The 115,343-nt window shown below is 49.0% G+C and carries 104 protein-coding genes, 9 tRNA genes, 11 pseudogenes and 25 other annotated features (2 of these 149 running past the window's edge); of the genes and pseudogenes, 34 read left to right on the plus strand and 90 right to left on the minus strand.

Annotated elements, in window-relative coordinates:
• Both SF2019 and SF2020 read left to right on the plus strand, forming a co-directional pair.
• On the plus strand, positions 1-100 hold the final stretch of the coding sequence (locus tag SF2019) for a sulfite oxidase subunit YedZ (RefSeq protein ID NP_707856.1). Its footprint begins 536 nt before the window's first position; only the last 100 of its 636 coding nucleotides appear in the window; its start codon lies off the left edge, out of view; it ends in the stop codon at positions 98-100.
• A 257-nt stretch (positions 101-357) separates the two neighbouring features.
• Positions 358-1,008 (plus strand): zinc/cadmium-binding protein, encoded by a 651-nt coding sequence (locus tag SF2020; protein NP_707857.1) that lies wholly within the window; start codon positions 358-360, stop codon positions 1,006-1,008.
• Between the two features lie 1,077 nt (positions 1,009-2,085).
• On the opposite strand, the gene SF2020a is transcribed toward SF2020, so the two are convergent.
• On the minus strand, positions 2,086-2,355 hold the full coding sequence (locus SF2020a) for a tail fiber assembly protein (protein YP_008439260.1): 270 nt from the start codon (positions 2,353-2,355) through the stop codon (positions 2,086-2,088).
• A 56-nt stretch (positions 2,356-2,411) separates the two neighbouring features.
• Between SF2020a and SF2021 the strand changes: the two genes are divergently transcribed.
• The gene (locus tag SF2021) at positions 2,412-3,080 is read left to right on the plus strand and encodes a hypothetical protein (protein NP_707858.1); all 669 of its coding nucleotides are present in this window, start codon (positions 2,412-2,414) and stop codon (positions 3,078-3,080) included.
• Between the two features lie 36 nt (positions 3,081-3,116).
• Positions 3,117-25,995, plus strand: a sequence feature (ipaH island IV).
• Positions 3,396-6,377: a sequence feature (Similar to Shigella flexneri IpaH9.8 gb: AAC23714.1 (545 aa). BLAST with identity of 77% in 994 aa. This CDS has been disrupted by insertion. The sequence has been checked and is believed to be correct.), on the plus strand. It overlaps the preceding feature by 2,982 nt.
• Positions 3,396-6,377 (plus strand): annotated as a pseudogene (gene ipaH_5 / locus SF2022). Its footprint overlaps the feature before it by 2,982 nt.
• Positions 4,009-5,337 (plus strand) — a mobile genetic element. (Overlaps the previous pseudogene by 1,329 nt.)
• Entirely contained in the window at positions 4,116-5,324 is a 1,209-nt protein-coding gene (locus tag SF2023; RefSeq protein ID NP_707859.1) for an insertion element iso-IS10R transposase, read from the plus strand. It overlaps the preceding feature by 1,209 nt. The pseudogene ipaH_5 and the gene SF2023 overlap by 1,209 nt, the downstream one beginning before the upstream one ends.
• Both SF2024 and SF2025 read right to left on the minus strand, forming a co-directional pair.
• Positions 6,557-7,171 (minus strand): hypothetical protein, encoded by a 615-nt coding sequence (locus SF2024; RefSeq protein NP_707860.2) that lies wholly within the window; start codon positions 7,169-7,171, stop codon positions 6,557-6,559.
• Positions 7,034-7,936, minus strand: a mobile genetic element (partial). Its footprint overlaps the gene before it by 138 nt.
• The gene (locus tag SF2025) at positions 7,077-7,895 is read right to left on the minus strand and encodes an insertion sequence element IS600 protein (RefSeq protein ID NP_707861.2); all 819 of its coding nucleotides are present in this window, start codon (positions 7,893-7,895) and stop codon (positions 7,077-7,079) included. It overlaps the preceding feature by 819 nt. Before SF2025 ends, SF2024 begins: the two co-directional genes overlap by 95 nt.
• Positions 7,937-8,704, plus strand: a mobile genetic element.
• On the opposite strand from SF2025, the gene insB (SF2026) reads away from it, so the two are divergent.
• The gene (insB, locus tag SF2026) at positions 8,186-8,689 is read left to right on the plus strand and encodes an insertion element IS1 protein InsB (protein NP_707862.1); all 504 of its coding nucleotides are present in this window, start codon (positions 8,186-8,188) and stop codon (positions 8,687-8,689) included. It overlaps the preceding feature by 504 nt.
• Here the strand turns inward: insB (SF2026) and SF2027 are convergent.
• The 18 genes from SF2027 to SF2042 all read right to left on the minus strand — a co-directional run bounded on the left by SF2027 (position 8,782) and on the right by SF2042 (position 20,677).
• Positions 8,782-9,264, minus strand: coding sequence for a hypothetical protein (locus tag SF2027; RefSeq protein NP_707863.1), 483 nt, complete (start codon positions 9,262-9,264; stop codon positions 8,782-8,784).
• Entirely contained in the window at positions 9,332-11,281 is a 1,950-nt protein-coding gene (locus SF2028; RefSeq protein ID NP_707864.1) for a tail protein, read from the minus strand.
• Complete coding sequence (locus SF2029) at positions 11,366-11,701, minus strand: bacteriophage protein (protein NP_707865.1); 336 nt, start codon at positions 11,699-11,701, stop codon at positions 11,366-11,368.
• A complete protein-coding gene (locus tag SF2030) occupies positions 11,701-12,057 on the minus strand; it encodes a bacteriophage protein (protein NP_707866.1) in 357 nt (118 codons plus the stop codon). Before SF2030 ends, SF2029 begins: the two co-directional genes overlap by 1 nt.
• A complete protein-coding gene (locus SF2031) occupies positions 12,057-13,553 on the minus strand; it encodes a sheath protein (protein ID NP_707867.1) in 1,497 nt (498 codons plus the stop codon). The genes SF2030 and SF2031 overlap by 1 nt, the downstream gene beginning before the upstream one ends.
• Positions 14,062-15,325: a mobile genetic element, on the minus strand.
• On the minus strand, positions 14,105-14,923 hold the full coding sequence (locus SF2033; RefSeq protein ID NP_707869.1) for an insertion sequence element IS600 protein: 819 nt from the start codon (positions 14,921-14,923) through the stop codon (positions 14,105-14,107). (Overlaps the previous feature by 819 nt.)
• The gene (locus SF2034) at positions 14,959-15,261 is read right to left on the minus strand and encodes an insertion sequence element IS600 transposase (RefSeq protein ID NP_707870.1); all 303 of its coding nucleotides are present in this window, start codon (positions 15,259-15,261) and stop codon (positions 14,959-14,961) included.
• Positions 15,327-17,260 (plus strand) — a mobile genetic element (partial).
• Complete coding sequence (locus SF2036; protein ID NP_707872.1) at positions 16,160-16,507, minus strand: insertion sequence element ISSfl4 ORF2; 348 nt, start codon at positions 16,505-16,507, stop codon at positions 16,160-16,162. (Overlaps the previous feature by 348 nt.)
• Positions 16,504-17,178 (minus strand): insertion sequence element ISSfl4 transposase, encoded by a 675-nt coding sequence (locus SF2037; RefSeq protein ID NP_707873.1) that lies wholly within the window; start codon positions 17,176-17,178, stop codon positions 16,504-16,506. Before SF2037 ends, SF2036 begins: the two co-directional genes overlap by 4 nt.
• A complete protein-coding gene (locus tag SF2038; RefSeq protein NP_707874.1) occupies positions 17,277-17,492 on the minus strand; it encodes a lysis protein S in 216 nt (71 codons plus the stop codon).
• Positions 17,785-17,859, minus strand: a tRNA-Gly gene (locus SF4477).
• Positions 17,863-17,938 (minus strand) — tRNA-Thr (locus SF4478).
• Positions 17,941-18,017: transfer RNA gene (locus SF4479), tRNA-Lys, on the minus strand.
• Positions 18,019-18,094, minus strand: a tRNA-Met gene (locus SF4480).
• Positions 18,293-18,976, minus strand: coding sequence for a Q antiterminator of prophage (locus SF2039; protein ID NP_707875.2), 684 nt, complete (start codon positions 18,974-18,976; stop codon positions 18,293-18,295).
• Positions 18,973-19,338, minus strand: coding sequence for a crossover junction endodeoxyribonuclease (locus SF2040; RefSeq protein NP_707876.1), 366 nt, complete (start codon positions 19,336-19,338; stop codon positions 18,973-18,975). Before SF2040 ends, SF2039 begins: the two co-directional genes overlap by 4 nt.
• Positions 19,339-20,325, minus strand: coding sequence for a bacteriophage protein (locus SF2041; RefSeq protein NP_707877.2), 987 nt, complete (start codon positions 20,323-20,325; stop codon positions 19,339-19,341).
• Positions 20,399-20,677, minus strand: a complete 279-nt coding sequence (locus SF2042; protein ID NP_707878.1) for a hypothetical protein — start codon at positions 20,675-20,677, stop codon at positions 20,399-20,401.
• Here SF2042 and SF2042a point away from each other — a divergent pair.
• Positions 20,480-20,803: a hypothetical protein gene (locus tag SF2042a; protein YP_008439261.1), complete on the plus strand. Its 324-nt coding sequence runs from the start codon at positions 20,480-20,482 to the stop codon at positions 20,801-20,803. The two genes, SF2042 and SF2042a, sit on opposite strands and share 198 nt — an antisense overlap.
• Here the strand turns inward: SF2042a and SF2042b are convergent.
• The 4 genes from SF2042b to SF4481 all read right to left on the minus strand — a co-directional run bounded on the left by SF2042b (position 20,845) and on the right by SF4481 (position 23,402).
• Positions 20,845-21,057: a regulatory protein gene (locus SF2042b; RefSeq protein ID YP_008439262.1), complete on the minus strand. Its 213-nt coding sequence runs from the start codon at positions 21,055-21,057 to the stop codon at positions 20,845-20,847.
• Positions 21,260-21,478 (minus strand): membrane protein, encoded by a 219-nt coding sequence (locus tag SF2042c; protein YP_008439263.1) that lies wholly within the window; start codon positions 21,476-21,478, stop codon positions 21,260-21,262.
• Positions 21,652-21,987, minus strand: a complete 336-nt coding sequence (locus tag SF2043; RefSeq protein ID NP_707879.2) for a bacteriophage protein — start codon at positions 21,985-21,987, stop codon at positions 21,652-21,654.
• Positions 23,313-23,402: transfer RNA gene (locus tag SF4481), tRNA-Ser, on the minus strand.
• Here SF4481 and SF2045 point away from each other — a divergent pair.
• The 3 genes and pseudogenes from SF2045 to SF2046 all read left to right on the plus strand — a co-directional run bounded on the left by SF2045 (position 23,457) and on the right by SF2046 (position 25,892).
• A complete protein-coding gene (locus tag SF2045) occupies positions 23,457-24,293 on the plus strand; it encodes a DgsA anti-repressor MtfA (protein NP_707881.1) in 837 nt (278 codons plus the stop codon).
• Positions 24,394-24,469: transfer RNA gene (locus SF4482), tRNA-Asn, on the plus strand.
• A pseudogene (locus SF2046) lies at positions 24,850-25,892 on the plus strand.
• Positions 25,992-27,240 (minus strand) — a mobile genetic element.
• Here SF2046 and SF2048 read toward each other — a convergent pair.
• Both SF2048 and SF2049 read right to left on the minus strand, forming a co-directional pair.
• Entirely contained in the window at positions 26,000-26,839 is an 840-nt protein-coding gene (locus SF2048) for an insertion sequence element IS911 integrase core domain-containing protein (protein NP_707884.1), read from the minus strand. Its footprint overlaps the feature before it by 840 nt.
• Positions 26,866-27,204 carry an insertion sequence element IS911 transposase InsN gene (locus SF2049; RefSeq protein NP_707885.1) on the minus strand — a complete coding sequence of 113 codons (339 nt, stop codon included), beginning with the start codon at positions 27,202-27,204 and terminating at the stop codon, positions 26,866-26,868. It lies within the feature at positions 25,992-27,240.
• Positions 27,241-29,168, plus strand: a sequence feature ('Similar to Escherichia coli K12 transport protein, shikimate gi: 1788292 (439 aa). BLAST with identity of 97% in 643 aa. This CDS has been disrupted by insertion. The sequence has been checked and is believed to be correct.').
• Positions 27,731-28,494: a mobile genetic element (partial), on the plus strand. It overlaps the preceding feature by 764 nt.
• On the opposite strand from SF2049, the gene SF2051 reads away from it, so the two are divergent.
• The 4 genes from SF2051 to SF2054 all read left to right on the plus strand — a co-directional run bounded on the left by SF2051 (position 27,795) and on the right by SF2054 (position 31,789).
• Positions 27,795-28,097: an insertion sequence element IS600 transposase gene (locus tag SF2051; protein ID NP_707886.1), complete on the plus strand. Its 303-nt coding sequence runs from the start codon at positions 27,795-27,797 to the stop codon at positions 28,095-28,097. It overlaps the preceding feature by 303 nt.
• Positions 28,133-28,924 (plus strand): insertion sequence element IS600 protein, encoded by a 792-nt coding sequence (locus SF2052; RefSeq protein ID NP_707887.1) that lies wholly within the window; start codon positions 28,133-28,135, stop codon positions 28,922-28,924.
• Positions 28,493-28,967, plus strand: a mobile genetic element (partial). It overlaps the preceding gene by 432 nt.
• A 107-nt stretch (positions 29,169-29,275) precedes the next feature.
• A complete protein-coding gene (amn, locus tag SF2053; RefSeq protein ID NP_707888.2) occupies positions 29,276-30,730 on the plus strand; it encodes an AMP nucleosidase in 1,455 nt (484 codons plus the stop codon).
• 342 nt (positions 30,731-31,072) lie between these two features.
• Positions 31,073-31,789, plus strand: coding sequence for a hypothetical protein (locus SF2054; RefSeq protein NP_707889.1), 717 nt, complete (start codon positions 31,073-31,075; stop codon positions 31,787-31,789).
• A gap of 455 nt (positions 31,790-32,244) precedes the next feature.
• On the opposite strand, the gene SF4483 is transcribed toward SF2054, so the two are convergent.
• Positions 32,245-32,320, minus strand: a tRNA-Asn gene (locus tag SF4483).
• A gap of 100 nt (positions 32,321-32,420) precedes the next feature.
• Positions 32,421-34,047, minus strand: a sequence feature (Similar to Escherichia coli K12 conserved hypothetical protein gi: 2367126 (548 aa). BLAST with identity of 98% in 542 aa. This CDS contains an in-frame stop codon. The sequence has been checked and is believed to be correct.).
• A pseudogene (gene yeeO / locus SF2055) lies at positions 32,421-34,047 on the minus strand. (Overlaps the previous feature by 1,627 nt.)
• A 5-nt stretch (positions 34,048-34,052) precedes the next feature.
• Here yeeO and SF4484 point away from each other — a divergent pair.
• A tRNA-Asn gene (locus SF4484) sits at positions 34,053-34,128 on the plus strand.
• Between the two features lie 37 nt (positions 34,129-34,165).
• Here the strand turns inward: SF4484 and cbl are convergent.
• Both cbl and nac read right to left on the minus strand, forming a co-directional pair.
• Complete coding sequence (gene cbl, locus SF2056; RefSeq protein ID NP_707890.1) at positions 34,166-35,116, minus strand: transcriptional regulator Cbl; 951 nt, start codon at positions 35,114-35,116, stop codon at positions 34,166-34,168.
• A gap of 101 nt (positions 35,117-35,217) precedes the next feature.
• Entirely contained in the window at positions 35,218-36,135 is a 918-nt protein-coding gene (nac, locus tag SF2057) for a nitrogen assimilation transcriptional regulator (RefSeq protein ID NP_707891.2), read from the minus strand.
• Between the two features lie 327 nt (positions 36,136-36,462).
• On the opposite strand from nac, the gene SF4485 reads away from it, so the two are divergent.
• Positions 36,463-36,539 (plus strand) — tRNA-OTHER (locus tag SF4485).
• A 55-nt stretch (positions 36,540-36,594) separates the two neighbouring features.
• Here the strand turns inward: SF4485 and erfK are convergent.
• From erfK to SF2063, 6 genes are all read right to left on the minus strand, one after another.
• Positions 36,595-37,530 (minus strand): L,D-transpeptidase, encoded by a 936-nt coding sequence (gene erfK, locus SF2058; RefSeq protein NP_707892.1) that lies wholly within the window; start codon positions 37,528-37,530, stop codon positions 36,595-36,597.
• Between the two features lie 61 nt (positions 37,531-37,591).
• A complete protein-coding gene (gene cobT / locus SF2059) occupies positions 37,592-38,671 on the minus strand; it encodes a nicotinate-nucleotide--dimethylbenzimidazole phosphoribosyltransferase (RefSeq protein NP_707893.1) in 1,080 nt (359 codons plus the stop codon).
• A gap of 11 nt (positions 38,672-38,682) precedes the next feature.
• Positions 38,683-39,426: an adenosylcobinamide-GDP ribazoletransferase gene (cobS, locus tag SF2060; protein NP_707894.2), complete on the minus strand. Its 744-nt coding sequence runs from the start codon at positions 39,424-39,426 to the stop codon at positions 38,683-38,685.
• Positions 39,423-39,932, minus strand: a complete 510-nt coding sequence (gene cobU / locus SF2061) for an adenosylcobinamide kinase/adenosylcobinamide phosphate guanyltransferase (protein NP_707895.1) — start codon at positions 39,930-39,932, stop codon at positions 39,423-39,425. Before cobU ends, cobS begins: the two co-directional genes overlap by 4 nt.
• Positions 39,901-41,164, minus strand: a mobile genetic element. It overlaps the preceding gene by 32 nt.
• Positions 39,944-40,762, minus strand: a complete 819-nt coding sequence (locus tag SF2062) for an insertion sequence element IS600 protein (RefSeq protein ID NP_707896.1) — start codon at positions 40,760-40,762, stop codon at positions 39,944-39,946. Its footprint overlaps the feature before it by 819 nt.
• Entirely contained in the window at positions 40,798-41,100 is a 303-nt protein-coding gene (locus tag SF2063; protein ID NP_707897.1) for an insertion sequence element IS600 transposase, read from the minus strand. Its footprint lies within the feature at positions 39,901-41,164.
• Before the next feature lie 124 nt (positions 41,165-41,288).
• Positions 41,289-42,594 (plus strand) — a mobile genetic element.
• Between SF2063 and SF2064 the strand changes: the two genes are divergently transcribed.
• The 3 genes from SF2064 (at position 41,343) to SF2066 (ending at position 43,256) form a co-directional block, all read left to right on the plus strand.
• Entirely contained in the window at positions 41,343-41,669 is a 327-nt protein-coding gene (locus SF2064) for an insertion sequence element IS629 protein (RefSeq protein NP_707898.1), read from the plus strand. (Overlaps the previous feature by 327 nt.)
• Positions 41,884-42,552: an insertion sequence element IS629 integrase core domain-containing protein gene (locus SF2065; RefSeq protein NP_707899.1), complete on the plus strand. Its 669-nt coding sequence runs from the start codon at positions 41,884-41,886 to the stop codon at positions 42,550-42,552. It lies within the feature at positions 41,289-42,594.
• A gap of 179 nt (positions 42,595-42,773) precedes the next feature.
• The gene (locus SF2066; RefSeq protein ID NP_707900.1) at positions 42,774-43,256 is read left to right on the plus strand and encodes a hypothetical protein; all 483 of its coding nucleotides are present in this window, start codon (positions 42,774-42,776) and stop codon (positions 43,254-43,256) included.
• 158 nt (positions 43,257-43,414) lie between these two features.
• On the opposite strand, the gene yeeX is transcribed toward SF2066, so the two are convergent.
• Both yeeX and yeeA read right to left on the minus strand, forming a co-directional pair.
• Complete coding sequence (yeeX, locus tag SF2067; RefSeq protein ID NP_707901.1) at positions 43,415-43,810, minus strand: hypothetical protein; 396 nt, start codon at positions 43,808-43,810, stop codon at positions 43,415-43,417.
• A gap of 105 nt (positions 43,811-43,915) precedes the next feature.
• Positions 43,916-44,037 (minus strand) — a sequence feature (Similar to Escherichia coli K12 conserved hypothetical protein gi: 1788318 (353 aa). BLAST with identity of 97% in 40 aa. This CDS has been truncated. The sequence has been checked and is believed to be correct.).
• Positions 43,916-44,037, minus strand: a pseudogene (gene yeeA / locus SF2068). Its footprint overlaps the feature before it by 122 nt.
• Positions 44,025-44,689 (plus strand) — a mobile genetic element (partial). It overlaps the preceding pseudogene by 13 nt.
• Between yeeA and SF2069 the strand changes: the two are divergent.
• Positions 44,027-44,647 (plus strand): insertion sequence element IS629 integrase core domain-containing protein, encoded by a 621-nt coding sequence (locus tag SF2069; protein ID NP_707902.1) that lies wholly within the window; start codon positions 44,027-44,029, stop codon positions 44,645-44,647. It overlaps the preceding feature by 621 nt. The pseudogene yeeA and the gene SF2069 sit on opposite strands and share 11 nt — an antisense overlap.
• A 502-nt stretch (positions 44,690-45,191) precedes the next feature.
• A complete protein-coding gene (sbcB, locus tag SF2070; RefSeq protein ID NP_707903.1) occupies positions 45,192-46,616 on the plus strand; it encodes an exonuclease I in 1,425 nt (474 codons plus the stop codon).
• A gap of 42 nt (positions 46,617-46,658) precedes the next feature.
• Here sbcB and yeeD read toward each other — a convergent pair whose 3' ends face one another.
• The 9 genes from yeeD to yefM form a co-directional block, all read right to left on the minus strand.
• Positions 46,659-46,886 carry a hypothetical protein gene (gene yeeD, locus SF2071; RefSeq protein ID NP_707904.1) on the minus strand — a complete coding sequence of 76 codons (228 nt, stop codon included), beginning with the start codon at positions 46,884-46,886 and terminating at the stop codon, positions 46,659-46,661.
• 13 nt (positions 46,887-46,899) lie between these two features.
• Positions 46,900-47,958 carry a transport system permease gene (yeeE, locus tag SF2072; protein ID NP_707905.1) on the minus strand — a complete coding sequence of 353 codons (1,059 nt, stop codon included), beginning with the start codon at positions 47,956-47,958 and terminating at the stop codon, positions 46,900-46,902.
• Between the two features lie 178 nt (positions 47,959-48,136).
• On the minus strand, positions 48,137-49,495 hold the full coding sequence (gene yeeF / locus SF2073; RefSeq protein ID NP_707906.1) for an amino acid/amine transport protein: 1,359 nt from the start codon (positions 49,493-49,495) through the stop codon (positions 48,137-48,139).
• A gap of 212 nt (positions 49,496-49,707) precedes the next feature.
• Entirely contained in the window at positions 49,708-50,691 is a 984-nt protein-coding gene (gene yeeY, locus SF2074) for a LysR family transcriptional regulator (RefSeq protein NP_707907.2), read from the minus strand.
• 45 nt (positions 50,692-50,736) lie between these two features.
• Positions 50,737-51,561, minus strand: a complete 825-nt coding sequence (locus SF2075; RefSeq protein NP_707908.1) for a sugar metabolism protein — start codon at positions 51,559-51,561, stop codon at positions 50,737-50,739.
• Positions 51,562-51,643: 82 nt separating this feature from the next.
• Complete coding sequence (gene yoeB, locus SF2076) at positions 51,644-51,898, minus strand: hypothetical protein (protein ID NP_707909.1); 255 nt, start codon at positions 51,896-51,898, stop codon at positions 51,644-51,646.
• 6 nt (positions 51,899-51,904) lie between these two features.
• Positions 51,905-52,672: a mobile genetic element, on the minus strand.
• Positions 51,920-52,315, minus strand: a complete 396-nt coding sequence (gene insB, locus SF2077; RefSeq protein NP_707910.1) for an insertion element IS1 protein InsB — start codon at positions 52,313-52,315, stop codon at positions 51,920-51,922. (Overlaps the previous feature by 396 nt.)
• Positions 52,342-52,617 (minus strand): insertion element IS1 protein InsA, encoded by a 276-nt coding sequence (gene insA, locus SF2078; protein NP_707911.1) that lies wholly within the window; start codon positions 52,615-52,617, stop codon positions 52,342-52,344. Its footprint lies within the feature at positions 51,905-52,672.
• Positions 52,651-52,923 carry an antitoxin YefM gene (gene yefM / locus SF2079; RefSeq protein NP_707912.1) on the minus strand — a complete coding sequence of 91 codons (273 nt, stop codon included), beginning with the start codon at positions 52,921-52,923 and terminating at the stop codon, positions 52,651-52,653.
• A gap of 469 nt (positions 52,924-53,392) precedes the next feature.
• Between yefM and hisG the strand changes: the two genes are divergently transcribed.
• From hisG to hisI, 8 genes are read left to right on the plus strand one after another with little or no spacing between them, the layout of a single operon-like run.
• A complete protein-coding gene (hisG, locus tag SF2081) occupies positions 53,393-54,292 on the plus strand; it encodes an ATP phosphoribosyltransferase (protein ID NP_707914.2) in 900 nt (299 codons plus the stop codon).
• 5 nt (positions 54,293-54,297) lie between these two features.
• Positions 54,298-55,602: a bifunctional histidinal dehydrogenase/ histidinol dehydrogenase gene (gene hisD / locus SF2082; protein ID NP_707915.2), complete on the plus strand. Its 1,305-nt coding sequence runs from the start codon at positions 54,298-54,300 to the stop codon at positions 55,600-55,602.
• Positions 55,599-56,669, plus strand: coding sequence for a histidinol-phosphate aminotransferase (hisC, locus tag SF2083; protein ID NP_707916.1), 1,071 nt, complete (start codon positions 55,599-55,601; stop codon positions 56,667-56,669). The genes hisD and hisC overlap by 4 nt, the downstream gene beginning before the upstream one ends.
• Complete coding sequence (hisB, locus tag SF2084; RefSeq protein ID NP_707917.2) at positions 56,669-57,736, plus strand: imidazole glycerol-phosphate dehydratase/histidinol phosphatase; 1,068 nt, start codon at positions 56,669-56,671, stop codon at positions 57,734-57,736. The genes hisC and hisB overlap by 1 nt, the downstream gene beginning before the upstream one ends.
• Positions 57,736-58,326, plus strand: coding sequence for an imidazole glycerol phosphate synthase subunit HisH (gene hisH, locus SF2085; RefSeq protein ID NP_707918.1), 591 nt, complete (start codon positions 57,736-57,738; stop codon positions 58,324-58,326). The genes hisB and hisH overlap by 1 nt, the downstream gene beginning before the upstream one ends.
• On the plus strand, positions 58,326-59,063 hold the full coding sequence (gene hisA / locus SF2086) for a 1-(5-phosphoribosyl)-5-[(5-phosphoribosylamino)methylideneamino] imidazole-4-carboxamide isomerase (RefSeq protein ID NP_707919.2): 738 nt from the start codon (positions 58,326-58,328) through the stop codon (positions 59,061-59,063). The genes hisH and hisA overlap by 1 nt, the downstream gene beginning before the upstream one ends.
• Positions 59,045-59,821 (plus strand): imidazole glycerol phosphate synthase subunit HisF, encoded by a 777-nt coding sequence (hisF, locus tag SF2087; RefSeq protein NP_707920.1) that lies wholly within the window; start codon positions 59,045-59,047, stop codon positions 59,819-59,821. Before hisA ends, hisF begins: the two co-directional genes overlap by 19 nt.
• Positions 59,815-60,426: a bifunctional phosphoribosyl-AMP cyclohydrolase/phosphoribosyl-ATP pyrophosphatase gene (gene hisI / locus SF2088; protein NP_707921.1), complete on the plus strand. Its 612-nt coding sequence runs from the start codon at positions 59,815-59,817 to the stop codon at positions 60,424-60,426. The genes hisF and hisI overlap by 7 nt, the downstream gene beginning before the upstream one ends.
• A gap of 185 nt (positions 60,427-60,611) precedes the next feature.
• On the opposite strand, the gene wzzB is transcribed toward hisI, so the two are convergent.
• The 28 genes and pseudogenes from wzzB to wcaF form a co-directional block, all read right to left on the minus strand.
• A complete protein-coding gene (wzzB, locus tag SF2089; RefSeq protein ID NP_707922.1) occupies positions 60,612-61,625 on the minus strand; it encodes a chain length determinant protein WzzB in 1,014 nt (337 codons plus the stop codon).
• Between the two features lie 109 nt (positions 61,626-61,734).
• Positions 61,735-62,855, minus strand: a sequence feature (Similar to Escherichia coli K12 UDP-glucose 6-dehydrogenase gi: 1788340 (389 aa). BLAST with identity of 96% in 373 aa. This CDS contains an in-frame stop codon. The sequence has been checked and is believed to be correct.).
• A pseudogene (ugd, locus tag SF2090) lies at positions 61,735-62,855 on the minus strand. It overlaps the preceding feature by 1,121 nt.
• Positions 62,856-63,104: 249 nt before the next feature.
• Positions 63,105-64,511 carry a 6-phosphogluconate dehydrogenase gene (gene gnd, locus SF2091; RefSeq protein NP_707923.1) on the minus strand — a complete coding sequence of 469 codons (1,407 nt, stop codon included), beginning with the start codon at positions 64,509-64,511 and terminating at the stop codon, positions 63,105-63,107.
• 464 nt (positions 64,512-64,975) lie between these two features.
• On the minus strand, positions 64,976-65,527 hold the full coding sequence (locus tag SF2092) for a hypothetical protein (protein NP_707924.1): 552 nt from the start codon (positions 65,525-65,527) through the stop codon (positions 64,976-64,978).
• Positions 64,976-66,227 (minus strand) — a sequence feature (potential frameshift: common BLAST hit: gi|313200833|ref|YP_004039491.1| dolichyl-phosphate-mannose-protein mannosyltransferase). It overlaps the preceding gene by 552 nt.
• On the minus strand, positions 65,628-66,227 hold the full coding sequence (locus tag SF2093) for a hypothetical protein (protein NP_707925.1): 600 nt from the start codon (positions 66,225-66,227) through the stop codon (positions 65,628-65,630). Its footprint overlaps the feature before it by 600 nt.
• 216 nt (positions 66,228-66,443) lie before the next feature.
• A pseudogene (locus SF2094) lies at positions 66,444-67,382 on the minus strand.
• A gap of 62 nt (positions 67,383-67,444) precedes the next feature.
• Positions 67,445-67,819: a glycosyl translocase gene (gene rfbI, locus SF2096; protein ID NP_707928.1), complete on the minus strand. Its 375-nt coding sequence runs from the start codon at positions 67,817-67,819 to the stop codon at positions 67,445-67,447.
• 3 nt (positions 67,820-67,822) lie between these two features.
• The gene (gene rfc, locus SF2097; RefSeq protein NP_707929.1) at positions 67,823-68,971 is read right to left on the minus strand and encodes an O-antigen polymerase; all 1,149 of its coding nucleotides are present in this window, start codon (positions 68,969-68,971) and stop codon (positions 67,823-67,825) included.
• A gap of 19 nt (positions 68,972-68,990) precedes the next feature.
• On the minus strand, positions 68,991-69,860 hold the full coding sequence (gene rfbG / locus SF2098; RefSeq protein NP_707930.1) for a dTDP-rhamnosyl transferase: 870 nt from the start codon (positions 69,858-69,860) through the stop codon (positions 68,991-68,993).
• A gap of 28 nt (positions 69,861-69,888) precedes the next feature.
• Positions 69,889-70,779: a dTDP-rhamnosyl transferase gene (gene rfbF / locus SF2099; RefSeq protein ID NP_707931.1), complete on the minus strand. Its 891-nt coding sequence runs from the start codon at positions 70,777-70,779 to the stop codon at positions 69,889-69,891.
• A 29-nt stretch (positions 70,780-70,808) separates the two neighbouring features.
• Positions 70,809-72,065, minus strand: coding sequence for a polysaccharide biosynthesis protein (rfbE, locus tag SF2100; RefSeq protein NP_707932.1), 1,257 nt, complete (start codon positions 72,063-72,065; stop codon positions 70,809-70,811).
• A 15-nt stretch (positions 72,066-72,080) separates the two neighbouring features.
• Positions 72,081-72,626, minus strand: a complete 546-nt coding sequence (gene rfbC, locus SF2101) for a dTDP-6-deoxy-L-mannose-dehydrogenase (RefSeq protein ID NP_707933.1) — start codon at positions 72,624-72,626, stop codon at positions 72,081-72,083.
• Positions 72,627-72,630: 4 nt separating this feature from the next.
• Positions 72,631-73,509 carry a glucose-1-phosphate thymidylyltransferase gene (gene rfbA, locus SF2102; protein NP_707934.1) on the minus strand — a complete coding sequence of 293 codons (879 nt, stop codon included), beginning with the start codon at positions 73,507-73,509 and terminating at the stop codon, positions 72,631-72,633.
• 58 nt (positions 73,510-73,567) lie between these two features.
• Entirely contained in the window at positions 73,568-74,467 is a 900-nt protein-coding gene (gene rfbD, locus SF2103; protein ID NP_707935.1) for a dTDP-4-dehydrorhamnose reductase, read from the minus strand.
• Positions 74,467-75,552: a dTDP-glucose 4,6 dehydratase gene (gene rfbB / locus SF2104; RefSeq protein NP_707936.1), complete on the minus strand. Its 1,086-nt coding sequence runs from the start codon at positions 75,550-75,552 to the stop codon at positions 74,467-74,469. Before rfbB ends, rfbD begins: the two co-directional genes overlap by 1 nt.
• A 372-nt stretch (positions 75,553-75,924) precedes the next feature.
• Positions 75,925-76,818: a GalU regulator GalF gene (galF, locus tag SF2105; protein NP_707937.2), complete on the minus strand. Its 894-nt coding sequence runs from the start codon at positions 76,816-76,818 to the stop codon at positions 75,925-75,927.
• A 174-nt stretch (positions 76,819-76,992) separates the two neighbouring features.
• Complete coding sequence (gene wcaM / locus SF2106; protein ID NP_707938.1) at positions 76,993-78,387, minus strand: colanic acid biosynthesis protein; 1,395 nt, start codon at positions 78,385-78,387, stop codon at positions 76,993-76,995.
• Positions 78,388-78,397: 10 nt separating this feature from the next.
• Positions 78,398-79,618: a colanic acid biosynthesis glycosyltransferase WcaL gene (gene wcaL / locus SF2107; RefSeq protein NP_707939.2), complete on the minus strand. Its 1,221-nt coding sequence runs from the start codon at positions 79,616-79,618 to the stop codon at positions 78,398-78,400.
• On the minus strand, positions 79,615-80,895 hold the full coding sequence (wcaK, locus tag SF2108) for a colanic acid biosynthesis protein (RefSeq protein NP_707940.1): 1,281 nt from the start codon (positions 80,893-80,895) through the stop codon (positions 79,615-79,617). Before wcaK ends, wcaL begins: the two co-directional genes overlap by 4 nt.
• A 179-nt stretch (positions 80,896-81,074) precedes the next feature.
• Positions 81,075-82,553 (minus strand): colanic acid exporter, encoded by a 1,479-nt coding sequence (gene wzxC / locus SF2109; protein NP_707941.1) that lies wholly within the window; start codon positions 82,551-82,553, stop codon positions 81,075-81,077.
• Position 82,554: 1 nt separating this feature from the next.
• Positions 82,555-83,949, minus strand: a complete 1,395-nt coding sequence (wcaJ, locus tag SF2110) for a UDP-glucose lipid carrier transferase (protein NP_707942.1) — start codon at positions 83,947-83,949, stop codon at positions 82,555-82,557.
• 54 nt (positions 83,950-84,003) lie between these two features.
• Positions 84,004-85,374 (minus strand): phosphomannomutase, encoded by a 1,371-nt coding sequence (gene cpsG / locus SF2111; RefSeq protein ID NP_707943.2) that lies wholly within the window; start codon positions 85,372-85,374, stop codon positions 84,004-84,006.
• A gap of 192 nt (positions 85,375-85,566) precedes the next feature.
• Positions 85,567-87,003: a mannose-1-phosphate guanylyltransferase gene (gene cpsB, locus SF2112; protein ID NP_707944.1), complete on the minus strand. Its 1,437-nt coding sequence runs from the start codon at positions 87,001-87,003 to the stop codon at positions 85,567-85,569.
• A gap of 2 nt (positions 87,004-87,005) precedes the next feature.
• On the minus strand, positions 87,006-88,229 hold the full coding sequence (gene wcaI / locus SF2113) for a glycosyl transferase (RefSeq protein ID NP_707945.1): 1,224 nt from the start codon (positions 88,227-88,229) through the stop codon (positions 87,006-87,008).
• On the minus strand, positions 88,226-88,705 hold the full coding sequence (gene wcaH, locus SF2114; RefSeq protein NP_707946.2) for a GDP-mannose mannosyl hydrolase: 480 nt from the start codon (positions 88,703-88,705) through the stop codon (positions 88,226-88,228). The genes wcaI and wcaH overlap by 4 nt, the downstream gene beginning before the upstream one ends.
• The gene (gene wcaG, locus SF2115; protein NP_707947.1) at positions 88,705-89,673 is read right to left on the minus strand and encodes a nucleotide di-P-sugar epimerase or dehydratase; all 969 of its coding nucleotides are present in this window, start codon (positions 89,671-89,673) and stop codon (positions 88,705-88,707) included. The genes wcaH and wcaG overlap by 1 nt, the downstream gene beginning before the upstream one ends.
• 2 nt (positions 89,674-89,675) lie before the next feature.
• Complete coding sequence (gmd, locus tag SF2116) at positions 89,676-90,797, minus strand: GDP-D-mannose dehydratase (protein ID NP_707948.1); 1,122 nt, start codon at positions 90,795-90,797, stop codon at positions 89,676-89,678.
• Positions 90,798-90,822: 25 nt separating this feature from the next.
• On the minus strand, positions 90,823-91,371 hold the full coding sequence (wcaF, locus tag SF2117; RefSeq protein NP_707949.1) for an acyl transferase: 549 nt from the start codon (positions 91,369-91,371) through the stop codon (positions 90,823-90,825).
• 140 nt (positions 91,372-91,511) lie between these two features.
• Positions 91,512-92,279, plus strand: a mobile genetic element.
• Between wcaF and insA (SF2118) the strand changes: the two genes are divergently transcribed.
• Both insA (SF2118) and insB (SF2119) read left to right on the plus strand, forming a co-directional pair.
• Positions 91,567-91,842 carry an insertion element IS1 protein InsA gene (insA, locus tag SF2118; protein NP_707950.1) on the plus strand — a complete coding sequence of 92 codons (276 nt, stop codon included), beginning with the start codon at positions 91,567-91,569 and terminating at the stop codon, positions 91,840-91,842. It overlaps the preceding feature by 276 nt.
• A complete protein-coding gene (gene insB / locus SF2119) occupies positions 91,869-92,264 on the plus strand; it encodes an insertion element IS1 protein InsB (RefSeq protein NP_707951.1) in 396 nt (131 codons plus the stop codon). Its footprint lies within the feature at positions 91,512-92,279.
• Positions 92,199-93,173 (minus strand) — a sequence feature (Similar to Escherichia coli K12 colanic acid polymerase ref: NP_416560.1 (405 aa). BLAST with identity of 96% in 324 aa. This CDS has been truncated. The sequence has been checked and is believed to be correct.). (Overlaps the previous gene by 66 nt.)
• Here insB (SF2119) and wcaD read toward each other — a convergent pair.
• The 7 genes and pseudogenes from wcaD to wza form a co-directional block, all read right to left on the minus strand.
• Positions 92,199-93,173, minus strand: a pseudogene (gene wcaD, locus SF2120). It overlaps the preceding feature by 975 nt. The gene insB (SF2119) and the pseudogene wcaD sit on opposite strands and share 66 nt — an antisense overlap.
• Entirely contained in the window at positions 93,076-94,293 is a 1,218-nt protein-coding gene (gene wcaC / locus SF2121; protein ID NP_707952.1) for a glycosyl transferase, read from the minus strand. Before wcaC ends, wcaD begins: the two are co-directional and overlap by 98 nt.
• Positions 94,290-94,778 (minus strand): acyl transferase, encoded by a 489-nt coding sequence (wcaB, locus tag SF2122; RefSeq protein ID NP_707953.2) that lies wholly within the window; start codon positions 94,776-94,778, stop codon positions 94,290-94,292. The genes wcaC and wcaB overlap by 4 nt, the downstream gene beginning before the upstream one ends.
• A gap of 2 nt (positions 94,779-94,780) precedes the next feature.
• Positions 94,781-95,620 (minus strand) — a sequence feature (Similar to Escherichia coli K12 regulator gi: 1788372 (280 aa). BLAST with identity of 96% in 279 aa. This CDS contains an in-frame stop codon. The sequence has been checked and is believed to be correct.).
• A pseudogene (gene wcaA / locus SF2123) lies at positions 94,781-95,620 on the minus strand. It overlaps the preceding feature by 840 nt.
• Positions 95,621-95,712: 92 nt before the next feature.
• Positions 95,713-97,911: a hypothetical protein gene (locus SF2124; protein ID NP_707954.3), complete on the minus strand. Its 2,199-nt coding sequence runs from the start codon at positions 97,909-97,911 to the stop codon at positions 95,713-95,715.
• On the minus strand, positions 97,878-98,321 hold the full coding sequence (gene wzb, locus SF2125) for a tyrosine phosphatase (protein ID NP_707955.1): 444 nt from the start codon (positions 98,319-98,321) through the stop codon (positions 97,878-97,880). The genes SF2124 and wzb overlap by 34 nt, the downstream gene beginning before the upstream one ends.
• 5 nt (positions 98,322-98,326) lie before the next feature.
• Positions 98,327-99,466 carry a polysaccharide export protein Wza gene (gene wza / locus SF2126; RefSeq protein NP_707956.1) on the minus strand — a complete coding sequence of 380 codons (1,140 nt, stop codon included), beginning with the start codon at positions 99,464-99,466 and terminating at the stop codon, positions 98,327-98,329.
• Between the two features lie 658 nt (positions 99,467-100,124).
• On the opposite strand from wza, the gene yegH reads away from it, so the two are divergent.
• The gene (yegH, locus tag SF2127) at positions 100,125-101,708 is read left to right on the plus strand and encodes a transporter (RefSeq protein ID NP_707957.2); all 1,584 of its coding nucleotides are present in this window, start codon (positions 100,125-100,127) and stop codon (positions 101,706-101,708) included.
• A gap of 451 nt (positions 101,709-102,159) precedes the next feature.
• Here yegH and asmA read toward each other — a convergent pair whose 3' ends face one another.
• The 3 genes from asmA to udk form a co-directional block, all read right to left on the minus strand.
• The gene (gene asmA / locus SF2128) at positions 102,160-104,013 is read right to left on the minus strand and encodes an assembly protein (protein NP_707958.1); all 1,854 of its coding nucleotides are present in this window, start codon (positions 104,011-104,013) and stop codon (positions 102,160-102,162) included.
• Positions 104,014-104,034: 21 nt separating this feature from the next.
• A complete protein-coding gene (dcd, locus tag SF2129) occupies positions 104,035-104,616 on the minus strand; it encodes a deoxycytidine triphosphate deaminase (RefSeq protein NP_707959.1) in 582 nt (193 codons plus the stop codon).
• Positions 104,617-104,707: 91 nt separating this feature from the next.
• A complete protein-coding gene (gene udk / locus SF2130; RefSeq protein NP_707960.1) occupies positions 104,708-105,349 on the minus strand; it encodes a uridine/cytidine kinase in 642 nt (213 codons plus the stop codon).
• A gap of 320 nt (positions 105,350-105,669) precedes the next feature.
• Positions 105,670-110,426: a sequence feature (Similar to Escherichia coli K12 sensor-type protein gi: 1788381 (1106 aa). BLAST with identity of 97% in 1586 aa. This CDS has been disrupted by insertion. The sequence has been checked and is believed to be correct.), on the plus strand.
• On the opposite strand from udk, the pseudogene yegE reads away from it, so the two are divergent.
• Positions 105,670-110,426, plus strand: a pseudogene (gene yegE / locus SF2131). It overlaps the preceding feature by 4,757 nt.
• Positions 106,080-107,453: a mobile genetic element, on the plus strand. It overlaps the preceding pseudogene by 1,374 nt.
• On the minus strand, positions 106,111-107,307 hold the full coding sequence (locus SF2132) for an insertion sequence element ISSfl2 transposase (protein NP_707961.1): 1,197 nt from the start codon (positions 107,305-107,307) through the stop codon (positions 106,111-106,113). It overlaps the preceding feature by 1,197 nt. The pseudogene yegE and the gene SF2132 sit on opposite strands and share 1,197 nt — an antisense overlap.
• Positions 110,427-110,535: 109 nt before the next feature.
• Positions 110,536-111,384 (minus strand): 3-methyladenine DNA glycosylase, encoded by an 849-nt coding sequence (gene alkA, locus SF2133; RefSeq protein ID NP_707962.1) that lies wholly within the window; start codon positions 111,382-111,384, stop codon positions 110,536-110,538.
• Positions 111,385-111,454: 70 nt separating this feature from the next.
• Positions 111,455-112,870: a sequence feature (Similar to Escherichia coli K12 heat shock protein gi: 1788384 (472 aa). BLAST with identity of 98% in 472 aa. This CDS contains an in-frame stop codon. The sequence has been checked and is believed to be correct.), on the plus strand.
• Between alkA and yegD the strand changes: the two are divergent.
• Positions 111,455-112,870, plus strand: a pseudogene (yegD, locus tag SF2134). It overlaps the preceding feature by 1,416 nt.
• An 11-nt stretch (positions 112,871-112,881) precedes the next feature.
• Here yegD and SF2135 read toward each other — a convergent pair.
• Positions 112,882-114,822 (minus strand): annotated as a pseudogene (locus tag SF2135).
• On the minus strand, positions 114,819-115,343 hold the 3' portion of the coding sequence (locus tag SF2136; protein NP_707964.1) for a hypothetical protein. Its footprint extends 237 nt past the window's final position; 525 of the gene's 762 nt are visible here — the last part of the coding sequence; the start codon falls outside the window, past its right edge — the gene reads right to left on this strand; the stop codon is at positions 114,819-114,821. Before SF2136 ends, SF2135 begins: the two are co-directional and overlap by 4 nt.

Here is a 115,343-nt window from a genome sequence, read left to right on the forward strand (position 1 = left end):
CGCCGGGCTGGCTGTACTGCTTTTAGCCTTACGGTATAAGAAGTTGCTTTCCCTTTTCAACCGGTTACGCAAGCAGGCCCACAACAAATTATCTCTATAACTTCATATTGCCGACAAACTTCGCGTTATCCCGGCCGGATGCGGCGCGAGCGCCCTATCCGGCCCACACAGATCGCATCAAGTTATGTTTCGTTTGTCATCAACCTTTCATCACCAGAATAATTTATTTTATTTCAATAAGATAGTTCAATACACCTGAGAATACCATGCTCTCATTTCCTAATGAGTTGTTGCATTTTTTCATATGTTACAATATAACATTACACATAATGTACATTAACTCTGGAGGAAATTGTTTTGGCGATTCGTCTTCATAAACTGGCTGTTGCTTTAGGTGTCTTTATTGTTAGCGCTCCTGCCTTTTCGCATGGTCATCATTCTCATGGCAAACCCTTAACAGAGGTCGAACAAAAAGCTGCTAATGGTGTTTTTGATGATACCAATGTACAAAACCGAACGCTCAGTGACTGGGATGGAGTCTGGCAATCCGTTTACCCTTTACTGCAAAGTGGCAAACTTGATCCCGTCTTTCAGAAGAAAGCGGATGCAGATAAAACCAAAACATTTGCTGAAATTAAAGATTATTATCGCAAAGGTTATCCGACAGATATCGAAATGATTGGCATTGAGGACGGCATTGTCGAATTCCATAGAAATAATGAAACAACATCCTGTAAATATGATTACGATGGATACAAAATACTCACCTATAAATCAGGCAAGAAAGGCGTTCGTTACTTATTCGAATGTAAAGATCCTGAAAGCAAAGCCCCTAAATATATACAATTTAGCGATCATATAATTGCACCACGAAAATCATCTCATTTTCACATTTTTATGGGTAATGATTCCCAGCAATCTTTATTGAATGAAATGGAAAACTGGCCAACGTATTATCCCTATCAGTTGAGTAGCGAAGAAGTGGTCGAGGAGATGATGTCTCATTGATTTTTTTGCGCTGACTTCAGTTATTTAACAGAACAGTGCCTGGTAGTAACAACAATAATTTACCAAGACAAATAAGTAAGACAAACTCAGACACGCTCATACTTGAGTCGTGTCTTTTTTATTATGTCTGTAGAAAAAAACTGAGAAAAAGGCTAACAATAAATACACAACTCAGCCATACAGACTGGCAGCGCAAATGTTTCCAGGAGCAAGTCATCTGTCATGGTAAAGCTAACCAGAAATATAGGTTAATTTTGGTGCTTAAACCTTTTTTACTTGTTAGTATGATACAAAGGCTTTCAAAAAAGCTGGGAAATTCAACAACTCTTGGAAATTATGGACTTTGTCCCGCGGCTTTAATCTGACGGCCGCGTTCCTTTTTTGGCTCAATTATTGACCCCTTCTCTACGCAACTTCAGTTCCCGCCAGCAACTTTGCGGCAGTTTCATAGGATCAATGTCTAAAAGAATAATGGTGACCGATAAGAAAACGACTGAATAACTGTAGATTTTCGCTCGAAACCTTCCTGTCAGCTCCATAGCGAATCAAGCGCTGAATGTCACAGTATCGAACAGAAAACAGTGACGATCTAACCCTTCAAGAATATTCTACGATTGTTCTGTTTAGGAAAAGCAAGGCGGGAAGTCGGGAGATAAGTCATTGATAAAATGGCGGAGAGAGGGGGATTTGAACCCCCGGTAGAGTTGCCCCTACTCCGGTTTTCGAGACCGATGATACAGAGTCGAAAAATCAAAGAGTTAAAAATTTTTCTTGGAAAAAATGTCTTAAAATCGTACACGAAAAATCAATGAATTACATAACATTAAAGAAGAATATTCCAAGCCTTCTTGAGTCCACCACCTGTTTTCAGGTGTCATTCAGACGTGATTTGCCCCAGATTGGGAAAGCACGCTTTTTTCTCAGCTTATTCCGTTTTGCCTGTGTGTTGAATAATTCCACTGCAGTTATATAAAATCGGTAACGGCTGGAAATCATTCAATACTCGCACTATCGAAAGTTTACCAGCCAACCGCAGCACGTCCTGCATACGTCGTGTCTGCGGTTTTTCTTTTTCGCTTACATTGTGTCTGGTTCTTCCGGCCACTCAATATCAGGTGCAGTTGATGTATCAACACGGTTCAGCAACACCCGATACTTCTTCCAGGCTTCCAGCAACGAGTTTTCTTCCTCCGTTGCGATCTCCAGATCTACAGCATCCTGAAGTGGCGCAATATGCTCACTGAATCCCTGGATGTAGAACTGTGTGGTGACGGTCTTCCAGCCATTCGGCTCCTGCTGTATCGAAGCATACCAGGCTATTTCAATATCGCTATGCTGCGGCAGCATTTAACCCCTTGTAATTCATCGCCATAATTGATTTAATTCACAAATAAAACTATAATATGGTGAAATTAATGAAAAAAAACACAGATGATGGGGCTAAAATTTACACACCACTTACCCTAAAGCTTTATGACTGGTGGGTTTTGGGAGTATCAAATCGGCTTGCATGGGGATGTCCTACAAAGGAACACCTTCTTCCACACTTTCTGGAACATTTAGGTAACAACCATCTGGATATTGGTGTTGGAACTGGGTTTTACCTTACTCACGTACCTGAGAGTAGTCTGATATCTTTAATGGATTTGAACGAAGCTAGCCTGAACGCGGCATCTACAAGGGCTGGGGAATCAAAAATTAAACATAAAATTAGCCATGATGTTTTTGAACCTTATCCTGCGGCGTTACATGGTCAATTTGATTCCATTTCCATGTTTTACCTTCTTCACTGCCTGCCTGGAAATATATCTACAAAAAGCTGTGTAATACGCAATGCGGCGCAGGCCTTAACTGATGATGGAACTCTATACGGAGCCACAATTCTTGGCGATGGAGTTGTGCACAATAGCTTCGGTCAAAAACTGATGCGCATTTACAATCAGAAAGGCATCTTTTCAAACACAAAAGATTCCGAAGAAGGCTTAACACATATACTCTCAGAGCATTTCGAGAATGTTAAAACCAAGGTTCAAGGTACTGTAGTAATGTTTTCCGCTTCAGGGAAAAAATAGCATCCAACCGCAGCACGTTCTTGCTTAAGACGTGCTACGGTTTCCTTTACGATTTGGGGTTGCGACTTTACCTCTATTGATAATGCATTCCGGCAGAACGTTCAAATATGAACGTACGATATTTAACTAACCGAAAAACAAAATATAGCACAGGCGAGACATTTACCATCTAAGAAAATAGTATCGTTTTTTTACAGTTAAATCAACATCACTTCCTTAAAATGAAAACAATAAATTTCAATCCTGAAACATTTTATTTCAGCTTATTATTCCCCAGTATCACATTTTATCAGGATATCCTTCTGCGAGGTTATTATGCTTCCTGTAAATAATCCCCCCCTATCCACTGGAAACGTCTCTTTTTACAGAACTACATCAATCGACAATGTTCACAATAATTATCTCTCCGAATGGGTTGAATGGACTAAAAACAGCATTTCCGGAGAAAACAGGGAAACTGCTTTTACCCGGCTCCAATTATGTCTGGAGAACAGTGAAACATCGTTGGACTTATCTTGTTTAGGTCTCAGATCTCTACCACGATTGCCTGACAATCTTGATGAAATTAATGTAAGCAATAACCAACTATCAATGCTCCCCGAGCTACCAAGGGCATTGAAAGAGCTGAATGCAAGCAGTAATCAATTATCTGCACTTCCTGAATTACCAGTGTCGCTGGAATATATAAATGTGAGTGATAACCATTTGTTCGCACTTCCTGAATTACCTGCGTCACTAGAATATATTAATGTAAGTGACAATCACCTGTCTGTACTTCCGAGGTTACCAATGTCATTGGAATTACTTGATGCAGCCAGAAATGCTTTGGAAGTAATACCAGATTTTCCAGAAAGAGATGATCATATTATAAGAATATTCTGGCTTAATCAGAACCGGATCACGGCAATTCCGGAAAGCATACTTGGCCCTGATGAATCCCCTAATGATTTTTATCAAAATCATTAAGTTAAGGTAGATACACATCTTGTCATATGATCAAATGGTTTCGCCAAAAATCAATAATCAGACAACAAAATGTGCGAACTCGATATTTTACACGACTCTCTTTACCAATTCTGCCCCGAATTACACTTAAAACGACTCAACAGCTTAACGTTGGCTTGCCACGCCTTACTTGACTGTAAAACTCTCACTCTTACCGAACTTGGCCGTAACCTGCCAACCAAAGCGAGAACAAAACATAACATCAAACGAATCGACCGATTGTTAGGTAATCGTCACCTCCACAAAGAGCGACTCGCTGTATACCGTTGGCATGCTAGCTTTATCTGTTCGGGCAATACGATGCCCATTGTACTTGTTGACTGGTCTGATATCCGTGAGCAAAAACGGCTTATGGTATTGCGAGCTTCAGTCGCACTACACGGTCGTTCTGTTACTCTTTATGAGAAAGCGTTCCCGCTTTCAGAGCAATGTTCAAAGAAAGCTCATGACCAATTTCTAGCCGACCTTGCGAGCATTCTACCGAGTAACACCACACCGCTCATTGTCAGTGATGCTGGCTTTAAAGTGCCATGGTATAAATCCGTTGAGAAGCTGGGTTGGTACTGGTTAAGTCGAGTAAGAGGAAAAGTCCAATATGCAGACCTAGGAGCGGAAAACTGGAAACCTATCAGCAACTTACATGATATGTCATCTAGTCACTCAAAGACTTTAGGCTATAAGAGGCTGACTAAAAGCAATCCAATCTCATGCCAAATTCTATTGTATAAATCTCGCTCTAAAGGCCGAAAAAATCAGCGCTCGACACGGACTCATTGTCACCACCCGTCACCTAAAATCTACTCAGCGTCGGCAAAGGAGCCATGGATTCTAGCAACTAACTTACCTGTTGAAATTCGAACACCCAAACAACTTGTTAATATCTATTCGAAGCGAATGCAGATTGAAGAAACCTTCCGAGACTTGAAAAGTCCTGCCTACGGACTAGGCCTACGCCATAGCCGAACGAGCAGCTCAGAGCGTTTTGATATCATGCTGCTAATCGCCCTGATGCTTCAACTAACATGTTGGCTTGCGGGCGTTCATGCTCAGAAACAAGGTTGGGACAAGCACTTCCAGGCTAACACAGTCAGAAATCGAAACGTACTCTCAACAGTTCGCTTAGGCATGGAAGTTTTGCGGCATTCTGGCTACACAATAACAAGGGAAGACTCACTCGTGGCTGCAACCCTGCTTACTCAAAATCTATTCACACATGGTTACGTTTTGGGGAAATTATGAGGGGATCTCTCAGTACTTGGCCTCAGTTCTGATAGCGTTGTCAATCTTAGAGAAAATCAACTATCTCCCAGAATAATGCAAACTTTGTTACAACAAACCGCCCAACCGGACTACCACGGCCCACGGATTTACTTCTCCATGAGTGACGGACAACAGAATACACTCCATCGCCCCCTGGCTGATGCCGTGACAGCATGGTTCCCGGAAAACAAACAATCTGATGTATCACAGATATGGCATGCTTTTGAACATGAAGAGCACGCCAACACCTTTTCCGCGTTCCTTGACCGCCTTTCCGATACCGTCTCTGCACGCAATACCTCCGGATTCCGTGAACAGGTCGCTGCATGGCTGGAAAAACTCAGTGCCTCTGCGGAGCTTCGACAGCAGTCTTTCGCTGTTGCTGCTGATGCCACTGAGAGCTGTGAGGACCGTGTCGCGCTCACATGGAACAATCTCCGGAAAACCCTCCTGGTCCATCAGGCATCAGAAGGCCTTTTCGATAATGATACCGGCGCTCTGCTCTCCCTGGGCAGGGAAATGTTCCGCCTCGAAATTCTGGAGGACATTGCCCGGGATAAAGTCAGAACTCTCCATTTTGTGGATGAGATAGAAGTCTACCTGGCCTTCCAGACCATGCTCGCAGAGAAACTTCAGCTCTCCACTGCCGTGAAGGAAATGCGTTTCTATGGCGTGTCGGGAGTGACAGCAAATGACCTCCGCACTGCCGAAGCCATGGTCAGAAGCCGTGAAGAGAATGAATTTACGGACTGGTTCTCCCTCTGGGGACCATGGCATGCTGTACTGAAGCGTACGGAAGCTGACCGCTGGGCGCAGGCAGAAGAGCAGAAATATGAGATGCTGGAGAATGAGTACCCTCAGAGGGTGGCTGACCGGCTGAAAGCATCAGGTCTGAGCGGTGATGCGGATGCGGAGAGGGAAGCCGGTGCACAGGTGATGCGTGAGACTGAACAGCAGATTTACCGTCAGCTGACTGACGAGGTACTGGCCCTGCGATTGCCTGAAAACGGCTCACAACTGCACCATTCATAATCACATCGCATAAACCACAGACCGGACTGACTCCGGAAAAACGGAGGCCCGCCCCCGGGCCTCCCCTGATTCATCCGTTTCCCTGTTCAGCCTGACAGCACGCCCCGGCTGCCGGATGACAGACTCCGCTTCGGTAAGCAAAGCGGTCTTCTGTGATTCCGCCAGTTGCGGCTTATTCATTACTCAACGTCAAACGCCCGAATTGAAGCCAAATCATCCAGACCGCTCAGCTCCTCTTTCATTTCACGCTGACGGCGATAAATCTCATCGTTGCGATCGACCTGCGCCTGCACCATTGCTGCCGCCAGTTCTTCCAGTTCCGGCATCGACAGTTTCACCTGCTGATTATCGGCATCGCTCCACGCCATATGTGTTTGTGCTGTGACAGATTTTGCCAGCATGACTACCGGGGACAGGCGGCCCAGTGAGTCGGGGCCAGCATTCCAGATACGACCGTTCCATTCAAACGTGAACGGCTTCGCCTCCTGTTCTGTGCGCCATGCTTCAATTTCCTGACGTCTGGCCTCTCTGGCCGCTTCCAGCATTTCTGGTGTCACAGTGAATGGGGCTATCTCACCCCATTTGCCACTTTGCAGTTCCTGCCAGATTTGCTGACCCGTCGGTGCGACATCATCAGCGGTGGCTGTGTAGGGGACTGAGGTGTACTGGCAATAGCGGACACTACCATTTGTTCTTTTTTTAAGCAGCCATCTGATGATATTTTTCCCTGAAGGCTGCCGGGGAGATATTCCCCAGACGAGAGTGACGACGCTGACGATTGTAGAAAATCTCAATGTATTCCCGTATTACTGAGATGGCTTCATCCCGGTTATTAAAACGATAGTGGCCCAGGCTCTCATTTTTCAGCGTTCCCCAGAAGCTTTCCATCGGAGCGTTGTCGTAACAGTTACCTTTACGCGACATTGATGTTTTCAGACCAGACTGCTCCTGTATGACCCGGTAATCGTATGCGCAGTACTGTGAACCTCGATCAGAGTGGTGGATTAGCCCGGCAGGTGGGAGCTGGCTCCTGAGCGCCATAAACAGGGCTTTACCTGTCAGCTCTTTTGTCATGCGCTCTCCCATGGCGTAGCCGACAATTTCGCACGTATAAACATCTTTGATGCCAGCGAGGTACAACCATCCCTCCTGTGTGGCAACATACGTCAGGTCCGCCACCCAGACCTGATTTGGTGCTGTAGGAGCGAACGTCTGGTTCAGCAGATTTGGCGCAACTGGCAGATTGTGGTTCGGGTTCGTAGTCGCTCTGAACTTGCGTTTCTGCTTACAGCGTAGCCTCAGCTCCTTACGAAGACGTGCCAGTCGGTCACGACCAACGATGATGCCATTCTCTGCCAGCTCCGTCTGGAGCCGCCGGGTTCCATATGTTTCGCGAGTGCGGATATGTGCCACCTTAATCTCCAGTTTTAGCCGCTTATCACTTTGTTTTCTGTCTGAGGGTTCATGCTGTACCCAGTTGTAATAACCGCTCCTGGATACACCAAATACCTGACACATCGCTTCAATGGGAAATTGTTGTCGCCATTGTTCGATTAACGGGTAATGCTGCCAACTTACTGATTTAGTGTATGATGGTGATTTTAAGGTGCTTGCGTGGCTTCCATTTCCATCAGATGTCCTTCCTGCTCCGCTACTGAAGGCGTGGTGCGTAACGGCAAAAGCACTGCCGGACATCAGCGCTATCTCTGCTCTCATTGCCGTAAAACATGGCAACTACAGTTCACTTACACCGCCTCTCAGCCCGGTACGCACCAGAAAATCATTGATATGGCCATGAATGGCGTCGGATGTCGCGCCAGTGCACGCATTATGGGCGTTGGCCTCAACACGGTTTTACGTCACTTAAAAAACTCAGGCCGCAGTCGGTAACCTCGCGCATACAACCGGGCAGTGATGTGATTGTCTGCGCTGAAATGGACGAACATTGGGGCTACGTCGGTGCTAAATCACGTCAGCGCTGGCTGTTTTACGCGTATGACAGGATACGGAGGACGGTTGTGGCGCACGTCTTCGGTGAACGCACTCTGGCCACACTGGAGCGTCTTCTGAGCCTGCTGTCGGCCTTTGAGGTCGTGGTATGGATGACGGATGGCTGGCCGCTGTATGAATCACGCCTGAAGGGAAAGCTGCACGTTATCAGCAAGCGTTACACTCAGCGCATTGAGCGACATAATCTGAATCTGAGACAACATCTGGCAAGGCTGGGACGGAAGTCACTGTCGTTCTCAAAATCGGTGGAGCTGCATGACAAGGTCATCGGGCATTATCTGAACATAAAACACTATCAGTAAGTTGGAGTCATTACCAAGAAAGAGAAGGTAAAGAAGGTAAGTCCATACTGTCTCCACTATAAAAAAACCGCCAATTTCTGGCGGCTTATATATTAATCATCATTAATATCTTTCATATTCAATTTGCAATTTTCGTAGGTCACTCCCGACTCGCCATTAACATTAACTCCAGCTCTGATATTCCCGTTTTCTTTTACATCTACAAAAAACTGGCCTCTTGGCATCTTGAACGCAAATGTAAAACCAACAGTATCTGAATCAAAATCATCATCTTTATATATTGGGATCAAAAATGTCATCGTCGCTGGTGATGCATTGTTTGCAAAATCAAATACACCTATACTTTTGCCGAATTCATAAGAAGCTTTTCTCAATATAATCGCACCGCTGGCAGAAGGGGATGGGCACGATATCCTCAGTTGTCTGAATCCATCTGTATCCAAGTCAACGTCATTATCTGCAGATGTTTTAACGTTACTAATAAATCGTGAAACAATCTCCTCATTTGTTAGTATTTTCGCCTGAGCACAGCAAGAGGTTAATATTGCAACCGTCATTAAAAATGGCTTTATCACAAAACAAACTCCATTGTTAGCATGTTACGCGATAATTTTGCCTCATCTTTCACCACAAAAAAAGAACTCACCTTTTAAATGGAGAATACCCAACATCATGGGTGATTTTCATAAAGGGATCGCCTGTTTTCGGCAAATCGATAACGCGCATTCCAGGCGGCGCGTTGTCAAACGTCACCTTAAGTTCGCTGCGGGTTGCCGGTGAAGATGCAAGGCTTAACAGCTGATTCCTTTCCAGTGATACATTCGGGGTGTAGCGTTTATCGGGAGATAAATACCCATCACCACGTGGCATCTGCCATCCGGTCATGTCATAGACAAAATCATGGAACTGTTTGCCCCACTCGTCGAACTTATCATTCAGACCAAATCCACTGTTCAGTGCATCAGCCACAAAATTTTTAACAAGCCAGGGATGTTCTTTTTCAAACTCCTGCGCCATCATGCCCAGTTCAAGCAATCCACCAATCAGACTGATCTTTCCGAGGCCCTTTAATTTCAGCCCTGTTTTTCCTGCCGCCGTTGTCCATTGATTCTGGGCGACTGTTGCCGCACGAATACTTGCCACCGCCTTCACACCAATATACAGGGCAGAAACCGTTGCTATTGTTTTTACTGCCTGTTCCCATCCCCCCATTGCTCTGACAACCTGATCAACCTCCTGCCAGACTTTTTTCACAACCGGACCGACCGTTTCCCAGTTATCAATTATGAGATATGCACCACCGACGAGAAGCGCAATTAATCCCTTTGCCGGCGTCATATTCATCACGCTACCCATGATTTTTGTTATGCGTGTCAATGTGCCAATCGCCACGCCCATCGTCAGTAATGCCGCACCAGTTTTCGCGATGGTTTTTACGACCTCAGGATTTTCTCTGACAAACGTGCGCACTTCTTCCAGAAAAGGCTTCATCTCTTTTATGCCTTCATTGAGTGAAGGCAGGAAGGTTTCCCCCAGCGTGGAAGAAATCGCATTGATCTGGTTCTGCAGCAGCAACAACTGATTTTCTGTCGTCGCGGCACGGGCGGCATATTCTTTCTGCATTGAGCCGCCATACTGCTGCGCATCCGCCACACGATTAAAGTTGGTTCGCAACAAATCCAGATTCGTGAGCAGCGGCGCAATGGCCCCCAGGGATTCCTTCCCGAACAGCGCTTTCAGCACAGCAGCCTGTTTTTCTTTCGGCACTTTTGCCAGAGAATCCAGTACGTGCAGCATGGCCCCGCGGGCGTCTTTCTGCATATCCGCCGCCAGTTTTTTCGGGCTAATGCGCAACGAGCGGAGCACTTTTTTCTGCGATTTGGTGGCAGAATCCCTCGCTGTCAGCGACAACATAAAATTCTTTATCCCCGTCGCAGCAATTTCTGACTCCACCCCCATTCCGGCAATGGTTGCCCCCATTGCGGCAATCTCTCCGGAGGCCACACCCGCAACACTGCCTAAAGGGCCAATACGGGTCACAACATCAGAAATCTTTTTCGCACTTGCAGGACCGGTATTGCCAAGATAGTTAATCTTATCCGCAAGCCCTGCCACCTCTCCCTGTGTCAGTTTAAAGGCAGTGCGCCACTGCGCCATCATCTGACCGGATTCTTCTGCCGTGGTGTCAAAGGCCACGCCCATCTTCACGGCATCGTCAGTAAACTGCATCAGCTCGTCACGGGCGATACCAGCCTGACCACCCGCCGCCACAATTTCGGCGATACCTTCCGCCGACATGGGCAGTTCTGTTGACAGGTCGCGCACCTGCTCCGTCATTGCCTTAAACGCTTCCGGCGTATCCAGACCATCCACCACTTTCCGGACATCCGCCATTTTTGATTCAAGGGCAATGGCAGATTTGACCGGGAGCGCCAGCGCCCCCAGTACTGCGGTTCCGGCACCCGCTGCGCCCAGTGACAGGCTGGCAAACTCCTTTTTAAAACCTTTCAGCTGGCGCTGCATTCCCTTCAGCGGTGCCGATACCTTATCCACGGCAGTGATGATCGCCTTCAGCTGAAAACTGTCAGCCATGCTTCATCTCCTCGTTAATGCGGACGGCCTCGGCTTCCAGTTCTGTAAACTGCGAAACAGCCACCCGTCGCAGCTCCAGTGGATTCAGTTTCCAGAACCAGGCAACATTGTAGAGTCGTTTCCGGAGGTGCTTCCCGTCTCCGACTGGGTAAAAAAACGCAGGATCTGCATGCTGGTCTTAAAAATATCCAGTTTTGCCATCTGCGCCGCCGATGAACACGGGATCCCCGCCAGCAACGGGATATATTTCAGTGCCACCTGGCTGTCCAGTTTAATACTGCCTTCACCGGAAATAATGAAAGGAAAACCCAGCGCCTCGATTTCGTCATACGTGGGCTCGCGCAACTCCAGCACATGCAGCATTTCGTTATGCGCTGTCACCGGTTTTTTTAAAACTATTTCTGTAACGTTCATTGCCATTACTGATACCCTCCCTCTTCGCCGTGGAATTCAAGATCTGCCGTGCCTTCTTCGGCATTATGATTAGCCTCTCCGTGCAGCCATGCCGCCGAAAGCACATACACCATGCCGTTTGCCAGCTCAGCGGTAATCGTCATCTGGTCTGAGGTGGTAATTTTGTCGACCGGAAAGTTTTTGGGCACTTTAAACGTGCCCTTAACGTAAGGTGACCGCCAGGTCTCCTTGTAATCCACATCCCCTGCCATGCCGACGATGTCATCCCGGACATTGGTGTTCATCGGCACTTCAATGCCACCTGTCAGCGATAACTGCTGACCATCCACTTTAAAAAAACAGGTTCCGGCGATCTTTGCCATTATGCTGACTCCTCTGAATACTGAAGACGGAACTGGTTAACCACCGCAAAGACACGTAACTGATTAACATAATCCGGCGGGAACAGCGTATTCAGTCGGTTCGGGTTATCTGCATCACGCTCAACTATCAGATACTGTTTAAACAGATCGTAATTTTCCACAATACCGGCACGCTCCATCTGACGATATGTCGCCAGAAGTTCCCCTTTGATAACGGCAGGAGTGACAATCGCCTGCCCCGGACCAAAACGGGTACCATCATTTGCCAGCTTGTGACGTCCGTACTTGCTTGTGATGACCGATTTCAGTTTGCGAAGAACATATGCACTGGTATGCAGAGTTTCACTGTCCAGATAGCTGTTGTCTGCCACGCCATACGCATTCTTTTTGTAGGTGGTTACGGAACGCTGGATCTGCAACGTGCCGCCTTCCACATAAGCCGTCGCCACGCCGTGAGATAAAAGGGTCTGCTGCTCTGTCATGATGAATCGCTTACCTTTCGGTGCCGGAAGCATCCCCACCAGCTCCCCCGTCTGTGTCGGACGGGCAGGATCATTCCGGATAAATACCGCTTCACGGGCAAGGCGACTGGCAACCAGTTCATCGACAGGCGACTGGGTTTCTTTTTCGTAACCGGCAAGCGTGATATGTTGCTGATTATGCATATCTCCGGCACCAACCAGCTCTGACAGCGTTCCCAGTTTTGCGGTATAGACATGCCCGTATAACTGGCGCGCATAACTCCAGCGACCGCTGCTGTCATTCATTTCGGTCATCATCATATTGATGGAGGCGGCATCGTTGAACGGCAGACCGATAAAGTCGAATGCCTCATCGCCCATAGCAGCAACAGCGGCGGTAAGATCAGGCGCTCCGCTACCGGCAGCACCGACTTCCGTCACCACCCGAAGCCCTGCTGGCAAAATCTCACCACCACCAGAACCATAATAATTCAGACAGACCGGTAACTCATTACCATACAGCCCCTTATGACGGGCAGTCAGCGTCACCACGCCTGCATCAGATGACGCCGTAAACGGCAGGGTGATAACCCCGTTTACCGCTTCCTTAATCGCGGTGGCAACCGCAGTGGCATCATCGCCATTCACCACAGGCACCTGTACACGGGAGCGCCCGACATACAGACTCAGGGTGCCGCTTTCCTCTGCTTCTCCGGCAACCGTCACCCTGACCGTCGCCGCCGCCCCTCTGGCTTCCGGTACTGCAATAACATACAGTTCACCGAAAGGATCTGTCTGACGGTAGACTTCCACCATACGCGCCAGCTGGCTCCCCGCCCCACAAATCTGGCGGGCATAATCTGCCGATGGCATCAGCACCAGGCTGTTAACCTCAATGGCTGCATCGTTGCTGGCATGCCCGATCAGTAATGCAGGCGCGCTGGTCACCGCTGTATTTGCCGCAGAATTGTTCATCTCGGCGTAGAACAACGGCACCAGCGTATTCGACGGAACAGTATTAAAACTTATCGTCATGATTTTTTAGCCTTATCCTGTTTAACACGTACCACATCACCCGCCGCTATACGGCGGAACCAGTAGCTGCTTTCTTCCACATTTCGCCCTTCGGAAGGCAAAAGGTCTCCACGGGCAGGGTCAGGAACCGACCGCCCTTTCAGGGGTTTCACAAACATGAGGGACTCTTAATTCTGAGGGAAACGCATTTCCAGATGGTGCTCAATGTCACCATCCGGGCCAGTACCAGGATCGATGTAATCCACATCAATACTCAGCAGGGATAAATCCGGCAGGGCATTCACGTCCTCTGCCTGTCGCGTGTCTTCTTCCGTGATTTCATACTTCGCCGTAAAATCAAACTGGTAATACAGTTCGTAACGGTTCAGATCCAGCAGGGTGCCACCGACATAAACAATCTCGCCCCCTTGCGGGTCCGGCATCCATCCAAGCAGGGCTTTCCAGAGTTCTCTCCGGACATCATGAACGGCGTCATAGGCTGCCCACTGCCCTTTTTCATCACGCTCATTGAGGTGTACTGGCAATAGCGGACACTACCATTTATTCTTTTTTTAAGCAGCCATCTGATGATATTTTTCCCTGAAGGCTGCCGGGGAGATATTCCCCAGACGAGAGTGACGACGCTGACGATTGTAGAAAATCTCAATGTATTCCCGTATTACTGAGATGGCTTCATCCCGGTTATTAAAACGATAGTGGCTCAGGCTCTCATTTTTCAGCGTTCCCCAGAAGCTTTCCATCGGAGCGTTGTCGTAACAGTTACCTTTACGCGACATTGATGTTTTCAGACCAGACTGCTCCTGTATGACCCGGTAATCGTATGCGCAGTACTGTGAACCTCGATCAGAGTGGTGGATTAGCCCGGCAGGTGGGCGCTGGCTCCTGAGCGCCATAAACAGGGCTTTACCTGTCAGCTCTTTTGTCATGCGCTCTCCCATGGCGTAGCCGACAATTTCGCACGTATAAACATCTTTGATGCCAGCGAGGTACAACCATCCCTCCTGTGTGGCAACATACGTCAGGTCCGCCACCCAGACCTGATTTGGTGCTGTAGGAGCGAACGTCTGGTTCAGCAGATTTGGCGCAACTGGCAGATTGTGGTTCGGGTTCGTAGGCGCTCTGAACTTGCGTTTCTGCTTACAGCGTAGCCTCAGCTCCTTACGAAGACATGCCAGTCGGTCACGACCAACGATGATGCCATTCTCTGCCAGCTCCGTCTGGAGCCGCCGGGTTCCATATGTTTCGCGAGTGCGGATATGTGCCACCTTAATCTCCAGTTTTAGCCGCTCATCACTTTGTTTTCTGTCTGAGGGTTCATGCTGTACCCAGTTGTAATAACCGCTCCTGGATACACCAAATACCTGACACATCGCTTCAATGGGAAATTGTTGTCGCCATTGTTCGATTAACGCGTATTTTTCAGCGACTCCTGTGCAAAATACGCTGTTGCTTTTTTTAATATATCTCGCTCAAGGCGAGCTTCATTTAACGCCTTACGCAGTTGCAGAATTTCAGATTCCAGTTCAGCCAGCGTGCGGGAACCAGGAGTACCGAGCCCTTTTCTGGCGGCGGTAACCCATTGTCCTAAAGTGCCTTCAGGAAGGGATAATCGGGAAGCGCCTTCACTGATCGAAAGTTGATTTTCAAGAACCGTTCTGACAGCTTCGGCTTTGAACTCTTTAGAGTAACGTTGGGTTTTTCTGCTCATTATTAGCTCCTTCTGATGCCATTCTATTTCAGGAAGGAGTGTCCGTTAAACTCAGGCTACCTCAAGAGTGTCATCTGCGTGCACCTTTCCTGCCTCCAGAACATAGTCATTCAGCGCTATATACAGAGGACGGAGTTTGTCTGCCATTTCTGATACCCAGCGCACCATGGTATTACGGCTCAGCTCCACGCCCTGTCGCGCGTATATTTCTGACTGGCGATATAAAGGGATATGTTCCATATATTTGCTGACCAGGATCCGTGCAAGTAACCCTGCACTGGCATAACCGCGTTCGATCGGTTTAGGAGGAAGTGGTGCCTGAACGATGACATCACACCGGCTACAGGCCAGTTTGGGACGTATGGTTTCGATAACTTTAAAGGCGGTATTAATGATATCCAGTTGCTCTGAGATTGTTTCCCCCATTTCTTTCAGAACACCTCCACAGGCCGGGCAACTGGTTTCAGCAGGCAGAAGGCGATGTGTCTCCCGGGGAAGTTCTGCCGGCAGCGGTTTTCGTGAAGATTTTCGTCCCGGGGATTCAGGCTTACTGGCGATCGGGTTTTCTGACGGGGGACTGGTGTCAGGTGAATCTGTGACTGACGATGCATCTTCCAGAAGATTTCTGGCTGTGTTCAGCCGGTTTTCCAGTTCCGACAGTCGTTTTTCTGCCTGTCGGATCTGATTTTCAAGCTTATGACGCTTTTTCTCTGAACTCTGGCCGAACAACATACGACGCAACCTGTCGAGTTGCGCTTTCAGCCGTTCAATTTCCTGCTCATAGCCCGCGACCTGACAGGCATACTGTCGAAGCCGACTCTGTTGCTTACGCAACATGGCTTTAAGCAGCTCAATATCATCGGGGAGTTCATTGTTCATTCCCTTGTTTTATCACGGGTTATATCCGGATGCCAGGCCGTTCTGTCCGTTTGGGATGTTGCCACGCGATCCCCTCCAGTAGCATGGATAACTGAGCTGGCGTCAGGTGCACTTTCCCTTCCCGGGTCACCGGCCAGACGAAGCGGCCCCGTTCCAGGAGTTTGGCGAACAGGCATAACCCGTCACGATCGGCCCACAGTATTTTCACCATTTTGCCACTGCGGCCCCGGAAGACGAAGATATGCCCGGAGAACGGGTCATCTTTCAGCGTGTTCTGCACCTTCGAAGCCAGGCCATTGAAGCCACAACGCATATCTGTGATGCCAGCGATGATCCAGATTTTGGTACCGGTCGGCAGCGTTATCATCGGATACCCCCTTTCATTTCGCGGATTAGCGCCCGTAACAGTTCCGGAGTGAGAGGGTCAAACAGTTTTACCACACCTGATTTAAGATGCAGCTCGCACCGTGGGACGTTTCCGGGAGCCCCCTCAGGGCGCTCATCATGCTTGTTACGCCAGAAGGGATTTGTAACTGGTCTGGTCGGCTCCGGCGTATCAGTCAGTGCCACCGGGACAGGCATGCATTCCTGTATGTCATCATCGCTCAGTAAGCCGTCCTCGTACTGGCTTTTCCATTTAAACAGCAGGTTATTATTGATATCGTGTTCTCTGGCGATCCGGGCAACAACAGCCCCAGGCTGTAACGCCTGCTTAGCCAGACGGACCTTAAATTCACGGCTATAGCTGGTTCGCCGTTCTTTTCGCCATGAGCCTTCTCTGATTTGAGGCTCTGTTAATTCCTTCTTTCTGTTGGCATAAAGGATGGCGTCAAGTTGAGCGAATGAAACTGAATCGGGCAATGGCCATGCGATACCGGATGCAAGAAATCGCTGAAAAAGCGTATGTATTGTGGAATGACTGAGACCCAGACGCTGAGCGATGGCCCGGATGGTCAGTTTATCTTCAAATCTTAAACGCAGGGCATCAGGCAAATAAGAACGGAAGCAGGGAATATCTTTTGTTGTCTGGGAATTCATCGTTCGTGTCCATCAATATAGATGGGCGCGATTGTTGCCAGACAGGACAATTTTCACAAGACGTCGCTGATGGGGCGCTTACCGTAATGATGGCGACATTATTCACCTCTCGCAGCCTTACGCTTGTCTTCTCTGATTTTGAAGTACAGATTTGTCAGATAAGTCAGGAAGCCCAGAACCAGACTCCCCAGTACACCAATCGCAGCCCACTGTGACGGACTGACCTGATCAAGCCACTGTAAAAACCAGTAGCCAGCACTGCCTGCGGAGGTGCCGTAGGCAATGCCCGTTGAAATTTTGTCCATGGATTTCATAGCCTCACCTCCGCAAATAACGGATGGCGTAGTTTTACACTGAGAAATGAAAGGGATTTGAAAAGAAAAAACCGCAAAAGCGGGCGAAACGATATATACAATAAGGAAAGCACTCTATCCAACAAACCACTCACAGTTAATCGGAATAAAAGCAGAGTGCTTATGAATGATCGCCTGCCCGAAGGTTAGTATTTCTGCACAGCAATTTTGCAAAAAAAAGCGATCATTCATAACTTAAACGTCTTTCAGTCACTCCGGGATTTCCCATCATCGCAGACTGAAAGACTCTGACTGGAGCGGGCAGCGGGAATCGAACCCGCATCATCAGCTTGGAAGGCTGAGGTAATAGCCATTATACGATGCCCGCATATGGTGCCGACTACCGGAATCGAACTGGTGACCTACTGATTACAAGTCAGTTGCTCTACCTACTGAGCCAAGTCGGCACTGGACCGCCACCGGGGACTCGAACCTCGCACACTCAACTTAAAGGGTTGACGCTCTTTCCTGATGAGCTAGTGGCGGTTGGTGGCCCTTGCTGGATTTGAACCAGCGACCTGGCGATTATGAGTCGCTCGCTCTCACCACTGAGCTAAAGGGCCGGGCGCAGGATAATAACGCTACGAAATCAATGTTGCAAGCATTCAGAAATCACCCTTATCTCCTCCACCAGCGCATTCACCATGTCTATCCGAGATAAGTGGCACAAAAAACCCGCTTGTGGGAGGGTTTTGTTTGCTTTTGCCATCACGTACAAAATCGGCAAAGTATCAGATTTGCATGAATATATGCCTTTCAATCTACTTTTGCAACACTTTGCTTTGAAAATGCCGTCTTTTTTTTGAACGTGTTCTCATTACAAACAATAAAGCCTCACTATCCAGTCGGTGAAAAATGTGTTTCATTGCAACCCAGTGACGAGTAAATGTTTTGGACCAGTTTTTAGTTGTCACTCCCGCCAGTAATGCCAGCTCCTGGTATTCATAACCTTCCCCACCAAAAAGTTCTGCTTTTACTGCCTGCGCCGCCAGCCAGATTAATTTTTTCAGGCGTTCCTGCGTTTTCCCTGCAATTTTTCTGGTACCGGATTGAGCATTAAATTCATTCCACGCCCACTGTGTTATCGCGATCTGATATTCCCAACAAATACTCCCGCTGTAACACCACAACAACCAGGCTTTATAGTGCTCTTCAAGAGACAGAACAGCCCGCCGCCACGATGATGTCGAAAACTCAACCGGACTGACCAGAGGAATTGACGTCCCCTTCGCCAGCGATTGCTTTCCCGGGATTGGTGGATTATCCCGCGTTATCATTTTTCCAGTCACTTCATCGCGGTACCGGATTTTTTTACGCCTGTAACGCCCTGTATCGAACATGGCATTCTCTTGCCAGGCTTCAAGCTGACCTTTTGTTGCCCCACTCAAATCAGCGGTGGCGATAATGAGCTGCTCACGCACAAACTGTAAATACTGGTTATTCATGCGCACCCCAGTTCTGTGATTTTTATCCCCAGCCGCCCACCAGGAACGAGCTGACCGCGCACAATATTGATTTCATCAAACTGCTCGTCGTCTATAAGTAGTCCAGCATGCGTCAGCGCATCCAGCGGTGCCTTCAGGATATTGTCCAGGTCACGACGGCGCTTATCCGGTGGCTCTGCAATAATCTTTATCGCCAGCCTTCCGGACAGGTTTAATTTCAGTCGCTGCTGGCGAACAATTAGCGCCACATCACGGCGATAACGCTCACCGGCTTTTGATACAAAATATGTGCTGCCACGACGTCGCCAGTAGGTGTTCACCGTTGGCGGGTAAGGCAAAACAAATTCTATGCGTTCGGTCATTTATGCTTTCCACTTCAGAACACCCGAATTTCTCGCGTGCATTAAAAAACGAATCAGCAACAACAACTGACTACCGTGTTTTTCTTCAAAATCTTTTACCCCGGCGTGTAGTTCGTTATGGCATTTACGACACAGCGGAATAACAAACAAATCGTCAGCCTTTGTTCCCATCCCTCCCAGTCCATGACCAATGATGTGGTGCGGATCATCTGCCTGATTGCCACACGTCATGCATTTCTGCGTTTTTACCCAGCGCGTGTATACAGGCATCTCTTCCCGTTGTGGTTTCTGGCGCTGGAGATACTGAGCCGGAGATTCCGGATCAACGGCAATGCTGACCACCGTCTCTTCCTGTGGTGGATTCTGTTGCTGGTGGGCGTGAGGCAGCGGCGCAAGATTTTTTGTGCGCTGCTTCAGTATGCTGGTGGCGGTCTGCTCTCCCGGCACGATGTCGCTTTCACGGTACATTGAGCGGATTTTTTCCGCACGCAACCCCAGCGAACGACGTAATACCGCTTCCGGTAGCGCGTCCGCCACCTGATTGCGGACCGCCCACCAGGATAATTCAGCCAGAGATAATTCACGCTCCTGCGTACCGCTTATTGCGTGACCGATGACGTCAATCATCCATGCTGACAGGTTTTGATGAGCAAGTTGCTCGAGTGATTCGGATGTCTGGTCACGCAGCTGGTTGTCGCAGTGCCAGCACAATACCATTGCGCCGGTACCATAACGGTGAATGACGGTTTCGCTGTGATGATAATCGCCGTGTGGCCACTGGCAGGATTTAATATGGCGCAACAGCCAGTCAGACAATGCGCCAGCACCACCAGCAGCACGAATCACCCGTGCGTTACTGAAAAACGGCAGCAATGTTTTGTCTTCCACTAGCGGCTGGCGAACGGCAGGAACGACCCCGGACGGCAGATTACGCATGCTTTTCGGTTCCGGCTCCACCAGTACCCGGGTATTGTGGAATACCGGCATGGATTCACGACCGGGCTTAAGGACCACCAGCCCGAGTTCCGGAACCAGAACAGGTCGAAGTAATACCCGCACATTACCTCCAGATCCGTTGCTGGAATGTGCAGGACGGACGCGGTGGCCGTTCGGAATAAGGGAGCCTGACGAAGATTATCCAGTGACGATAATCGAGACTGAGGGCTTTCTTAATCTCGTATCCGTGTCTGCGGTAGCGCTGAATCAGCCATTCAGCCTGTTCTTCGGTGCAGGGGTCGTGCTGATACCCGTCAGATTTGAATGCATGAGAACGCCGCCCGTGCCTGCTGGCAGGGGCGGCAGAGTTATCCGAATTGTAAAATTTGGTATCGTGCGCCATCTGTTTTCTCTGCTGGCGCAGCAGGTGCCAGTTGTTCAGGCTGACGGATGGATTGTAAACCAGAACGACCAGAAAAAACAAAACCCGCCGAAGCGGGTTAAGTGCGGGTGCGTTGAGGATGCCTGACACATCAGCGGTGGCGAGGGATTTCTCCCCCGCCGGGTCTCTTACTCCTCAGGTTCGTAAGCTGTGAAGACAGCGACCTCCGTCTGGCCGGTTCGGATTCGTACCTCGCAGAGGTCTTTCCTCGTTACCAGTGCCGTCACTATGACGGTTAAACAGATGACGATAAGGGCGATTAACATCGCCTTTTGCTGCTTCATAGCCTGCTTCTCCTTGCCTTTCGGCACGTAAGAGGCTAACCTACATGTGTTCAGCATGGATTGAGCCTCAGATTAATGTTAAGCGTCTTGCAGGACGCGTAATGTTAACTGGGGCTTTTCTCTATCTGCCTTTTGGTGTTCATGCCTGAGACAGATAGCCTCAAGCACCCGCAGTCATTCTACTTAACTAAGATTTCCCTGCAAACCGTTTTTGTCCGGCACAGTAAATATCCAACTAAACCAATAGCGTTCGCTGTATTTACCGCCAGTATTCAATGCACATGACCGCCATGAACACCCCTAAAAAAAGGGCATTTATATGTCCAAACATTAATATCAAAACATCAATTTTTTCCATATACCTTGCTGTGAAGATGATGGGCATACATGATGCGAACAACCAGAACGCAACAAACAAAAACTGCAATGCGTTTTTCATTATTCCCCCTACAATCAATGTGCAATAACATTTAAACACACCTCAATTTGGCCGGACATATAAATATCTAAACCAGAAAAAATCACTTACATAGCGTTACAAACTCTTTAGTCTAAATACTCATCGTAAAACATTCCCCATACTTATCAGTCCGTTCCGCGCCAGGTAGCTTATTGCCTTATCTGGCAACCTATAATCAGGTTTCCGCTTTTTCAGTTGGCTGGTCGTTTAACCGACATAGTTAACCCATTAATCTGGTTGCCGGATGCTGGTGGATTTTCGCGTTTTAATTGTTCATAAAAGTGCACAGCTTTAACCAGTTCTTCTGATGTAACCGGGACTGGTGGGGCAGTGAATAAGGCCTGAATTTCATAGTTCGGCCTGTCGTTACAATCCTCTTTTTTCGGTACATATTTCCAGTCACCAACCCACAACTCCCCCTGAGAGTCCATAACACCTTTTTTCACGTAGCGATATCGCCACGCTATCGGCTCTGCTTCCAGCGATGCCCGTGCAATTTTGAATAACTCGCCCTCTACTCGCGCCATCCCTGAATTGGGGTGGCATTTCGTAATCGCTATTTTTAATTTGGCTTCTTCGATTAATTGTTCTTTTGTTAATTCAGTCATTTTCATTACCGCCCTGGTAATGCTGCCACCAGCGAAAATGGTTAATGGAAAACGGGCTTCCGTTCTATACCAATCGTAGTGGCAAACCGATTGTCAGCCGGGATCTATTTACCTGCAATAAAACTTTACCACCACGCGAGGTAGAGCCGAATTTTGGTGCGATCTGATGGGAAGACGAAGGAAAAATCCTGAACACGAAAAATTACCTCCAAATGTATACCCAAATAAATATAGTTATGTATGGAAACCAACATCCAGAGAATCTGTAACACTAACCGCCATCAAGGATGGTTTAGCTGCTTTATGGAAAAAGTATGAGGAAACTGTAAATAATCGCGATCGTGCAATGACATTCGGTCGCTTGTGGGAAAAATTCCTCGCCAGCGCCTATTACAGTGACCTCAGTCCAAGAACACAAAAAGATTATCTGCAACATCAAAAAAAGTTGCTTGCCGTATTCGGTAAGGTGCCGGCAGATTCCATAAAACCAGAACACATCCGTCGATACATGGACAAGAGAGGGGAACAGAGTAAAACGCAAGCCAACCATGAAAAAAGCAGTATGTCCCGCGTTTACAGTTGGGGGTATGAGCGAGGGTACGTGAAGGCTAACCCATGTGCAGGTGTAAGTAAATTCAAGGCCAAAAACCGCGAACGATATGTAACCGACAAAGAATACCAGGCAGTATTAAGCGTTGCACCTCTTCCTGTTTTTATCGCAATGGAAATTGCCTATCTGTGTGCAGCGAGGGTTTCCGATGTGTTATCGCTGAAATGGGAGCAGATTGGAAACGACGGGATCTTTATCCAGCAAGGGAAAACAGGAAAAAAACAGATAAAAGCATGGAGTCCACGATTACAGGCGGCGATCGAAAAAGCAAAACAGTTACCAACATCCGCCTATGTAATCAGCAATCAATACGGCAACCGATATATGTACAAAGGCTTTAACGAAATGTGGGTAGAAGCAAGAAATCGCGCAGGCAAAATTTCAGGTATTTTAACCGACTTCACCTTTCATGATCTGAAGGCGAAAGGAATTTCAGACTATGAAGGAAGCAGTCGGGATAAGCAACTTTTCTCTGGTCACAAAACCGAGGGGCAAGTGCTAATCTATGACAGGAAGGTTAAAGTTTCACCGACACTTGATGTCCCGTTACCTGAAAATATTCCAAGAAAATATTCCAAGTAATTCCAAGTGTGATTTTTGTCACTGACTTAATGATGTATAAGTGATTGAATTTTGGCGGAGAGAGGGGGATTTGAACCCCCGGTGGAGTTGCCCCCACTCCGGTTTTCGAGACCGGTCCGTTCAGCCGCTCCGGCATCTCTCCGTTCAGATGGTTGCCATGATGCCAGGAAATTTGGCATTTTAACAGTCCCTGTCCGTGCAATTTTGTTCAAGTGACGAGTTTGCGAGCAAAACGATGATTAAGTGGCCCTGGAAAGTACAAGAATCAGCACATCAAACTGCCCTTCCCTGGCAGGAAGCACTATCGATCCCCCTTTTAACGTGTCTGACAGAACAGGAACAAAGCAAATTGGTCGCTCTTGCCGAACGTTTTTTACAGCAAAAACGGCTTGTTCCTTTACAGGGCTTTGAGCTGAATTCATTAAGAAGCTGCCGGATAGCACTTCTATTTTGCCTGCCCGTTCTGGAGTTAGGACTGGAATGGCTGGATGGTTTTCATGAAGTCTTAATTTATCCTGCGCCATTTGTGGTCGATGATGAATGGGAAGACGATATCGGTCTGGTGCATAACCAACGTATTGTTCAGTCAGGTCAGAGCTGGCAGCAAGGGCCTATCGTTTTGAACTGGTTGGATATACAAGATTCTTTTGATGCTTCTGGTTTTAACCTGATTATTCATGAAGTCGCTCATAAGCTGGACACCCGTAACGGCGATCGCGCCAGCGGAGTTCCCTTTATTTCGTTGCGTGAGGTTGCTGGCTGGGAACACGATCTTCATGCTGCAATGAACAACATTCAGGAAGAAATCGAATTAGTTGGTGAGAATGCGGCGAGCATTGATGCTTATGCTGCCAGTGATCCTGCTGAATGTTTTGCCGTACTTTCTGAATATTTCTTTAGCGCCCCAGAACTTTTTGCTCCTCGTTTCCCTTCATTGTGGCAACGTTTCTGTCAATTTTATCAACAAGATCCTTTGCAGAGACTGCATCACGCTAATGATACAGACTCGTTTTCAGCGACGAATGTTCATTAATTAACAACTTTGAAGATTAATTAACCAATTGAAATGGCTTATGAAATTTAGTGTTGACAGACAAGGTACCGCTAAGTAATATGCGCCCCGTTCTCACGATTCCTCTGTAGTTCAGTCGGTAGAACGGGGGACTGTTAATCCGTATGTCACTGGTTCGAGTCCAGTCAGAGGAGCCAATTTTCTGTTTTCATGCATCCTTGCGAATCTTTATCTGATGTTGATTCAACAGGTTAGTGTGAAAACTCTTCTCGGTGCATTTTGATTTTACCCTACGCATCGGGAAAAATTGGTGGTCAAATCTGGGATCAGGTTAGTTCGATAATGGAGTGACCCCCATATATCCCTTACCGACGCAAAAATCCGCACCCTCAAGCCTTCTGATAAACCCTTTAAAGTCTCCGATTCTCACGGTCTGTATCTGCTGGTCAAGCCGGGTGGCTCCCGCCACTGGTATCTCAAATACCGTATTAGCGGTAAAGAATCCCGCATTGCGCTGGGTGCCTATCCAGCCATCTCCCTGTCTGATGCGCGACAGCAACGTGAAGGTATCCGTAAAATGCTGGCGCTGAATATCAACCCGGTACAGCAGCGGGCTGCTGAACGTGGCTCACGAACACCGGAGAAAGTTTTTAAAAACATGGCGCTGGCGTGACATAAAAGTAACAGGAAATGGTCGCAGAACACCGCCGACCGTCTGCTTGCCAGCCTGAACAATCACATCTTTCCGGTCATCGGGAACCTACCTGTATCAGAACTTAAACCCCGTCATTTCATTGACCTGCTGAAAGGGATCGAGGAAAAAGGTCTGCTGGAGGTTGCGTCCCGCACACGGCAGCACCTGAGTAACATAATGCGCCATGCGGTCCATCAGGAGTTAATCGATACGAACCCTGCAGCAAACCTTGGCGGCGTGACCACACCTCCTGTCAGACGGCACTATCCTGCCCTGCCGCTGGAGCGGCTGCCTGAACTGCTTGAACGTATTGGGGCATATCATCAGGGCCGTGAACTGACCCGGCATGCCGTTCTGCTGATGCTGCATGGTTCATTCGCTCCAGTGAACTGCGTTTCGCCCGCTGGTCAGAGATTGATTTCACAAACCGAGTCTGGACGATACCCGCGACGCGAGAACCCATTATTGGCGTGCGTTATTCCGGCCGCGGGGCAAAAATGCGAATGCCGCATATCGTCCCCCTCTCAGAACAGTCCATCGCCATTCTGAAACAGATTAAGGATATCACCGGTAATAATGAACTGATCTTCCCCGGCGACCATAACCCGTATAAGCCAATGTGTGAAAACACGGTCAATAAGGCACTGCGGGTGATGGGTTACGACACGAAAAAGGATATCTGCGGTCACGGCTTCCGGGCAATGGCATGCAGTGCGCTGATGGAATCGGGTTTATGGGCAAAGGACGCAGTAGAACGCCAGATGAGTCATCAGGAGCGCAATACCGTGCGCATGGCTTATATTCATAAGGCAGAGCACCTGGAAGCCCGCAAAGCGATGATGCAGTGGTGGTCGGATTATCTGGAAGCATGCCGAGAATCTTATGCACCGCCTTATACAATTGGTAAAAATAAGTTTATCCCATAGTATACTAACGAATCCCACACTCTGGCAAATTACCACCACCTCTACAGGAGGTGGTTCTATATAGACTTTTATCAACTTCATGACGAAAAACACCTATTCTGAAGTGGTCAACAAAAACTGGCCACCGAGTTAGAGTTTTTCCAGTATCGATTTTCCGATTCGTTTGGGGGTAACCCACCGTTATATTCGTGCGGTCTTAGTGCACTGTAATATCCAACGATATAGTCCGTTATGGCGTGAGCTGCCTCGCTGAAGCTTACGTAACCCACCACCGGCATCCATTCGTTCTTCAGACTCCTGAAGAAGCGTTCCATTGGGCTGTTATCCCAGCAGTTTCCGCGCCGGCTCATACTCTGTCTGATCTGGTATCGCCACAATAACTGCCGGAACTGCCTGCTCGTATAATGACTGCCCTGATCGCTGTGGAACATCACCCCGCCGGGCTTACCACGGGTTTCCCATGCCATTTCCAGCGCTTTCATGGTGAGCCTGCTGTCCGGCGAGAACGACATGGCCCAGCCCACTGGTTTTCTTGCGAACAGGTCGAGAACAACGGCGAGGTACGCCCAGCGCTTACCCGTCCAGATATAGGTCACATCACCGCACCACACCTGATTTGGCTCGGTCACGGCGAACTGCCTTTCAAGGTAGTTAGGGATAGCAACATGTTCATGACCACCACGTTTATACCGGTGAGTCGGCTGCTGACAGCTGACCAGCCCCAGCTCTTTCATGAGCCTGCCAGCAAGCCAGCGTCCCATCTGGTAGCCTCTCCGGGTTGCCATTGTGGCGATGCTTCTTGCTCCGGCCGAACCGTGGCTGATGCCATGTAGCTCAAGTACCTGACTGCGTAATACAGCCCGTCTGCCGTCTGGTTTTTCAGGACGGTTTTTCCAGTATCTGTAGCTGCTGCGATGAACCCCGAACACATGGCAGAGTGTGACCACAGGATAATGCGCTCTGAGTTTCCCGATTATCGAGAACTGTTCAGGGAGTCTGACATCAAGAGCGCGGTAGCCTTTTTTAATATTTCATTCTCCATTTCAATGCGTTGTAGCTTTTTCCTGAGCTCACGGATTTCAATTTGTTCCGGGGTAATGGGGGAGGCTTTTGGTGTTTTGCCCTGACGCTCATCACGCAGTTGTTTGACCCATCTTGTCATTGTGGAAAGGCCAACATCCATAGCTTTGGCGGCATCTGCCACCGTGTATTTCTGGTCAACAACCAGTTGAGCGGATTCGCGTTTAAACTCTGCGCTAAAATTTCTTTTTTTCATTGGAGCACCTGTGTTGTTCTGAGGTGAGCATATCACCTCTGTTCAGGTGGCCAAATTCAGTGTGCCACTTCAGGTACTGGGAGCATTGTGGGTGCGCAATGGCATGGAGGAGTCCGCGGAATTTGAACAACAGCAACATAATCAAGCGGCCGCGAAAAAACGCATCCCGGTTATCGAAGCTCTGTTACGACATCCCGGTGCTTTCCTGAAGATTATTGCACTACGACTGTGCGAGTTGCTGACGATGTACATTGTTACTGCCTTTGCACTTAATTATTCAACCCAGAATATGGGGTTACCGCGCGAACTTTTCCTTAATATTGGTTTGCTGGTAGGTGGATTAAGCTGCCTGACAATTCCCTGTTTTGCCTGGCTTGCCGATCGTTTTGGTCGGCGCAGGGTTTATATCACAGGCGCGTTGATCGGAACGTTGAGCGCATTTCCTTTCTTTATGGCGCTTGAAGCACAATCTATTTTCTGGATAGTTTTCTTCTCCATAATGCTGGCAAACATTGCGCATGACATGGTGGTGTGTGTGCAACAACCGATGTTTACCGAAATGTGAGGTAGCCTGAGTTTAACGGACACTCCTTCCTGAAATAGAATGGCATCAGAAGGAGCTAATAATGAGCAGAAAAACCCGACGTTACTCTAAAGAGTTCAAAGCCGAAGCTGTCAGAACGGTTCTTGAAAATCAACTTTCGATCAGTGAAGACGCTTCCCGATTATTCCTTCCTGAAGGCACTTTAGGACAATGGGTTACCGCCGCCAGAAAAGGGCTCGGTACTCCTGGTTCCCGCACGCTGGCTGAACTGGAATCTGAAATTCTGCAACTGCGTAAGGCGTTAAATGAAGCTCGCCTTGAGCGAGATATATTAAAAAAAGCAACAGCGTATTTTGCACAGGAGTCGCTGAAAAATACGCGTTAATCGAACAATGGCGACAACAATTTCCCATTGAAGCGATGTGTCAGGTATTTGGTGTATCCAGGAGCGGTTATTACAACTGGGTACAGCATGAACCCTCAGACAGAAAACAAAGTGATGAGCGGCTAAAACTGGAGATTAAGGTGGCACATATCCGCACTCGCGAAACATATGGAACCCGGCGGCTCCAGACGGAGCTGGCAGAGAATGGCATCATCGTTGGTCGTGACCGACTGGCATGTCTTCGTAAGGAGCTGAGGCTACGCTGTAAGCAGAAACGCAAGTTCAGAGCGACTACGAACCCGAACCACAATCTGCCAGTTGCGCCAAATCTGCTGAACCAGACGTTCGCTCCTACAGCACCAAATCAGGTCTGGGTGGCGGACCTGACGTATGTTGCTGGCATCAAAGATGTTTATACGTGCGAAATTGTCGGCTACGCCATGGGAGAGCGCATGACAAAAGAGCTGACAGGTAAAGCCCTGTTTATGGCGCTCAGGAGCCAGCGCCCACCTGCCGGGCTAATCCACCACTCTGATCGAGGTTCACAGTACTGCGCATACGATTACCGGGTCATACAGGAGCAGTCTGGTCTGAAAACATCAATGTCGCGTAAAGGTAACTGTTACGACAACGCTCCGATGGAAAGCTTCTGGGGAACGCTGAAAAATGAGAGCCTGAGCCACTATCGTTTTAATAACCGGGATGAAGCCATCTCAGTAATACGGGAATACATTGAGATTTTCTACAATCGTCAGCGTCGTCACTCTCGTCTGGGGAATATCTCCCCGGCAGCCTTCAGGGAAAAATATCATCAGATGGCTGCTTAAAAAAAGAATAAATGGTAGTGTCCGCTATTGCCAGTACACCTCAATGTTTGGTGCCAGTTATCGCTACAGTGGTGCTGGAGTCGGTTATCAGGTTGCCAGTGTGGTTGGCGGTGGATTTACACCTTTTATTGCCGCTGCACTCATCACTTACTTTGCCGGGAACTGGCATAGCATCGCCATTTATTTGCTGGCTGGATGCCTGATTTCTGCAATGACCGCTTTATTGATGAAAGACAATCAACGCTCGTGATAGCCTGGCGAAGATCATCCGATCTTCGCCTTATACTTTTGTTTCACATTCCTGTGACATACTATCGGATGTGCGGTAATTGTATGGAACAGGAGACACACATGAATAATAAGGGCTCCGGTCTGACCCCAGCTCAGGCACTGGATAAACTCGACGCGCTGTATGAGCAATCTGTAGTTGCTTTACGCAACGCCATTGGCAAATATATTACAATTGGCGAATTACCTGATGAAAACGCCCGTAAACAAGGTCTTTTTGTCTATCCATCACTGACCGTAACCTGGGACGGTAGCACAACAAATCCCCCCAAAACGCGCGCATTTGGTCGTTTTACTCACGCAGGCAGCTACACCACCACGATTACTCGCCCTACTCTCTTTCGTTCGTATCTGAATGAGCAACTAACGTTGCTTTATCAGGATTATGGTGCGCATATCTCTGTGCAACCCTCGCAACATGAAATCCCTTATCCTTATGTCATCGATGGCTCTGAATTGACACTTGATCGCTCAATGAGCGCTGATTTAACTCGCTACTTCCCGACAACAGAACTGGCGCAAATCGGCGATGAAACTGCAGACGGCATTTATCATCCAACGGAATTCTCCCCGCTATCGCATTTTGATGCGCGCCGCGTCGATTTTTCCCTCGCACGGTTGCGCCATTATACCGGTACGCCAGTAGAACATTTTCAACCGTTCGTCTTGTTTACCAACTACACACGTTATGTGGATGAATTCGTTCGTTGGGGATGCAGCCAGATCCTCGATCCTGATAGTCCCTACATTGCCCTTTCTTGTGCTGGCGGGAACTGGATCACTGCCGAAACCGAAGCGCCAGAAGAAGCCATTTCCGACCTTGCATGGAAAAAACACCAGATGCCAGCATGGCATTTAATTACCGCTGATGGTCAGGGTATTACTCTGGTGAATATTGGCGTGGGACCGTCCAATGCTAAAACCATCTGCGATCATCTGGCAGTGCTACGCCCGGATATCTGGTTGATGATTGGTCACTGTGGCGGATTACGTGAAAGCCAGGCCATTGGAGATTATGTCCTTGCACACGCTTATTTACGCGATGACCACGTTCTTGATGCGGTTCTGCCGCCCGATATACCTATTCCGAGCATTGCTGAAGTGCAACGTGCGCTTTATGACGCTACCAAGTTAGTCAGCGGCAGGCCTGGTGAGGAAGTCAAACAGCGGCTGCGTACAGGTACTGTGGTAACCACAGATGACAGGAACTGGGAGTTACGTTACTCAGCTTCTGCACTTCGTTTTAACTTAAGCCGGGCCGTAGCAATTGATATGGAAAGTGCAACCATTGCCGCGCAAGGATATCGTTTCCGCGTGCCATACGGGACACTACTGTGTGTTTCAGATAAACCGTTACATGGTGAGATTAAGCTTCCCGGCCAGGCTAACCGTTTTTATGAAGGCGCTATTTCCGAACACCTGCAAATTGGCATTCGGGCGATCGATTTGCTGCGCGCAGAAGGCGACCGACTGCATTCACGTAAATTACGAACCTTTAATGAGCCGCCGTTCCGATAATAAGTTATGAACCTTCTTATCAGAAATAGATGTGAAGGATTAAGTAAGACATCTGGCAAATAGCCTGCAATAAACGCGGGCTGCTTGCTTCCTTGGGCAGATGCGAGTTTTATTATCGTCTTAATGATTTCCACATATTAAAAGCAAGTATGCTTTCAAAACACAATTATAAAAAATCCCGCCAACAACATTAGTTTTTATAAAATTAAATATAAGATTATGGCTTTAGAATATTTTTATTTCTAATAGACGAGATTTTTCCTGTTATGATATAATATGCCGAATTAACACATGTTAACGATTTACCAGTAATGTAAATAAATTTTCGAGGAGATCATTCCAGTGGGACGTAAATGGGCCAATATTGTTGCTAAAAAAACGGCTAAAGACGGTGCAACGTCTAAAATTTATGCAAAATTCGGTGTAGAAATCTATGCTGCTGCCAAACAAGGTGAACCCGATCCAGAATTAAACACATCTTTAAAATTCGTTATTGAACGTGCAAAGCAGGCACAAGTTCCAAAGCACGTTATTGATAAAGCAATTGATAAAGCCAAAGGCGGCGGAGATGAAACGTTCGTACAGGGACGTTATGAAGGCTTTGGTCCTAATGGCTCAATGATTATTGCTGAGACATTGACTTCAAATGTTAACCGTACGATTGCTAACGTTCGCACAATTTTCAATAAAAAAGGCGGCAATATCGGAGCGGCAGGTTCTGTCAGCTATATGTTTGACAATACGGGTGTGATTGTATTTAAAGGAACAGACCCTGACCATATTTTTGAAATTTTGCTTGAAGCTGAAGTTGATGTTCGTGATGTAACTGAAGAAGAAGGTAATATTGTTATTTATACTGAACCTGCTGACCTTCATAAAGGAATCGCGGCGCTAAAAGCAGCTGGAATCACTGAGTTCTCAACAACAGAATTAGAAATGATTGCTCAATCTGAAGTTGAGCTTTCCCCAGAAGATTTAGAAATCTTTGAAGGGCTTGTTGATGCCCTTGAAGATGACGACGATGTACAAAAAGTTTATCATAACGTCGCAAATCTCTAATTATATTTTAAAGAAATCTGTCTTTATGGCAGATTTCTTTAATCTCATATAATTCTTATAAAAAATATAATATTTAACTCGTCATATTGCTTATAAAAAATCCCCGTCCCCAGAGAAATAATATTTATTAAAATGGCAGGTCTTCTTTTTCTGATTACCGAAGACAAAGTGGCAATTACGTATAGTTTCCCGATAAAGACGCGACAGCTACGTCCCGCATAAGGCATTTTTCTCTTTATCTTTGTACGGTACTTCATGGAACAGAATTTTTGACCTTGTGAATCGTGATATCTGTTGGGGAGGGGCAATTTGCTCACTGAAGCGTGAGACTCGATTAAGCGCACGAAACACAGAAATCAAAAAACCCGGCCACTTTTTTACAAAGTGGCCGGGTAAAAATAATTTTTATTTTTTAACTGTCCTGAGTCTCATAGAGATGTCTCAAAACTAAAATTTGGCTCCTCTGACTGGACTCGAACCAGTGACATACGGATTAACAGTCCGCCGTTCTACCGACTGAACTACAGAGGAATCGTGAGAACGAGGCGAATATTAGCGATGCCCACCCACAATGTCAAAGCCTGTTTTTTAAATTTGAAATCGTTTGCTGAAATAATCTGCATTTTGTCGTTTATTCCGACACAACTGGCTTTTTTTCACACTTTTGCGGCTCGGATCGAGGGTATTTCCACAGCCAACGTCCAGTAACCATTCGCCAGTAAAACAGCACGGCCCGCACAGCCCAGTCGGCAAACATTCCCATCCAGACACCAACCACACCCCAGCCAAGCATGATTCCCTGCACATAACCGACTACAACCCGGCAACCCCACATGCTCAACATAGAAACCCACATGGCGTAACGGGCATCACGAGCACCCTTAAATCCAGCGGGTAGCACCCATGAGGCGGACCAAATAGGCATAAATAAAGCATTTAGCTAAATCAGAATCACAACGACGTGTTTAACCTGTGGATCCTGGGTGTAAAACGATGCCATAACCCCGGCAAAGGGAGCCGTTAGCCAGGCGATGGCCGTTAATCCAAGAGTGGACAGCCAGAACACATGCCGCAACTGAATCTCTGCTTGCGCTATCTGCCCTACCCCCAACCTTCGGCCTGTAATGATCGTAGAAGCAGAACCGAGCGCACTTCCGGGTAAGTTGATAAGAGCCGCAATTGAGAACGCGATAAAATTTCCGGCAATAACGCTGGTCCCCATCCCGGCAACGAACATTTGGGTTAATAACCGACCACTGGTAAATAACACTGATTCGACACTCGCTGGAATACCAATCCCCATGACTTCCCAGATAATGCTAAAATTCAGCGGTTTAAAATAGCTCTTTAACGAAATCCTTAGCGCAGGATTAAAACCAATCGCCAGCACCCACAAAATTGCAACTGCGCCAATATAACGAGAAATGGTTAAACCCAACCCAGCCCCGACCAGGAGAAAAGGCCGTAAATCAATATGCCGCTAATAATAATATTAAGAATATTCAGGCTACCGTTAATCAGTAGCGGTATTTTCGTATTCCCTGCACCACGAAGTGCCCCGCTACCAATAAGAGTGATGGCAGCGGCTGGATAACTGAGTACGGTCAGCTCCAGATAAGTCAACGCCAGTGCTTTAACTTCTGTCGTGGCATCACCCGCGACGAAATCAATAATTTGTTCGCCAAAATGATGAATTAGCGTTGCCAACAGTACGGCAAACAACGTCATGATCACCAATGACTGCCGCGTCGCCACCCTCGCTCGTCGTCGATCCCGCTTACCGAGACTAAATGCTACAACGACAGTAGTACCAAGATCGATAGCTGCAAAAAAAGCCATAATGACCATATTGAAGCTGTCCGCCAACCCCACGCCGGCCATCGCATCTTTTCCCAGCCAACTGACCAGAAAAGTGCTCAGGACCCCCATCAACAGGACACAGGCGTTCTCCATGAAGATAGGAACAGCAAGCGGGGTTATCTCGCGCTAGAACAACACTTTGTAGCTCTTGCGTTTAGAGTGCCAGCGAGTGCCGTGAACAACCTGGCGTAAAGCAGAGGAGATATTCAAAGCCGACCTTAATTGCAGAAAGTGAAACCACATTTCAAATGATGAGGGAGAATCAGCAAAGCTGCAAAGATTTTCGCCAACAAATTGTCTGCAAATGCAACAAACTGTTGATAGAAACGGCAAACAGTTGGGAAATTTAAAAATCGGGTTTGACAAAATATTTTTCGCCGTTAAGATGTGCCTCAACAGCGATTCCTCTGTAGTTCAGTCGGTAGAACGGCGGACTGTTAATCCGTATGTCACTGGTTCGAGTCCAGTCAGAGGAGCCAAATTTCTGAAAAGCCCGCTTTTATAGCGGGCTTTTTGCTATATCTGATAATCAATTTCCTCTTCACTGTTTTCCATCACCTGGCGCTTGATATCCTCAACTGACAGTCCTGCATTACAAAGTTCCAGAAAGCGCCAAACATAGTTACGCTGAAGTTGTCCTCGCTTCAGTCCCAACCAGACAGTATTAGCATCGAAAAGATGCCGCGTATCCAGGCGGATTAAATTCTCTTCCTCTTGTTCGCCGCTGGATTGTTCGGCAACTAATCCGATCCCAAGCCCAAGAGCAACATAGGTTTTAATGACATCAGAATCCTGTGCACTTAATACAATATCTGCCGGCAAACCTTTGCGGGTAAATGCGTCATCAGTGCGTGAGCGCCCCGTAATTCCCTGTCGGTAAGTAATTAACGGCCACTTCGCTATTGATTCCAGCGTCAATGGTGTAATTTGCGTTAAGGGATGATCGAGTGGAACAAGCAAACTATGGTGCCAACAAAACCATGGGAAGGCGACGAGCTGCGGGTCATTACTCAAACGCTCGCTGGCGATACCAATATCAGCTTCGCCATTTTGCAACAACGTCGCAATTTCCTGTGGCGAACCCTGGATTAGCTCGAGCCGAACCTCCGGGAAAAGTTCGCGAAAAGCTTTAATGACCTCTGGCAAGCTATAACGTGCCTGAGTATGCGTCGTTGCAATAGTGAGAACACCAGACGTATCGTTGGTAAACAGGTCTGCAAGCCGACGAACATTACTGGCTTCATTCAGAATACGTTCTGCAATGACCAGTAATGCTTTGCCCGGTTCAGTCATCCCCAGCAGTCGCTTACCTCGTCGAACAAATATTTCGATGCCAAATTCATCCTCCAGTTCCCGAATATGACGGCTAACGCCTGACTGTGAGGTAAAAAGCATATTCGCAACCTCTGTCAGGTTGTAATCCTGACGTGCAGCCTCGCGGATTATCTTTAGTTGTTGGAAATTCACGGTAAACTCCGGGCAGTTCAGATATCCCGTTATTGTTAAAGTCTAATGCCCGGCATAACAAATAATAAAAACCCGCATCTTATTCCATCCCGATATAACGCTTAGCTCACCAATTGCCACTGCCTTTTTTCCATCACTGGAGAACTAATCACTGACATTAACAACTCTTTCACTGCCTGTGCCTGTGGTGACAAGTTTGCTCTGGCGGGTAAATTTAAGGACAAAGAGAGACTCATTGAAGGAGTGGTAATGCGTGACATCCACCCATTTACTGCGCCACATAACGAACGCGCAGCCGATTCAGGTAATACTGCAACGCCCATGCCGCTGGCAATCGCTGCGGTAAGCGTGGCAATAGACTCAATTTCACCAATGACTTTTGCCGTGAGCCGCCGTAGGGAAAAAGCCTCATCAACACGAAGTCTAACAGCGCTGTAATCACTGGGGAGAAAAAGGTTCATTTGCGCAATAGCATTAACATCAACGTTTTGCCCCGGGCAATCTTGAGTTCCTACCAGGAAAAGATCTTCTTTCAGCAAAGCCTGACTGGATACCCCAGCCACAGGGGAATGCTCATAAATCACCGCCATATCGAGTTGGTGATTTATCAGTTTTTCGTTAAGCACTGCACCACTATTTTCATGAAGATAGATAACGACCTCCGGGAATTCAGCGCGAACCGCCTGTAATAAGGGCATGGTGATGGATGACGCAGCGGTTCCTGGCGCAAAGCCAATCGAGACTTGCCCCGATAATGACTGACCAACGTTATGCACCGCCAGTTGGGCCTGCTCACACTGACGTAAAATGGCCCGTGCATGGGTATAGAGAATTTTTCCGGCGTCTGTTGGCGTAACGCCCCGTTTTGTGCGAATCAAAAGCTGTTGATTTAACTCACCTTCCAGTATGGCAACCTGTTGGCTGAGCGCTGGTTGTGCGATATGCAATACTTCAGCAGCCTGGGTCAGGCTACCAATATCTACAATTTTTACGAAGTATTTCAGGCGTCTGAAGTTCATGTTGCCTCCGGTTTTTAAGAATCGGCCCAAGTGCCGCCATTACTTACAACCAGTATGCAAGATGCCTGCCAGTTCTATTTTGGCGTTGATGCGCAAGCTAACCAACTGTCAAATAAGAGATTATGATAGATTCGTCATTGGCCCTTTTTATCAGCAGTCGCATTCACCTGCCCTATAAAAGGAGGGTATGCACCACGATGGTTCATTACCCAATAAGATTGAAAGCTCACCACTTTGTTGAAATTGGCAGCAAACAAACAAAAAAAATGCATTTCACCCTTTGACATCACCATGCACTGCCATTAATATGCGCCCCGTTCACACGATTCCTCTGTAGTTCAGTCGGTAGAACGGCGGACTTGTTAATCCGTATGTCACTGGTTCGAGTCCAGTCAGAGGAGCCAAATTCAAAAAAGCCTGCTTTCGAGCAGGCTTTTTACTTTCTAATTACCAACGCTCTTAAAACATCTGTCTTGAACCAGAACTAATTTGCACAGGCATTCCCGATCGATGTTGCAACGCAGCATTTGCGCGATTTACATCAACTTCTTGCCCGTTGATAAACGCCCGCAAAGATGGGGTTACCGGCAATGGCACTTTTCGGTCAGACTCATATTCTGCACGATTGCGCGACAGCGGCTCATGAACTTCCAGCCACTTTGAACCATCCGGTTCCGTTGTGTATTTCACTGGCTGATCAATAATTTGTACACGAGTGCCTACAGGAACATTATCAAACAGATATTTGATATCGTCATTACGCAGACGAATACAGCCCTGACTTACACGGAGCCCAATACCAAAATTGGCATTGGTACCGTGGATGGCATACAACCTGCCAATATAAATCGCGTACAGCCCCATGGGGTTATCGGGCCCCGCAGGAACAAATGCGGGCAAACTCTCCCCTCGTTTCGCATATTCGCGCCGGATGTTCGGCGTTGGCGTCCAGGTTGGTGCTTCTTGTTTACGTTCAACGGTAGTCACCCAGTTACGCGGGGTTTCTCGCCCAGCCTGGCCGATACCAATAGGAAAGACTTCCACTGTATTACTGTCTGGCGGATAGTAATAAAGACGCATTTCAGCGACGTTAACCACAATCCCTTTACGAACAGTGGCGGGCAAAATCAGTTGCTGCGGAATGGTGAGTTGTGAGCCAGGCTTCGGCAAAAAAACATCAGCGCCCGGATTCGCTTCCAGCATATTACTTAACCCTTGCCCGTATTGTGCGGCAAAAGTCTCCAGCGGCTGAGTATTGTGATCAGGAACAGTTACAGTAAGCGACTGCCCCACTAAACGGCTACCCTCTGGAGGTAATGGATAAGTTACCGCCAGGCTATTTTGGCTGGCAAAAAGCAGAGCAAATGAGCAAAGAATATTTACACGACGCATCATGTCCCTTTCCTAAGTCGCGAATACTATCCGATAAGTATAGCTTTTATCAGACTTTTCGTTTTTAGCTGTTCAAATCAGAAGTCGTATTCCCCGGTAGAACAATATTACTGGCAGCAAGTTCGCCCATGTTGTTGTATATCGCACAAGCAGCTTCGATGATGGACATCGCCAGAGCTGCACCACTCCCCTCACCTAAACGCATATCCATATTGAGATAAGGCTCCAGCCCCAAATGCGAGAGCGCTATACGCGCGCCTTTTTCTGCCGACAAGTGAGAAGGAATGAGATACGGTTTGATTGCAGGAGACATCTGGCAGGCTGCGAGCGCAGCAGCATAAGAAAGAAATCCATCCAGCAACACGGGTAAACCGCAGGAAGCAGCACCTAACATCACTCCAGCTATTCCGACCAAATCAAATCCACCCACTTTTGCCAGGACATCAACACCATCCTGAGGATTTGGTTGATTCAACGTAATCGCCCGACGCACAACATCAATTTTATTAGCCAGTTTATCTGTCGGCAGGTTTGCGCCAATCCCAACCACTTCTTCAGGATCCCGGCCAGTGATTGTGCTGACTATTGCCGCTGCCGGTGTCGTGTTTGCCATCCCCAGTTCACCTACACCAAACAGCGTGACACCGTTTTTCGCCAGCTCCCGCGTATAACATATGACGTCCAAAAGCAACTTTTCAGCCTGACGGCGACTCATTGCCGGAGCTGAAGCAATATTGCCGCTACCTCGTGCGACACGCATGTTGATAAGCCCGGGGATAGGCTCAGCAGTATCAATACCAACATCAATTACGTGGACGTTAGCGCCCGCTTGTGCTGCCAGCACACACACGCCGGTTGTTCCACGGGTCATATTTTCAGCCTGTATGGCTGTCACTTCTTTTGGAGAAATAGCGACCCCTTCCTCCCAGACGCCGTGATCGGCACACATAACCAGTACCGCTTTTTTGCCCACATGCGGTATGCCATTCACCCCCGGCATTCCTGCCAGTTGTATGGCAAGCGCCTCCAGCTTTCCTAGGCTACCAACAGGTTTGAATAACCCGTCAACATGCCGTTGTGCACGCGACATAGCGGCAGAATTGATGGCTGGGATCGTATTCAGTAAATCGGCAATTATTTGCATGTCACGTTTCTTTATAGCAGTGCCAGCAGGAAGACCAGTTCACCAAGCTCTATGGCTGCTCCCAGCGTATCGCCCGTTTGCCCGCCCAGCGTACGTTTGAGAAGCTGACCGAGGATGAAAATCGCCACCATCGTCACCACCATAGCAGCCACACCATGCATACCCAGCAATAATACGGCAGCAAAAATAGCGGCTAAGCCGAGTGTGACGCAGGTTTGTCGCCCATCAATTTTGCCAATGAACACATTGCCAAGCCCTTCTTCCCGCGCATAACGATGACGATACATCAATAATGCGGCAGTCCCGCGGCTGACCGCACATGCTGCCGCCAGCGATGCAAGGATCGGTTCGCCACGCAGAGCCAACTCGCTTAACACCAGAATCTTTGCCAGTACCACAAAAATCAATGCCAGACCGCCGTGGGTGCCTAAACGGCTATCACGCATGATTTCCAACATGCGATCGCGACTACGTGCAGAAAATACGCCATCACAGGTATCAGCGAGGCCGTCCAGATGGAATTCCCCGGTCATCAGCGCCAGCACAAGTACGCTAAACAGTGCCGCCAGTGGTGCGCCACACCATGCCTGCAGCACCATGAAGACCAGCCCGCTAATCGCGCCAAGCAATAATCCAATCAAAGGAAAAGTAATAATACCGCGAGAATAATGTTCGAAATCCAGTCCCTGGGACCAGCGACGCGGTACAGGCAGACGCGTAATAAATGAGAGCATCGCCCAAAATAATTTGCTCATTTGATTTTTACTCCAATACCCGAAACCACCAGCCATACTTCATTTGCCGCAGCGGCCAACTGCTGATTTACCCGCCCGGCAATATCACGAAAATGTCGTGCCAGACGACTCTCCGGCACAATCCCCATTCCCACTTCGTTAGTCACTAATACAACCTTTGCGGGGCAACGTTGGCAGGCAGCAATCAACGACTGAATCTCAGCATTAATCGCCTGTTCCATCGCCTGATAATCCCATTCATCAGGGTCTTTATCGCCGCCATAATCAAACAACAGATTAGTCACCATTGTGGTAACGCATTCCAGCAACACAGCCTCATTCGGGTTAATGTCTGCATGAATTAATTCATCAAGATGTTGCCAGCGCTCCACTGTGCGCCAGTGCTCCGGGCGGCTTTGCCGATGATGTTCTATCCGTGCAGCCATCTCATCATCAAGGATTTGCGAGGTAGCGATATACAGAACCTGTGAAGAGTGAGGTGTACTGGCAATAGCGGACACTACCATTTATTCTTTTTTTAAGCAGCCATCTGATGATATTTTTCCCTGAAGGCTGCCGGGGAGATATTCCCCAGACGAGAGTGACGACGCTGACGATTGTAGAAAATCTCAATGTATTCCCGTATTACTGAGATGGCTTCATCCCGGTTATTAAAACGATAGTGGCTCAGGCTCTCATTTTTCAGCGTTCCCCAGAAGCTTTCCATCGGAGCGTTGTCGTAACAGTTACCTTTACGCGACATTGATGTTTTCAGACCAGACTGCTCCTGTATGACCCGGTAATCGTATGCGCAGTACTGTGAACCTCGATCAGAGTGGTGGATTAGCCCGGCAGGTGGGCGCTGGCTCCTGAGCGCCATAAACAGGGCTTTACCTGTCAGCTCTTTTGTCATGCGCTCTCCCATGGCGTAGCCGACAATTTCACACGTATAAACATCTTTGATGCCGGCGAGATACAGCCATCCTTCCCGGGTGGCAACATACGTCAGGTCCGCCACCCAGACCTGATTTGGTGCTGTAGGAGCGAACGTCTGGTTCAGCAGATTTGGCGCAACTGGCAGATTGTGGTTCGGGTTCGTAGTTGCTCTGAACTTGCGTTTCTGCTTACAGCGTAGCCTCAGCTCCTTACGAAGACGTGCCAGTCGGTCACGACCAACGATGATGCCATTCTCTGCCAGCTCCGTCTGGAGCCGCCGGGTTCCATATGTTTCGCGAGTGCGGATATGTGCCACCTTAATCTCCAGTTTTAGCCGCTCATCACTTTGTTTTCTGTCTGAGGGTTCATGCTGTACCCAGTTGTAATAACCGCTCCTGGATACACCAAATACCTGACACATCGCTTCAATGGGAAATTGTTGTCGCCATTGTTCGATTAACGCGTATTTTTCAGCGACTCCTGTGCAAAATACGCTGTTGCTTTTTTTAATATATCGCGCTCAAGGCGAGCTTCATTTAACGCCTTACGCAGTTGCAGAATTTCAGATTCCAGTTCAGCCACCGTGCGGGAACCAGGAGTACCGAGCCCTTTTCTGGCGGCGGTAACCCATTGTCCTAAAGTGCCTTCAGGAAGGGATAATCGGGAAGCGCCTTCACTGATCGAAAGTTGATTTTCAAGAACCGTTCTGACAGCTTCGGCTTTGAACTCTTTAGAGTAACGTTGGGTTTTTCTGCTCATTATTAGCTCCTTCTGATGCCATTCTATTTCAGGAAGGAGTGTCCGTTAAACTCAGGCTACCTCAGTCAGAGCCGCATGGGTGAGCTGTTGCTACACCCCGGTATTTCCACCACGGAGGCCAGCATGAACAACAATAACACATTGTACGTCGGGTTAGATGTTCACAAAGAATCGATTACTGTCGCTTATGAACCGCCCCGGGAATCCTGGAGACTAAACTTCCTGAGAAAGAGGTAAACAGGATGACTAAAAATACTCGTTTTTCCCCCGAAGTCCGTCAACGGGCAGTCCGTATGGTTCTGGAAAGTCAGGGCGAATATGACTCACAATGGGCGACAATTTGTTCCATTGCTCCAAAGATTGGCTGTACGCCGGAGACTCTGCGTGTCTGGGGTCGCCAGCATGAGCGGGATACCGGGGGCGGTGATGGAGGGCTCACCACCGCTGAACGTCAGCGTCTGAAAGAGCCGGAGCGTGAAAATCGTGAACTGCGCCGCAGTAACGATATCCTTCGCCAGGCTTCCGCTTATTTTGCGAAGGCGGAGTTCGACCGCCTCTGGAAAAAATGATGCCACTGCTGGATAAGCTGCGTGAGCAGTACGGGGGCGGACCGCTATGCAGCGAACTGCATATTGCCCCGTCAACGTATTACCACTGTCAGCAACAGCGACATCATCCGGATAAACGCAGTGCCCGTGCGCAGCGCGATGACTGGCTGAAGAAAGAGATACAGCGCGTATACGATGAAAATCACAAGGTATACGGTGTAAAGTCTGGCGTCAGTTGTTACGGGAAGGTATCAGAGTGGCCAGATGCACTGTGGCACGTCTCATGGCGGTTATGGGACTTGCCGGTGTTCTCCGGGGTAAAAAGGTCCGTACGACCATCAGCCGGAAAGCCGTTGCCGCAGGCGACCGCGTAAACCGTCAGTTCGTGGCAGAACGACCTGACCAGCTGTGGGTGGCTGATTTTACTTACGTCAGCACATGGCGGGGCTTCGTCTATGTGGCGTTCATCATTGATGTGTTTGCCGGATGCATCGTGGGGTGGCGGGTCTCATCGTCCATGGAAACGACATTCGTGCTGGATGCACTGGAGCAGGCGTTATGGGCCCGTCGACCGTCCGGCACGGTCCATCACAGTGATAAAGGTTCTCAGTATGTATCGCTGGCCTACACACAGCGGCTTAAGGAAGCCGGATTACTGGCATCAACAGGAAGTACAGGCGACTCGTATGACAACGCGATGGCGGAGAGCATCAATGGTCTTTACAAAGCGGAGGTAATACACCGTAAGAGCTGGAAAAACCGTGCAGAAGTGGAACTGGCCACACTAACGTGGGTGGACTGGTATAACAATCGACGATTGCTGGAAAGGCTGGGCCACATCCCTCCGGCAGAAGCAGAAAAAGCTTATTATGCTTCCATCGGAAACGATGATCTGGCAGCCTGAGTTCACAGATAAAACACTCTCCAGGAAACCCGGGGCGGTTCACAAATAGCAATGTCTGTCGCACAACAACCACAATGTCACAAATAAAAAATGAGAATAACCAGTTCCCTGAAGGCGACGTAGCCCGGTACAAGAGTAACCCACGTTAGCGCTTGGCGACGGCGGAACAAAGCTGATTCGCGACGTAAGAAAGTGGCAGGCTCATATGACGGACCTCTGTAATGCGGTATCCAACCCGCGAATATCAGCATGATTCACCGTCGGATTTACTGCTACGTCGCCCTCAGGGAATTAAACCTAAAAAGAAAATCGTCAAAATTAGAGATTCCGGTTTGACACGGAAAGTCATATCAGCGTCAACGGAGCACCGTATTGACGCTTATTTATTGGTGAGAACTACGTTCCATGGCAGGAGTTCGTCAACACGGTTGGAGGGCCATTCAGGCAGTATGCTCAGAATATGGCGCAGATACGCTTCCGGATCGATACCGTTCAGACGGCAGGTGCCTGCTTTTCCGGCAACAAGCAGGAATCTCAGCGCTGAAGCAGGAATTAGAGGTAAAAACGCCCTACCGGGCCATGAATCACCCGGTCATTGGAGTAGTAACCAAAGCAGATTTAGCCAGCATGGAACAAATATCTTTGGTGAAAAGTTGGTTACGGGAAGCTGGAGCGCACAACGTGTTAGTAACCAGTGCAGTTAATAACAATGGAGTTACAGAACTTTTTGCCTTGCTGCATACAGAAGAAGGCTGTTGTTAATTTCGATTGGTTCTCAGATGAGAATGATGACGGTGATACACAGATAAGAATCAATGAGCAATGAGGGTTGCCGGGCAACCCTCATTGAATAAAACGGGAATTACTTCGCTTCGCCGTTTTTCATTTCGCCCATAGCTTTCAGCTTTTTGGAGATATCGCGGCGTTCTTTGGAGAGCTCGGCATTTTTGATGATGTAATCGTCAACGCGATCTTCATAGTCACCTTTCATGCTGGCGATGATGCCCTGGATTGCTTCAACGCTCATCCCTGGCTTGATGTAATCGCTCAGGTTGTCCAGCAACAGGACGCGCTTCTGGTTGTCACGGATCTTTTTCTCAACGTCCTGAATTTCACGTTGCAGTTTGTTCTTACGACGGAACAGACGAACAAATTCCAGTACGTCCTGGAATGAAGGCTTGGTAGTTTCCATTTTTATACCCCTGATAATGTGAGAGTCGGATTCGTTTAAGCAACCGCTATTCGTTAGGGCCAACATTACTCATAGCTGCCGCAGATGACAATGCTTTTATCCCTTTTCACTATCATACCCTTTATCCTTGCTGAATCGAAGCAGCAGCAAGATGATTCTGAAGTTCAGGAATTATTTGCGCAAGGCCCGGCAAATCAGATTCGATAGCAACTCAAGCTGATGTGCCGTTTCCATGTTCAGCCACACATAACCATAGATTGGTGTTTCCACGACTTTCAGGTCATGGTGGTTATCGGACTTGCCGGTGTTCTCCGGGGTAAAAAGGTCCGTACGACCATCAGCCGGAAAGCCGTTGCCGCAGGCGACCGCGTAAACCGTCAGTTCGTGGCAGAACGACCTGACCAGCTGTGGGTGGCTGATTTTACTTACGTCAGCACATGGCGGGGCTTCGTCTATGTGGCGTTCATCATTGATGTGTTTGCCGGATACATCGTGGGGTGGCGGGTCTCATCGTCCATGGAAACGACATTCGTGCTGGATGCACTGGAGCAGGCGTTATGGGCCCGTCGACCGTCCGGCACGGTCCATCACAGTGATAAAGGTTCTCAGTATGTATCGCTGGCCTACACACAGCGGCTTAAGGAAGCCGGATTACTGGCATCAACAGGAAGTACAGGCGACTCGTATGACAACGCGATGGCGGAGAGCATCAATGGTCTTTACAAAGCGGAGGTAATACACCGTAAGAGCTGGAAAAACCGTGCAGAAGTGGAACTGGCCACACTAACGTGGGTGGACTGGTATAACAATCGACGATTGCTGGAAAGGCTGGGCCACATCCCTCCGGCAGAAGCAGAAAAAGCTTATTATGCTTCCATCGGAAACGATGATCTGGCAGCCTGAGTTCACAGATAAAACACTCTCCAGGAAACCCGGGGCGGTTCAGTTGTCGAACCAGTAGTCGAGACACTGGGCGACCGTCATGGAGTTCTCCACCTTCTCTTCAAAATAAGTGCGTGGATCCGTTCCTGAGAAATAGAGCTTTCGCAAGTCAGCAGTGATCTGTCTGGCATCCTTCAAAGACAGGGATGGGTATCGACCAAGCCCAAGTCGATTAGGCTTGCCATGCCAGCGATAGCGGTACTGGAACTGGATGACCCCCTTCGGTGAAATTCGTACGCTGAGGCCATCAGCATCAGCCACTTCTTGTGGGCCAGAATATGGTTTACCATAAATAGTACGCAGTTTTGTGTCGCTTATAGCCATAAATAATATTTGGTACGCTCAGAAATAATGGTTTGGTACACATCTGGTACACAATATCACATGGACAACAGCGCACAGTAAACAACTATATTTGACGTTCGTAGACATACTCAGGTGAAAAAAAGGTTGTTTTTCGAGTTATAACAGACAGTTAATTAACTACAGTGGACAATGCTAGACAATGACAGACACAGATAAACAACCTACCTTCCTCTTTCACGATTACGAAACCTTTGGCACGCACCCCGCGTTAGATCGCCCTGCACAGTTCGCAGCCATTCGCACCGATGACGAATTCAATGTCATCGGCGAACCCGAAGTCTTTTACTGCAAGCCCGCGGATGACTATTTACCCCGGCCTGGAGCAGTATTAATTACCGGTATTACCCCGCAGGAGGCACGGGCGAAAGGAGAAAACGAAGCCGCGTTTGCCGCCCGTATTCACTCGCTTTTTACCGTACCGAAGACCTGTATTCTGGGCTACAACAATGTGCGTTTCGACGACGAAGTCACACGCAACGTTTTTTATCGTAATTTCTACGATCCTTACGCCTGGAGCTGGCAGCATGATAACTCGCGCTGGGATTTACTGGATGTTATGCGTGCCTGTTATGCCCTGCGCCCGGAAGGAATAAACTGGCCTGAAAATGATGACGGTCTACCGAGCTTTCGCCTTGAGCATTTAACCAAAGCGAATGGTATTGAACATAGCAACGCCCACGATGCGATGGCTGATGTGTACGCCACTATTGCGATGGCGAAACTGGTAAAAACGCGTCAGCCACGCCTGTTTGATTATCTCTTTACCCATCGTAATAAACACAAACTGATGGCGTTGATTGATGTTCCGCAGATGAAACCCCTGGCTCACGTTTCCGGAATGTTTGGGGCATGGCGTGGCAATACCAGCTGGGTGGCACCGCTGGCGTGGCATCCTGAAAATCGCAATGCCGTAATTATGGCGGATTTGGCAGGAGACATTTCGCCATTACTGGAGCTGGATATCGACACATTGCGCGAGCGTTTATATACCGCAAAAGCCGATCTTGGCGATAACGCCGCCGTTCCGGTTAAGCTGGTGCATATCAATAAATGTCCGGTACTGGCCCAGGCGAATACGCTACGCCCGGAAGATGCCGACCGACTGGGAATTAATCGTCAGCATTGCCTCGATAACCTAAAAATTCTGCGTGAAAATCCGCAAGTGCGTGAAAAAGTGGTAGCGATATTCGCGGAAGCCGAACCGTTTACACCTTCAGATAATGTGGATGCACAGCTTTATAATGGCTTTTTCAGTGACGCCGATCGTGCAGCAATGAAAATTGTGCTGGAAACCGAGCCGCGTAATTTACCGGCACTGGATATCACTTTTGTTGATAAACGAATTGAAAAGTTGTTGTTCAATTATCGGGCACGCAACTTCCCGGGGACGCTGGATTATGCCGAGCAGCAACGCTGGCTGGAGCACCGCCACCAGGTCTTCACGCCAGAGTTTTTGCAGGGTTATGCTGATGAATTGCAGATGCTGGTACAACAATATGCCGATGACAAAGAGAAAGTGGCGCTGTTAAAAGCACTTTGGCAGTACGCGGAAGAGATCGTCTAATTTGAAGCCGCCGCCGCTGGTACGGCGGAGGACAATGTTGAGTCAGGCTTTTTGAACGGTGATGCTCCACGCTGCATCGCCAATCTGCTGATAATCGGTGATGGCATGTCCTTCTTCTGCCGCCCACTGTGGGATTGCTTCAGTTGCCTGGGTGCAATCAAACTCAATTACCAACTCATCGCCGCTGGCCATTTCTGCCAGTGCTGCTTTTGCTTCTATGAGTGGAAACGGACAGACCTGCGTCACCACATCCAGCTTTTTAATCGCCATCTTTACACCTTACTTAATTTGCCGCAGCAGTTGCCAGTCGCGCCTTACGCTGCGGTCGAACATACACAAGCCAGGACGCAGTCCAGACTCCGAGAATCATAAATACAAGGCCAATCCAGCCCTGCCAGGTCATCATTGCAGTCATAACCAGTCCATTACCGATAGAGCAACCACCTGCAATACTGGCACCGAAGCCCATCAGTACACCACCTAACCCGCTACGTAATGTTGTTTGTGCATCAGCTGCGCGAACGCGGAACTCACGGCTCGCTTTGGCTGCAATAAATGCCTCCACGAAGATCCCTAACACCAGGAAAACGCCCCAGTTAATGTATTTCACGTCACCCGCGACCAGAAATTGAAGAATATTGGCCGTTGGGGAAGTGACTCCTAACCCAAACATGCGTCCGGTTGCTTCACTCAGGGGCCAGGCTAAAAGCGCAATCAAACCGATGAGTACAGCAGTGACAAAGGGATGCCAGCGTTTTTCAAACAGAATATGAGCGATCCCGGTTCGGCGCGGCGGTAAGGTCGCGACTTTGAGTTTTGGCTTCTTCAACTCTTTCATCACCACCCAGAGCGTTATCACCAGCAAAACGGTAACCAACGGCCACACAGACAAATTAAAAGTCTCAGCAATAGAGTTATGTTCAGTAGTGTAGTGCTGCAAGGTTTGATTTAAACCACTGGCGTGTGGAGAACGCATCACCGCACTCATCACCATATAAGTGAAAAGCGCGATCCAACTGCCGATCAATCCCTCACCCGCGCGATACCAGGTCCCGGTGGCACATCCACCCGCCAGAACAATTCCCAGCCCGAAAAGATACCCACCTATAACAGTACCAAGCCACGGGAACGCCCCGGCTTCGTAAGTCAGTAGGCCCGCCTGAATTAACGCAAAAACCCCCACGCTTTGTGCCGAAATTGCAATCAGCAAGGCGTAAAACATGCGATTATTTTTCGCGATATACATATCGCGAAAACCACCAGTCAGGCAAAAACGCCCACGCTGCATGACAAATCCCAGCAGAGCACCACAAATTAGCCCGCTTAATATCATTGAAAACATAAATTAATTAACCAGATGAATGTTAATGGGGAAATTTTTCATGACTGGTGGAATGCAGACCAATAACCAAATTCTCTAAATTAGAACAAATGGTTATTAATGAGGATTTCGATAAAAAAGAATAAAAAAACCGGAGCCAAATGTTCATTCGACTCCGGTTTATTATTAGAAAAGATGATTATGCTACGTCTTCGTACTGCGGAACCGGATTACGGAAGCTCTTGGTGACGCAAGCCAGGTAAATCAGACCGATAGCAGCCCAGATCAGACCCAGAACCATTGAGCTTTCTTCCAGGTTAACCCACAGCGCACCAACGGTCAGCGCACCACACATCGGCAGGAACAGATACTGGAAGTGATCTTTCAGCGTCTTGTTACGCTTCTCACGGATCCAGAACTGCGAGATGACCGACAGGTTAACAAAGGTGAACGCCACCAGCGCACCAAAGTTAATCAGCGCCGTTGCCATTACCAGGTCGAAGTTGATTGCCAGCAGGGCAATCGCGCCAACCAGGATGATGTTCATCGCCGGAGTACGCCATTTCGGGTGTACATAACCGAAGAAGCTTTTCGGGAACACGCCGTCACGACCCATTACGTACATCAGACGCGCTACGCCTGCGTGCGCCGCCATACCGGACGCCAGTACGGTAATGGTGGAGAAGATCAGCGCGCCAACCTGGAACGCTTTACCCGCAACGTACAGCATGATTTCAGGCTGTGACGCATCCGGATCTTTAAAGCGAGAGATATCCGGGAAGTACAGCTGCAGGAAGTAAGTTGCAAAGATGAAGATCATGCCGCCAATCAGCGCGGTCAGGAAAATCGCACGCGGGATCACGCGCTCTGCATCTTTGGTTTCTTCCGACAGATTGCTGATGCCGTCAAAGCCGGTAAAGGAGAAGCACAGGATTGTCGCCCCGGTAATCATCGGGATAACATGCGCATCGCCAGACCAGAACGGACGCGTGCTCGCCAGCGTACCAGCGCCTTCACCTTCAAATACGCCATAAACAACCATGCCCAGAATCACCGCGATCAGCACTACCTGCAACACGACGATTACAGTGTTGACGTTCGCTACGGATTTCAGACTACGCAGGTTAAAGGCGGTCATAAAGGCCACCAGCGCCACCACAAACATCCACGATGGAATGGAAGGCACCAGAGCTTCAAAATAGATTTTCGCCAGCAGAATGTTGATCATCGGCGCGAACAGATAGTCGAGCAGAGAAGACCAACCCACCATAAAGCCGACAGTCGGGCTAATGGATTTCTGGGCGTAAGTGTATGCAGAGCCAGCAGAAGGATAGCGGCGAACCAGCTTCCCGTAGCTCAGAGCCGTAAACAGGATCGCAATCAATGCGAACGCATAGGCTGTCGGCACATGACCATCCGTGAGGCCTGAAACGATACCAAATGTATCAAACAGCGTCATCGGCTGCATATAGGCTAGACCCATCATTACAACCGGAACTAACGTAAGCGTTTTACGCAATTCCACGCGAGAGGTGTTTGGAGTAACGTTATGCGACATGGTTATTCTCCTTTACGGTGATAACCGTCGCGTAAGCAAAAAATTGCCCCATTTTTTTGGATTCCTCAGCGACAACAACTGTCGATTTTTAGTAAATATCTATCCGGTACGAAGCCCGGCCTCTTGGTATGAATGATTGGTTTGAAGCAAAAAATAACCGACGCTAATTAAACGTCGGTTTTTAATCATTTTTTGACAGCGGCGCATTGTGCCTAAATGGGGGGGAAATGACAAGAGAATGAGAGGCTTGTCATAATAATTTTTCTTTGAATGGCTGATTTTCCGTCATCAGATTTTGCATAAACACCGGCGATCGCACTATTTGCTAAAATTTCATCTCGCCACCAGCCGCTGGCAAGCCCTGCGGTCTGTTCATTCCAGCCAATCCAGACAGGTTCAAAGAGAGTTTGGGCGACCACTTTCTTCTCGATTAACGCGCCACTATCGAGAAAACGTTGCGCCAGATACCGTGGTAAATAGCCGCAGCCAAGGCCGCTAATTTGCAGCTCCAGTTTGGTTTTAAAATCGAAAACGGTAATGGCTTCTTGTTCGTCGAGAAGTTGTGAGGCCGTAGAAGCGCCTGCCTGCGCAGTATCCCCCACCACAATCGCCCGATATCGTTTAATGATACGACGGTTTAACGGTTCTTCTTCCTGGGCTAACGGATGATGAGGCGCGACCGCAAAGACTTGTTCAAGATCGCCCAACCGCGAGAAACCAAACTCACTGGAAGATGGTGGCTCATGCATCGCGCCAACGATAATATCCGCTCGCCCCTGAGTCAGGGCATCCCAGGAACCACCGAGTACGCCATTGATAAACTTCAGGCGCGTCACGCTATGATGTTGATAAAAAGCTTCAATGAGAGGCGCAAGCAGAGAAAAAGGAAACGTGTCGTCCACGCCAATCACCAGCTCGTTTTCCCAGCCTTCATGCAGTTTGATCGCCTGCTTTTCCAGTTCTCGCACGGTATGCAGAACTTCCCGCCCTTTCTCTAATAACATTTTTCCGGTGCGGGTGAATTTAGCGCGGTGTCCGCTACGATCAAGCAATTGAATATTTAGGTCGCTTTCCAGCTTGTGAACGGTGTAACTCAGAGCGGACGGCGTCTTGTAGAGTTTGGCTGACGCCGCCGCAAAACTGCCCTCTTTTTCTATGGCATCGAGGATCATCAACACATCCAGCAGTGGTTTCATACACGCCCCCTTGCAGTGCATGCGGCGTCCTGCTGGCGTGATCGTTTACTCCAACGGCATTACCAGCGGATCGGGATACTGGTATTCAAATCCCAGTTCATTACAAATCCGACTGCCATCAATAATCTTACCTTTGCCGCTGTCCAGACTATTTCTGAACTGCGGAGGTTGCAGCCCCAGTAAACGGGCCATCTGCGGATAGAAAACATTACGCGCAGGGTGAGCTGGCGCACATATATTATAGATGTGTCCGCCTTTAGGTGCCTGTAACAACAGAGTGATAGCGCCAATAACATCTTCTAAATGGACTAAATTAACACCATGTTCACCATCAGGGGCGGTTTTTCCGGCAAAGAAGCGTCCCGGATGACGTCCCGGTCCGACCAGGCCCGCAAGACGCAGAATATCGACCGAAGTACCGGGTAAATTGTGCAGCCAGTCTTCGAGTTCTTCTAATACTCGTCCACTGTTGGTTACCGGATTACGCGGGGTAGTTTCTTTAACCGTGCCTTGCGCGTCGCCATAGACAGATGTTGAGCTGGTAAAAATAATTCGGGGAATACGATGGGCCAGCGCGCTATCCACTAACTCTTGTACCGCTTGTAAATAGAACTCATCGCCGGGGCCGCTACGACGTGCCGGAAGCGTAATGACCAGCGCATCGGCATCCATAAGGGCATCCAGATCGTCAGAATCGCAAACTAACTCAGGCTCCATGCGAAGCAGATAGCTATCAATGCCACTCATTCGGGCCGCTTCGACACCATCTTGTGTGGTTTTACTCCCGGTGACTTGCCAGCCTCGCGCTGAAAGTGACATCGCCAGCGGCATACCTAACCACCCTAACCCGACAATTGCGACCTTTTTCATCCGTTATCTCCTGATACACCTTAGATCTATAAGGCTACGCTAGCGTATCAAAACTGACAATTCATTCTATGAATGAATCTGTTCAATAATGATAACGACATGCTGCAATGAGCAGTGAATCATCAGTAACCGCGTATACCAGACGGTGCTCCTCTGTAATGCGTCGGGACCAGAAACCTGACAAATTATGTTTCAGGGGTTCTGGTTTCCCCTTACCTTCAAATGGTGTTCTGCGGGTATCTTTGATAAGTTCATTGATCTTTTTAACAATTCGCTTATCTGTTTCCTGCCAGTACAGATAATCATCCCATGATTCCTCAGACCAGATTAGTTTCACTCAATAGGTAATGACTCCAACTTACTGATAGTGTTTTATGTTCAGATAATGCCCGATGACCTTGTCATGCAGCTCCACCGATTTTGAGAACGACAGTGACTTCCGTCCCAGCCTTGCCAGATGTTGTCTCAGATTCAGATTATGTCGCTCAATGCGCTGAGTGTAACGCTTGCTGATAACGTGCAGCTTTCCCTTCAGGCGTGATTCATACAGCGGCCAGCCATCCGTCATCCATACCACGACCTCAAAGGCCGACAGCAGGCTCAGAAGACGCTCCAGTGTGGCCAGAGTGCGTTCACCGAAGACGTGCGCCACAACCGTCCTCCGTATCCTGTCATACGCGTAAAACAGCCAGCGCTGACGTGATTTAGCACCGACGTAGCCCCAATGTTCGTCCATTTCAGCGCAGACAATCACATCACTGCCCGGTTGTATGCGCGAGGTTACCGACTGCGGCCTGAGTTTTTTAAGTGACGTAAAACCGTGTTGAGGCCAACGCCCATAATGCGTGCACTGGCGCGACATCCGACGCCATTCATGGCCATATCAATGATTTTCTGGTGCGTACCGGGCTGAGAGGCGGTGTAAGTGAACTGTAGTTGCCATGTTTTACGGCAATGAGAGCAGAGATAGCGCTGATGTCCGGCAGTGCTTTTGCCGTTACGCACCACGCCTTCAGTAGCGGAGCAGGAAGGACATCTGATGGAAATGGAAGCCACGCAAGCACCTTAAAATCACCATCATACACTAAATCAGTAAGTTGGCAGCATTACCCACTCAATAATGTCCTTTTCCGTTCCTTTGCCTGATTTCAGGCTATCGATTGAGTCCATCAATCTCCGGGCGTTAGCGGGGGAACGCAGTAGATAAGCCGTCTCTTCCAGCGAATTGTATTCTTCGAGTGACATCAGAACACAAGCCTCTCCATTCTGACGAGTAATGAGGATCGGGGCATGATCTTCAACGGCTTTCATCATTGTTGCCGACAAATTCTGACGCGCTTCGCTGTAGCTAATTGTACGCATGTAAATCTCCTATTTTGTACAGTTCATTGTACAATGATAGGTGTTAATTAACTATTTATTAATTAGTTTGTAGATCAAGACATTGCCAGCGAGACGAAAAATCAGACTTTGCTCTTTTTGGTGCTGTCAAGTTAGAGGACAGTCCTCTTAGCCCCCTCCTTTCCCCGCTCATTCATTAAACAAATCCATCGCCATAAAATATATAAAAAAGCCCTTGCTTTCTAACGTGAAAGTGGTTTAGGTTAAAAGACATCAGTTGAATAAACATTCACAGAGATTTTTATGACACGCGTTCAATTTAAACACCACCATCATCCTGACTAGTCTTTCAGGCGATGTGTGCTGGAAGACATTCAGATCTTCCAGTGGTGCATGAACGCATGAGAAAGCCCCCGGAAGATCACCTTCCGGGGGCTTTTTTATTGCGCGGTTGTTAACGGTTCAGACAGGTTTAAAGAGGAATAAGAAAATGACAGACAACACTCGTTTACGCATAGCTATGCAGAAATCCGGCCGTTTAAGTGATGACTCACGCGAATTACTGGCGCGCTGTGGCATTAAAATCAATCTTCACACCCAGCGCCTGATCGCGATGGCAGAAAACATGCCGATTGATATTCTGCGCGTGCGTGACGATGACATTCCCTGTCTGGTAATGGACGGCGTGGTAGACCTTGGGATTATCGGCGAAAACGTGCTGGAAGAAGAGCTGCTTAACCGCCGCGCCCAGGGTGAAGATCCGCGCTACTTTACCCTGCGTCGTCTGGATTTCGGCGGCTGCCGCCTTTCGCTGGCAACGCCGGTTGATGAAGCCTGGGACGGTCCGCTCTCCTTAAACGGTAAACGTATCGCCACCTCTTATCCTCACCTGCTCAAGCGTTATCTCGACCAGAAAGGTATCTCTTTTAAATCCTGCTTACTGAACGGTTCTGTCGAAGTTGCGCCGCGTGCCGGGCTGGCGGATGCGATTTGCGATCTGGTTTCCACCGGTGCCACGCTGGAAGCTAACGGCCTGCGCGAAGTCGAAGTTATCTACCGCTCGAAAGCCTGCCTGATCCAGCGCGATGGCGAAATGGAAGAATCTAAACAGCAACTGATCGACAAGCTACTGACCCGTATTCAGGGTGTGATCCAGGCGCGCGAATCAAAATACATCATGATGCACGCACCGACCGAACGCCTGGATGAAGTCATCGCCCTGCTGCCAGGTGCCGAACGCCCAACCATTCTGCCGCTGGCGGGTGATCAACAGCGCGTAGCGATGCACATGGTGAGTAGCGAAACCCTGTTCTGGGAAACGATGGAAAAACTGAAAGCACTGGGTGCCAGTTCAATCCTGGTCCTGCCGATTGAGAAGATGATGGAGTGATCGCCATGAGCTTTAACACAATCATTGACTGGAATAGCTGTACTGCGGAGCAACAACGCCAGCTGTTAATGCGCCCGGCGATCTCCGCTTCTGAAAGCATTACCCGCACCGTTAACGATATTCTCGATAACGTGAAAACGCGTGGCGATGAGGCCCTGCGTGAATACAGCGCGAAGTTTGATAAAACCACGGTTACCGCGCTGAAGGTGTCTGCTGATGAGATCGCCGCCGCCAGCGAACGCCTGAGCGACGAGCTAAAACAGGCGATGGCGGTGGCAGTAAAGAGTATTGAAACCTTCCACACTGCGCAAAAACTGCCGCCGGTAGATGTAGAAACGCAGCTAGGCGTGCGTTGCCAGCAGGTCACGCGCCCGGTGGCTTCAGTGGGTTTGTATATTCCGGGCGGCTCCGCCCCGCTCTTCTCAACGGTATTAATGCTGGCAACTCCGGCGCGTATTGCGGGCTGTAAAAAAGTGGTGCTGTGCTCACCGCCGCCGATTGCCGATGAAATTCTTTATGCGGCGCAGCTGTGCGATGTGCAGGACGTGTTTAACGTCGGCGGCGCACAGGCCATTGCCGCGCTGGCGTTTGGTACGGAATCTGTGCCGAAAGTGGACAAAATCTTCGGGCCGGGTAACGCCTTTGTCACCGAAGCAAAACGCCAGGTAAGCCAGCGTCTGGACGGTGCGGCGATCGATATGCCCGCAGGCCCGTCGGAAGTGCTGGTGATTGCTGACAGCGGCGCTACGCCGGATTTTGTGGCTTCTGATTTGCTTTCTCAGGCTGAACACGGCCCTGACTCACAGGTAATTTTACTGACCCCCGATGCTGATATGGCGCGTCGCGTTGCCGAGGCCGTCGAACGCCAACTGGCAGAACTGCCGCGTGCCGAAACCACCCGCCAGGCACTGAACGCCAGCCGCCTGATCGTGACTAAAGATTTAGCGCAGTGCGTGGAGATCTCCAACCAGTACGGCCCGGAGCACCTGATCATTCAGACCCGCAACGCCCGCGAACTGGTCGATGGCATCACCAGCGCCGGTTCGGTATTTCTTGGTGACTGGTCACCGGAATCGGCAGGCGACTACGCCTCCGGCACCAACCACGTGCTGCCGACTTACGGTTACACCGCCACCTGTTCCAGCCTCGGGCTGGCAGATTTCCAGAAACGCATGACCGTACAGGAACTGTCGAAAGAAGGTTTCTCCGCGCTGGCTTCGACCATTGAAACACTGGCCGCCGCCGAGCGCCTGACCGCCCACAAAAATGCCGTTACTTTGCGTGTTAACGTCCTTAAGGAGCAAGCATGAGCACCGTGACTATTACTGATTTAGCGCGTGAAAACGTCCGCAACCTGACACCGTATCAGTCGGCGCGTCGTCTGGGCGGTAACGGCGACGTCTGGCTGAACGCCAACGAATATCCCACCGCCGTGGAGTTTAAGCTTACTCAGCAAACGCTCAACCGCTACCCGGAATGCCAGCCAAAAGCGGTGATTGAAAATTACGCGCAATATGCAGGCGTAAAACCGGAACAGGTGCTGGTCAGCCGTGGCGCGGACGAAGGTATTGAACTGCTGATCCGCGCTTTTTGCGAACCGGGTAAAGACGCCATCCTCTACTGCCCGCCAACGTACGGCATGTACAGCGTCAGCGCTGAAACCATTGGTGTCGAATGCCGCACAGTGCCGACGCTGGAAAACTGGCAACTGGACTTACAGGGCATTTCCGACAAGCTGGACGGCGTAAAAGTGGTCTATGTTTGCAGCCCCAACAACCCCACCGGGCAACTGATCAATCCGCAGGATTTTCGCACCCTGCTGGAGCTAACCCGCGGTAAGGCGATTGTGGTTGCCGATGAAGCTTATATCGAGTTTTGCCCGCAGGCATCGTTAGCTGGCTGGCTGGCGGAATATCCGCACCTGGCGATTTTGCGTACCCTTTCGAAAGCCTTCGCGTTGGCGGGGCTTCGTTGCGGATTTACGCTGGCAAACGAAGAAGTCATCAACCTGCTGATGAAAGTGATCCCCCCCTACCCGCTCTCGACGCCGGTTGCCGACATTGCCGCACAGGCGTTAAGCCCGCAGGGAATCGTCGCCATGAGCGAACGGGTGGCGCAAATTATTACAGAACGCGAATACCTGATTGCCGCACTGAAAGAGATCCCCTGCGTGGAGCAGGTTTTCGACTCTGAAACCAACTACATTCTGGCGCGCTTTAAAGCCTCCAGTGCAGTGTTTAAATCTTTGTGGGATCAGGGCATTATCTTACGTGATCAGAATAAACAACCCTCTTTAAGCGGCTGCCTGCGAATTACCGTCGGAACCCGTGAAGAAAGCCAGCGCGTCATTGACGCCTTACGTGCGGAGCAAGTTTGATGAGTCAGAAGTATCTTTTTATCGATCGCGATGGAACCCTGATTAGCGAACCGCCGAGTGATTTTCAGGTGGACCGTTTTGACAAACTCGCCTTTGAACCGGGCGTGATCCCGGAATTGCTGAAGCTGCAAAAAGCGGGCTACAAGCTGGTGATGATCACTAATCAGGATGGTCTGGGAACACAAAGTTTCCCGCAAGCGGATTTTGATGGCCCGCACAACCTGATGATGCAGATCTTCACCTCGCAAGGCGTGCAGTTTGATGAAGTGCTGATTTGTCCGCACCTGCCCGCCGATGAGTGCGACTGCCGTAAGCCGAAAGTAAAACTGGTGGAGGGTTATCTGGCTGAGCAAGCGATGGATCGTGCCAACAGTTATGTAATTGGCGATCGCGCGACCGACATTCAACTGGCGGAAAACATGGGCATTAATGGTTTACGCTACGACCGCGAAACCCTGAACTGGCCAATGATTGGCGAGCAACTCACTAAACGAGACCGTTACGCCCATGTAGTGCGCAACACCAAAGAGACGCAGATTGACGTCCAGGTGTGGCTGGATCGCGAAGGTGGCAGCAAGATTAACACCGGCGTTGGCTTCTTTGATCACATGCTGGATCAGATCGCCACCCACGGCGGTTTCCGCATGGAAATCAATGTCAAAGGCGACCTCTATATCGACGATCACCACACCGTCGAAGATACCGGCCTGGCGCTGGGCGAAGCGTTAAAAATTGCCCTCGGCGACAAACGCGGTATTTGCCGCTTTGGTTTTGTGCTGCCGATGGACGAATGCCTTGCCCGCTGCGCACTGGATATCTCTGGTCGCCCGCACCTGGAATATAAAGCCGAGTTTACCTACCAGCGTGTGGGCGATCTCAGCACTGAAATGATCGAACACTTCTTCCGTTCGCTCTCTTACACCATGGGCGTGACACTACACCTGAAAACCAAAGGTAAAAACGATCATCACCGTGTAGAAAGCCTGTTCAAAGCCTTTGGTCGTACCCTGCGCCAGGCCATCCGCGTCGAAGGCGACACCCTGCCCTCGTCGAAAGGAGTGCTGTAATGAACGTGGTGATCCTTGATACTGGCTGCGCCAACCTGAACTCTGTGAAGTCTGCCATTGCGCGCCACGGTTATGAACCCAAAGTCAGCCGTGACCCGGACATTGTGTTGCTGGCCGATAAACTGTTTTTACCCGGCGTCGGCACCGCACAAGCAGCGATGGATCAGGTGCGTGAGCGCGAGCTGTTTGATCTCATCAAAGCCTGTACCCAACCGGTGCTGGGCATCTGCTTAGGGATGCAACTCCTGGGACGACGCAGCGAAGAGAGCAATGGCGTCGACTTGCTGGGCATCATCGACGAAGACGTGCCGAAAATGACCGACTTTGGTCTGCCACTGCCACATATGGGCTGGAACCGCGTTTATCCGCAGGCAGGCAACCGCCTGTTTCAGGGGATTGAAGACGGCGCGTACTTTTACTTTGTTCACAGCTACGCAATGCCAGTCAATCCGTGGACCATCGCCCAGTGTAATTACGGCGAACCGTTCACCGCGGCGGTACAAAAAGATAACTTCTACGGCGTGCAGTTCCACCCGGAGCGTTCTGGTGCCGCTGGCGCTAAGTTGCTGAAAAACTTCCTGGAGATGTGATGATTATTCCGGCATTAGATTTAATCGACGGCACCGTGGTGCGTCTCCATCAGGGCGATTACGGCAAACAACGCGATTACGGTAACGACCCGCTGCCGCGCTTACAGGATTACGCTGCGCAAGGTGCCGAAGTGTTGCACCTGGTGGATCTGACCGGGGCAAAAGATCCGGCTAAGCGTCAAATCCCGCTGATTAAAACCCTGGTCGCGGGCGTTAACGTCCCGGTGCAGGTTGGCGGCGGTGTTCGTAGTGAAGAAGACGTGGCGGCGTTACTGGAAGCTGGCGTTGCGCGCGTGGTGGTCGGTTCCACCGCAGTGAAATCACCGGACGTAGTGAAAGGCTGGTTTGAACGTTTCGGTGCCGATGCGCTGGTGCTGGCACTGGATGTCCGTATTGACGAGCAAGGCAACAAGCAAGTGGCAGTCAGCGGCTGGCAAGAGAACTCGGGCGTTTCACTGGAACAACTGGTGGAAACCTATCTGCCCGTCGGCCTGAAACATGTGTTGTGTACCGATATCTCGCGCGACGGCACGCTGGCGGGATCTAACGTCTCTTTATATGAAGAAGTGTGTGCCAGATATCCGCAAGTGGCGTTTCAGTCCTCCGGCGGCATTGGCGACATTAACGATGTTGCTGCCCTACGTGGCACTGGCGTGCGCGGCGTAATAGTTGGTCGTGCATTACTGGAAGGTAAATTCACCGTGAAGGAGGCCATCGCATGCTGGCAAAACGCATAATCCCGTGTCTCGACGTTCGTGATGGTCAGGTGGTGAAAGGCGTACAGTTTCGCAACCATGAAATCATTGGCGATATCGTGCCACTGGCAAAACGCTACGCCGAAGAAGGTGCAGATGAACTGGTGTTCTACGATATCACCGCTTCCAGCGATGGCCGTGTGGTAGATAAAAGCTGGGTATCTCGCGTGGCGGAAGTGATCGACATTCCGTTTTGTGTGGCGGGTGGGATTAAGTCTCTGGAAGATGCCGCGAAAATTCTTTCCTTTGGCGCGGATAAAATTTCCATCAACTCCCCTGCGCTGGCAGACCCAACATTAATTACTCGCCTGGCCGATCGCTTTGGCGTGCAGTGTATTGTGGTTGGTATTGATACCTGGTACGACGCCGAAACCGGTAAATATCATGTAAATCAATATACCGGCGATGAAAGCCGCACCCGCGTCACTCAATGGGAAACGCTCGACTGGGTAGAGGAGGTGCAAAAACGCGGCGCCGGAGAAATCGTCCTCAACATGATGAATCAGGACGGCGTGTGTAACGGTTACGACCTCAAGCAGCTGAAAAAAGTGCGTGAAGTTTGCCACGTCCCGCTGATTGCCTCCGGTGGCGCGGGCACCATGGAACACTTCCTGGAAGCCTTCCGCGATGCCGACGTTGACGGTGCGCTGGCAGCTTCCGTATTCCACAAACAAATAATCAATATTGGCGAATTAAAAGCGTACCTGGCAACACAGGGCGTGGAGATCAGGATATGTTAACAGAACAACAACGTCGCGAACTGGACTGGGAAAAAACCGACGGTCTGATGCCGGTGATTGTGCAACACGCGGTATCTGGCGAAGTGTTAATGCTGGGCTACATGAACCCGGAAGCCTTAGACAAAACCATCGAAAGCGGTAAAGTCACCTTCTTCTCGCGCACTAAACAGCGACTGTGGATCAAAGGCGAAACCTCGGGCAATTTTCTCAATGTGGTAAGTATTGCCCCGGACTGCGACAACGACACATTACTGGTGCTGGCGAATCCCATCGGGCCAACCTGCCACAAAGGCACCAGTAGCTGCTTCGGCAACACCGCTCACCAGTGGCTGTTCCTGTATCAACTGGAACAACTGCTCGCCGAACGTAAATATGCCGACCCGGAAACCTCCTACACCGCCAAACTGTATGCCAGCGGCACTAAACGCATTGCGCAGAAAGTGGGCGAAGAAGGCGTGGAAACCGCACTGGCAGCAACGGTACATGATCGCTTTGAGCTGACCAACGAGGCATCTGACTTGATGTATCACCTGCTGGTGCTGTTGCAGGATCAGGATCTGGATTTAACGACAGTAATTGAGAACCTGCATAAACGGCATCAGTGAGTTACGGGCTGAGCAGGTGTGATGTTGTTGTCACACCCGGAGCCATTGCCCGATGCGCAAACTTATCGTGCCTACACATTATCTCAACACACGTAGGCCGGATAAGATGCGCCAGCATCGCATCCGGCAAAAAAAACGGGCATGGTGTCACCACCCTGCCCGTTTCTCTTAAATGCACAATAATATTACTTCGCGTTGTAATTACGCAGAGCGTTACGCCCCAACACAATCCCCGCGCCAACCATGCCGCCCAGAAGCACTGCCAGAATCAAGGTGATTGCCTTTTTCGGACTATCGCGACGAATAGGTAACGTCGGTTTCATCACATAGCGGTAAGCATGAATATCAAGATCATCAAACTTTAATTTTTCAATATCCAACAGGTTTTGACGTGTCTGATAGTAGTTTGGTGAGAACACCAACGGACGAGTCGCTTCATGCTTAATCATCGACTCCAGCGCTTCGCTCCCTAGAAGGAACAACGTATCTTGCGTCACATCTTCAGTCTGCTGAACCTGTGGCTTTGTCACCTGCGCCTGATTCGCATACTGCAACGCTTCCTGAATCTGACGGATACGCAGATCTTTCTGCTCCTGCGCGACCACTTCCTGGGTTCTTAAAGAGTCCTGCAAGTTTTTCCGTCCCAGAGCAATGTTGTCCTTGAGATCCTTTTCTAGCTCTTGATTCACTTTATCATCAACTTGCTGAATGTATTGGGCCAACTTCATTTGTGCGCCCTCTGCAGTTTGCCCAACATAAGAAACAGTCAATGGTAATTGCTGGTTCTTAACAGAAGGTTCGATGGTAAGTTTTTCTGGCTCTTCCTGATTATCCAGCGTTTCTGCTAATGCAGAGAAGGCAGAACTGAAGCGACCAATTAACGTCTCCTGCAAATCCGATACTTTCGGTGCAGCCTGACCATAGATAACATTCATGGCATTGTTATAGCCAGCAATTTGCCCCACGTCGGGCTGAGTGATAATTGCTGTTGACGTCCATTTCTCCTTCGCTACTGCCAAATAACCAATAGCCAGGGCAATAGCCACAATGACGGAAATGATAATTGTCATCTTGCCACGCCACAACTGCACTAGTAAATCAATCAAATCAATCTGTTCCGGGTCATGGTTTTGCCCAGAAACATTATTATTTTCTACTCTCATCATTACCCTAACTGACGGAAATTTCCAAGTCCGCATAGTTTAGCGATAATCCCCGTGAATGCTATAGGATAAGTGATAAAAATAATGAATTATTGCGGAGGTAACAAAAGACAATCAGGGCGTAAATAGCCCTGATAACAAGATGTTAGTCGCTGCCAAAGAGATCGCGGGTGTAGACCTTATCTGCCACATCCTTAAGCTCTTCTGCCATACGGTTGGAGATAATGACGTCGGCTTGTTGTTTGAAGGTGGCGAGATCACGTTCCAGGCGAGAGTTGAAGAATGAGTCTTCTTTCATCACCGGCTCGTAGATGATCACTTCAACGCCTTTCGCCTTGATACGCTTCATAATCCCCTGAATAGAAGACGCACGGAAGTTATCTGACCCGCTCTTCATAATCAGACGATAAATACCCACCACTTGCGGTTTGCATCGACAATTGCCGAGATCAGGTTATTCGGCACAGACTGGTAGTTCGCCAGTAACTGCTTGGTATCTTTCGGCAGACAATAACCACCATAACCAAACGACGGATTGTTGTAATGGTTGCCAATACGCGGATCGAGACAAACGCCTTCGATAATCTGGCGAGTATTCAGACCTAAACTTTCTGCATAACTATCCAGGTCATTAAAGTATGCTACGCGCATCGCCAGATAGGTATTAGCGAAAAGTTTAATCGCTTCTGCTTCAGTGGAGTCGGTAAACAGGGTCGGGATATTTTGCTTAATCGCGCCTTCCTGTAACAACGCAGCAAAACGTTCTGCGCGTTCTGAACGCTCACCGATGACAATACGTGACGGATGGAGATTATCGTAAAGGGCTTTACCTTCGCGGAGGAATTCCGGAGAGAAAATAATATTTTCAGTACGATATTTCTTATGCATCGCTGCGGTAAAACCAACGGGAACCGTTGATTTGATGACCATAACCGCATAAGGATTTATCTCAACTACGTCTTTAATTACTGATTCTACACTGGATGTATTGAAATAATTAGTTTTAGGATCATAGTCGGTTGGAGTGGCGATGATGACATAATCAGCATCCCGGTAGGCTTCATTTTTATCTAATGTGGCATTAAAGTGTATTTTATCTGATTGCAAAAACTGCTGAATTTCCTTATCAACAATAGGAGATATCCGATCATTCAGCATAGCAACGCGTGACGGTAAAATATCTAATGCCACAACCTCATGATTTTGTGCGATTAGAAGCCCGTTTGACAAGCCTACATAGCCAGTACCGGAAATGGTGATTTTCATTTCATGCTCTCAGAATTAACTTAACTGTGAATCATGATGTTTTTAGCATCGTGATAAGATGCTAAAAGTTTTAACGCTACGTTGTCAGATGGTCAACGCAACGAAAAACAATTCAGATTTTCTTTATAAGAATAGCTGATGTTTATTAAGTTAATATTAAGCAGTGAAATTTAGTCTATAAGATATTTGGCAAAAAAAAGCCCGGTGCAATATACGCCGGGCCTCAATTTTATTGTTGGTTAAATCAGATTAATCCAGCCATTCAGTATGGAACACACCTTCTTTATCAATGCGCTTATAAGTATGCGCCCCGAAATAGTCACGCTGTGCCTGGATCAGGTTCGCAGGCAGAACCGCGGCACGGTAGCTATCGTAATAGGCAACCGCAGCGGCGAAGGTCGGAACCGGGATACCGTTCTGTACTGCATAAGCGACGACATCGCGCAGCGCCTGCTGGTAGTCATCGGCAATTTGCTTGAAGTACGGGGCCAGCAGCAGGTTAGCGATCTGCGGATTTTCGGCATAAGCATCGGTGATTTTCTGCAGGAACTGCGCACGGATGATGCAGCCAGCACGGAAAATCTTCGCGATTTCGCCGTAGTTCAGATCCCAATTGTATTCTTCAGACGCAGCACGCAGCTGAGAGAAGCCCTGAGCGTAAGAAACGATTTTGCCCAGATACAGCGCACTGCGAACTTTTTCGATGAACTCAGCCTTGTCGCCTGCTGACTGAGCTTGCGGACCAGAGAGAACTTTAGATGCGGCAACGCGCTGATCTTTCAGAGAAGAGATATAACGTGCAAACACAGACTCGGTAATCAGCGACAGCGGTTCGCCGAGATCCAGCGCGCTCTGGCTGGTCCATTTACCGGTGCCTTTGTTTGCTGCTTCATCCAGAATCACATCAACCAGGTAGTTACCGTCTTCATCTTTTTTGGTGAAGATATCTTTAGTGATGTCGATCAGGTAGCTGCTAAGTTCACCGTTATTCCACTCGGTGAAAGTCTGGGCCAGTTCTTCATTAGATAGATTCAGGCCACCTTTGAGCAGAGAATACGCTTCAGCAATGAGCTGCATATCTCCGTATTCAATACCATTGTGAACCATCTTCACATAATGGCCTGCGCCGTCGGCACCAATATAAGTAACGCATGGCTCGCCGTCTTCTGCCACGGCAGCGATTTTAGTCAGGATAGGCGCAACCAGCTCATAAGCCTCTTTCTGCCCGCCAGGCATAATAGAAGGACCTTTCAGCGCGCCCTCTTCACCGCCGGAAACACCGGTACCGATGAAGTTAAAGCCCTCTGCTGAAAGCTCACGATTACGACGAATGGTGTCCTGGAAGAAGGTATTACCACCATCAATGATGATGTCACCTTTATCGAGGTATGGTTTCAGGGAATCAATCGCAGCATCCGTGCCTGCACCTGCTTTCACCATTAACAGGATGCGACGAGGCGTTTCCAGAGATTCAACAAACTCTTTCACCGTATAGTAAGGAGCCAGTTTCTTGCCTGGATTTTCAGCAATCACTTCTTCCGTCTTTTCGCGGGAGCGGTTGAAAATAGAGACGGTATAACCACGACTTTCGATGTTGAGCGCAAGGTTGCGCCCCATCACTGCCATACCGACTACGCCGATCTGTTGCTTTGACATTGTTTACTCCTGTCTTCTATATTATTAACCGTCTATTAACCGTTATATTATTAACCGTCGTGATTTTCATCTTCTAATCAAGGAATACATATGGTTACAGCATGCTTCTTACTTTATAGCGATAAGTATGCCATTGGGTGTATCCATAAGAACTTTGAATTTTGGATACTTTTCTGGATTAAAATTAGCATAGCTTCGTTTAGATATAACAATAAACGAACTATTAAAAGATTTCATCTTCTCTATTAAATCATCCTGTGGGATTACCTCACACTCGGGATTACTAATAGTCCAATCACTATATCTTGCTAATCCAAAGACGTCACCAATTGCCATCCCTTTATAGAAGTAAATACCATCCTCCAAGCCTAATTGGATAAGATTATCTCCATATAACTCACTATATTCACTTGCTTTCTTCATCAGTTCATAGCTATAGCGACTTTCTAAGCGTGAATTAAAATTCAAGTATTCAGAATAAAAATATTTGAATTCAAAATACAACGATCGCCCCGAAAAAAAATAATACACACAAGGATAAAATATCGTCCCAACTTGTAATTTGTAATGTTGATATCTTTTATTAAACTTGCAATTGAGATCGCAACCTGCAATACTGACAATGGGTAAATGGGTGATAAATACCTGTCACCTTGCGTAACAGAAAACCAAAATAAGACATATGTTAAAACAATCGAGAAAAATACCCAAAGTATTTTATTATTCCTAAGTGTAAAGACAGACAGTATAGCATAAAAAACAACATCACTGCCAACTTTATTAATTGCTTGTTGCAAATCTAATGTGGCAGGACTTATACCATGTCGAGCTTGTTCTGCTGTTTGAACTTGTAGATCAATTTCATTCCATAGGTAGTGACCAAATATATTTCCTCCAGCAGGACTAAAAGGATCACCAGAGATCCAAAAACTACGGACATACCAATAAATGCCACCAAGAATTGTTGCCAAGCTAAAAATAAGAAATGTCTGTATGTTTCTCTTTTTCGCTATCAATATAACAAATATGATGGCTCCATATATGGCACCAAATAGTTTTACGCCACAAGCAATTCCAATAAAAAAACCACATAAAAAAATTAATTCATTTTGTGTTTTATTGTTTTCTGAGCGAATATATATAAGAATACTGGCTGCAGCAAAACAAAGATAGCGTTAAATCAATATATGCATAACCAAGATGATCTTTAAGTGGATTGATAGTAAATAGTAGGATTGTAGCAATAATGCCTGGATAATAAGTTTTCGTAATTTCCCATGAACAGCCAACAAGTCCACAGGCTATTACAAAAAAACAGATATTTGCTAAAAACTGAGCTAACCTTACATCTCCTAACTGTAAACCTAAAGCCATTAAAAGATCTGCATTTTGCGGGAACAGAGGAAAACGCAAATATTGTTCAACAACAATTGCATGGTGCTCAACTAATGAACGAGCCAAAGGTAAGTGATACATAGTATCATCCCAATCACCGGGAGCTCGCAGGGACGATAACAATGTAACCACAAAAATCAAAACAAGAAATAAAATAACAAACAGCGTACTGAACTCAATATTATTTATTGCCAGCCATCTAAATTGCTGACGTTTAATAATGCTTAAAACCCAACACACCGTAAAAATTAAAAAGATAGCAATCTTATTAAATTGCCCGACCATGCCCAGAAAGTAAATTATCAAAATATTTAAAGACATCCCTATGCATAGGCAATAAAAAATAAAGAAAATTTGTTAAGTCCTGCCACCCCCTCCTTAAAAAAAGATGACAATACAATATTACCAATGACAAAAAATGTCATTCCAAAAGCAAAACAATACACAAAATACAAATCCAACGGCAATTATTGCCGTTGTATTTGTATGTTCAACATACAAATACAACGGCAATTCAATCATAGTAAAATACTCTATTTACATTATCAGTTTATAGTTTTTTTCAGAAAGATAAAATAATGCCTTCATTTCACGTCTAGTTGTTGTATTTGAATGCAAAATAATGCCACATACAAATGCCATTATTGACGATAACATGATGGAGGCAGTTAAAAAGGCAGTCGGAAATCTTCTCACCAAACCTGTATCAATATAATCAACAATGATGGGCAATCCTAAAATTATAGACAAAGCAGCAAGTAAAACGCCGATAATACTAAAAAAGTATAGTGGCCGTTCAAGCGAGTAAAGTTTAATTATTGTTTTCAGAATCTTGAACCCATCACTCCAAGTTGATAGTTTGCTCACACTCCCTTCAGATCGCTCGCCATATTTTGTATTAACCTCACCATACTTCATACGTAATTCTAAAGCATGAATTGTAAGCTCAGTTTCGATTTCAAATCCCCTTGATAGACATGGAAAAGATTTAACATAGCGTCTGGAAAATACACGATACCCCGACAACATATCAGTAAAATTCCCTTTAAAGATAGTCTGAACAGTACCAGTCAACAATTTATTTCCTCAGCGATGCCCTTTTCTGTATGTATTTTGATCTCCATTCTCTTGACGACATCCTACAACCATATCCAATTGATTTTTTATGAGATGGTTAATCATTTCTGGAGCAGAACTTGCATCATAAGTGTCATCTCCATCAACCATTAGATAAATATCCGCATCTACATCTGAGAACATACGTCTTACGACATTCCCCTTGCCTTTCAGAGGAACAGAGTGAACTGTTGCTCCAGCATCCTCTGCCACTTGTGCTGTACTGTCAGTCGAATTATTATCAAATACATATATAGAAGCAGTTGGAATATTCGTTTTGAAATCATTTATGACTTTTGCTATTGCCTTCTGCTCATTATAACAAGGAATAATTACAGCGATATTAAAAGAGTGATACATAAGCCCCTCATATAAACTATTTAGCTAATGTGCAAGTAATTGTGTTTTTAACAAATCGTTTACTAACGAAAAATGAAATATTTTGATGCGCAATATCCTAAAACCAAACTAAAAAGAGAAAAGGTGAACAATGTAAATATTGGAGATAAAGCTAAGAGATCAAATAAAACGCCGAATAAATAACTCATCGCCCCCATAAAAAATATAAATATAAAATATCTAGCCTTGGTTGCAGATACTTTAAATGAGCATCTTGCATTTGCAAAAAAAGAAAAGGTTGCTGCACATATAAAACCAACAATGTTACTTCGGCCTTGACCAAAAGCTAAATTATTATAACACGCATAAAATACCCCCCAATGTAAAGCAGTATTGACAATTCCAATTAAAAAATAACTAAAAAAAGAACTGGTCAATAACTTCCCTATTTTTAACATCCTTTATTTTGCTCCAGAAGTGAGGTTATTACTAATTTGGATATTTTCTATAGAAAATACCCATAAAACTACAACGCCTATAATAAAAATTCCCATGGGTGTAAAAAGAAATGGATTAGTTATAGAAACGGTAATACTGAAAAAAAGTATTAACGACATCATTAATGATGTTTTTGTACTATTTAAAAAATAGCCTTTCAAAAAGATAAGCAACATAGGAACTAATGATATAAATACACCAATAACGCCTGTTTTCTGAAGTATCTCAAGAGGTACTATTTCAATCCTTAATCGATCTAATATAAATGAACCAAATCCTCTTCCAAACAAGAACGTCGCTAAATCAACATTTTTATAATAAAAATATAAATCATTAAATCTAACAGAGTCAGAATCTTCACTGCGTGATCCGACCATGTAAAGCATAATTATAAATAGAACGCTGCCCAATATTATTATAATAGTATTTAAATATAGCTTATGTAATTTAAAACTGGCTAATAACAGTGATAATGTTGTAAAAAGTAATACACCTCTTGATTCTGTCAATAATATCGCAAGCACTATTATGAGACATTTTAAATATTTTTTGTCGACAAAACTGATAATCGCACCGACACCAAAAAAGTAGAAGGATTTGGAAAAAAAAGCCCCATCGGGACGAAAAAAGAACTCGCTAGTCAATGATAAGTGTTCATAAATTAAATTAAAATTTAACAAACCGAAATTCAACAAAATTATGTATGAAATATATAACAGTGATCCATATAATGCAAATGCATTAACTATTTTAATAAAAATCTCACATGAAAATACTTTTAAAGTATATCTTAGTGTAAATAGATATATAAGTGACAGCATAAAAAGGTATGGTTGCACATCAAACAGTATATCATTTATTTTATTACCAGCTAATAAGCCGACAAAGAAGCCATAAAAAGGAAATAAAAGCAACCATATAAAAAGACTGACACATTTTTGGGTGATTGAAAAATTGAATGTAACTAAATTAAAAATTAAAAGTATAAAACTAAATACAAATAATAAATATCGCAAAGGGAATATTCCCAATGGCTCCAGTAATCTTCCACCACCACCAATAATCAGTTCAATACATAAAAATGTTATAAAAATTTTATTTATATTATTCATATTCGTAAGGTGATGTTTTTTAAAATATGTTTAAAATCAACATTAATAAAATATAAATTTTATCAGCCTTTTTCCGCCTTAACTTCCAAAAACTTAAAGCCAAGATCAAATTGCCTATATAACCTTTACCCAATTGATTATTCACAAAGCTATCATCAGCTAAGGCATTAGCTATTTTAGTTACTTCTTTTCGATACCACTTGTTTCTCACCAAACCAAGCCGTTTGTATTTTGCTTTAAAACTAATGTTTGCTCCCACTTGGTTGTTTTCATGCTGTCTGTACAGCATTGTTGGTTTTCTATCAATATACCACGAATAATTTCTCGTCCGCGCAAATGAATATAAAAACCAATCATGCAGACAGATATCTTGTGCAGCATTTTTATTATTTATGATGAACTTCTTAAATTCAATAAGCGTTTCTTTTTTTATAACATATGTACACCCCGGACCTGCTGCTTCAAAAAAATAATCGAATTGAGTTTGCGACTGAGCCTTATCAACTAAATTTTTTCGCCCTGATGGATAATATGCAATTACATTGCTGGAATAACAATTCGCATTATTAAATACCAAGCAGTCAATTGCATTTTTTATTTTATCTTTATACCAAATATCGTCCTGATCACTAAAACAGATATAATCATAGTTTTCAAGATCGACATCTTTAATTAATCTATAAAAATTTTTACCTGCCCCCCCAAACTTATTGACGCTTGGAAGTATATTTATAATTGAGGGATATGATAATTGAAATTCTTCACAAATATTTAATGTATTATCAGTTGATAAATCATCTGATATAAAAATTGAGATGTCTACATCTTTTTGTTCAATAATACTTTTTAATTGTTCCTCAATCCAGCATTCGCCATTATACGTAGCCATAAGTACAGCTACTCTTTTTTGATCAGAACTATGCATTATAACGACCGCCCCCAGTAATTCCTCTTATTCCATCCAGCGTAGCCAAAATATGTTTTTTCATATATTCAATTTTATTTTTTTGAGTTGCGATAATTAAAGTCGTATGAATTAAAGAAAAAACAACTTCCCTAATAGAGAGTAAAAGAGGCACATGATTTTTTCTAAGCAAAAGAAATGCATTTCTTACTCGATAATAACGACGTACTGGCGAGTGAATTGGTATGTTAATCCCACAGATTTTTACTGACTTATCCCCAATAGCATGAACCATTTTTATATCAGGAATGATATGAACTAATATGCCATAGTTTAAGCATCTAAGACACCATTCTGTATCGACATAATCAATAAAAAGTTCCTCATCCATCATTCCAACAATCTCAAAAACTTCTTTTGAAACCATGGTTCCGGATGAGATTGTTACTGAACTTTTAAACGGTGTCTGTCCTTCAGTGACATGAATTTTCTCTCGAAGACCATTTTTTTTGATATTACAAATAGGATAATAATGTGACTTATCTCTATCAATAAAAACTGGGCCAGCTATTTTTGCATTTTCATTATCCATATAGCAGGAAAGTTTTTTGATAAACTCATTGCGAATACGGCTATCTTGATCAAAAAAAATTATCTTCTCTGCCCCTTTTTCAAGAGAATATCGAATCCCAATATTTTGTGCTTTTGCTATACCTTCATTCCTACCAAGACAAATTAAATGAACTTTTTCAATGTCTGCTAATTTATCTTTCAAGGTGAAATTAGTCCTATTATCGACTACTACAACGTAACAATTTTGCTCCTTTAGTTCAGTGATCAGTGCATTCAGATTTTTAAGTTCGGGATTATATGTCACAATGACAGCGTAAATATTACTATTCATTATCCAAGTGACTCAGTAATTGGTTAATTTTAGTTTTCATATACAGAACACATTCTAGTATAAAGCCATTGTAATAACAGAGCATCTAAAATTACACGTATGCTCCAGGATATTGCGGCACCCAGTAACCCATATTTTTCGACCATAAAATACAAAAGGGCTAAATAAGGAACCAATTCAGCACAATGAATCAAAGCAGTAATTTTAGATTTTCCTAATGCCTGGATTGCAGAGAATGGTATCATTGCCAGCGCATTGAAGAAAAAACCGATCAATAACACATTTAATATATTAAAGGAATTAATTTGATAATTCTCACCAAACCATATTTTCAATACAAGCCCTGAATATAACAAGCCTATGATTATCACCGGCAAACAGATTAGAAACATTAAAAGCAATGATTTATTTACATTACGTTTAAATTCTTTAAAGTCTTTGATGTTACTTAACCTTGGAAACACTGCCCTCCCGATTGCTGCAGGTATTATTCCTAATTTTAGAATAACCTCCGCTGGTGCAGAATAAAATGCAACTTTATCTGCCCCCATAATATTTGACACTATAAATCGATCAAAATACACCATGACCGGACTTATGATATTACTTACTGTCATCCAACCGCCAAAGAAAAAGAGTCGTTTAAAGGTTTTATAACAAAAATGAACCCCCGAAATTTTAATATCATTCCTGACATAATAGGCAGAGACTAAAATCGAAATAACTCTTGCAAATATTAAACCAGCAACCGCTGCCGACAATGTAGCACTATAAAAAACAAATATGGCCGGAATTCCCGCGATGCAAGAGCTTGATATAGATTTTTGAATATTTACAATGCCAAATTTTTCATCCCCCTCAAGAATGGCTGACCATAATTGATTTAGAATAAATAATGGAATGCAAATAGCCAACAGTTTAAATGCTAGTTGTATATCACTATGTTCAACACCAGAAATTTTTAGATAATTAACAATTCCATCAGAGAAAATCAATAATAAAAAAGCACCAAAGCATGAAAATAGCACCAAAAAAGATGTACTTGTTGAAATTACCTTGGTTCTTTCATGATGATTATCACGATGAATTGCAATTTCTCTAATAACAGAGCGAGTCAGGCCTACATCAAAAATTCCAGCATACCCAACAAGTGCAATTGCAATTGTATAAACACCGAAACCTTCAGGCCCCAAACCTCGAGCGAGAAATCCTAGCGAGGGGATAGCAATTAAAGTTGGTATTGCATAGCCAAAAAGGTTCCAGACACTATTTTTTATTATGCTCATTATTACATTTCTTTATCATATAAAATAATCAGCATCTACAAATTTTTGACCATTAATATCTTTATCAGAAAGCAATGGATTTTGAACCGGCCATTCTATATTTATACTTTTGTCGCTCCATAAAATCCCACGCTCTTGCATTTTTGAATAGAAATTATTTGTTTTGTAGACAAATTCTGCTTCATCACTAAGAACGCAAAACCCATGAGCGAATCCTTCCGGTATCCATAATTGACGCTTATTCTCCGCCGACAAATTTACACCAACCCACTTGCCAAATGTTGGTGATGATTTCCGAATATCAACAGCTACGTCAAAAACTTCACCGACAACACAGCGTACCAGTTTTCCTTGAGCATAAGGTTCCAGCTGATAGTGCAGTCCGCGTAACACACCCTTAGTTGATTTAGAATGGTTATCCTGAACAAACTCAACCTTTCGTCCTACAGCCTCTTCGAAAACTTTCTGATTGAAGCTTTCCATAAAAAAGCCCCGCTCATCACCAAATACTTTTGGTTCAAAAATTAGCACATCAGGAATTTCAGTTTTAATTACGTTCATTTTATTAATAACCTTTAATCATTTTCAGCAGATACTGACCATAAGCATTTTTCTTCAGCGGCTCGGCTAATACCTTCACTTGCTCAGCATCAATAAAGCCTTTACGGTGAGCAATTTCTTCCGGGCAGGAAACTTTCAGCCCCTGACGCTCTTCAATTGTTGCAATGAAGTTGCTTGCTTCAATAAGACTTTGATGTGTCCCCGTGTCCAGCCATGCATAACCACGCCCCATCATAGCGACAGACAAACGTCCTTGGTCCATATAAATACGGTTAATATCGGTAATTTCCAGTTCGCCACGTGCAGATGGTTTAAGGTTTTTCGCCATTTCTACAACGTCATTGTCATAGAAATAAAGCCCAGTAACCGCATAGTTACTTTTTGGTTCCTGCGGTTTTTCTTCCAGACTAATTGCCGTACCGTTATCATCAAATTCCACCACACCGTAGCGCTCAGGATCATTTACGTGATAGGCAAAAACCGTTGCGCCACTCTCTCTGTTAACAGCGGTATCCATTAATTTCGGCAGGTCGTGACCATAGAAGATATTATCACCAAGTACCAGCGCACAATCATCACCACCTATAAATTCTTCACCAATGATAAATGCTTGCGCCAGACCATCCGGACTCGGTTGTACTTTATATTGCAGATTAAGCCCCCACTGGCTTCCATCACCAAGCAATTGTTGAAAACGTGGTGTATCCTGCGGCGTACTGATAATCAGAATATCTCGAATACCCGCCAACATAAGCGTTGAAAGCGGATAATAAATCATCGGTTTATCATAAATCGGTAGCAGTTGTTTGCTCACAGCCATTGTCACAGGATAAAGACGAGTGCCGGAACCACCAGCCAGAATAATACCTTTACGCGTTTTCATTTCACCATTCCTTTTAATTCATCTCGCTCTAGCATCATGAGCGAGATGCAATAATTTGTTAAATTGCCGTGGTCGTAAATAATTCGTTGAGCATACGTTTCACGCCCACCTGCCAGTCAGGCAAGACAAGCGCAAAGTTCTGCTGAAATTTTTCGGTATTGAGGCGAGAATTATGGGGACGACGTGCTGGTGTGGGATAGGCCGTTGTCGGCACGGCATTAAGTTTGTTAAGAGCAAGGTTGATCCCCGCTCTGCGCGCTTCTTCAAATACCAGAGCGGCATAATCGTGCCAGGTTGTTGTACCACCAGCAACCAGATGGTACAAACCAGCAACTTCTGGTTTATTTGCGGCCACGCGAATGGCATGAGCGGTGCAATCAGCCAGTAATTCAGCCCCCGTTGGTGCGCCGAATTGATCGTTTATTACAGCCAACTCTTCGCGTTCTTTTGCCAGGCGCAACATCGTTTTGGCAAAGTTATTTCCTTTACCAGCGTATACCCAGCTGGTACGGAAAATAAGATGCTTTGCGCAATGTTCTTGTAACGCTTTTTCCCCAGCTAGCTTGGTTTCACCGTAGACATTTAGCGGTGCTGTTGCATCCGTTTCCAGCCATGGCGTGTCACCGTTGCCTGGGAAAACATAATCAGTGGAGTAGTGTATAACCCAGGCTCCGACTTCATTAGCTGCTTTTGCAATCGCTTCGACGCATGTCGCGTTAAGTAATTGCGCGAAATTCGGTTCTGATTCCGCTTTGTCTACTGCAGTGTGAGCAGCAGCATTAACAATAACATCGGGGCGAATTTTTTTGACGGTTTCAGCCACACCTTCGGGGTTGCTGAAATCTCCACAATAATCAGTGGAGTGAACATCGAGCGCAATCAAGTTACCCAGAGGAGCCAGAGCACGCTGCAGTTCCCAACCCACCTGCCCTGTTTTGCCGAAAAGCAGGATATTCATTACTGACGGCCCTCATAGTTTTGTTCAATCCACGACTGATAAGTACCGCTTTTCACATTCTCAACCCAATTTGTATTAGCCAGATACCATTCCACCGTTTTACGAATCCCGCTCTCAAACGTTTCTTGCGGTTTCCAGCCCAATTCGCGGCTAATTTTATCGGCATCAATGGCGTAACGGCGGTCATGCCCCGGGCGATCGGCAACATAAGTAATTTGCTCACGATAAGATTTCTCTTTCGGTACAATCTCATCCAACAAATCACAAATAGTGAGCACTACGTCGATGTTTTTCTTTTCGTTATGTCCACCAATGTTATAAGTTTCACCCGCTTTACCTTCGGTTACGACGGTATATAACGCACGAGCATGATCCTCTACATACAACCAGTCGCGAATTTGATCCCCTTTACCATAAATAGGTAATGCCTTACCTTCCAGAGCATTCAGAATAACCAATGGAATAAGTTTTTCCGGGAAGTGATAAGGACCATAATTGTTCGAGCAATTAGTCACAATGGTTGGTAAACCATAAGTCCGCTTCCAGGCACGTACCAAATGATCGCTGGAAGCTTTAGACGCAGAATACGGGCTACTTGGCGCGTAAGCTGTCGTTTCCGTAAATAGCGGTAACGCTTCGTTATTATTTGCTTCATCCGGATGGGGTAAGTCACCATAAACTTCATCAGTAGAAATATGATGAAAGCGGAAACTTTTTTTCTTTTCATCATTCAGAGCAGACCAGTAATTGCGCGCCGCTTCTAAAAGAACATAAGTCCCCACAATATTGGTTTCAATAAATGCCGCAGGGCCCGTTATTGAACGGTCAACGTGGCTCTCTGCCGCCAGGTGCATCACCGCGTCTGGCTGGTGCTGTGCGAAAATACGCGACATGGCTACAGCATCGCAGATATCTGCATGCTCAAAAGCATAACGTTCAGAATCAGAAACATCAGCGAGTGATTCCAGGTTCCCGGCGTATGTTAATTTATCGACATTAACAACACTATCTTGCGTATTATTTATTATGTGACGAACAACAGCAGAACCAATAAACCCTGCGCCACCAGTAACAAGTATCTTCACTTTTTTATTCCATATAGCTATAGAGCATGCTGTGAAATAGACTGCTCCAGATTTGATTAATAGAGGTATTAATACACGCTACCGCCCCTGGCTTAACAGCTACCAGTGCACTGCATGCATCTCAACGATGTGGCGAGCGTTAGCCACTCGCGCCAAATCCGAAAAATTCAAACGTTAATTGTCTTACCAAACAGCCGTAGAAACAAGGAAAATCCTGGAAAAATTTGAATAATATGAGCTATGTAACTTCTTGTTTTTATAGGCTTTATAAAAACGGCAACGGCAGGAAAATTCAATGAGCAAAACTTATGCCACGAATCTTCACTGCCGTTATAATTTTCTTATCAACCGTTACATCCGGTCAGATTTTCATTATTCGCTTAACAGCTTCTCAATACCTTTACGGAACTTCGCCCCTTCTTTCAGGTTGCGTAGGCCATACTTCACAAACGCCTGCATATAGCCCATTTTTTTGCCGCAGTCGTAACTGTCGCCGGTCATCAGCATTGCATCAACGGATTGTTTTTTCGCCAGCTCGGCAATAGCATCAGTCAGCTGAATACGTCCCCATGCACCAGGCTGAGTACGTTCCAGTTCCGGCCAAATATCGGCAGAAAGCACATAGCGACCTACGGCCATGATGTCTGAGTCCAGCGTCTGCGGCTGATCCGGTTTTTCGATAAATTCAACAATGCGGCTGACTTTACCCTCACGGTCCAGCGGCTCTTTAGTCTGGATGACGGAGTATTCAGAGAGGTCACCCGGCATACGTTTTGCCAGCACCTGGCTGCGGCCCGTTTCGTTGAAACGTGCAATCATGGCAGCAAGGTTGTAACGTAGCGGGTCGGCGCTGGCATCGTCGATCACAACGTCTGGCAGTACCACGACAAATGGGTTGTCACCAATGGCAGGTCGCGCACACAAAATGGAGTGGCCTAAACCTAAAGGTTCGCCCTGACGCACGTTCATAATGATCACGCCCGGCGGACAGATGGACTGTACTTCCGCCAGCAGTTGACGCTTCACGCGCTGCTCAAGGAGTGATTCTAACTCATAAGAGGTGTCGAAGTGGTTTTCGACCGCGTTCTTGGACGCGTGAGTTACCAGGAGGATTTCTTTGATCCCTGCAGCCACAATCTCGTCAACAATGTACTGAATCATTGGCTTGTCGACGATTGGTAGCATCTCTTTGGGTATCGCCTTAGTGGCAGGCAACATATGCATCCCGAGACCCGCTACAGGAATAACTGCTTTTAAATTCGTCATTATTTCATCCACCTGTAAAATGGTTGCTGAATTATAGCTTGTTCGATTTTTTTCGCCAGCATCAATTACCCTGAATTGATTACTGAATTACTTGTGATGTTACGCCGCTTCGTTGTGGATTGCAGTAGCATTGTTCCTAAGTATGGCTCCATTTTTCCAGGAATGGTCGCAAATCTACTCCCTCCGTTCCGGCAATCTAAAGTTAATCTTTTCCACATTAACAATATGGTGATTAATCCTGTCGATATCGACGGAGCTTTGCCCTCTTTCATTCACCGCATGAACATTTGCAAGAGACAGCAGTGTTTCTTTTTTCGCCATAAAGACGCCGCGAACGTCTTTGCGCATGTCGAAGTTCATGCTCAATGCTGGTCCAACTGAGGATTCCTGCATCACATTGATATTTCGCATAAAAAGATGTTGCGGCTTGTTGTGTAACTCCAGCGAGGCACGCTTCATCTCAATGTTAGTTAGCGACACAAAGGAGACGGCATTCCCGGCGGAGATTTGGATGCCGCGCAATTTATAAGCAAGATGGGTATTATCCAGTTGAATATTATTCACTCGGAAATTTTGCGGTATCGAGAGATATTTGCCTTTAATTACCCCATAGCCGATTAACATCCCGGCGCTATTAATCATTTCAATATTATCAATCACGAAATTGTCACAACCGTAAATAGCGACTGTCGCGTTATCAATGCCCGCTTTCTTACTGAAATCCGGCGTGATATTGCGGGCATTGATATTACGAATAACAAAATGTTTACCATTTTCAACATGGATCAACTGCCGACAATCCGATCCCGTGATATTCGCCACGACAAAGTTTTTCACTGCCTGGTCTTCCGGGTAGTTGTTATCATAAGTGCTTCCCGCAAGGCCTATGCCGATGCCCCAGTTGATTTTGCCGTTGGTACAGTTGATACGCTCGATGACATGGTCAGATATCAAAATATCACTGTCGTTAATTGCCACGTTCCATTCAATGGCGTCGCCCTGTAAGTCGCTGAACTTACAGTTGGTAATGTTGGCACCGATAATCTGGTTATGAAATCCCTGGCGTAAGATGGCGTAATTAGCGTGGCTGACAGTGAGGTTATCGATGGTCAGGTTGCGCATGACCCGTTTGTTTTTGCCGCCAATATAAATCTGCATTACCGGGCCAAAGCCGCTCATCGCCAGCCCTTTGATGGTGCAGTCAGAACCACGCACATCCAGGGTAATGTTATGCATACCGCCGCCCTCTCCCCCTGTCACCTGGCTGCCGTCCTGTAAGACAAATCGCCCTCTGCCGTTGCCGCGCAGGCTTCCAAGGATGTGTAACGTTTTGCCGGGAGGGATGAAGATGCCGGTGTTGATATTGTCACAAACGAATCCGGCAGGCACGACGACCGTTTGCCCTTCGCTGAAGGCTTGTTTAAATGAGGCGATCCAGTCATGTGGGTTGTAGTCGTTAATGTTAACGCTTTGTCGGGCGGGAAGTGCGCGAGCGAAAGGGGTATGGAGGAAGGCAAGCGCCGAGCTTGCCGTCAGGAAGGTGCGTCGGGAGAGTGTTTTAAATGGCATACGTTCTCCTCTATAAAGCCTGCAGCAAGCTGGCGAGTTCTCGATTAATCACCTGCTGGTTAAAATCGTGTTCGACTTTTTCGCACGCACGTTTGACGACCGGAGCCAGTTCGTCGGTATCCAGTTGGCTAAACGCCGCCAGACGTTGTGCCAGTGCGCGAGCATCGTTCTCAGGCAGCAGCCAGCCGGATTTATCGGCCTCCACCAGTTCAGGAATTCCGCTATGCAGAGTAGAAACCACCGGAATACCGACCGCCATCGCTTCCATTAGCGCCACCGGAATGCCTTCCATATCGCCATCCGCGCCCGTTACCGATGGCAACAGGAAGACATCCGCGTCGTCGAGCATCTCCTTCACTTCATGGCTCGGTTTAAAGCCCGGCATCTCTACCACATCTTCCAGTTGATATTGTTCGATGATGGTGCGCAGGCGTCGTTCCCACAGGCCAATGCCGAGGATGCGATAGCGAAATGCCACGCCCTGCTCTTTCAACTGACGGCAGGCTTCAATCGCCACATGCAGGCCTTTTTTCTCGGTTAAGCGTGCGACAGATATGATTTCCAGCGGCGTTGCGGGCGCTTTCACCGGACGCGGGCTAAAGCGCGTCATGTCCACGCCCATACGCGATACGGCGATTTTTTCTCTGGGGCAGCCCATTTTTTGCAGCCTTCCGGCCCACAGATCGCTTATCGGTAACATCAGGTCGCCACGGCGAAACAGTTGTTGATATTCGGGAGTGTAGTGGTTGAGCACTTCCCGACTGGAGATATCAATACCGTGGAAGATGGTGGCAATTTTGCCGCGAATGATACCCAGTTCGCGTAGTTTTGCTGCGGTTACCCCCGCCGGGCCAAAATGAGCGATGAACACATCGGCGCGAAACGGTGTTGCGACCTGACCACAAATGGCAGACAAAATCAGGTTCCGCGACTCGGCACCATAGCGTTTGAGGTTGAGCGCATGCCAGGTATTTTTACGATGAATGCCACGTAAGGTCTGGCTGGCGCGGTGGCGCAGTTTCGCTACTTTGCCCGCAGGTTCGTCCTGTAACCAGCGGGTTCTGGCGACAAGGTTGTATTTCGTCCATGCCGCGTGGGTGTTCTCTGTATCGCCTTTTTGCAAAGCGACAATCTCCACTTCAAAGCCCATATCAATAAACGCGGTAATTTGATTGAGGACGAAGGTTTCCGACGACAGCGGGAATTTCAATAAGAAGAAGCCGACCTTCATTTCACCTCCCCGATGCGCTCAAGCACAGACTGCACCATCTGCATTCCCGTCTGACGTTCGCGACTGACGGCTTCGTTAAATCGAGCGTTCAGCACCGGAAGCTGGCCTAAGGTATCCGCAACCATCGCTTGCAGGCTGCCGTCCAGTAAATGACGAATATCAATCGCCATCTCTGGCAGTCCCAGCTGCTGCATAATCCCGGCGGATTTATGTTCATAGTTGATGGCAATCGCCGGAGTAGCAAAGTTCATTGAGATAATGGCGGAGTGCAGGCGCGTACCGACGGTGAGTTCACAGGCTCCGAGAATTTTGCCCATTTCCAGATCGTTGAGTTCATCCATCACTACGTGGTAACGGGCAGGATCGCTGATGTGCTGGCGCAGATTGAGCGCCACCATGCGGTCGTCTTTGTTATAGCTGTCGATACCCGTACAGGTGGAGAGCGCAATCACCTGATAGCCTTCATCGAGAATGCGATTGACCACCCCGGCAAAGGCTTTTTCATACGCTTGTTGAGTGGTGCCGAGACGTTTGTCGAACGGTGCCAGTTCGCGCAGGGTAATTGCCACTGTTTTCTGTTGTGCGGCAACGTCCAGCCAGTGTTGAACGGCATAGCTGGCGGTGAAGTCTTCGGTGTGGTGATCGACCAGCCACGCGGTATCGACGCCATGTTCCACTTTTGCGGTGGTGATATTTCTGCGTTTCATCAAATCAAGGCTGACCGATTCGCGCAGGATCAGCGCGTCGCAGTGACCAAAGACATAGTTCGCCAGTTGGTTAAATTGCTCATCCTGGAAGGGGCCGACGCTGTGACCAATCATAAACAGCGGCTTTTTCGCCATAAATGTGCAAAGCGCATGTTCAAACTGCGGCACGCCGTAGAGATCGACAAAAAACGATCCGCCGACCTGAATAATGGCGTCGTAACCTGACAGCAGGCGCACGAAGTCGGTGAATCCCTGGGCGATGGCGATATTGCGCAGCTTGCCAGTGTCGGTGACGCGTGAGAGCAATACCTGATGCTGGTAGCGGCGACGGAGGACTTTTTTAATGCGCCCGACAACGCCCGCCGCGCTATTGTGTTGTGTCATCTGCAGGAACAGCGGATCGCCCATTACCGGGCGGTTGAGCAGCCAGGAAGAACTGACCGGATAGCGGCTCATCACGTCCACTTCGGTATGTGGATTGAGGATGTTGATGGCATCAAGTAAGCCGCGCAAGATGGCGCTGTCGCCACGATTGCCGCAAGTGTGGTTGCCCAGAATAAGTAATTTCATTTTTTCCTCATAAATTTGATGCCAGGTGAGGCTGTGTTTGTTGTGTTCGTTGCCGTTTTTTGCCTGATGCGACGCTGGCGCGTCTTATCAGGCCTACAGGTCCCGAGCACAGAACCGTAGGACGGATAAGGCGTTTTACGCCGCATCCGGCAACCGTTGTCGGAACCGAAAACAGCAATTCACCCCGCCCGTAAAAGCATTTTCATTTTTTCGCTGCGACAAAACTGACGCTTCACTTCCACCACCAGCGGATGGCGTGACAGCACAATCATCACCACAAACGCCAGCACGCCCGCGGCTATTTGCACCGCCAGCAGCATCCCCAGCGCCAGTTGCCCTTTCAGCACAATGCCCAGCGCATAACTGACCACCAGCGTCGGCAACGAGAGATAAAACGGCAGCCACAAACTCAGGATGTACTGGCGATAACTGGAACCAAGAACCGGTTTAATCATCACGAAGTAACTCAGAATGGTGTTGATAATCTGCACCAGCAGGAAACCGAGCGTGACGCCGATTGCGCCCGCCATCTGCCCACCAATAACAATCGCCGGAATAAACAGAAATGTTTTGAATACGTTGAATTTAAAGCTGATATCGACCCGCGCTTTCGCCATCAGCAGCGAACCAATCGGGTTACCCACGGAGCGCAGCAGACCCACAATACACAGCAATTGCAGCACCGGAATAATGCTGTTCCACTTTTCGCCGAATACCAGCGGTACGAAGTTATTCGACACCACCATCAGCCCCAGCAGCGCCGGAAAGTTGATAATCCCCACTATCGACAGCAGCTTGTAGAAGTTAACACGCAGCTTTTCGGTGTCGTCCTGAATTTTGGCAAACGCCGGAAACAACACGCGGGTGATGATTGGGTTCAGCTTCATCGGCGGTACGACGGCCACGTTGTACGCCAGGTTGTATCCCCCTGCCACGCCCGCGCCAAGAATACGCGCCAGCACCAGCGTTGAAAGGTTGGTGTTGAGATAGTTGATGATGCTGTCCGCCGTCAGCCAGGCACCAAAACGTAAGTTCGGTGCCACAGACGCCAGCGAGAAGTGCAGACCGGGGCAATAAATTTTGCGTCCAAAGTAGCCAAACAGCAGTGTTCTCACCGCACTATTGACCAGATAACCGAGGATCGCGGTCATCGCCAGCGGCCAGAAATGGGCGCTAACTACCGTAAAAGTGAAGCCCGCCAGCACCGCGCTGGTTTCGATCATGCCGATTTTGTTGAACTCCAGCTCCTTCTGCATCAACGCGCGGAACTGTTGCCCGTGGGGGATCACCACAAACGCCAGCGACAATGTTTTAATCAACGGTGCCAGGTCCGGGTTATTCAGCACGTCGCCGATGACATCACTCAACAAAAACACCGCCACACATACCACAAGCCCCAGCCCGACGTTCAGCCAGTACAGCGTGGTGAGTTCAAGGTGACTGATTTCTTTTCGCTGAATAATCGAGTTAGCGATACCGAAGTCAGAAAGCGTATCTGCCAGCGCGATAATCACCAGCGACACAGTCAGCAGGCCGAACTGGTGGTTGTCGATAATCCGCGCCAGCACGGTCATCTGCACCAGCCCGAGGCCGATGATGATCACCGTGGCAATAGCCGACCACTTCGCGCCGCTGATGGTTTTTTCACGTAAGCTCATATCAATATGCCGCTTTGTTAACGAAGCCCTTGAATACCGTCAGGAAAACGATTTTGATATCGAACCAGACGCTCCATTCGCGGATGTACTCAAGGTCGAACTCGACGCGTTTTTCCATTTTCTCCAGCGTGTCGGTTTCGCCGCGCCAGCCATTAATCTGCGCCCAGCCGGTAATGCCCGGTTTCACTTTATGGCGCAGCATGTAGCCTTCAATGAGCTGGCGATACTGTTCGTTATGCGCTACTGCGTGCGGACGTGGACCGACAATCGACATCCCCCCGGTCAGCACATTGATAAACTGCGGCAATTCGTCCAGCGAGGTGCGGCGCAGAAAGTTCCCCACTTTAGTGACGCGCGGATCGTTCTGCGTCGCCTGGGTCACCACTTTGTCGTTCTCCATCACTTTCATGGAACGGAACTTCCACACTTTGATCGGCTTGCCATCCATACCATAGCGAGTCTGGCGGAAAATAACCGGCCCTGGTGAACTGAGTTTCACCGCCAGCGCAATACAGCACAGCACCGGGGAGATCAGCAGCAGAATAAGCGTCGCCAGCACAATGTCTTCCGCACGTTTTAGCAGGCGGTTAACCCCCGAAAGCGGCGTGTCATACAGCGGCACCACCGGAACGCCGTTCATCTCTTCGAGACGTGAATGGAGAATGTTGAAGGTAAAGACGTCGGGGATCAGCAGCACCGAACAGGTGGTATCCGCCAGTTGATGGACCAGTTTTTTCACTCGTGCGCCGTCGCACATTTGCATCGCGATATAGACGTTATGAATCTTGCCCGCTTTTGCATCCTCGACCAGCTGTTGCAGGTTACCCGCCCAGTCGTTAGAAACGCCGCCCGGTTTCGGGTCGTGGTAAACGCCCACCACTTCAAACCCTAACCACGGCTGATTACGGAAACTCTCCATCAGCATTTGTCCGGCGGCTAAATCCCCCGCTACGGCGACCATCCGCTTGTTGTAGCCATGATTACGCAGCCAGCCCGCCCCAATGCGAATACATGAACGGCAAACCACCAGTCCGATGCTGGTCAGCCCATACCACGCCAGCCAGATTTTCAGTTGCGTGTCGAAATCATTGTTGAACGCCACCAGTCCGGCGCTGAAAATCACGCTTAAGGTCCAGTTTGGTAGCAACAGGGCAAATTCTGTCGCTGCCCGAACACCGCGCCATGAGCGATAAAAATCGGTGATGCCGCCCAGCATCTGGAACACCACCAGCGTAATCAGCGCCACCAACAGGTGCATGTAGAGGAATGACAGTCCGCTGACTTCGCAAACCAGCCATAGCCCGGCAAACATGATGGTGATATCTGAAAAGCGTTGCACCATAGAGATTAACGATGCATTGGTTTTCGCTCGCTCGCGCTTTTTTAGATTTGTCATCGTTGTTCCTGTTATTAGCCCCTTACCCGCAGTGGGGTAAGGGAAGATCCGACATTACTCGTTCAGCAACGTCAGCAGAGTTCGCGTTCGCGCTTCCATCAGCGGCACATCACCGCGCGATTCCACATTCAGGCGCACCACCGGTTCGGTATTGGAGGTGCGCAGGTTAAAGCGCCAGTCGGCAAAGGTCATGCTGATGCCATCGCTGCGATCCACCGCCAGCGCCTCACGGCTAAAATGCTGTTCCACGCGGTTAATCGCCTCAACGGGTTGCGCCAGTTTGCTGTTGATCTCACCGCTTGCCGGAAACGCCGCCATCCGGTCGCGCACCAGTTCGCCCAGCGTTTTTCCTTTCAGGCACACCAGTTCGGCGACCAGCAGCCACGGGATCATGCCGCTGTCGCAGTAAGCGAAATCACGGAAGTAATGGTGGGCGCTCATTTCGCCACCGTAGATGGCGTCTTCCTTGCGCATCCGTTCTTTAATAAAGGCGTGTCCGGTTTTCGACATTACCGGCGTGCCGCCTGCAGCAGTCACCACATCAATAGTGTTCCAAGAGAGACGCGGATCATGGATGATCTTCGCGCCGGGATTTTTTTCGAGGAACGCTTCTGCCAGCAGGCCGACAATGTAGTAGCCCTCGATAAACTGCCCTTTTTCGTCAAACAGAAAACAGCGGTCAAAATCGCCATCAAAGGCAATGCCCATATCCGCGCCGTGTTTGATGACCGCATTGCGGGTGTCGTCGCGACATTCCGGCAGCAGCGGGTTAGGAATACCGTTGGGGAAATTGCCGTCCGGTGTGTTGTGTACTTTGATTAATTCCACGGGCGCGCCGAGGGCTTTAAAGCGGGCTTCAATGGCGTCCACCACCGGACCCGCTGCGCCATTCCCGGAGTTGATCACCAGCTTGAGCGGCGTGAGATTTTTGACATTGATATAACCGAACAGGTGATCAACGTAAGCGTCACGCAGGTTGATTTGCTGATAGCGACCGCGTTTGGTTTCATCGACGGGAGGAAAGTCGTTGGCTTCAGCCAGACGCTGGACGTCGCGCAGTCCGGTATCACCGCTGATCGTGCGAGCCCCCTCGCGCACCAGCTTCATGCCGTTGTAATCCATCGGATTATGGCTGGCAGTAACTTCAATGCCGCCATCCACGCCGAGATGGAACGTGGCGAAATAGATCTCTTCGGTGCCGGACATACCGATATCCAGCACATCGACGCCCGCATCCTGTAAACCTTTTGCCAGCGCCAGTTTTAAGGTTTCGCTGGTGAGACGGACATCACCGCCTAACACAATGGTTTTCGGTTTGAGAAATTCGCCATAGGCGCGACCAATGCGCCAGGCGATATCTTCATTCAGTTCTTCGCCTAATTTCCCGCGAATATCATAGGCTTTAAAGCAGGTTAATTTTTTCATGTCGTTACCCTTTTTCAGGCAATAGTTGGCCCTGACCGAAACGGCCAATTTTATTTTTGTCGTTATTTACACCGCGGTTTCGCATTCATTGCCTGATGCGACGCTGCCGCGTCTTATCAGGCCTACAAAACCGAACCGTAGGTCGGATAAGGCGTTCACGCCGCATCCGACAAACAGCGCCTGATGCGACGTTTACACCCGTCCGTAGCGATCCGCGAAGCGCACCACATCATCCTCTTCGAGATAAGAGCCGGAGCGCACTTCAATTAAATCGAGCGGAATTTTCCCCGGGTTTTCCAGGCAGTGCGTCGCCCCCAGCGGAATATAAATGGACTCGTTTTCACCAAGCAGTTTGATATCACCATCAATGGTGACTTTTGCCGTTCCCGCGACCACTACCCAGTGTTCCGCGCGGTGATGGTGCATCTGTACCGACAAACCCTCGCCCGGTTTCACGGTGATGCGTTTCACCTGGTAGCGGTCGCCCGCGTCGATAGAGTCATATTTGCCCCACGGACGATACACTTCGCGATGCACCCGATGCTCATGGCGACCATCGGCTTTGATCTGCTCGACCACTTTTTTCACATCCTGTACCGCGTTACGGTCGGCAATCAGCACCGCATCTTTGGTCTGCACCACTACCAGATCTTTCACCCCGACGGTGGTGACCAGGCCTGATTCGGCATACACATAGCTGTTTTCAGTTTTGTGATTAATCACATCGCCGTGGCAAACGTTGCCCTCGGCGGTGTGGGCGCTGATCTCCCATAATGAAGACCAGGAACCAACATCGCTCCAGCCCGCATCCATCGGCACCACAACAGCATCTGCCGTAGGTTCCATGACCGCGTAATCCACCGACTCTTCCGGGCAGGCGAGAAACGCTTCTTCATCCACACGAATAAAATCGAGATCCGGATCGACGGCGCTCATCGCTTTTTCGCAGGCATCGAGGATATCCGGGCGATATTTTTTCAGTTCTTCGAGATAGCGTCCGGCGCGGAACAGGAACATGCCGCTGTTCCAGTAATATTCGCCGCTTGCTACATAGGCCTGGGCGGTTTCCAGATTCGGTTTTTCGACAAACTGCGCCACTTCAAAGGCCACCGTATCCTGCTCACCCACAGACACTTCACCGCGACGAATATAGCCATAACCGGTTTCTGGTAGATCCGGCACAATGCCAAAGGTCACCAGCTTGCCCGCTTCGGCATAAGGCATGGCATTACGCACGGCGGCACGGAACGCGTCTTCATCGGCAATCACATGATCCGCCGCCAATACCAGCATTAACGGGTCGCTCTCCGGGCTATGACGTTTTGCCGCCAGCGCCGCCAGTGCAATGGCAGGTGCAGTGTTACGCCCTGCCGGTTCGAGAATAATGTTCTCGGTGAGTTTGTTCAGTTGACGCAGCTGTTCCGCGACAATAAAGCGGTGCTGCTCATTGCAAATCACCACCGGGCTTTCGCACTCCACGCCGTTCAGGCGGCAGATGGTGGTTTGCAGCATGGTGAGATCGCCTTTCAGGCATAAAAACTGCTTGGGGTAAAGTACGCGGGAAAGCGGCCATAAACGGCTACCGGAGCCACCTGCCATCACAACTGGATAGAGTTTCGACTGCGCCATAATTATCCCCGAATATCATTTATAAATTGACGTAACACGTTCTCTTTATCGAGCGTGCGTTCGGCATATTCACGTGCCACCGTGTTATGTTTGGGCAGCAGGAGCGCCTGACGAATCCCCGCCACCAGCGCCTCGACCGATTCCGGTTCTACGCAAACCGCAATACCCGGAAAGGTTTCGCAAAGCTGCCCCAGTTCTGTGTGGGCCTCTGCGGTAATCACCGCGTTACCGCCTACCGCCAGAATATTGGTCAGTTTCGACGGCAATACGGCATCTGCCGCGCCGCGTTTTTGCACCACCAGATGGCAATCGCCCATCTTCAGCAGTGCAGGTAAAGCGTCATACGATTGCAGCGGGAAAAATTGCATGTTGCGCAGTCCACGCTGCTGCGCCATTTTTTCCAGCCGCGCTTTGCCGCCGCCCTGCCCGACAATGGCAAAAATCAGCGGTTCATCGCGCAGGAGATCGGCAGCTTCAATAACGTTTTCCAGCCCCTGCTTTTCACCAATATTGCCGGAGTAAAGAATGATTTTTTTGTTATCCGGCAGGCCAAGCTGGTTACGAAGGGCATCAACATCGGCGTCTGCAACATGCTGAAAACGGGCAATTTCCGACCAGTTGGGGAAGAAGATGACGTTATCCGCCGCCACGCCTTTTTCGATGGCTTTATTCATCATCGAACGCGAAATCGTGGAAACGTTATCGACGTTATGCAGTCCGCTACGTTCGAACGCCGTTGCCAGCTGTGCCACTTTGCCGCCTTTGCCTTTTCCGGCAAGGCCCAGCCCCAGCATGGCGTCCACTTCGTAATCCTGAATATGCAGCACGGTACGCGCACCAGAGAGCTTCGCCAGCAGGCGCATTCCCGGCGTGCAAAACAGCGTTGGCACTACGCCAATAATGCGATCCGGCTTCCAGCGACGTTGCGCCATCAGTGGAAAGAAACTGCTGACGGCAAAACTGCCGAGATGCAACAAGCGTTTCAGGGTGCTCGGCTGTTTTGGCACGTACAGCGGGCAGCGCCACACCGTGGCGGCCCCTTCTTCTCGTTTGTAGCGCCAGGCGGAATAGTTCTCACCCACCTGCCATTGCGGGTAGTAAGGCGGTGCGGTAATGACCCGCACCTCATGACCTTGTGCCGCCAACCATTCCACCATCTCGCCGGTGTATTTGCCGATGCCGGTTAACTCCGGCGAGTAGTTAATGCCGTAGACCAGTATTTTCATAATCCGGGTACTCCGGCACGCTTCTCAGCGAGAAAATAGGCTCGGCTGTTAGCGTGAACATCGTTACTGGCGAGCAGCGCGTCCGGCGTCAGCCAGCGGTAATCGTCATGCTGCTCATCCGGCAGTAACAGCTCTTCTTCCGCTACTCTGAAGCGAAAACCGAGCACCACATAGTGAGTGGTGAAATCCGTGCCGGAGAAGTTATCGTCATAAAAATGCTGCCAGACACCGTAAAACTGGCCTGCTGTTATCGGCAGACGCAGCCCCAGTTCCGCCATCGTCAGCCGCTCAAATGCGGCTTCCAGCGTTTCGTCTTTCTGCACGCGCCCTCCCGGCACAAACCAGTAACCCTGCGCCGGGCGGTTGGTTCTTTTGCCAAGCAGAAACTCGCCGCGACTGTTCTCGACAATAAAGTCGAGAGAGACAAGCGGTGTGGAGCGCACTACAGTGGCAAAGTCTTCCTGACGTAAAAACATCATTCCCCCCGAAAGCGGTCTTGATTCTCAAGGAACCACTGGTAAGTGCTGGCAAGCCCCGCTTCCAGTGAGATTTCGTGATACCAGCCAAGCTGATGCAGGCGCGTCACATCCAGCAGTTTGCGCGGCGTACCATCCGGTTTGCTGGCATCAAAAACCACCCGACCTTTGTAACCCACCACTTTGGCGATGGTTTGCGCCAGCTCGCGGATAGTGCAGTCAACGCCCGTGCCGACGTTAATGTGCGACAGCATCGGTTGGGTATTCTCCAGCCAGACTTCATGCGCCAGCTCCATGACATGAATGCTCGCCGCCGCCATATCATCGACGTGCAGGAATTCACGCATCGGTGTACCGCTGCCCCATACCACCACGTCCGGCGCATTCTGTGCCGTCGCCTCGTGGAAGCGACGCAGCAATGCTGGTATCACATGGGAGTTACTCGGGTGGAAGTTGTCATGCGGCCCGTACAGGTTGGTCGGCATGACAGTGCGGTAATCGCGTCCATACTGGCGGTTGTAAGATTCGCACAGTTTGATCCCGGCGATTTTGGCAATGGCGTAAGGCTCGTTGGTCGGCTCCAGCGTGCCCTGCAATAACTCGCTTTCTGCCATCGGCTGTTTTGCCAGTTTCGGGTAGATGCAGGACGATCCGAGAAACATCAGTTTGTTCACGTCGTTCTGATGCGCGGCGTGAATGATGTTGCTCTCAATCATCATGTTCTGGTAGATGAAATCCGCCGGATAGGTGTTGTTGGCAACAATGCCGCCCACTTTCGCCGCCGCCAGATAGACCTGGTCAATGCGTTCGCTGGCAAAGAAATCATGCACGGCGCGGCTGTCCAGCAGGTTCAGTTCATCGCGGGTACGTAATACCAGCTCCACATCACCGCGCTGTTCGAGCTGCCGCTTGATGGCAGAACCGACCATCCCACAATGGCCAGCGATAAAAATGCGTTGTTTACTCATGCTTATGACTCCAGCGCGATCGCCACGTCGTAGCCGTGAGATTTCAGCAGAGAGTGTTTTTTCGCCGCTTCGAGGTCATTAGCCACCATTTCAGACACCATCTCTCTGAGGGTGATTTCCGGTTTCCAGCCCAGTTTTTCGTGCGCTTTGGTCGGGTCGCCGAGCAGCGTTTCAACTTCTGCCGGACGGAAGTAACGCGGATCAACGGCGATAATCACATCACCCGGTTTAACGCCCGGCGCGTCATGCCCGGTGACGGAAACCACAATGCCCTTCTCTTCAACACCCGTGCCTTCAAAGCGCAGTTTGATGCCCAGCTGTGCTGCCGCCATTTCCACAAACTGACGTACGGAGTACTGAACGCCGGTCGCGATAACGAAATCTTCCGGCTGTTCCTGTTGCAGCATCATCCACTGCATTTTTACGTAGTCTTTGGCGTGGCCCCAGTCACGCAGGGAATCCATATTGCCGAGGTACAGGCACGACTCCAGCCCCTGGGCGATGTTGGCGATTGCGCGGGTGATTTTGCGGGTAACGAAGGTTTCGCCGCGGCGCGGGGATTCATGGTTGAAGAGAATTCCGTTACAAGCGTACATGCCGTAGGATTCGCGGTAGTTAACGGTGATCCAGTAGGCGTACAGTTTGGCGACCGCATACGGAGATCGCGGGTAGAACGGCGTGGTTTCTTTCTGCGGAATTTCCTGCACCAGACCATACAGTTCAGAGGTGGAAGCCTGATAGAAACGAGTTTTCTTTTCCAGACCGAGGAAGCGGATCGCCTCCAGCAGGCGCAGCGTACCCATCGCGTCGACGTCAGCGGTATATTCTGGTGACTCAAAAGAGACCGCAACGTGGCTCATTGCGCCTAGGTTGTACACTTCATCCGGCTGTACTTCACGCAAAATGCGCGTCAGGTTAGAGGTATCACTCAGGTCGCCATAATGCAGATGGAATTTCGGGTTGCAGGTGTGCGGATCCTGATAAATGTGATCCACGCGCTCGGTGTTGAATGACGATGCGCGACGCTTAATACCATGCACCTCGTAACCTTTTTCCAGCAGAAACTCTGCCAGGTAAGAACCGTCTTGTCCGGTTACACCGGTGATGAGAGCGACTTTTGACATGTCTTATTCCTCTGTATTTTTGAATTTATTCAGTTTCAACGCGTTCGCGTATCACCACTGCGGGATTCCCCCGGCAAACCACATTTGCCGGAAGCGATTTAAAAACACTGCTTCGTGCACCCACGACGGTGCCGTCGCCGATTGTGACGCCTGGGGCAACAAAGACATCGGTTGCCAGCCAGCATTTCTCGCCAATCACAATAGGCGTGGCGTTAATGGTGAAATGTTGACTTGCATGGTCGTGGCTACCGGTGCATAAATAACTTTTTTGCGATATCACCGAATGTGCGCCAATGGTTATTTCACCGAGGGTATATAAATTGACGTCATCGCCAACCCACGCGTAATCACCTAAGGTTAATTTCCACGGATAGGTAATTTTTACTGACGGACGAATAACTACGTTTTTTCCTATTTTTGCTCCGAATAAACGTAATAAAAAAGCCCGCCAGCGATACAATACTTGTGGCGACCAGGCAAATATTGTTGCCTGTACTGCCCACCATAATTGCACTTTAATAGCGTTGCCGCCCCGGAACCCTTTCGGCACCGAGAAACCGCTTAAATCTTGCATTGGTTTTCCTTATATTCAGACTTTGTTATATAAGGCTTTAGTCTTACCTGTCGTACGTTGGCGTAAATGCCAGGATAATTCTGCCCAGAAGCCAGGTACATGTAATATCTGCCGTTGGACTTTTTTGGCGTCAGCACACAGGTAATGCTGCCAACTTACTGATTTAGTGTATGATGGTGATTTTAAGGTGCTTGCGTGGCTTCCATTTCCATCAGATGTCCTTCCTGCTCCGCTACTGAAGGCGTGGTGCGTAACGGCAAAAGCACTGCCGGACATCAGCGCTATCTCTGCTCTCATTGCCGTAAAACATGGCAACTACAGTTCACTTACACCGCCTCTCAGCCCGGTACGCACCAGAAAATCATTGATATGGCCATGAATGGCGTCGGATGTCGCGCCAGTGCACGCATTATGGGCGTTGGCCTCAACACGGTTTTACGTCACTTAAAAAACTCAGGCCGCAGTCGGTAACCTCGCGCATACAACCGGGCAGTGATGTGATTGTCTGCGCTGAAATGGACGAACATTGGGGCTACGTCGGTGCTAAATCACGTCAGCGCTGGCTGTTTTACGCGTATGACAGGATACGGAGGACGGTTGTGGCGCACGTCTTCGGGGAACGCACTCTGGCCACACTGGAGCGTCTTCTGAGCCTGCTGTCGGCCTTTGAGGTCGTGGTATGGATGACGGATGGCTGGCCGCTGTATGAATCACGCCTGAAGGGAAAGCTGCACGTTATCAGCAAGCGTTACACTCAGCGCATTGAGCGACATAATCTGAAGCTGAGACAACATCTGGCAAGGCTGGGACGGAAGTCACTGTCGTTCTCAAAATCGGTGGAGCTGCATGACAAGGTCATCGGGCATTATCTGAACATAAAACACTATCAGTAAGTTGGAGTCATTACCCCCCGTACCTAAATCGCCCAGACGGGTGGAAATATAAGGAAACGCGATTACCACACCAACCCGGAATACAGCCAGAGAAATCAATGCTAACGGTAATTTTTTCTTAATCGCCTCTTTATTCAGATATTGAAATGCCCACTCCAGCAAATAAAACAGGATAAAGGTCATAACCCCTGAAAACGATCCGGATAATATTATCCCTGCGAGAATCAGGGCATCTGTTTTAGGCGTTTTGATACCAAACTGTTTGATGCTGAGCCAAATTGAGATTAATGCCAGAGCGAAAAATGCCGGTTCGAAATAAAGTGCTGTCGTGCGCTTGCCGCCGAATTTAATGAAATTCAGCACATAGCTGTTGCTGTAAATCAGATATTTCGAAATCGACTCCATAATACTGCTGCCACCGGTGAGGATAATTTGCGCCATCTCCACCGCCGCCAGCGCCACCACCAGTCCGACCACCAGATAAAAGAAACGTAATATCTTACGATGGTTGTGTGGCGAAATTGTTTTAAAACGAATACTCCACACCATGCCAATAATGATCACAATATAGACAAACAGCATAGTTGAAGTGACGTATTTACCGGCATCCAACGACTGACCAAACAGGTAGTTAAACGCCGTGAGTCCCGCGCCAATCCCTAAGGCAATCATCAATTTTTTAATGCTGATGCGTTCTAAAAACAGCAGTAACAAGACAGGTAAAAAAGTGACGATGGTGATGGGGAAACTTTCGCCAAGCTGGGCGATTTTGACGTTAACCAGCAGGTAGATCAGTGGCAGCAGCAGGTAGCTACAGATTCTGATAGAAGTTGACATACTCCTCCAGCATCTGTTGTCCACTGTAGGCGGCGCGACTGCGTTGGCTGAACTCAGCCAGCGTGGTACCAAATATCGCCTGCGCGATTTCCGGTTTGCTTAACTGTACCAGTTGCAGCACCTCTTCTTCACTGACGGTTTTACCACCGGATTTTTGCAGCACTTCCCGCGCCGCATCGCTATGGGTGGCAATCACCGGCACGCCAATCGATAGCGCCTCACACAAAATCAGCGGGTAGTTATCGACACGAGAACTGAACACCAGCGCATCCATCTGATTGAGCGCGCTCATCAACTTGCGCTTGTCAGTTTCAAAGCCGTGATTAACCACGTTGCCAGCGGTGAACGGCGAGAACTTACCAAAGGTATGCAGTTCGATTTTGTCGCCCAGCGCCATCATCTCACGCACCAGTTGCTGGTTAGTTTTGCCGTCGTAACGCAGGTCATGCGCCACCACTGCGATTTTCGGCTTGCCCTGAGTTTCGCGCACCGGAGGCAGATCTGCCAGAATCGCTTCGGTTGCCATATCAATGCCATTATTGATAATCCGGCAACGCCCTGGCCCGTACAGACTATTGAAAGCGTCAGCCACATGCTGGCTGGGGGAAATAAACTGACAGCCCAGCGCCAGCATCTCGCGGAATAACTGGCGTTTGCCCGCCACCAGCTGGTGCGCGCGATCAATCTTCACCGGCGGATAGTTATTTAAGGTCGGGCATTTCTGGCAGCCCGTTTTCCAGCCTTCGCAACCGTCGGTAAAGGCGCAGCGTCCGGTTACACTCCAGTGGTCGTGCAGCGTCCAGACCAGGGTGACATCCGGTTTATGGTTTTTCACTTTTTCGCAAAAGCGCACCACGCTGTTAAGATTCAACCAGTAGCTGTGCAGCACATGAAAATGCAGGACCACCGGACCCGGTGTGCGAGTAATGGTGCGATATAACTCATTGAAATTGCCGAACAGATCGCGATTAAACAGACGAAACAACGCAATGTTCGCCATCGCGGTCATCCGCGGCGTATGTTTGATGACCTGCGGATAGTTCTGATGGCTGACGCTCTCTTTGCCGCCTTTGCCGTAGCCGTAGACAAAATGTGACGCCAGCCCCTGTTGCAGCGCACGCTGGTGGAGATCTAACGCCACACCTGCTGCCCCGCCTTCCGCCAGTCGCACATTAAATTGCAGAATATTCATTTAATCACCTTCACTCGCGCTTTTTCTCCCACCACCAGCGCGTTGTCCGGGACAGAGTCGAGCACCACGCTGCCCGCACCCACGGTGACGTTGTTACCAAGCGTGATATCACCAAGAATAATGACGTTGGCACCGAGTTCGACGCCGTTGCCAATGTGTGGACATGCCATGTTATCGGCACCCCGATTGCCGATAGTGACGCCGTGGCGAATGGTGAAATCATCCCCCGCCACCACGTTTTTATTGATCACTACGGCGTAACCGTGATGGATAGTAAAGCGGCGGCCAATGGTCGCGGCGGCCTGGATTTCATAACCGAAAAAGCATTCGGTGATAATGCGATACAGCACCAGCAGCGGGGCCGCCCACAGATTGTTGAGGACGTTCTTTTTGCGCCACACCGAACAAAAATGAGCGACGCGATAGGCAAGTACCATGCAGCACGGGCGTAAACTCCAGCTGTTGGCGCGCAGATCTTCCAGCATCTTTAGCGCCCCCGAATACCATCAGCCAGACGTTTGCCGTTACGCACCGACAGCAGCGTCAACAAGGTGCGCCAGGTCATACGTTTATTGCGGATCTGGTAGAGGGTAAACAGCTGATATTTTTTACTGGCGCGGTCGAATTTGTCTTTGTGCTTGCGGTAAAAGTGGAAGTATCCGGAGAATTTTTTCGGTGACGAGGTGATCTGCATTTCGCCGTGATTGATATGCAGGATCTGCGTCGCCTCTTCCACTTTCCACGGTTCGCCGTACTCCACCACCATCCGCAGGAATATGTCGTAATCCTGTGCTGCTTTCAGTTCGGTATCGAACAAACACTCTTTGAAACGCCATGCCCAGGTAAAGACCTGATTGCCAATGATATTACGTTTATAGAACAGGCGGCGTGAGTACGGCGATTTGGGATACAGTGGTAAGCTCGCCGGTTGGGAATAAACTTCTCCCTAGCAAACGTAGTCGTTAGCGTACAAAAAGGCGTGTGTGACCAGTTGCTGTTTATGGGCGAGGAAGACGCTCAGGCGGTTGGGCGTCCATTCATCATCATCATCGATCCCGGTGATGTATTCCCCTTGCGCCAGCATAATCGCCTGGTTACGCACCGCGCACGCCCCGCTGTTAATGTCGTTGTGGATGTAAGTGATACGCGGATCGTTGAGGGCAGTGACGTACTGTTGCAGTTGTTCCCAGGAGGTGGAGCAATCATCCACGATGATCATCTCCCAGTTGCTGTAGTCCTGGCGCAGGACCGATTTTATCGCCCGAATCGCCAGTTGTTGGCGGTTCCAGGTTGGCATATAGATTGAGATCAGCGGATTGTCTTTCATAGGTTGTTCTCCCGGCTTATGAGCTGGTTTGCTTGCCGGATGCGGCGTGAGCGCCTTATCCGGCCTACGGGGCGGTGCGAATGCAGGCGTCGTTATTTCGCATCCGACTTATATTCGTATTCGTAATAGCCATAATCCTGATACGCGCTGGCGCGGCGGAAGATGGAGTTCAGAATCACCCCTTTCACCGGAATACCGTTTTGCTCAAAGCGGCTCAGACTGGTTTCCACTTCTTTCAATGTGTTGACCGCATAACGCGCCACCATTAACGTGGTTCCGACATGACGACCAACAATTGCCGCATCGGTCACTGCCAGAATCGGCGGCGTATCAATCAACACCAGGTCATAGTTTTTACTCGCCCAGTTCACCAGTTCGGCAAAGCGTTCGCTCATTAACAGTTCAGAAGGATTTGGCGGCACCTGACCGCGCGGGATCAGGTCAAATTTGGCAATAGAGGTCGGTTTAGCAGCGGTAGTAATATCGCCCTGACCAATCAGAATCTCCGACAGCCCATTGACATTATTGGTGCCCAACAGCTCGTGGGTGTAGCCTTTGCGCATATCGCAGTCGATCAACAACACGCGTTTATTGGTCTGGCTGATCACCGCCGCCAGGTTGGCGCAGACAAAGGTTTTACCGATTGACGGGCTAACCCCGGTCATCATCAACACATTGTTCTGCGCCTGCATCATCGCGAAGTGCAGACTGGTACGCAGACTACGGATGGCTTCAATCGCCAGATCGGTTGGATTCCCCACTGCCAGTAGCTGGCTCTGTTTATAGCGTTTAACCCCTTTGATGGTTTTGACGCTATCGCGCGCTTTCTGCCACTCCGACAGCGGGATGCTGGCATAGACGCTGATTCCGTGTTCTTCCAGCACTTGCGGGCTTTCGATGCCGCGATTAAACAACGAGCGCAGCAGCACACCCACGATAGAGAGCATCAGGCCAAGGATAATCGCGCCGAGGATAATCAGCCCTTTCTTCGGTTTTAGCACGCCAGGCTGGGTGATTGCCGGGTCAATAATGCGCACATCGCCGACGGTGCTGGCTTCGGTGATTTTCAGCTCCTGCTCTTTATTCAGCAGTTGCATATAGACCTGCTGACCAGACTCGACATCGCGGGTCAGACGGACAATTTCCTGCTGGTTTTTCGGCATCGCCGTTACGCGACCGTTAAGTTTGGCTTTCTCTTCTTCCAGCGCCTGACGTTTCTCCAGCAGCGTGCGGTACGCCGGGTGAACTTTGGTGTACAGCTTGGAGATTTCCGCCTCTTTAAAGGTCAGTTCGTTCAACTGCGCGTCGATGTTCACCATCGAATCGAGCACCGCTTTCGCTTCAAGCGGCAGATCAACAGAATCTTTATCCTGACGGAAGGCATTCAGTTTGTTTTCGGCAACATCGAGGCGGCTACGTACTTCCGGTAACTGTTGCGCGAGGAAAGCGAGGCTTTTCGACGCTTCCGCCGATTTGCGCTCAATATTTTGTTCCTGATAGTTACGAGCGATGCTGTTAAGAATGTCGCGGATCTGTTCGCGATCTTCACCGGTATAAGTCAGGCTCAGTACGCCTGCGTCTTTGCCGTTCTCCGTTACCGTCAGGCTGTTTTGCAGTTGGTTGATCATCCCCAACGTGGAGTATTTGGTGACGGTAAACTCACTGCCCGGGCGGGCGTGAATGGCTTCAACCATCAGCGTGACGCCTTCTTTTTTCAGCATCTGGCCCGCTTGCCCACGGGCGCTAAAGCCGCCATCACTGCTCAGGGTGTAGTTTTTGTCATCCAGCACATTAAGCGTAAACACCTGATCCGCCATCTCTTTCGGGCGGTTAAAGGTAGTCACTTTCACCGTCTCGTTCTGACGCCCCATCAGGCGATCCCAGCCCGCCCCGAAAATCGGGAACGTGTTTTTGCTCACCGCAATATCGAGGTCGAGATCGTCCACCGTTTTACCAAGCACCAGACGCGAACGAATCAACTGGATCTCGGCGTCCGATGCAGGCGGTTTGTTGGCTAATGCCGAGCCGATATCCTGCACCAGCGAATTGCCGCTGTTTTGCTCGATTTGTACCAGTGCGTCGGCACTATAAATCGGCGTGGCGAAGAAAGTGTAAACCACGGCACAGAGGGCAAATACGACGGTGATGCCAATCACCCACCAGCGCGCTTCAATGACGGTGCCGACCAGGCGACCAATATCGATTTCATCACTGCCCGTTACCGGAGCGGCATGTTGTTTTACTTTTTCTGTCATTCTTATACCTGCTCTGCGTTCAATGCCTGCGCCCACTGGCGGGCAGACCGTTCAAGTAATGTGTACACCGCTGCAAACGTTTCCCGGCTTTTGTGATACGGATCGGGGATTTCACATTCGTTATCCCAGTGACCAAACAGCATCACTTTGCCGCGCATCTCCGGTGCCATCTCGCATAAGCGTTCGATATGGCGCTTATCCATGGTCAAAATCAGGTCATAGTTGCGACACAGGCGGCGGCTGATTTGTCGTGCACAGTGGCCTTCCAGAGACAGTTGATGTTCTGCGGCGACGCTGATAGCGGTAGGATCAGCGCCCTTACCGACCAGCGCGCCGAGTCCAGCGGACTCCACTTTCAGTTCCGGGTGATAACGTTGCAGTAAGCGTTCCGCCATCGGGGAACGGCAAATATTGCCGACACAGACAACTAAGATGTTGTTAAACATGACGATTACCAGTTATGAATGTCGCTGGCTGTATCCGTCATGTAACGGACACCGCTAATAGTTGGCAGCAACTGATTGATCAGACGGTTCCAGCGGGAAACCGGGGCGGTGGTGACATACACCACGTCATAAGGTTGCAGGCGGAATTCTGTCGCCATCACCAGCGACGTCGCATCGGACATATCCAGCTGGTAGATATTGGCAATCTTGCCGTTACGCCCGCCCTCGCCTTTCAGCGGACGAATGACAAAGATGCCGCTGGCGTTGGAGGTGGTCATGTCGATACCTTCGGCATTGGCCAGAGCTTCAGTCAGGGTCATGCCGCTAAAGTCCATTTTCAGGGTGCTCTGTTTCTTCACTTCACCCATCACAAATACTTTCAGATCATCATTACGCGGCACGTAGAGAATATCGCCGGGATAAAGCAGTCGGTTCTGATTGAGGTCGCCGTTTTGCATCAGCGCCTGTAAAGAAATGCGTTCTTCACGACCATTGTGTGTTAGCACCACGTTGCGCCAGTCAGCGGTGTCGGTCAGGCCACCTGCGGCGTTGATGGCGTCGAGAATGGTCAGTGGTACGTTGGTGATCGCCTGTTGACCGGATTTATTCACCTGACCTGAGATATAGGCCTTTTGTGAGCGGAAGGCGGCGATATTAACGTCCACCTGCGGGTCAGCGATGTACGTCGCTAAGCGCCCGGTAATATCACTGCGGATTTCAGCGAGCGTTTTCCCGACTACGTGAACCTTGCCGATATACGGGTAAAACATAGTGCCGTCAGGCTGTACCCAGTTGCCGGTGTCGCTGGAGCTGCGGTACTGACCAGCTGGCGTGGTGAGTTCCGGGTGATCCCAGACGGTGACATTAAGAACGTCCCCCGGCCCGACGCGATACTGGTAATTCGCGATCTCGCTTTCCAGCGTCATATTGGGGCGCGCTACATTCGGGCGTGGGCGTAATTGGTCAATCAGGCGCGGGGTCAGCGGATAAACATTCACCATTTTGTCGAGATCGAAATCAGCGTCCTGCTGTTTGATGACGTCTTTGCCCATCGTCGACATATTGCTGCCCGGAAGTACTGTGCAACCGCTTATCAAGGTTACTGACACCAATAATGGCATCAATTTCATTTTGGATTTCATCATTGTTTATTTATCACTTTGGCAGAGTAATTATCCTGTGCACTATTAATAGCAATGTCGCCATGCACATTTACCTTGCAGTTAATTGAATAAAAATTTAACTGGCATCAGTCCTAAAAAAATTGATTTCATCCGCAGGCTATTGACAGAATAATTCAGACTGGTCTTTCAGGCATCCAGACACGCTACCGCCCCTGGCTTTTTAGCTACCAATACACTGATTGAGCTTAATTTTTCAAACCCTCTCTGCATACAATCGTTGATGAGAAAGGGTTATTGCGGAAATTAACTTCCGAATATAAGGTGACATTATGGTAATTGAATATTGGCTCGCCAATAATGCAGGAGGAAGTGTTACAGCTAACGGAATAGCAGGCAAGGTAACAATTCGGCAATTGGCTATTTTTAAGAATTATATTAAGTATCATTCAATATGGTTTTTAGGAGTTTCTTTAGGTTGACAATATTTAATATTGCGTCTCCACATGCGATATTTCTTAAATAATGTTTTATTATTACCGCTTTTAATTCAGGGATAATGTGAGGTTATTACCCTCAAATAATATGAGATAAATAGTGCTGCAACATTGCATTTTTGCCCCGATTTATCCATGATCGAATTGTGACATTTGTCATACAACGAATAGGTTTTGTACTTACTATGGAATGGATTGCCGATCCGTCTATCTGGGCCGGGTTAATCACGCTGATTGTGATCGAACTGGTCCTCGGCATTGATAACCTGGTCTTTATTGCCATCCTCGCCGAAAAACTACCGCCGAAGCAGCGCGACCGCGCACGGGTTACCGGGCTGCTGCTGGCGATGTTAATGCGCCTGTTACTGCTAGCGTCAATCTCCTGGCTGGTCACCCTGACTCAACCGCTGTTCAGCTTCCGCTCGTTTACCTTTAGCGCCCGCGACTTAATCATGCTGTTTGGTGGTTTCTTCCTGTTGTTCAAAGCCACGATGGAGCTGAACGAACGGCTGGAAGGGAAAGACAGCAATAATCCCACACAACGCAAAGGTGCGAAGTTCTGGGGCGTGGTGACGCAAATTGTGGTACTGGACGCCATTTTCTCACTCGACTCAGTGATTACCGCCGTCGGGATGGTCGACCATTTACTGGTCATGATGGCCGCCGTGGTTATCGCTATCAGCCTGATGTTGATGGCCAGCAAGCCGTTAACGCAATTTGTTAACAGTCACCCGACCATCGTTATTCTCTGCTTAAGCTTCCTGTTGATGATTGGCTTTAGCCTGGTGGCAGAAGGTTTCGGCTTCGTCATTCCGAAAGGCTACCTGTACGCTGCCATTGGTTTCTCGGTGATGATCGAGGCACTCAATCAGTTGGCTATCTTTAACCGGCGACGTTTTCTTTCCGCTAATCAGACGCTACGCCAGCGGACTACCGAAGCGGTAATGCGCCTGCTTAGCGGGCAAAAAGAAGATGCGGAACTGGACGCCAAAACCGCGTCCATGCTGGTGGATCATGGAAACCAGCAGATCTTTAATCCGCAGGAACGGCGGATGATTGAGCGGGTACTTAATCTTAACCAGCGTACCGTAAGCAGCATTATGACGTCGCGCCACGATATTGAGCATATCGATCTCAACGCGCCGGAAGAAGAAATCCGCCAGTTGCTGGAGCGAAATCAGCATACGCGGCTGGTGGTTACCGACGGTGATGACGCAGAAGATTTGCTCGGTGTTGTTCACGTTATCGACCTGCTACAACAGTCACTGCGCGGCGAACCGCTCAACCTGCGGGTGTTGATTCGCCAGCCGCTGGTGTTCCCGGAAACCTTGCCGTTGTTACCAGCCCTGGAGCAGTTCCGTAATGCCCGCACGCACTTTGCTTTTGTGGTGGATGAGTTTGGCTCGGTGGAAGGGATTGTGACATTAAGTGACGTCACTGAAACCATTGCCGGTAACTTACCGAACGAAGTGGAAGAGATCGACGCCCGCCATGATATTCAGAAGAATGCGGACGGTTCCTGGACGGCGAATGGTCATATGCCGCTGGAGGATCTGGTGCAATATGTGCCGCTGCCGCTGGATGAAAAACGTGAATATCACACCATTGCCGGGCTGTTGATGGAGTATTTGCAGCGTATTCCAAAACCTGGCGAAGAAGTTCAGGTGGGGGATTATTTGCTTAAAACGTTGCAGGTGGAAAGCCATCGCGTGCAGAAGGTGCAGATTATACCGCTGCGTAAGGATGGCGAGATGGAGTACGAGGTGTGATGGTATCGGCCATTTTACCCAATGCTGCGTAACGCCTTATAACTTCAGCAATGAAGCGTTGTCTGTGGTAAACGGACATCACAGCGGGGGTGTGGGTCCGGCTGTAAATCGCCGAATCGTTTCCTGTAGGCTGGGGCAGCCCACATGGATGTGGGCTGAGGGCGCGTTTTACAGGGATGTTACCTCGCGCCCGTACCCGATAGCCGAAAGGAATAAGATGAGGGAACCGCGCCAGCGGCGATTTACCGCCGGGAGCCCGGGTTGCCAGGGTGGTGGCGATTGAGCCACCCTGGCACGTTCACCGGCTTGAGCGTTCCATAGTAGCGAGGAACATCAAGTGAACGGAACAGCCTTCGATCTTACATATTCAGAATATAATAGTGCCGCCGCGAACGCCTGATGCGACGCTTTACGCGTCTTATCAGGCCTACAGGACAGGTCACCTGGTAACCTACATCTTCTCCAGCAACTTCTTCACATCTTTGCCATTGCGGGAATCTTTATTCCGCTCGGCCCAGTCATTCAGGCGACGTTTCGCTTCGTCCTGTAGATGTTTGCGCAGTAACTGATCCACTTGCAGGCTGTAATTGAGTTGCTGCCAGTTGCCATAAACCCGCAGCGGTACTGGCGTTTCTTTGAGGAAATCAATCAGTTTGCTTTCCCCGTTCCAGCCACCCACGACCCGAATATCAAACTGGGTGTCGCAGGTTTGATCTGCCAGATTCAACATGCCTTCCCCTGTCAGCGCCAGCACAGGCGATTGACCTTGCATGTCGTTTAACGTCACGACGCCATCCTTCAACGTCAAATCGGTGGTAAAGCGGTCAAGCCGCGTCACGTTATCGAAGTTTTCAGCGGCCTTCACATCACCGCCATTACGCTCTACCGCTTGCTGAATCATCTGCTGGAAGTTCATCCCTTCCATACGTGTGTCGGTCATCTCAACATGCGCCTGTCCTTGCCAGTTGTGGCGGAATGCGTCGGCATCTATGTCAGCACCGGAGAAATCACCAGCCAGTGACATTTTTCCGGTCAACGAAATCGGATAGTTAAACGCCTTCAGAATGGTACCAATCTCAACGTTCTCCAGCCGTGGCTGGAAGTTTATCCGCGGATTTATTGATGTCGCGTCCAGCGTGCCCGGCAGTGAAACCTTTCCACCGTTAAGCTTGCCCTGCAGTTGAGTAATTTCCAGCAAACCCGACTTGTTGGTCATTTGCGTGGCAACATCTGTAAAATTCATTCCGCGCCAGCGCACGTTACTGGCCTGCAACAAAATATCAGCTGTAAAGCCTTGCAGTCCCTGATAGGCCGGTTCATCAATACGCGAAGAAATGACCGGGCGCGGCAACGTTGATTGGCTCTGCCCCTGCTGCGCGGCACCGTTTTCACCATTCGCGGTTTCATTAAGCGGGATGAGGTTGTCAAGATTCAGTTGCGGGAATTGCAGTCTCAGCTGCCATTCCGGTTTCTCTGTCAGCGTGACCTGTGCTTGTCCGCTCAGCGTACTGTCATTGGCGGTCAAACTAATTTGGTTAAATGAAAGGCGTTTATGTGACTCCTGCCACTGGGACTGGAAACTCCCCTGCCCCTGAATACCTTGTTTTGGTAAATCGGCACCCTGCAACTGCCAGTTAATTTGTTCAATAGCCGCTGTTAAATCATGCGGATAATCAGAAGCATCTACCGTACCGTTAAGGGATATCGTGAGATCGCGCTGATCGCGATTAACCCGCCCGGAGAACTCAAATGAGCCACGATGTTGGGGATCTTGTTCCATTTGCAGGCGGATATTGCGGATTGTCACCTGCTCGTCATCTTCATGCTGGAACACCAGAACGCTGTCCGCCACCTTAAGACTGGATATATCAAACGACCATCCGCGATCGTCTGACAGATCCGGCAAGGTATTGTCGCGCGGTGCAACCGGAGCGTCTTCACTGCGCACCGCTTCCGTCTGCGGCGTCAGTTGGATCACTGCCCCTTTTAGCATCACCTGCTTAACGCTCAGTTGATGACTCAGTAGTGGTAAAAGCGCCACGTCCAGACGCATGTTGTCGGCGCGAACCAGTGGCTGGCTTGCGCCCTGGGCGGTGAGAGACATTCGCCCGGAGAGGATACTAAGCTGCGGCCAGACGTGCCAACGCAGTGGCCCGTCGAGCTGCAATTGATAACCGCTACGTGCAGCAACTTGCTTGACCATATAGTCGCGGAAATCATTCGGATTCACCAGCAACACTAACGCAGATAACCCGGCCACCAGCACGACCAAGAGTATCATCAGCGTCGTCAGAAATCGTCTCATGGTATCCTCAATGGGCCTGAATTAGTCTTTATCGATTCGGCTGGCTACCGCGCCCTGCTGGTTGCGATATTTCGCATCTTCACGGCGGTTGTAAGGTCGCGCCGCCGGGCCGGAAAGCGGCTCAAAGCTCAGCGCACCAATTAACATGCCCGGACGCAGCGCCAGCGGCAGCTTACCGGAGTTGTAGAACTCCAGCACAATGCAACCAGACCAGCCCGGATCGATACGGTGCGCGGTGACGTGCACCATCAGCCCCAGACGCGCCAAAGAGGAACGCCCGTCCAGCCAGCCCACCAGATCGGCTGGCAGCGTCACCGACTCCAGTGTCACCGCCAGCGCCAGCTCTCCTGGGTGAAGATAGAACGCCTCGCCCTCGTCGAGAACGATCTCATCGCTCATCACGCGGTCAAGCGCGGCGCTCACTTCATCTTTGGGACCGCTCAGATCGATAAACGCTGCCGTGTGACCACGGAAGGTACGAAATTTATTGCCCAGGCGTACATCCACCGTCGCGCCGTTAATACGCTCCACTGGCGGACGTGGGTTGATCGACAAACGGCCTTCATCAAGCCAGGCTTCAATATCTCGGTCACACAGACGCATGGCATTTTCTCCTTTCGCACATCACTCCCTTAACGCCAATTACGTCAAGGGCATACCAACTTATCACTGAACGGTACACAATTTATCAAGCTTATTCAAAGAACTGACTTATTTTCGCTTTCAATATATCGATCGCGATGCGGTTTTTCCCGCCGCGCGGCACGATAATGTCCGCATATTGTTTAGAAGGCTCAATGAATTGCAGGAACATCGGGCGCACGGTTTTTTGATATTGCGCCATCACGGAATCCATTGAACGCCCACGCTCGTTAACGTCACGCTTGATGCGGCGCATCAGGCAGATATCCAGCGGGGTATCAACGAAAATGGAGAAGTTAAGTTCGTCACGCAAACGCGCATCCGTCAGCAACAAAATGCCTTCGAGAATGATGACCTTCTTCGGCTCAACCGTCACCGTTTCTTTCATACGCGTATGTTCAACATAGCTGTAAACCGGCAGGTCAATTGCCGAGCCGCGTTTCAACGCTTGTAAATGCTCAAGCAACAGGCTGTGATCCATCGCGCTGGGATGGTCGTAGTTGGTCTTAACGCGTTCTTCCATCGACAGATGGCTTTGATCTTTGTAATAGCAGTCTTCGGGAATTACGCCGATGTGTTCATCACCGACTTGCTCACGTAATTCACGATAAAGGGTACTGGCAATAAGACTCTTGCCGGAAGCCGATGCGCCAGCGATACCGATAATGACGCACTGATGAGACTGATCAGTCATATATTTAGCGACCTGATTAACCTGGATGTTAGGAAGGGGGCGACGAAGCGCCAAACGCGGCAATTATAGGGATTTCATCCGTCTGATACCAGTCGAATAGCGTTGCCGCGCGCTCAGAGTTAATTGTTGACAAAGAATTCCCGGTGGCAAATTACGTTGATCAGTTTTATGTAAGGTAAAAAATGTTATACGCAGTTGCGCAAATTATCCGCCTTTACGTCACTTTATGAGCAATTCGCATATAAAATGTAAAACTTTTGTACTAGCATAAACACAGAAACGAATACTGGCGACCTGGCCTTGCGGATAAAGCGGTAATAAGCAAACAATCACAGCATGTATTAATTGCCCTGCCCCACCCGCTGCTTCACCTGGTCAGTTTAGGTTTAGTCTCGTTTATCTTTACCCTTGTCTCGCTTGAGCTTTCGCAGTTTGGCACCCAACTCGCCCCACTGTGGTTCCCGACGTCCATCATGATGGTGGCGTTTTATCGCCATGCCGGGCGCATGTGGCCGGGAATTGCGCTGAGCTGTTCGCTGGGAAATATCGCCGCATCCATCCTGCTTTTTTCCACCAGCTCGCTGAACATGACCTGGACGACCATCAATATTGTTGAGGCCGTGGTCGGGGCAGTGCTGCTACGTAAATTGCTGCCGTGGTATAACCCCTTGCAAAATCTGGCTGACTGGCTGCGTCTGGCATTCGGCAGCGCCATTGTTCCGCCTCTGTTGGGGGGTGCCCCTATTAAGTTGTCAAGCATGTTATGACCCCTGCGGGGTATAAAAAGTCCCGTCGCGCATCATGGCGAACAGAACGTCGCAGCGTCGTCTCGCCAGGGCGATAAGCGCCTGATTGTGTCGTTTTCCCTGACTCATTTTGCGGGTGTAGTAAGCCCTGGAGAGCGGATCCCTGAGCGCGGTGAAGGCCGACAGGAACAACGCCCGTTTGAGAGCTTTATTACCCCGTCGCGAGGGATGCTCACCGCGTATTGACGAGCCGGATCGCCGAGTTACCGGCGCAAGGCCAGCATAAGCAGCGAGATGTGCGGCAGAGGCGAAGGCGCGGCAGGCGACCTCGGTGAGGAGTCTGGCTGCGGTCCTGACACCGACTCCGGGCATACTGGTCAGGACCGGGTAAAGAGGGTGAGCAAGAACTCGCTGTTCTACCTCAAGCGCCACCTCGTCTCTTTGCTTACGCAGCGTGATGAGCTGGAGTGCCAGACGTGGCAGTACTACGGCAGCGGCATTCGTGCCGGGAACGACGACGGTTTGTTCGGCCAGTGCCTGAGCTATGTCTGCTGCAAGGCGTTTACCCAGACGAGGCGCAAGTTTGCAGAGCTGGGCTGCCAGCTTCTTCTCACCCAGCGAAGCGAGTTTTTCTGGTGAGGGATATCGCTGGAGAAGATCGAGTACCGCCGGGTGCTCAAGTCTCGGACCGAGAACGCGCTCCGGTGCCGGATGTATCTGGGTCAGAAGGCCGCGGATACGGCTGCTGGCCTGCGTTGTCTGTGCGGCAAGATCATCATCGAAGCCGCAGAGCATGGAGAGTTCGGCGATTTGCTCGTCAGCCAGTTTCAGCGTGCGTAGCGCGTGAGGCAGGGTACGGGCAGCTTCGGCAATGATGGCAGCGTCACGAGCATCAGTTTTAGCTTCACCGGCGTGTAAGTCGGCTATGCGGCGCATGGCCAGTCCAGGGAGGTATCCGACAAGGACTCCTTCTGAGCGGGCAACGGCGACAGGTAACGCACCGATGGTAGCTGGCTGATCAACAACCAGCAGTATCTGACCATGTTGTTTCAGGTCAGATATTAGCGACCTGAGTTTGTTTTCGTCGTTGGGTAATGCTTTATCGAACAGGCGTTTACCTGAACGATTAATGGCAACAGCGTGATGCGTATCTTTACCGACATCAACGCCGATAAAGACCTGGACGGATTCGTAATCGCTGGATTCGGTCATTCTGTCTCCCTTGTATATGGGTTAACCAGATAACCACGGGGAGCAGGTACCGGCATCCACGTTACAGACGGTCCCGGCAAAAGTGCCTGACCTGACCCCTATTAGCGGTTACCAGCGCCCCACCAGACCCGGTGACATCCCCCCCCGGATCATGGACGACTGGGGGCAGTAATCATGCCGGGTCTGGCTGGCTAACACCCCATTATAAGGGGTACGAATAAAGTAACGGGGCTGGTTGTCCTGCTGACGCCCGGAGACGATCCTCTCAGGGCATTTTTGATATGGGTACTGTCAGAATCCATCGGCGCTCTGGCACTGGTGCCGCTGGGATTGTTATTTAAACCACACTATCTGCTGCGCCATCGCAACCCACGGTTGCTTTTTGAGTCGCTGCTCACGTTAGCCATCACACTGACGTTAAGCTGGCTTTCGATGCTGTATCTGCCGTGGCCTTTTACTTTCATTATTGTGCTGTTGATGTGGAGCGCCGTGCGCCTGCCACGAATGGAAGCCTTTTTGATCTTCCTTACCACGGTGATGATGGTGTCGCTGATGATGGCCGCGGATCCCTCCCTGCTTGCTACGCCGCGTACGTACCTGATGAGCCATATGCCGTGGCTACCGTTTTTGCTGATCCTGCTGCCCGCCAACATCATGACCATGGTGATGTATGCCTTTCGTGCGGAACGCAAACACATTTCCGAAAGCGAAACCCGCTTTCGGAACGCGATGGAATATTCCGCTATCGGTATGGCGTTAGTGGGCACCGAGGGACAATGGCTGCAATCCAACAAAGCACTCTGCCAGTTTCTCGGTTACAGTCAGGAAGAGCTGCGCGGACTCACCTTTCAGCAACTGACCTGGCCGGAGGATCTCAATAAAGATCTCCAACAGGTTGAAAAGCTGATAAGCGGTGAAATAAACACCTATTCAATGGAAAAACGCTACTACAACCGCAATGGCGATGTTGTCTGGGCGTTGCTTGCCGTCTCACTGGTGCGCCACACGGATGGCACGCCGCTCTATTTTATCGCTCAGATTGAAGACATTAACGAGCTAAAACGCACCGAACAGGTGAATCAGCAACTGATGGAGCGCATCACGCTGGCTAACGAAGCGGGCGGGATTGGCATCTGGGAGTGGGAGCTGAAGCCGAATATTTTTAGCTGGGATAAGCGGATGTTCGAGCTGTATGAAATTCCTCCGCATATCAAACCGAACTGGCAGGTGTGGTACGAGTGCGTGCTGCCGGAAGATCGCCAGCATGCCGAAAAAGTGATTCGTTGCAATCACGCTCGCCCTTTAAGCTGGAATTTCGCATTGCCGTGAAAGATGGCATCCGCCATATCCGCGCCCTCGCCAACCGGGTACTGAATAAAGAAGGCGAAGTCGAACGCCTGCTCGGCATTAATATGGATATGACCGAGGTTAAACAGCTTAACGAGGCATTGTTTCAGGAAAAAGAGCGCCTGCACATTACGCTGGATTCCATCGGTGAAGCCGTAGTCTGTATTGATATGGCGATGAAAATTACCTTTATGAATCCAGCGGCGGAGAAGATGAGCGGCTGGACGCAGGAAGAAGCATTAGGTGTTCCGCTCCTGACGGTGTTGCATATTACTTTTGGCGACAACGGACCATTAATGGAGAACATTTACAGTGCCGACACCTCACGTTCCGCGATTGAACAAGATGTGGTGTTGCACTGCCGGAACGGCGGCAGTTACGACGTGCATTACAGTATTACGCCGTTAAGTACTCTGGACGGCAGCAATATAGGCTCGGTACTGGTGATTCAGGACGTCACCGAATCACGCAAAATGCTGCGCCAGCTGAGCTACAGCGCCTCCCATGATGCACTGACGCATCTCGCCAATCGCGCCAGTTTTGAGAAGCAACTGCGTATCCTGCTGCAAACGGTAAACAGTACACATCAGCGACATGCCCTGGTGTTTATCGATCTTGATCGCTTTAAAGCGGTGAATGACAGCGCCGGGCATGCGGCGGGTGACGCTTTACTGCGCGAACTGGCGTCGTTGATGCTGAGTATGCTGCGCTCCAGCGACGTGCTGGCGCGACTCGGTGGTGATGAATTTGGTCTACTGTTGCCAGACTGTAATATCGAAAGTGCGCGTTTTATCGCTACACGCATTATCAGTGCCGTGAATGATTATCACTTTATATGGGAAGGCCGTGTGCATCGGGTAGGTGCCAGTGCCGGGATTACCTTGATTGATGACAACAATCATCAGGCGGCAGAAGTGATGTCGCAGGCTGATATCGCCTGTTATGCCTCCAAAAATGGTGGACGGGGCCGGGTGACGGTTTACGAACCACAGCAAGCTGCCGCACATAGCGAACGGGCGGCGATGTCGCTTGATGAACAGTGGCGGATGATTAAAGAGAATCAGTTGATGATGATCGCCCACGGTGTCGCTTCGCCGCGGATCCCGGAAGCGCGTAATTTGTGGCTGATTTCACTTAAGCTCTGGAGTTGCGAAGGCGAGATTATTGATGAACAAAAATTTCGTCGTAGCTTCAGCGATCCGGCACTTAGCCATGCTCTTGACCGACGGGTATTCCACGAATTTTTCCAGCAGGCCGCAAAAGCGGTTGCCAGTAAAGGCATAAGCATCGCCCTCCCCCTTTCCGTTGCCGGTTTGAGTAGCGCCACGCTGGTGAATGATCTGCTTGAGCAGCTGGAAAATAGCCCTCTACCACCACGGTTATTACATCTGATTATTCCGGCTGAAGCGATTTTAGATCACGCAGAAAGCGTGCAAAAACTGCGGCTGGCGGGATGTCGGATAGTGCTCAGCCAGGTGGGCCGCGATCTGCAAATCTTCAACTCGCTGAAAGCGAATATGGCAGATTACCTGCTACTTGATGGTGAGTTATGCGCCAACGTGCAGGGTAATTTGATGGATGAGATGCTGATTACGATTATTCAGGGGCACGCTCAGCGACTCGGGATGAAAACCATCGCCGGGCCAGTCGTTTTACCCTTAGTGATGGATACGCTTTCTGGCATCGGCGTCGATCTGATTTATGGTGATGTGATTGCCGATGCCCAACCGCTGGATTTGCTGGTGAATAGCAGTTATTTCGCGATTAACTGAGAGAGCGTTTGCCCATTGCCTGATGCGATGCTAACGCGTCTTATCAGGCCTACAAATCGCTCATTCCGCAGGCAGGATAAGGCGCTCGCACCGCTTCCGGCGACCAACGTCATGCTTCGTCTGGTTGCCAGCCTTCCGTATACCAGATATGCAACAGCGCATAAGAACGCCAGGGCTTCCAGCGCTCGGCATAACGGCGGATTTGTGCCGGTGTCATCCCCAGAAATCGCTGTTTAATCAGATAATCATCCGGCAGAAAAACATCTTTCGCCTGCCAGCCGCGCAAGGCGAAATAATTCGCCGTCCAGCGCCCGATACCCGGAAAAGTTTGCAGCGTTTTCATCGCCTGCTCCACATCGCCCGGTATTGTCATTGGTAAGGTGCCCTCCAGCGCCGCATTTGCCAGATGAATCAGCGCCTCTGCCCGTTTCAACGGCATACCTAACGCTTTTAATGCCTGCGGGTCGGCTGCTGCCAGCCGCTGAGGCGTGGGGAAGCAGATATACTCCGGAAAATCATCCAGCCGTTCGCCATAAAGCTGTGCCACTCTGGCGGTCAATTTTGCCGCCATCGCCACGCTCACCAGTTGGCCTAAAATCGCCCGCACGCCCTGCTCAAAAGCATCAACACTGCCGGGTAAACGCAATCCGGGCCGCGCCGCGCCTAACTTGCCCAACGCACCGTTAACAATCTGCGGGTTACATTGCAGATCAAGCAGGCGGCTCATTTTCGCCAGACACTCAGCGGCAACGGGTTCTAAACCTGCACTTAAATTTATGTGCAGAGTATGGCGGGCTATATCCGGAATAGCAGTCACCACGCCGCGATATTCGCCCACTGCCAGACTACGGGCATAATAACTGTCCGCGACCGTTTCCACACCACTCACCGCACGGGCGGCGAGAAATCCCAACATCCACGACCAGTCATACGGCGGCTGCCAGTTCAGGATATACATCGCATCTCCTTATTCATCCGCTTTCAGCATAAACGTTATTCAGACGTTACGCTTTGCTTTCATATTCCGGTTGTCGCGACGGCAACATTTCGCTAAAGTCACGCCCCTTCTTCACCGGCATGGGGATTATTTCGTGTTTATTGGTTTTGATTACGGTACAGCAAACTGTTCAGTGGCGGTCATGCGTGACGGTAAACCGCATTTGCTAAAAATGGAAAACGACAGCACGCTGCTGCCTTCAATGCTTTGCGCGCCAACGCGTGAAGCGGTAAGCGAATGGCTGTACCGCCATCATGACGTTCCGGCAGACGACGATGAAACGCAGGCGTTGTTACGACGGGCGATTCGTTATAACCGCGAAGAAGATATCGATGTTACAGCGAAAAGCGTGCAGTTCGGTCTTTCCTCACTGGCACAGTACATTGATGATCCAGAAGAAGTGTGGTTTGTGAAATCACCAAAATCGTTCCTCGGTGCCAGCGGCTTAAAACCGCAGCAGGTAGCGCTGTTTGAGGATCTGGTCTGCGCAATGATGTTGCACATTCGCCAGCAGGCGCAGGCGCAGCTGCCAGAAGCGATAACTCAGGCGGTGATTGGTCGCCCGATCAACTTCCAGGGGCTGGGCGGCGATGAAGCAAACGCCCAGGCGCAGGGGATTCTGGAACGCGCGGCGAAGCGTGCCGGGTTTAAGGATGTGGTATTCCAGTACGAGCCGGTAGCGGCTGGGCTGGATTACGAAGCCACCTTGCAGGAAGAAAAACGGGTGCTGGTGGTGGATATCGGCGGTGGTACGACTGACTGTTCATTGCTGCTGATGGGGCCGCAGTGGCGTTCGCGTCTCGATCGTGAAGCCAGTCTGCTGGGTCACAGTGGTTGTCGTATTGGCGGTAACGATCTGGATATCGCCCTAGCGTTTAAAAACCTGATGCCACTGCTGGGTATGGGTGGCGAAACCGAAAAAGGCATCGCCCTGCCGATCCTGCCGTGGTAGGATGCGGTTGCCATCAACGACGTTCCTGCACAGAGTGATTTCTACAGTAGTGCCAACGGTCGTCTGCTTAACGATCTGGTACGCGATGCCCGCGAACCGGAAAAAGTGGCCCTGTTACAGAAAGTCTGGCGTCAGCGTTTAAGCTATCGCCTGGTGCGTAGCGCAGAAGAGTGCAAAATTGCTCTTTCAAGCGTAGCGGAAACCCGCGCCTCACTGCCGTTTATCAGCAATGAACTGGCTACGCTGATTAGCCAGCGAGGGCTGGAAAGCGCCCTCAGCCAGCCACTGGCGCGGATTCTGGAACAGGTGCAACTGGCCCTGGATAACGCCCAGGAAAAACCGGACGTTATCTACCTGACCGGCGGTAGCGCCCGTTCTCCGCTGATTAAAAAAGCGCTGGCAGAACAGTTGCCGGGCATTCCGATTGCAGGCGGCGATGACTTTGGCTCCGTCACCGCCGGGCTGGCACACTGGGCGGAAGTGGTATTTCGTTAAAAGAAAATGGCTCAGCAGCGGCTTAAATCAGCCTGCGCCTGAGCCAGTTTTTCTGCCGCCTGACGTAACGGTTCCATCAACGGCATGGTCCGTGCTGGAGCATGAAGGCGGAATCGCTGCAACTCTGTCGCGCCGACAGTCAACGTCGATTCCAGCCGATGTCGTTTGGCGGCCATTTTCGCCATTACCGCCTGTCTGTCTGCTGGCGTTACCGCTTCGTTCGGCCTGAACACAAAACGGCGTTCACAGCTCGCTTTCCAGTCGATGACCGCTTGGGTCAGATGATCACCAAACCCTTTAACTTGCTTAACGCCACGACGGGTAACACCTGCTGCTGTTTCAATACCAAAAGACCATAACGCCGCTTTACGCGCAGGGCCAACGCCGGGAATAGAGGCAACATCAATAAAAAATCCCTCCAGAAACTTCTACTTCTGCCGTTCCCTTGCAGTGTCATGAAGTGCTGCCAGAGCGAGTTTCTCTTCTTCCGGTAACCCGAGAATTTCGTCCTTCATTTTTTCGAGCATCGTCCGTTTGGCGATAAAACCTTCCAGGCCGCCTACCTGCTGGATCTGGCGGACTAAATGGTCATAGTCCATTTTCGCACGATTAAATGCCTCACGGCGTTGCTGAACTTCTGCTTTGTACGCTTTGCTTGTCAGACTGCCAATAATCCAGATAGCCGCCAGCACAGGAACCAAAATAATATAACGCGGTTCTGCCTGAAGGCCGCAAAGCAGCAGCGATAATGCTGACAGTGCGATCTCAAGCAGAATGATGTATTCGCGCCGTAACAGGCCTAAAGGAAGCGGCCTGCCAGTCGGTTGGAAATGATCGGGTAATGACAGTTGCAATGCTGGCGGTGCTACTGACGCCATCACCATCGCCCAGACTTTTGCCAGCACAAAATCCCCGCCGGTGGTAATGACCTCTTCGCCGAGATCAATAAAATAGATAACGCCTTGATTATCCAGCGTACACCACGGGCAGTCGGTCAAATGAGCGGGATAAACATGCATTGCCGAAACGGGACATTTCTTTAACTGTTGGCGCAGAGAATCAAGTGCCGCTACCCACGCTTTAGCCGTCGGACGCCCGGTTGCCACGCCACTTTCCGTGAATGCCTGCTGAAACATGGCTTCAACATCACTCGGTAACATCGATAGCGGAATCGATCGTGGCGGCGGTTTTAAACCACGTCGCTGATTATCTGACGCGTAGGCATAACGGAAATGGGTAATATCCGTCTCCAGCGCATTACCCGCATCAGAGATAAGCGGCACACCAGAATAAGGATGCCGGCCACCAAACAAGACGTGAAAAATCAGCAACGCAAGGCCAAAATTACCGTGATTTTCTGTGCGTTCAAAGCCGACAAATGACGACAAGGTTTGTAGCTCTGGCGGCGTAAAATGCGACACGCCGACTTCGCATAAATGCAGTGTGCCATTGGCGTTAATCTGAAAGGAGTCGCTATCAATCAACACCACTTTGCTGTCGCGACCTACCATAAAACTGTTCTGGTTTACGTCACCCACGACATGCCCGTGCTCGTGAACCGTAGCAAAAGATGAAGCAATATTGCGCGCAACATAGAGTAGAAAATCCCACGCACAATGAGGGTAACGTTGACGACGATGTGCCGGGCTATAGATCATATGAATCGGTTCTTTACCAGAAACTTTTGGCATCATAAAACCGATAACTTTTCCGCCTCGTCCACCGTGAAGCGTTGCCTGCGGCCAGGCGACATAATTCAACAATTGCGCGTCAGCTGTCGCAGCCATAAAGGCAAGTTTGTCCTGTTTTAAGGCGGGTGGCGGCGTGTGATAAATCTTGGCGACGCTATCGACAAACTCATTGATATCATAAACCGCGCCTTCACCGCCTTTGCCCAGTTCACGGCCTGGCGTAACGCACTCACCAGTAGCAGTATATAAAGTGGGTTTCATGGTAACCACAGCGCCAGTGCCAACGTTTTATCATCATCCGTACGCTCGTTTACCGCCGGGCTGGACAAAAACTGCTTTAACAATTCAGGTAATAAATCGAGTTGTTCCTGCGTTGCTGACGCCAGTCCATTGAAAAACGGGGTAAAGAAAGGCACATGCGGAGAATTATCCAACATATTTAACGCCAGTCGCTGGATACCATCCGTAAATGCTGCAACTTTATGCACACGCTCAGTGCTGGTGAAAGTTTCCAGTCTGGAAACGGCATCTTCATCGGTAATGAAGTGCGTCATATTGGCATATTCACCCACCATCGGCGTAAGCGGCAATTGCAGACCGTGACCAAAATCCACCACCACGCCGCCATCGCCAATCTGCATAATCAAGGTGCCATTAGCCGATGAAATCAATCCCAGAAACGTGCAGGCAAAATCGCGAACTGCTAATTCTTTGGCTTCCGCCTCGGCAAAAAGTCGCTGACGAACGGTCAGCACAATATCCGTGGCGAGGATATCATTAAG

Origin of the sequence: Shigella flexneri 2a str. 301 (assembly GCF_000006925.2) — a bacterium.
Classification (GTDB): Bacteria; Pseudomonadota; Gammaproteobacteria; order Enterobacterales; family Enterobacteriaceae; genus ECMA0423.

Coding starts and splice junctions, on each gene's coding strand:
- SF2020a (YP_008439260.1), bottom strand. CDS start 2,355: ATGCTGCCGCAGCATAGCGATATTGAAATAGCCTGGTATGCTTCGATA.
- SF2021 (NP_707858.1), top strand. CDS start 2,412: ATGGTGAAATTAATGAAAAAAAACACAGATGATGGGGCTAAAATTTAC.
- SF2023 (NP_707859.1), top strand. CDS start 4,116: ATGTGCGAACTCGATATTTTACACGACTCTCTTTACCAATTCTGCCCC.
- SF2025 (NP_707861.2), bottom strand. CDS start 7,895: ATGTGTCAGGTATTTGGTGTATCCAGGAGCGGTTATTACAACTGGGTA.
- insB (NP_707862.1), top strand. CDS start 8,186: ATGTCGCGCCAGTGCACGCATTATGGGCGTTGGCCTCAACACGGTTTT.
- SF2028 (NP_707864.1), bottom strand. CDS start 11,281: ATGGCTGACAGTTTTCAGCTGAAGGCGATCATCACTGCCGTGGATAAG.
- SF2029 (NP_707865.1), bottom strand. CDS start 11,701: ATGGCAATGAACGTTACAGAAATAGTTTTAAAAAAACCGGTGACAGCG.
- SF2030 (NP_707866.1), bottom strand. CDS start 12,057: ATGGCAAAGATCGCCGGAACCTGTTTTTTTAAAGTGGATGGTCAGCAG.
- SF2031 (NP_707867.1), bottom strand. CDS start 13,553: ATGACGATAAGTTTTAATACTGTTCCGTCGAATACGCTGGTGCCGTTG.
- SF2033 (NP_707869.1), bottom strand. CDS start 14,923: ATGTGTCAGGTATTTGGTGTATCCAGGAGCGGTTATTACAACTGGGTA.
- SF2034 (NP_707870.1), bottom strand. CDS start 15,261: ATGAGCAGAAAAACCCAACGTTACTCTAAAGAGTTCAAAGCCGAAGCT.
- SF2036 (NP_707872.1), bottom strand. CDS start 16,507: ATGATAACGCTGCCGACCGGTACCAAAATCTGGATCATCGCTGGCATC.
- SF2037 (NP_707873.1), bottom strand. CDS start 17,178: ATGAATTCCCAGACAACAAAAGATATTCCCTGCTTCCGTTCTTATTTG.
- SF2038 (NP_707874.1), bottom strand. CDS start 17,492: ATGAAATCCATGGACAAAATTTCAACGGGCATTGCCTACGGCACCTCC.
- SF2039 (NP_707875.2), bottom strand. CDS start 18,976: ATGAATAACCAGTATTTACAGTTTGTGCGTGAGCAGCTCATTATCGCC.
- SF2040 (NP_707876.1), bottom strand. CDS start 19,338: ATGACCGAACGCATAGAATTTGTTTTGCCTTACCCGCCAACGGTGAAC.
- SF2041 (NP_707877.2), bottom strand. CDS start 20,325: ATGCCGGTATTCCACAATACCCGGGTACTGGTGGAGCCGGAACCGAAA.
- SF2042 (NP_707878.1), bottom strand. CDS start 20,677: ATGGCGCACGATACCAAATTTTACAATTCGGATAACTCTGCCGCCCCT.
- SF2042b (YP_008439262.1), bottom strand. CDS start 21,057: ATGCTGAACACATGTAGGTTAGCCTCTTACGTGCCGAAAGGCAAGGAG.
- SF2043 (NP_707879.2), bottom strand. CDS start 21,987: ATGGCGCGAGTAGAGGGCGAGTTATTCAAAATTGCACGGGCATCGCTG.
- SF2051 (NP_707886.1), top strand. CDS start 27,795: ATGAGCAGAAAAACCCGACGTTACTCTAAAGAGTTCAAAGCCGAAGCT.
- SF2052 (NP_707887.1), top strand. CDS start 28,133: ATGTGTCAGGTATTTGGTGTATCCAGGAGCGGTTATTACAACTGGGTA.
- amn (NP_707888.2), top strand. CDS start 29,276: ATGAATAATAAGGGCTCCGGTCTGACCCCAGCTCAGGCACTGGATAAA.
- nac (NP_707891.2), bottom strand. CDS start 36,135: ATGAACTTCAGACGCCTGAAATACTTCGTAAAAATTGTAGATATTGGT.
- erfK (NP_707892.1), bottom strand. CDS start 37,530: ATGATGCGTCGTGTAAATATTCTTTGCTCATTTGCTCTGCTTTTTGCC.
- cobT (NP_707893.1), bottom strand. CDS start 38,671: ATGCAAATAATTGCCGATTTACTGAATACGATCCCAGCCATCAATTCT.
- cobS (NP_707894.2), bottom strand. CDS start 39,426: ATGAGCAAATTATTTTGGGCGATGCTCTCATTTATTACGCGTCTGCCT.
- cobU (NP_707895.1), bottom strand. CDS start 39,932: ATGGTAGTGTCCGCTATTGCCAGTACACCTCACTCTTCACAGGTTCTG.
- SF2062 (NP_707896.1), bottom strand. CDS start 40,762: ATGTGTCAGGTATTTGGTGTATCCAGGAGCGGTTATTACAACTGGGTA.
- SF2063 (NP_707897.1), bottom strand. CDS start 41,100: ATGAGCAGAAAAACCCAACGTTACTCTAAAGAGTTCAAAGCCGAAGCT.
- SF2064 (NP_707898.1), top strand. CDS start 41,343: ATGACTAAAAATACTCGTTTTTCCCCCGAAGTCCGTCAACGGGCAGTC.
- SF2066 (NP_707900.1), top strand. CDS start 42,774: ATGCGGTATCCAACCCGCGAATATCAGCATGATTCACCGTCGGATTTA.
- yeeX (NP_707901.1), bottom strand. CDS start 43,810: ATGTTGGCCCTAACGAATAGCGGTTGCTTAAACGAATCCGACTCTCAC.
- SF2069 (NP_707902.1), top strand. CDS start 44,027: ATGGTGGTTATCGGACTTGCCGGTGTTCTCCGGGGTAAAAAGGTCCGT.
- sbcB (NP_707903.1), top strand. CDS start 45,192: ATGACAGACACAGATAAACAACCTACCTTCCTCTTTCACGATTACGAA.
- yeeD (NP_707904.1), bottom strand. CDS start 46,886: ATGGCGATTAAAAAGCTGGATGTGGTGACGCAGGTCTGTCCGTTTCCA.
- yeeE (NP_707905.1), bottom strand. CDS start 47,958: ATGTTTTCAATGATATTAAGCGGGCTAATTTGTGGTGCTCTGCTGGGA.
- yeeF (NP_707906.1), bottom strand. CDS start 49,495: ATGTCGCATAACGTTACTCCAAACACCTCTCGCGTGGAATTGCGTAAA.
- yeeY (NP_707907.2), bottom strand. CDS start 50,691: ATGAAACCACTGCTGGATGTGTTGATGATCCTCGATGCCATAGAAAAA.
- SF2075 (NP_707908.1), bottom strand. CDS start 51,561: ATGAAAAAGGTCGCAATTGTCGGGTTAGGGTGGTTAGGTATGCCGCTG.
- yefM (NP_707912.1), bottom strand. CDS start 52,923: ATGCGTACAATTAGCTACAGCGAAGCGCGTCAGAATTTGTCGGCAACA.
- hisG (NP_707914.2), top strand. CDS start 53,393: ATGACAGACAACACTCGTTTACGCATAGCTATGCAGAAATCCGGCCGT.
- hisD (NP_707915.2), top strand. CDS start 54,298: ATGAGCTTTAACACAATCATTGACTGGAATAGCTGTACTGCGGAGCAA.
- hisC (NP_707916.1), top strand. CDS start 55,599: ATGAGCACCGTGACTATTACTGATTTAGCGCGTGAAAACGTCCGCAAC.
- hisB (NP_707917.2), top strand. CDS start 56,669: ATGAGTCAGAAGTATCTTTTTATCGATCGCGATGGAACCCTGATTAGC.
- hisH (NP_707918.1), top strand. CDS start 57,736: ATGAACGTGGTGATCCTTGATACTGGCTGCGCCAACCTGAACTCTGTG.
- hisA (NP_707919.2), top strand. CDS start 58,326: ATGATTATTCCGGCATTAGATTTAATCGACGGCACCGTGGTGCGTCTC.
- hisF (NP_707920.1), top strand. CDS start 59,045: ATGCTGGCAAAACGCATAATCCCGTGTCTCGACGTTCGTGATGGTCAG.
- hisI (NP_707921.1), top strand. CDS start 59,815: ATGTTAACAGAACAACAACGTCGCGAACTGGACTGGGAAAAAACCGAC.
- wzzB (NP_707922.1), bottom strand. CDS start 61,625: ATGCGGACTTGGAAATTTCCGTCAGTTAGGGTAATGATGAGAGTAGAA.
- gnd (NP_707923.1), bottom strand. CDS start 64,511: ATGTCAAAGCAACAGATCGGCGTAGTCGGTATGGCAGTGATGGGGCGC.
- SF2093 (NP_707925.1), bottom strand. CDS start 66,227: ATGTCTTTAAATATTTTGATAATTTACTTTCTGGGCATGGTCGGGCAA.
- rfbI (NP_707928.1), bottom strand. CDS start 67,819: ATGTTAAAAATAGGGAAGTTATTGACCAGTTCTTTTTTTAGTTATTTT.
- rfc (NP_707929.1), bottom strand. CDS start 68,971: ATGAATAATATAAATAAAATTTTTATAACATTTTTATGTATTGAACTG.
- rfbG (NP_707930.1), bottom strand. CDS start 69,860: ATGGCTACGTATAATGGCGAATGCTGGATTGAGGAACAATTAAAAAGT.
- rfbF (NP_707931.1), bottom strand. CDS start 70,779: ATGAATAGTAATATTTACGCTGTCATTGTGACATATAATCCCGAACTT.
- rfbE (NP_707932.1), bottom strand. CDS start 72,065: ATGAGCATAATAAAAAATAGTGTCTGGAACCTTTTTGGCTATGCAATA.
- rfbC (NP_707933.1), bottom strand. CDS start 72,626: ATGAACGTAATTAAAACTGAAATTCCTGATGTGCTAATTTTTGAACCA.
- rfbA (NP_707934.1), bottom strand. CDS start 73,509: ATGAAAACGCGTAAAGGTATTATTCTGGCTGGTGGTTCCGGCACTCGT.
- rfbD (NP_707935.1), bottom strand. CDS start 74,467: ATGAATATCCTGCTTTTCGGCAAAACAGGGCAGGTGGGTTGGGAACTG.
- galF (NP_707937.2), bottom strand. CDS start 76,818: ATGACGAATTTAAAAGCAGTTATTCCTGTAGCGGGTCTCGGGATGCAT.
- wcaM (NP_707938.1), bottom strand. CDS start 78,387: ATGCCATTTAAAACACTCTCCCGACGCACCTTCCTGACGGCAAGCTCG.
- wcaL (NP_707939.2), bottom strand. CDS start 79,618: ATGAAGGTCGGCTTCTTCTTATTGAAATTCCCGCTGTCGTCGGAAACC.
- wcaK (NP_707940.1), bottom strand. CDS start 80,895: ATGAAATTACTTATTCTGGGCAACCACACTTGCGGCAATCGTGGCGAC.
- wzxC (NP_707941.1), bottom strand. CDS start 82,553: ATGAGCTTACGTGAAAAAACCATCAGCGGCGCGAAGTGGTCGGCTATT.
- wcaJ (NP_707942.1), bottom strand. CDS start 83,949: ATGACAAATCTAAAAAAGCGCGAGCGAGCGAAAACCAATGCATCGTTA.
- cpsG (NP_707943.2), bottom strand. CDS start 85,374: ATGAAAAAATTAACCTGCTTTAAAGCCTATGATATTCGCGGGAAATTA.
- cpsB (NP_707944.1), bottom strand. CDS start 87,003: ATGGCGCAGTCGAAACTCTATCCAGTTGTGATGGCAGGTGGCTCCGGT.
- wcaI (NP_707945.1), bottom strand. CDS start 88,229: ATGAAAATACTGGTCTACGGCATTAACTACTCGCCGGAGTTAACCGGC.
- wcaH (NP_707946.2), bottom strand. CDS start 88,705: ATGTTTTTACGTCAGGAAGACTTTGCCACTGTAGTGCGCTCCACACCG.
- wcaG (NP_707947.1), bottom strand. CDS start 89,673: ATGAGTAAACAACGCATTTTTATCGCTGGCCATTGTGGGATGGTCGGT.
- gmd (NP_707948.1), bottom strand. CDS start 90,797: ATGTCAAAAGTCGCTCTCATCACCGGTGTAACCGGACAAGACGGTTCT.
- wcaF (NP_707949.1), bottom strand. CDS start 91,371: ATGCAAGATTTAAGCGGTTTCTCGGTGCCGAAAGGGTTCCGGGGCGGC.
- wcaC (NP_707952.1), bottom strand. CDS start 94,293: ATGAATATTCTGCAATTTAATGTGCGACTGGCGGAAGGCGGGGCAGCA.
- wcaB (NP_707953.2), bottom strand. CDS start 94,778: ATGCTGGAAGATCTGCGCGCCAACAGCTGGAGTTTACGCCCGTGCTGC.
- wzb (NP_707955.1), bottom strand. CDS start 98,321: ATGTTTAACAACATCTTAGTTGTCTGTGTCGGCAATATTTGCCGTTCC.
- wza (NP_707956.1), bottom strand. CDS start 99,466: ATGATGAAATCCAAAATGAAATTGATGCCATTATTGGTGTCAGTAACC.
- yegH (NP_707957.2), top strand. CDS start 100,125: ATGGAATGGATTGCCGATCCGTCTATCTGGGCCGGGTTAATCACGCTG.
- asmA (NP_707958.1), bottom strand. CDS start 104,013: ATGAGACGATTTCTGACGACGCTGATGATACTCTTGGTCGTGCTGGTG.
- dcd (NP_707959.1), bottom strand. CDS start 104,616: ATGCGTCTGTGTGACCGAGATATTGAAGCCTGGCTTGATGAAGGCCGT.
- udk (NP_707960.1), bottom strand. CDS start 105,349: ATGACTGATCAGTCTCATCAGTGCGTCATTATCGGTATCGCTGGCGCA.
- SF2132 (NP_707961.1), bottom strand. CDS start 107,307: ATGACCGAATCCAGCGATTACGAATCCGTCCAGGTCTTTATCGGCGTT.
- alkA (NP_707962.1), bottom strand. CDS start 111,384: ATGTATATCCTGAACTGGCAGCCGCCGTATGACTGGTCGTGGATGTTG.